The following is an 81,415-nucleotide window of genomic DNA, read 5'->3' on the forward strand; positions in this document are numbered from 1 at the left end:
GCCGTCTACCGGATGCTTCGCGGCACCCGGTGGCTCGCCCTGCTCTGCCTGGTCATGGCCGCCGTCACCGTCGACGTCTTCCCCACCGGGGGTGGGGCGAAGGAGCTGCCCGCCCATCTCGGCACCCGGCTGTGGGCGCTGACCCTGATGGCCGCGGTGTGGGGCTTCGGGGCCTGGCGCCGCTACCGGCGGCTGCGGACCGGGGCACAGCTCACCGTGTTCGCGCTCGTGCGCCGCTCGTTCTGGCCCAGGGTCGTGCTCGGTCAGGCCACCTGGGCCACCCTGTGCGCGCTTCTGCTCGTCGCTCTTCCGTGGAGCGAGCGCACCGTCCCGCAGGTCCTGTTCTGGCTGGCACTCGTACCGAACCTGCTCAGCATCACCCACGACCGGGACAAGGTCTGATGAGCCGGGTCCTGCAACGGGCCGACGCCCTCTTCGACCTGGGGCGCTACGAGCAGGCCGCCGCACTCGCCGCCCAGCACCTCGCCGGCGACCCCGACGACGCCAACGCACTCGTGCTGCTCGCCCGCTGCCGGCACGGCCTCGGCGACGAACAGCAGGCGCTCACCGCCGTCGAACACGCCCTGCGCGTCGCCCCCGAGTCGGTGAGCGCCTGGCTGATGCGCACCCACGTCCTGCTCGCCCTGAAGGAGTACGAGCAGGCCGAGAAATCCGCCCAGCGTGCCGTCGAACTCGCCCCGCAGTACTGGGCGAGCCACTACACCCTCGGCATCGTCCTCCACCGCGCCGTCCGCGGGAAGCGCAAGCGGGCCGCATACGAGTCGGCCCGCACGGCCGCCGCCCTCGCCCCTGAGGAGAGCGACGCGCACTTCCTCGTCGGCCTGACCGCCCACCACGCCGGCAACCACCGAGTCGCCCAGCAGGCCTACGAGACGGCGCTGCGCCTCGACCCGGACAGCAGCCAGGCCCACAACAACCTCTCGCTGCTCCATCTGCGCCGCCGCTGGCTCCGTCCCGGCTCGTGGACCCGGGCCGCTGAGGGCTTCGTCCAGTCTGCCGCCCTCGACCTGGACGACCGGCAGGCCCGCTACAACCTGGAGAACATGGCCTGGGGGACGGTCATGGGCTCCCGCTGGGTGGCCCTCGTCGGAACCGTCGCGGTGTCGTTGGGCTCTGCCCACCTGCGTGCGGGCGCCGCCGGCACTGACGCCCTCGTCACCTACCTGGTGTGCGCGGCCGTGCTGGTCGGCAGCTGGGGAGGCTGGCTGCTGTGGCAGACCCGGCGGGTTCCGCCCCACCTGCGCCGTCCCCTCCTGCTGGTGTCGCGCGGCTGCCGGCCGGTCCTCGGGATGACGTTCCCCATCGCGCTGCTCATCGTCCACTCGGCCTTGGCGCTGGTGCTGTGGCGCAGCGCCGTGTTCGCCGCGCTTGCGATTCCGCTGTTCTTCTTCGCGATCGTCACGTCCGTGGCCGGCCGTACCGCCCTCCAGCAACGCGCGCCGAAGCCGTAGGAGGCAGGGAAGCGGCGCAGGAATCATGAATGTGTTGGATTCTGGCCCCATCTCGTGAGCGGTGGGGCCGCGCTCGTTGTTGTGGTTCAAGGGGAGTGGGTCGGGGAGACGGTCGGGCCGGATATGTGGGGGACGTGCCGGGGGCATCGGCGGCTGTGGGGCTCTTCACCACCTGGCACGACCAGCGCCGACTGCACACCTTGGGCGACCGCGGCCCGCTCACCAGCAAGCGGATTCAGCAAGCTGGCACGTACTCAGGCTGGTGGTGATGCTCGAGTCGGACTACAGGATGTTCCATGGGAGCGTGATGTCGCGCTGGCGCAGGTCGTTCACTCGCTTCTTGATTTCGGAGAGGCTTCCTGGCGCGTGATGGACTTTGCGGGCGTTAGTAGTGATCATGCGTAGTTCGCGTATGTCTCGCAGGGTTTCGTATCCCGGCCATTCGGTGATGTGGGTGCCGTAGGTGTCGGCGAATGCCGGGTAGTCCTTGCCGTTTCGGAACCGCCGGCTGTGGACTTCGATCGTGATGAGGTCCCATTCCGGCTGTCCCAGCGCTGCGGTGTCCCAGTCGCAGAGAACCACGGAGTCGCGATCGAACAGAGCGTTGCGGTGTTGTGGGTCGCCTTGGACGAGGGCTGGGGGAAGGCCGAACTTCACCAGGCCGAGATCTGCTTCGAGGCGGTCGGCTTCTCCCCGGAGGAAGCGAAGGTCATCCGGTGACAGGACGGTGAGGGATCGGCGGATGGCCCGGAGGTTGTCGTGGGCTGGCAGCTCGAAGGGGGGCAGGCCGATGGGCGGAGCGGACGGTCAGGAAGGAGTCGCCGTTCCTCGGCGTTGGGGCGGACCGGGTGGTGTCACGCGGACACCGTCGGGCGACGGATTTGGGCCCGACGGTGTCCGCGTTGGGGGCTTCAGGATTCGGGGTTGGCCAGGCGGCTGAGCATGGTTACGGCGTCGTCGTGCGCCACCGGCTGGAAGAAACGTGCGTCGACGTTCTCGACGGCGGCGATCGCGCGCGGAGCCAGCTCGGCTCCGGCACTGGTGACACGCAGCCGTTTGGCGCGGGTGTCGGCGGGGTCGAGCTCGCGCTCGATCAAACCCTTGGCCTCCAAGGCGCGCAGGACCTGCGAGGTCATCTTGACGTCGGTGCCGGCCTGGCGGGCCAGGGCCTGCTGGTTGGGGTGTTCGCCGTGCGTGTTCAGCCACCAGGTGCAGGCAAGCAGAACGAACTGGACGTGGGTGAGGTCCATTGGGCCGAGGGCCGCGTTGATATCGCGCTGCCAGCGCAGCGTGGCGTGCCAGAGCAGGAATCCGGGGCTGTCGCCGGGGCTGAGGGCCATCAGTCCTGTGCCAGCTTGACCAGGGCGGCCATGGTCTCGGGCCAGTCCGCGGTGACGGCCGGACCGATCCGCGGGCCGAGCTGGTCGGCGCCGGTGCCGGTGATCTCCATCCGGTACGTCAGTCGAGTGCGGCCTCGCTCGCCCTGGTCGAGCCGGTGAATGGTGCGAAGGAGCAGCCCGTCGAACCGGGCCTCGTCCACAAACAGTTTGTTGACGGTCGCCTCGGCGACGAGGAGGTGCACCGGGTCCTGGCCGGCTGGCGTCATCACGATCTCAGCGCCCGCCGCGAACGGGCCGCTGATCTGGATGCTCGCGATGTCGGTGTTCCAGACTCCCCAATTCTCGACGTCAGCCCACAGACGCCAGATCGCCTCGGGTGCGGCGTCGGTCTCGGTGCTGTGCTCGTACGTCCACATCAGTGGCCTCCTGGTCAAGAAGATTCTCTTCGAGAAGACTATCTGTGCGGAGATTATCTGTCTACACGCCCCTCAGCGCCCCTCCTTCGCCCCAGGGGCAGCCCTCACGCAGCACTACTGCTACGTCAACCCCCGAAAGACTTCCGGAGCCGACCACTAAGCCGCTCACCGGCCGCTCTCCGACAGCGCCAGAGCCACGAACCAGCCTCTTTCGGCCGTCTGCTTGAGAGGCGATGACCGTGGAGCACAGCAAAGAGGCGGAGCCGGCCGGGCTGCCGGTTCGCGCGCCACAGGAGCAGTGGGTCCGCCGCCGGCCGGGCGGGTGGCAGCCCATGAAGACGGACCTGTTTGCCGGTGCGGCGGACGTGGAGACTTGCGCTTCGGGCCGGGTGAAACGCGGTTGGCCCGCGGGGAGGGTGTGGCGTGAGCAAGATGCGGAGCCTGACGAGCGAGCTGGGCCTTTCGCGGCGAGTGCCGGTCGATGCGGAGCAGGCGTTGCGTATGCGGGCGGACTGGGACCGCTTTCCTTGGTGCCCACCGCCCCTTCGACCTTCGCTTCGAGGTCTGCGGGCGGTTCCCCGACGTGCTCTTCCTGGTGCCGACACCGGAGGGTCCGATGCGGGCCCTTACTCAAGCCGTCTGCGAGCAATGGCCGGAGGTCCCGCCCTATGGGGGCCGGTTCGCCGAGATCATCCCGCACCTGACGGTGGCCCACGGTCAGGAGCCGAGCGTATTCGACGAGGCCGAGGCCGCCCTCACCGGCCGTTTTCCGGTCACCGCCCACGTTTCGGCGGTTCAGCTGTTGGTTTGCGACGGCGAGCCCTGGCATGAACAGGCGGCCTTTCCCCTGCGCGGCCGAGGAAGATCTTCTCGATGCGGTCGTCACGGCTGGCGAGGTCGCCGTACCGAACGTCGCAAACCGTCAGGATCCGTCCGGAGCTGCGAAGCGGAGATCACCGCGTGGGTCGAGGCCAAGTGCGCGGCGGTCGCCCGGCGGCTCCGCGGCGAGGGGCGGGCAGCTGGACTCGGAACGGCAACCGGGCCGAGAAGGGCGGGCGCCGGGGCCGGGTGACCTGACGCCCCTGACCGGCACAGCAGCCGCCCGACCTGCCCGCGCCTGGTGCACCCTGCCCCATGCCTGGTGCGTCCTGCGACTTCACACCCTGCGCCGAACCCCACGAGCCGAGCTGAGGGCCCCCAACCATTCGCCACTCAGCGAAGCTTTGCGGCACGCTGGAGGCATGAACGACATACGGGCCGCACGGCCGACCGCTGCCCACGCCGACACCGACACCGACGCACCCGACCCTGCGGCGCGCCTGGCCGCCCTCGCCGCGGCGCTGGCCGACGAGACCCGGGCCGCCATCTGCATGACTCTGCTCGAAGGGCGCGCCTGGACCGCGGGTGAGCTGGCGCGGATCACCTCGGTCGCGCCGTCCACCGTCAGCGGCCACCTGGCCCGGCTGCTCGACGCGGGCATCTGTGTGACCGAGCGGCAGGGCCGCCACAGCTACGTCCGGGTCGCCGACGCGGCGACGGCCCGCCTGGTGGACGAACTGGCATCGCACGCGATTCCGGGCCGGGACGCCGCGCACGCGGTGCCAGTGGTCTCCGCGCCCGACCCGCTGGCCCGCGCCCGCACCTGCTACGACCACTTCGCGGGGCGGTTCGGCATGGCGGTCACCGATGCAATGGAGCGGCGCGGCCTGCTGTGCACCGAGGGTGCCTTCCAGCTGACCGAGGCGGGGCGGGAGTGGTGCGGGCGGGTCGGCGTCGACCTCGCCCACCACGGGCGCAGGCCGCTGGCGAGCTCCTGCCTGGACTGGACGGAGCGCCGCCGCCACCTGGGCGGCCTGGCCGGGGCGCGCCTGTGCGCGCGGGCGCTGGGGGAGGGGTGGGTGGTACGGCCGGAGGGCGGTGGGCGCGGGCTAGAGGTGACCGAGACCGGGGAATCGGCCTTCGACGCCTTGCTCGGGATCGTTCCAGCTGCTTGGACCTGAGCTGAACATTTCGGTAGACGCCGAAATGTTTGCTCGGTAGGGTGCGGTGATGAAGTCCCCCCTGACTCTGCTTTCGCCCCCCGCCCTCACGGTCGCCGCCGTTTCCTTCACGGTGTTCGCCTGGGCCTCGGCCTTCGTCTCCATCCGCAGCGCCGGTGCTGCGTACTCGCCCGGGGCACTGGCGCTCGGCAGGCTGCTGACAGCCTCCCTGGTGCTCGGCGTCCTGCTCCTGATACGCCGGGAAGGTCTGCCACCGCGAGGAGCCCGGCGCGGCATCCTGGTCTCCGGACTGGTGTGGTTCTGCGGCTACACGGTCGCGCTGAACTGGGGTGAACGGCTGGTCGACGCGGGTACGGCGTCTCTGCTCGTGAACACCGGGCCCATACTGATGGCGTTGCTCGCGGCCCGTCTGCTCGGAGAGGCGCTGCCACCGCAGTTGCTGGCGGGCATGGGCGTGTCCTTCGTCGGCGCGGTGGTCGTCGGCCTGTCCATGTCCGGAGGCGGCTCCACATCGTTGCTCGGGGTCGTGCTGTGCCTGCTGGCCGCCGTGGCGTACGCGACCGGTGTCGTCGCGCAGAAGCCGGCGCTCTCCTTCGGAACGCCCCTGCAGATCACCGCGTACAGCTGCCTGACCGGCGTTGTGGCCTGCTTGCCCTTCGCCGGGCAGCTCGCGACGGAAGTCTCCGAGGCGCCCCTGTCCGCCACGCTGAACCTGGCCTACCTGGGCGTGGTGCCGACCGCCCTCGCCTTCATCACGTGGAGCTACGCCCTGGCCCGGATGCCGGCCGGGAAGCTGGGCTCGACCACGTACGCCGTACCGGCCGTCGTGGTGCTGCTGAGCTGGGCGTTCCTCGGCGAGGTACCCGCCTGGCTGACGCTGCTGGGTGGCGTGCTGTGCCTGGCCGGAGTAGCGGTGGCCCGGCGCCGGCCCCGCTCGGCGACCCGCGTCGCGGCGTAGGCCGCGAGCCACTACGGCCTCGGGGGCATCGGGTCCACCCCGACTGACCGCGGTGGCTCTCCGCAGGCCGCTGACCGCACCGGGCGGACAGGAGCGGACGGCTCCGGCCTGAGGAACCTGGAGTCTCTGCTCGGCCGCACGCGAGCTGCCGCCCTGCATGTGACCACAGAAGGCTGCACGACGAGCGAACCGGCCCGCCGCCTCAACGTCACGGCTGCAGATGTCAGTCAGCACGCGACAGTGCTGCGGAACACGGGCCTCATCACCACCAGCCGCCGGGGCGGGCCCGTGCTGCACCTCATCACCCTCCCTCGGGCTGGCCCTGCTGCAAACCGGTGCCCTGATGCAACCGTGAGGTCCGACGGGCCGCGGCGTCAGACCGGGGGGCGCAGCGTCGCCCTGCTCGGGCGCCGCCGGATACTCGTGCTGAGGTGCGCGAGGCGCCGCACCTGCCGTCCCGGCCCCCTTTAAGCCGTGACTTAAGGGGGTAGGCCGCGGGGGCCGACCCGGTCAGGATGTGAAGCCGCAACCAGCTCATCCCATCCTGGAGATCGCATGAAGACTCATCTCGCCGTCGCCCTCGGCTCCGTCGTGTTGACTGCGGGCACCTTAATGGGCGCTCCCGCCGCCGGCGCGCAGACCGCCACCTACCCGCCCACCGCTTTCGACGTCACGGTCGGGAACACGTGGACGAAGGGCACGATCACCTGGTACAACCGGTCGGTCGTGGTGACGGGGACCCACAAGTCGGTGAGCTCGGCCGGTCCGGCGTACTGCCGCCGCACCTGGGCGTACACCTACAACGCCGCTGACACCGTGAAGCTGGGCTCAGCCGGCTCGGACTTTTCCGACACGGCGTGCGGTACGTCCAAGAACTTCAGCTTCACCGTTCCGGCAGATGTCCCCGGCGGAGCCGGACTCGTGCGCGTGTGTCTCGACGACGGCAATCTCAAGGACCTCCTCTGCCACCCATACCGGCGGCCTGACCCATCCGACCGGTTCGACAAGTGACGTTCCCGCACCAGCTCCAGGGCGGAACAACACGCCCCACGCTCCGGAAGCATCTGCCGCCCCACGAGGCAGCGATTCCCCGGGTCCGCTACGAGTCCAAGGTGACCGCCGCCGACGGGCAGGCTGTTGACGCGGGCCCGAAGATCGCGCTGCAGCGCCTGCCGTAGGGCGGTTTCAAGGCCGGAGGGGACCGGCAGTCGTTCTCCCCGCCACGCAGTGTCATACAGCCCAGGGGCGGCGGTGGCGCAACACTCCTGCCGCGAAGGGTTCCCGCACCCCGCACCCGATGAAGATGGACGGACCGTTGCTCATCTCCATCCAGGTCGGGTCCTCGCCGGCGTCGAGCCTGTTCAGTGCATCCCCCGAGCTCTCCAACTATGGCAACAAAGTGCAGATCAATATGAGGGCCGAGGACGACTCCGTGCTCGGCCGGTTCTGGGCGGAGGCACTCGGTTGGGGTGTCGACAGCGAGGGACCCGGCGTGACCAACCTCGAACCCGTGGGCTTCGCCTACCCCGACCCCGTGGCCGTCTGCATCGACATCGTCACCCGCCCGGAACCCAAAACGGTCAAGAACCGCGGGCACCTTGACCTGGCCACCACCTCGACCTCTCATCAAGCGGAGTTGGTCGCGCGCCTGAGGGATCTCGGCGCGACGCTCGCCGAAGTCGGTCAGGGCGACGTCCCCTGGACGGTCATGGCCGACCCGGAAGGCAACGAGTTCTGCGTCGCCACCCCTCGCTGACCCTGAGCAACGGCTCCGGCCGGTTTCGCGTCAGCGGCGAAGACACCGCGTGGCGTCAGCGTATGCCGCCGGAGACGGGGATGGTGTCGTGGTGATCCAGCGCGCGCATCGTTGGACGTCAGGAAGGCCACAAGCGTGCCGTAGTCGTCGGCGGTGCCTGTACGGCTCCGGTGCCTACGGCGGTGCTACGCAGTGGCTTTCGGCCACCATGGAGGACTGCCCCGCCCCTGGAGCCGGCTGTCCATGGGGCGCCCCTGTGGCGCCCGGTCGCAGGTCGGGTGCCCATGGCATCGGCCCGTTGGTGGCCCCGGCCCGCGCGCGGAACCACGTACGAGCAGGACGACCGCCGACCCGGTCCGAAGACGGAGAAATCCGAGGGGAGCGACGAAGGACACTTGTCCACGGCCGGTACGCCGTGGGCGCGGCGGCCGTCCCAGCTGCGCCGTGCTGGTCCGCTGGTCGGCGGCCTCCGCCGGTCGGCGGTGGCGCGCTGTCGCGGCCCGCCTGCCCTTGCGCTGTGCAGCCTGTCCGCCCTCACCGCCCGGGCCGGGCGGGACGCCGCGCCGCACATCCTGCCGCTGGAGGGCAATCCGGACCTACGTGAGACCGACGCCCAGCTCCCTCAATACTGGAACCGGCATCGGCCCCGCCTGCTCTCCATCGCGGATCGTTTGCGGAGTTCACCCTCTCGTCGCGACCGGGACAATGACAGGGTGATCAGGTGTCATCCCGGCCAACTTGATCGGAACCGAACTCGGCGAGCAGCAGAGCGATATCGTCGGCTCGGTAAGAGGAGCCCCGGGCGTTATGCAGAAGGCGGTTCGCGAGTTCGTCCAGCGAGCCTCCAGGGGCGTGCGCGAGGGATGCTCGCAAGCCGTCGATCCCCACGCTGATGTCGGCGCCGCGTTCCTCGACCAGTCCGTCGGTGTAGAGGGCGAGGACGGACCCTGGCGCAAGGTCGATCCGGCTTGCCGGATAGGCACTTGTGTGATCCACACCGAGGAGTGGACCGGCGTCCAGCTCAAGGGCGGTGGTCGTAGCGTCGGGACGGCGGAGCAGGGGCGGGGGGTGGCCGGCGGTGACGGCGTAGGCGTGGTGGCCGTGTGGTTCGACGTGGATGTAGCAGCAGCTGGCCAGCAGCCCGGGGTCGAGGTCGACGAGGGTCCGGTTGGCGCCCGCCATCACACCGCCAGGCGTATGACCTACTGCGGCGAAGGCCCGTACGGCGCTGCGTAGTTGGGCCATGGTGGCCGCGGCGGCGATACTGTGCCCCTCAACGTCTCCGATGACAAGGGAGATCCCACTACCGGTGGGGATTACGTCGTACCAGTCGCCACCGATGTCCATTCCGCTGGTGCCGGGCAGATAGCGCGCGACAGTGCGAATACCCGGGACCACCGGCAACCGGTGCGGCAGGAGTGCCTGCTGCAGGCCGCGCGCGAGGGCGAATTCCGAGTCGTAGAGCCGCGCTCGTTCCAGGGCCTGGGCCATCAGCCCGGCGAGTGCGGTGAGCACGCCGCGATCCTTCTCGGTGAACCGGTGGATCTCGTCGAAGCCGAGGACGCAGGTGCCGACAGGGCGGTTGGAGGCGATCAGTGGCAGATACGCCCAAGAGCTCACTTGGCCCGTGGGGATGCCCGGATAGCCCTGGGCGAGGTCCTGTTGCGACTCGATGAAGAGCGGAGCGCCGGAGGTCAGGGTCTCTGTACCGGGCAGGCGAGCACGCAGCGATACGCCCTCCAGCCAGTCGAGGAAGTCTTCGTGGTGGCCGGTGTGGTGGAGCAGATGCATCGTTCCGTCGCGCACCACGTAGATCGCCAGCTGCTGGCCCCCGAAGGCTGGTAGGAGCTGCTCGGAGATGACTTCGCAGACTTCGCGTGCGGTGACCGCCTCAGTCAGCGCGCTGCCCAGCTGCAGGACGTGGTACATGACGCCCAGACGCGGCGGTGTGGCAGCGGTTGCGGTCCCGGCCGAGGAGGCGGATGACGTCGAGGCCGGAGGTGAATGGCCGGAGGGCACTACTCGGCCGGTTACGCCGTCCGCTTCCGGATGGAGGAAGAAGGTGAGCCACCGGTCGGGTGGTCGGCAGGCCTGGAAGGAGACAGGCGCCTGCGAGATCATCGCGGACCGGTGCCGGTGCTCGACGTCGGGATCAGACAGCCACGGCAGCAGGTCCGAGAGAAACTGCCCCAGCAACTCGTCGCCGCGCACGCCCAGCAGCTGGAGGGCGCTGTGGTTGGCGTAAGTGACCCGCCCGTCGGGCGCGAGGGAGAAAACCCCGTCCCGCAGTCGTTCGACCGCCGCGACGGCCGCGCTGCCGGCCGTAGCGTCGACCACCGTGCCGACCAGGTGGCTGCGTGCCCGAGTGTCGTCGGCTTCTCGGGCGCGGCCCCACAACTCGACCGTGCGGTAGCCCTTGCCGCCGTTCCCGCGATCACGTATGCGCAGGCGCACTTTGATCCGTCCCTCGGTAGCTGCCGCGCGGGCGGCCGCTCGAAGGGCGGCGCGGTCGCCGGGGTGCAAGCAGGAAGCCAGCGTTTCGGCTCGTCCGTCGAAAGCGCGGGGGTCGAGACCGAAGATCGCGCAGAGCTCGTCGTCCACAGCGAAGGTGCCGGTGACGAGGTCCCAGTCGAACAGGCCGGCCCTCACGGCCGGTGCCGAGGGAGCTGGGGTCTCGACGGGGATCGACTGCGGGTCGCACTCGACGGGGTCGCCGGTACGAGCGCGGAGGTCGGCAAGAGCGGCACCGAGCCGTCTGGCGGTGGTCCGCACGTGTCGGCGCTGGGCCTTGGACAGCCCTTCGCCGCCGGGTGACGCCGCCCAGACGATCGCCAGCGCCCCGAAGTTCTCCTTCCCTGCGCCCACCGGCACGGAGCAGGAGCCGAAGGCGTACGGCAGAGCTACGGCGAGCTGAGGAAACCGGCGCATCGTCTCGTCGGCGTCGGCCAGGTGGATGGTGCGCCCGGAGCTGTAGGCCGCGGCGACCGGGATGGGGCTGCTCACCGGAATGAGGTGCCAGCCACCGAGCAGAGAAGGTGGCACACCGCATGTCGCGGCGAGCACGATCGACCGACGGTCGCGGGAGCGGAGAAAGATACTGCCGGCGTACGCGCCGGTTCCTTCGACAGCCTCCACGACGGCTGCACCGAGCAGGTCCTCACACTGCGCTATCCCACCGACGATCATTTCGCCCATGGCTCCAGTGTGCGCAGATAAGCCCATCGGCCAAAGGCGGGAACTCGGCGAAACGCATCGATCACACTTCGTAAGGTCGGTGCGCCCCGGCCATGGCTCTGCCTGGCGTCCCCGGCCACCCCGGGGTGAGACTGCAACCGCGACGGTATCGAACACGTGCGGGGCCGGGACACAGGGCCGCAATGCCGAACTTGACAGCTACTGTCACCGTTACTCGGGATCACCCATGGAAGCGGGGATCCCAGGGATCCGAGTCGGGGGTCGTTGCTTCGGTTCGAGTCGTCCGGGTCCCAGATTCCGCTGTCGTCTGGTGGCCGACGATGCCGGCATGCTGCTCGACGAACGGCTCGGCACATTCACTTCCGGACCCTGTTCGTCGGCTTCCACCTCACCTTCCTCATCCAGCACTGGCTGGGCGCCGAGGGCATGCCGCGCCGCTACGCCGACTACCTCGCGCCGACGGCCTCACCGCCCTCAACACCCTCTCCTCCATCGGCGCCTTCCTCCTCGGCGCCTCCACCCTCGCCTTCATCTACAACGTGTGGAGACCGCCAAGGACGCTCAACCTCAAGCCCGAAGGAGTTCAAGGCGCCATCCTGGACGCCCTGACCAGCGGCCGCATACCTACTCGCGACACCGGCAGCACACAGGGGTCCTGGGACCACTACGCCACCGGTTGGGGCGTGGCCGACTGGTCCGTCGACACCCGGTGGCGCGGCTGGACCCAGTACGAGGGCCACGGACCCGGCCCGGAGCATCTCGGCACTCCCGGCGGCATCCTCGAACTCGGCTGCGGATCAGCGATCGAGCTGGCGCACTACGCCCGCCGCAGGATCCCTGTCACCGGCGTGGACCTCGCCCCGGCTCACATCGACGCCGCCCGAGCCTGCTGCACCGGTCTGCCCGCCGACTTCCACAACACCGACGTCACCACGTTCCTCACTGGCACCGAGCTCCTCTGGGACGTTGCCCTGTCGCGGTTCGGCGCCGTCTGGTTCAGTAACCCGCGCCTTCTCCTGCCGCTGATTGTTGCCCGTCTCAACCCTGGCGGGATGCCCGGGTTCAGCCACGCGCCCGCCGTGCCCGGCTGCTACGGCCCGCAGGGCATGTACCCGGGGGCGCTGCGCGGGAGGCCGATCCACGTCCGCCGCTGGTCCTACACCCCCGGAAGTGGACCAGCCTTCTCCTGGCGGCTGGGTTCGAGCGGGTAGCGGCGGCGGTACTTCCCGCGCCCAATCCAGCCGACCTCGGGACCCTCGTGGTCCGTGCGTGGGCCCCGCCCTGCATCCGCCGGGGATGACCCCACGCCCTCCGTGATCCCCGCAGACAACACCGTGGACGTGACCTGCCGGCTGCGGCCCGCCGCGCACACCTCACCGGAGCGGATCCTGGGCCACACCTACGGACGGGGCAAAAACCAGCACATCCCGGTCCCCGGCTGGCCATACTCGATCGTCTGTGCGCTTGAGCCCGGCCGCAGTTCGTGGACCGACCACTGGACGCGCTCCGCCTGACAACGGGGGACGACACCGTCTCCGCTCAGCAGATGCGTGAACTCATCGGGCGGCTCATCACGGGCGGCCAATGGCAGGCAGGCGACCCGCACGTCCCTGTTAGGGCACAACAATCATGCGAGCCGCGCGTGGCGTCGTGTTCCCTGACGCCACGCGGGTGAGCATGTATGGACCAGCCCTCTTCCTGCACCGAGGCGATGCGATGCCCGACCGCGCCGACCATGTCCACCCCGAGAGCGTCGCACCAAGGTGGATCTTGCGGCACCGGCCGCCGGAGCAGTCATTGTTCAGCGGCATCTACGGGCTGGTGCTGGCCAGCGCCCTGGTGGCCGCGCTGGACGCGACGGGCGAGAAGGCCGATCCCGGTTCGGACGCGCTGTGGGTCCTGCTCACCGCGCTGGCGTCGGGCGCCGCCCATGGGTACGCGCACGTCATCGCCCAGCGTGCGTCCGTCGACGGGGCAGCCACCCCGAGCAGACTGCGGTTGGTGCTCGCGGAGTGGCCATTGGTCGCCGCCGTGCTGCCCACGGTTGGGATACTGCTTGCCGCGGTAGCCGGGTGGTGGGCAGAAGCCACTGCTGTCGACGCGGCCCTGCTGTTCAACACCGTCGCCTTGTTCGGCTGGGGTACCGGGGCCGCCCGCACCGCCGGGCACGGATGGCCGTCCTCGTTCCGGGCAGGGGGCCTGGACATGCTGATCGGCCTGGTGATCATTATCGCGAATGCCCTGATCAAGTAGCCAGACCGTCAGGCGCCATGTCGGCGACACAGGCCGCGATTCATTGATCCGTGGGCACCCTTCCTGTCCGCCGCTGCCGGCGGCGACAACATGTGTCGCTTCGTCTCACCCGGACTGCAGATCGGTCGGACATAATGAGGACGCTGCAAAGATCCCGAAGCAACGTCACGGACGCACATAACACTCCCCGGGGGAGAAGCCCCCGGCCACGAAGCAATACCTCAGCGGGGCACTCACGGGAATCGCACACCCCCGACGCAAGACGCCACTCGGCCCCAGTCGTAGGCGTCGAGCGCGATCCTTTTGTGCCGGGCGAAGACGTCCTGTCGTATCCGCTCGTCGCGGCGGCTGCGGCGCGTGGTGGCCGAGCAGGTTGTGTCGGCGATCGCCTCGTAAAAACAGCCGAAGCGCAGCAGTTGCAGCATCGCCGATCCGGTGGCGGGGCCGGAAGTGACGCCCGCCGGGACGAGGATTGACCCGCCACCGCCGCCGCCGGGCCCGGCGGCGGCGGTGACCAGGAAGCAGCCTCCGCCGCCGCCGTGCCAGCCGCTGCCACCACCGCCCCCGCCGAATCCGCCACCGCCTGTGCCGCCGGTACCGGGCGTGCCGTCGGTGCCGGCCCTGAAGCCCTCGGGGCAGGCGGCTCCGCCCTTGCCGCCGAGGGTCTGGGTTCCGCCGCCACCCCCGCCGCCGCCGTCCGGTCGCTCGCCGCCGGTTTTCCCGGTGTCGCCCGCGTCACCGCCGGTGGCCTCGCGGACGGGACCGGTGAAGCTGGAGCCGCGTCCGCCGCCCCCGCCGCCGGCGGCGACGATGAGGCGGGGGTCGGTGCCGGGAACGCCGGTCAGGGCACAGCTCGCGCGCCGAGCTGCAGGTGCGGACGTCACTGGCACCGCCGCCGCTGCCGCCGGGGCGCTGGCCGGTGACGGCTCCGCCGCCCGTGTCGGTCCGCCCGCCTTCCCGGCGTCCCGGCCCGCCCCCGCGTCCCGGACCCCCCCCGCAAGGACGGGTCTGTCAATCGAACGGTGTATCGAGGTGCAACTTCCCAATCTCGAAGTCAAGCCGCTGTATCGACGTCGGGCCCGCTCAGAGCCTCCAACGCTAAATAGACGCTTCCGGCCCAAGCGGACCAGCGCTTGCCCTCTGATGTCGAGAAAATCGGGTGCGGGTCGCTGGGCCCAGACTGTTTCCTCACCTCATGCACACGACGAGACTGGTGCGTCTCCACCCTTGGGCGGACAACGACCTTTGGCTGCTCCGGCGACGCAATACCTTGGAGATGACGGCTTACCTCGGCGGCCCCGAATCTGATACTGCCCTCCTCGCCCGCCACCGTCGCTGGACCGCCATGAGCGCGAACGCTGCGCACGAGGGCCGGGTGTTCCGCGTGGAGTGCCCGACGGGAGACACCGTAGGGACGGTCTCCTTCGCGCCGAAGGAGTACGAGGGCGAGCCGATCTTTGAAGTGGGCTGGGGCGTCCTCCCCGAGTACCAGCGTCAAGGTTGGGCGACGACCTCCGTCCGAGCCCTCCTCGCACACCTGGCCGCCCTTCCTTCGGCGCACCGCCAGTCGGCGGTTCACGCCTTTCCCCGTGTGACAAACGCGGCCTCGAACGCGGTCTGCCGCGCGGTGGGCTTCACCCTCGTCGCTGAAACGGTGCACGAATATCCCCCGGGGCAGCACCACGCCAGCAACAACTGGCGCTTCACCCTCCCGTGAACCCGAAGCGACCTCAGTCTGCGGTCATGTTCGGAGCCAGATGGTGAGGGCTGCGCCGGCTGCGATGCCGGGGTAGACGTAGAGGTGCTTGTCGTAGCGGGGGGCGTAGCCATGCATACGGCCAGGTGAACTGGGATCCGCCCCAAGGTATAGCCGGTGTCTACTGTGATTTGCTGCTGGGTTTCTACGCCGACCGGGAGAGCGTTCCCGAGGACGCTTCGCTCGGTCCCCCGTAGGGAGTCTTGTCGCGGGATCATCGCCCAGAGCACGTTGGTGCGGCGGCGGGCGAGCGCGAGGACGGCTTGCTTGTGACCTTTGCCTTCCTTGCGCTTCCTGTCGTAGTACACCTTCGATGCCGGGCAAAACTGCACGCTGACCTGGGCTGATAGGTACATGGCCCGTTGGAGACCGCGGTGGTAGTTCCGGGGGCGACGGAGGTTGCCGCTGATCTTCCCGGAATCCCAGGGCACGGGGGCCAGGCCCGCGAAGCTGGCCAGGCGGTCTGAGCTGACGAAAGCGTTCAGGTCCCCGCCGGTCGCGGCGATGAACTCCGCGCCGAGGATGGGCCCCATGCCGGGCAAGCTGAGGATGACCTCCGCGTCCTGGTGCTGGCGGAACCGCGCTTCGATCCGTGCGTTGAGCTCGGCGACCTCGTCGTTGTGTGCCGCGACGACGTTCGCCAAGCGGGCGACCAGCTCGGCCGCCAAGGCCTCGCCCGGAAGCGAGGTCATCTGGGCCTGTGCGGCATCCACGGCCTTCTGCGCGAGTGCGGCGGCGCGGCTGACCCTTCGGCTCCTCAGCCAGGTCTCCAGCCGCTTGGCACCCATGCGACGGATTGCCTCCGGCGTCTGGTAGCCGGTCAGGAGCTGGATCGGGCCCTTCTTCGTCATGTCGAGGCACTCCTCCAGGGCGGGGAAGAACTGGTGGAGTTGAGCGCGGAGCCGGTTGATGTGCCGGGTACGGTCGAAGACGAGGTCCAAGCGCCGGCCTGTGAGAAGGCGCAGGTCGACGGCGATCTCGTCGTTTGGCCTGACCAGACTCACGTCGCGACGGATGCGGGCCTGGTCGGCGACGATGAAGGCGTCGCGGGCATCGGTCTTGCCTTCGCCGCGGTAGGTGGTGGACGCGTGGTGGATCGTGCGGCCGGTGAGGTAAGCGACCGGCTGCCCGTGGTTGACCAGGAGACCGATGGTGAGCGCGGCGATACCAGTGTTGATGTCGACCGCCCACCGACCGCCCACAGGACGTCCTCGGATATCGCCAGCACGTCGCCGACGAGCTGGAGCACCTCGGCCTCGTCGTTGCGCACCCGCCGGGACAGAAGCCGCTTGCCGTCTGCATCGATCACTACCGCATGGTGGTTCTTCTTGCCGATGTCCAGTCCGGCCCAGAGCTGGGGCACGGCCACCTCCGTCGCTTGTCGTCTCGTTCCGATCCCGCAGACGACCTCGCCGACGCTGTCTTACAAGAGCGATCGAGTCGCGATTCCCAATTGGTGGTCGAGTCGTCGCGGGGCTCCGGGCGGCCAAGTTGCCAGAGCCATATCGACTGCAACAGGCAACGAGCCATACCCAGAGCCCCTGGGCTCCGCCGATCCTACGAATGACCAGTTCGAACCCACGAAGAAGGTAAGACAGGGCAACCCCGGGCGCGGCGGCCGGCCGCACCGGCCGCTGCTGTCCTGCGGGACCTTCCGCAACAGCGGCAACAGCCGGGTGACGCTGTTGATCATCCGGCGCGGTCCACGGCCGCGACTGACACTCCTCCCAAGACAGCCGCTGGTGACCCAGGCGGACTGTGGCCGGATCGGATTGCCTGCGTCACAGGTCACAGCCCCGCGGGGCGCGTGACGCCATAGGCTCCTCTCGGCGATTTGTCCGTCTGACACAGATAGGGGCGCAGTACAGCATGCTGAGTGAGATGTCGTTCTGCAGTGAGGACGTTGCCCCGCCGGACCGTTTCGACTACTGGCGTGAGCACCTCTTGAAGGCGTATGCGCCCGCGCAGGTCCTGAGCCGTCATGCCGCCGATTTCGTCGCGACGCAGCGCATCGTGGAGCTGGGCCCGGTGCGCTTGTGGACGGTTGAGCACCCGTCGATGACTCTGCGACGGAGTTCGCGACTGATACGGCAGGCCGACCCCGAGATGTACCACCTCTCGATTCCCCTGCGGGGCGCGATGCATGTCGTCGGTTCCCGGGGTGCGGCGGAGTACGGCGCGCGTGACGCGGTCCTGCTGGACACCTCCCAACCCCACGTCATGGACGCTTCCGCGTCCGGGGGGCAGGGCCGGATAAAAGGAGTCGGGCTCTTCCTTCCGCGTGACGTACTGCCCCTGCGGGCGAACAGCGTCGGCGAACTGATCAACCGGCCGCTGCCGGGCCGGGACGGCCTGTGCACGCTCCTTGCCCAGTTCCTCGCCGGGGTACTGGCGGACACCTCCTGCTATCGGTTGACGGACGGCCCTCGGCTGGGGAAGGTGGTGATCGACCTGGTGTCCGCGCTGGTGGCCCACGCCCTGGGCGGCGACGACGCCCTCGTACCAGAGACGCGCCGGCACACTCTGCTGGTGCGTATCCGGCAGTACATCCAAGACCATCTGCACGAGCCTGAACTGACACCCCGCTCGGTTGCAGCCGCGCACCACATATCCGTCAGTTATCTGCACCGCATCTTCGATGGCGAGCAGACCAGCGTCGCTGCCTGGATTCGCCACCAGCGCCTGGAGAGCGCCCGGCGCCACCTTGCCGACCCCGCGCTGCGGAGCATGCCCGTCCACCTCATAGCCGCCCGCTGCGGATTCGCCCGCGCCGCCGACCTGACCCGCGCCTTCCGCGTGGCTTATGGCCTGCCTCCCACGGAATACCGGAATCAGGCGTGTGCCTCCTGAGTGGACGCATTGCTAACTGAGTGTGGATGCTCAGCCAACGACAACGTCGTCCGCTCACGCCTAGTTTGACCACTGTCAAGGTTCCGAGCGCCGACCGCACCAGCGGCCCGGCACACTCCGTGGAAGGACTGCAGGATGCCGTCGAAGAAAAGCCTGTTGAGGAAGTCACTGTCGTCCACCGGGATCGCCCTGGCCGCCCTGGCTCTTTCGGTCACGGTTCTGGGCGGTCAGGCTTCCGCCGATACCATCGAGGGGATCGAGGTCGACGACAGCGTGGTCAGTGAGCACGCCGAGGGCATCACGGCGGCCCTTCCGTGTATCACCAGCACCGGCGTCCTGACGTGCTTCGACAAGGCGGGCGACAAGGTCTACGTGAAGGACACGCTGGCCGATGGCAAGTCGGCGGTGGGGCTGTGGCAGACCAACTACGGGCGCACGGGCGGCTGCCGGAACAAGCTGACCGCCGGCAAGTGGGCCGAGTGCAACTACGACATGCGCGAGGAGGGGTACATCCAGCTGCAGAACACCCGGTACGACGCCGAGACCAACACGTTCACCTATCCCACCCCGCGCGTGTACTCCATCTGGCTCCCCATAGGCTGACCCCAACGGTTAACGAGGCTTTCGGGCTGCCGTCGGGCAGTGTCGGTTGCTGAGCCCTGCGGCGTGCCGGTGGATCCGGAGGGCGGGGGCCTGACCACTGGGCGCCGGGCGTTTCGTGAGCTCCGGCTGCAGGGCTCGGAGGCAGGATGGGCGACGGGGCCGGCTGCCGGAACGTGGCGCTGGGTGTCGGGGGCGCGGGGATCGGCGTTGCTTGCCGGAGACCACCTCACTATCGATGTCCAGCGGTACCCGAACCCAGACTTCCGCTCGGACGGTCCTGATGGCGCTCGGCTCCGCCGTTCCTCCCTCAGTGATCAACTACCTACCAACCGGGACTGCGCTTGTACTGCTGGTGGTGCGTACGGCTCATGGCCCAGCGGACCGGTCGGGCGCGTGGATCAGGGTCGGCAGATCGTGTAACAGCCTCTTCAGGGCCCTGGTGCCGTACGGCGTCAGGGCCCCCTCCACGCGCGTCCATGATGAGGCCGGCGAAGCCGGCTTCGCCGACGGTGACGTAGAGGTCGGCGCAGGTGGCGAGGAGCGAGACCAGGACCAAGGCGTCGGGGACGCGGCGCGCACCCTGGGCGCCTCAGGTCTCGTCGCTGCGATTGCCTGGCCCTTGGTGAGACCGACGAGCCTTACGCGTCCTGGCGGGCAGCGGCGCTGCTGGAACAATTCGCCCCTGGTCGGTCGTGGGACGAATCTCCATTGCTGCAGCCGCCTCCCCGGGATGCCGGCACCACGACTCATGGTGTCCTGCCACAGTGCAGCCTTCACTCCCGTCCAGGTCAAGCGGATTACGGCAGGGCCCGCGGCCGGTCACGGAACAGCCCGGTCCCGGACCGGCCACGGACGGTGAGTTGCTGTGACCGGGCTCGGCTGCGGTGATCCCAGCCGCGGCCTGCCCGCACGCCCCACTCAGGTGTTGTCCCACACCACGACGTCGAAGGTGCCCCGCACGTCGAAGGCCTGCCCGGCCAACTGCTTGACGGCCAGCCGGACCACTCTGCCCTGGCTCGTCCTGCCGCACACGACCATACCGGTCTTCATCTCGATGTCTTTGGCGGTGGCCTGCGTCTCCGTGGCACCCGCACAGTCTGCGTATGAGGGGACCGTGCCGGAGTTCTCCCACACGAGCGCCTTCGCGCCGTGCTCGGGACGCAGCATGCGGCCGTTGAGCTGGAAGACCGTGAAGTCGTTCTCCTGGTTGATCTCGGACCGCGAGGGCGGCGTGGAGTCGAGATCCTTGCCCTCGGCGTACGCAATCACCAGGGCGCCCTCCCACCGCACCGTGCCGGCGGCTTTCGGGGACGGCGTCTGAGACGGTGCGGCCGCCGAAGGGATGGCCTGGCCGCCCGAAGGGCTCGCACTGCCCGGGGTGGAGTCCAGGGTGGTGGGGGCAGACACCTGCGGCGGTGCGGAAGCCTGGCCTGCAGGTGGCGCCGGCGCGCCCTTCGCGCCGCCGTGGCCGGGGGCCAGCAGGTAGGCGCCGAGTACCGAGATCACCGCCGCCGCCAGGGTCGCTCCGGCACCGATCCACGCACCGCGGTGCGACGAGCCACGGATCGGCGCCCCGGGCGGCCCCCCGGAACCGGGTGCCCCGCCGACGCCGGCCGTCTGGTCGGCCGGACGGGGCCGGGGCGACGGATATCCGGACGACGGTTCGGTCCGCGTCGAGTAGGCCGCTGTCGTGTCCGTGGCTGTCGGTGAGCCACACATGCCTGGGCTGCCCGTGCAGGTGGCGTGCCGCCTGGGACGTGGTGTCGATGTAACCGGACGTGCGGATCTCCTCCCATGACTCGGTGCTGGTGTAGTGGAAGAGGGTGCTCAGCATGGTCACGACCCCAGTGTGAACCGCTGCTGCAGGCGCCGACGCGGCGATGCCCGCCGGGCGTACGGCAGGCCCACAGGCGAAGCTGGAGCAGCGGATGGGCGTTCCTGTGTCTTCACGTCCGCGGGGGAGAGCTGATCAGGCCTGCGGCAGTTTCTTGGCCTTGTCGCTGATGTGTTGTACCTGTTCTGCGGTTACCTGACGGCTCAGCTCGCCACGGCAGCGTTCACTGCGGCCTCCACCACCCAGCTCGCCACCGCACACGTCCGGGACCTGGCGCCGGACGGCACGAGGATCACGCTGCACGACCAAGGGCTGCGCCGGGGCTGCATGCCCCACCCCGTTCCCGACTGAGCCCGCCCGCTGCTGGGGGCGGCCGCTCTCCTTTGGCGGATCGGGTCCTCACCAGCGGCCCACTCTTCAGTGACCTGCTGGGAGTCGAGGGGATGCCGTCCTCGACGGGCTTCGCCCAGGACTGCAGGCTGCGCCCGCCCCAGCCGCCGCGCTCCAGGCTGCGCCGGAGTCGGCGAGGGACGGTGCCGAGTTTGAAGGAGCCGGTGAAGACCATCTGGCCTGTGTGTACTGCCCATTACGGGCTCGCGTGGGTCAGGTGCGATCTCTCGGTTTGGTGACAGCGGTGTGAGAGACGGGCTGCTCCTACACGGGGACGTAAAGCCCGGCAACCTTCGGGCTGGCGAAGCCGTCGTTGGCCGCCTCCTCCTTCACCTCGGCGGGTGAAATCCTGGGCACCCTGGATTACCTGGCCCCGGAGCAGATCGCCGGCCGCCCAGTAGACCATCGGCACGATCTGTACAGCCTCGCCTGCGTCGTCTACGAGGCCCTTGCGGGTGAGCCCGTATTCCAGAGGGACGATGTCATGGCCCTGCTGTGGGCGCACCAATACGACCCGCCGCCGGCTCTCTCCGGGAAATGTCCGGGGATCGCGGCAGCCGTTGACAGCGTGCTGGCGAAGGCGAAGGCCAAGGCCCCGGAGGATCGTTACGGATCACGCCGGGAGTTCGTCGCGGAGTTGATTTCCGCCGCGGGCGGTCAGGCGAGCTGAAACGATGCCCCAGAGACGCTGGTGGCCGCACCGATGGCGGCATACGAGCGGTCGGTACGCGCCGGACCTCTGGCCTGTATGGATCGTGGCCGATCTGGCTGTGGTCGTGGTCTGCGTCGTCGGTGTCGTGGCGTACTGGCTCGTCCGCCGGCTGACGGAACCCACGGAGACCCTGGGCGCTCCGGACGGCATCAGGCTCAGCATCGCCGTCGGACGCACAGTTCAGCGGAGCCAACGTCCGATGGGGCCGCCTTCGGCCGCCTGCGGGCGGGGCGGGCTGAACTCCGGCCCTACTCAGAGGAGCGAGTGCTGTCGGAACCGGCCCACCCGAGCTGTTGAGCCCGCGTGTGGGGGGCGACGTCGCCCGTGTTGGGTCGCCCAGGGCGTGGGTGGCGCCGAGCTCGACGAGCGCGCGCAGCTCGGCGATCCGGCCCGCCAACCGGTTCCCTGACTTGGTTGGGGCCGCCGCAGAACAGCTGCCGCACGGCCTGGTCCTCGACGGCGAGCTCGTCGTCTGGGACGCCGAGGCCGGCCACCTGTCCTTTGAAGCGCTGCAGCGCCGGGCCGCCACCCGCGCCCGCGGCGCGCGGCCTGGCCGCGACGCTGCCTGCGTTTTACATCGCGTTCGACGTGCTGCAGCAGGACCTGCACCTGCCCTACCGAGAACGCCGCGCCCGACTGGAGGCACTGTTCACCGACCACGCCCTGACGGCCCCGTGGACCCTCGTCCTGATGACGACCGACCCGGGCCAAGGCACGCGAATGGCTGGAGGACTGGACCGACGTATCCGGGGTGGAGGGCATCGTGGAGGAGCTGGGGGCGGGTCAGGGTCTGGACACGGCGGTGGAGGACGATCCCCGCTTCGGTGCGGGCCCGGCCGCGGCCGTCGGCTGAGTGCGGGTGGGGGCCAGCCGCCGGGCGGGCGGCCCACTTCCAGGACGTCGTGCCATGGGGCGGGCGTGTAGGTGACATCGGTGGTTGCGCACTTGTCGGCGATGGCGTGGAGCGCGTCGTTCTCGGCTTCGTCGATGGTGAGGTTCCGGCGGAGTTTGGTGGCGGTCCATTCGGCGGTGTAGCGGCACAGTGCGTCGGGGGACGGCGGGAGCCACCGCCAGGTGGTCGGTGGATTCACCGGAGAACAACGGTGACGCCGCGGCTCTCGAGGATTTTCACGGCTTCCTCGAAGTAGGTGAACTGTCCGCCGTGGTGGAGGGTGAAGTTCAACGCATGGCGAGCGATGTCGGCGTCGTGCCAGATCAAGGTGAAGGGCCCGATGACGCCGCGTTGGCCGCCTAGGCAGTCATTGAGATCGTCGAGCCCTCGGCCGAACCAGCGGCCGGGACCGATGAGTGCTTCGCCCAGCGCGCAATAGAAGCCGGGCTTGTCGGTGATGAATCGTCCCTCAAGGTGATGGGTTCCCCCAGTCCGATCCGGCTCGCCGCCTGGATGAGGGCGTATCAGGTCGAGCCACTCAGCTCGGCCCCGCGTGTCAAGTGAGGCCCACTGGTTGGGCGTCGTTGGGAAGCCCTGGTACCAGGATTCCCAGATGCGTCGGGCACCCAGCGAGGGTCGATCGTCGTCCCCGCCGTCTGCGAGCGTGATGTCGACCAGGGACCCGCCCAGCACGGACGGACCGACATTGGCGATCTCCAGACGGACCCAGTGGGACCCCATCTCCTGTCCGAACCGGTCCAGTGCCACCAGTACTCCCCACTCCTGGGTCCAGGCTTGCGGGTTGCGCAGGGCAGCGAGCAGTCGCTCGCCGGGCTCGCACCCAATGAGCTGCAAGGGGATGTCTGGGCGGACCTTGCGCGGGGCGACGAGACCGTCGATGCCGAGGCATTCGCCGACAGGCCCGCCCTTGTAGTCCTCTTCTGTAAGTGCGAAGCGCGGGGCGGCGGGCATGGTGCCGGGGCCGGCGCCGGGCCAGACCTCGCTGTGTTCGATCACGCCAGTGCCGACGACGACGTCGACGAGGTCCGGATCGGTCGCGTTGGGGGAGTGTGAGATGACGACCGTGTCCACCAGGGTCCACGCGAACTGGGGGCCCTTCTCATCTGAGATGTCAACGTCCAGATTGCCCAAAGACCGCGTGGCCTCGTCGGGAAAGGCGAGCACATCGTGCCATGGCCCTGCGGGCGTGCATCCGCGCAGAGTCAGGAGTTCACGTGGTGGCGGCACCGGGTCGGCGAACAGTCCCTCGACATCGGCGCACCGCCCCCAGAAGTCACTCTCAAGGTCGGCATCCTGGCGGGTCAGAAGATATCTGACCGGAAAGATGTGATCCCACGTGGCATGGTCCTCGACCCGCACGAAGCCTCCGAACAGTTGAACCGACTTGGCGGGTCAACGATACGGAGCAACGTTCCCCAGCCCGACGGAAGGGGCAGTCAGCTCTTGTTTTGCCGAGGTCTGCCGATCGCCTGTTGGCGTGCCTGGAGATAGGCGGCGTTCCTACCCGGACTACCCGCCCCGGAGGCGGCCCGCCTCGTCGCGAGCCTGACCCCGTCCGCCCGTGGCCGGACCCGCGCCCACCTTGCTCAGCGCCCAAGGGCGCTGGTCAGCGGTGTGTCCGACGCACCCCGCTCAGTACAGGCTCTGATCACTCAGCTCGGCGCCCTGGGTATCGCTGGGGTACGGGCGCCGGCCTGCCTGCGCTGCGGACGGGCACGCCTGCTGCGGCGGGCGGTGCCCGGCGGCAGGGTCTGCCTCGGCTGCGAGGGCATCCTCACCGCCCACGGCAACGTCGGACCCTGTACCGAATGCGGCGAGACAAGGCCCCGCCCCTCCCGCCAGACCTGTGCACGCTGCCTACGCGCCCAAACCGCGGCCTTCCGGTCGTGCTCCCCTTGCGGCAGGTCCAGCCACCTCGACCCGCGCTCCTCCTGCCGGCCCAGGCCGAAAGTGCCTTGCGCGCTGCGCGATGAGAAGGCCCCCGTCTGCGCCCGCTGGCCACTGGGGCCGGTACGCAAGTCCTGCTACCGGACAGCCCGCTCCTACCCGGGACAATGCCAAGCCTGCGACCAGCAGCGCGTCCTCATCGGACGCGAAGACGACCACCGCATCTGCGGACCCTCCTCGACGGGGGTCAACATTCATCCGTCGCCAACGGTCCACTTTTCACCCGTCACCGACAGCCCGGGACACTACGGCGACCACAGCCTGAACGGCACCCTGATGCTGGCGTGCTGCCCGGCAACCCGGAAGATTCCGGCTGAGAGGGACCTATTGCACGGCGCTGGAGTCCAACAGCGGAGGAGGTGAAGATGGCGCTGAACAAGAAGGGTTCCCGGCGCATGACCGTTGACGGGATTGAGTACCGCTGGCGGATCCGCAGGAAGCCCTCCTACATGCAGGGACTCTGCTGGACACCGATGACCTATGCGGTCGAAGCGGCCAGCGGCAGCCAGTCGGGCACGACCTTGATCGTCACCAGCGGCCAGGCCCATCCCAGCAACTGGGCGGGCGTCGAGACGGAGCCGATTCGTCCAGCTCACGTTGCTGCCAGCATTCGAGAGGCACGGGATCAAGGCTGGGATCCAACCCGGGTCGGTTCTCCTTTCCAGCTCGACCGATCCGCAGGATTTATCGCCCAGTCATGAGATCAAGCGGAGTAGGGCGGCGCATCTGGCCCGGCATCATGTCCTGGTGACCGCATGGATGCGCTGCTACTGGGACGAGGAAGACGTCTGGTTCTACTTCGAAGTCGACGCGGATGGCTGGGTAACCAGGCAAGTCGAACTCCAAGGGCCTGCGCTGACACCGATCGCAGCCGCCTCCCTCGCCGAATGGCAGCAGGCCCATGAAGCGGGCCGCCTCGATGAGTACGACAGCAGGTTCGGGATCACGGCTGAGCTGCCCGTCTCGGAATGGGAAGGCCACGACCCCGAACAACCCACCTCCGAGGAGTTCGAGAACACTGACACGACCGTCGCAGCCACGATGGGCGCGGTCACGGCCAGCTATGCGCCTGGGCGGTTGTCGGCCGCCGCGCATCTCGGCATGTCCCCGACCCTTCTCCGCACTGTCCGAGCCGTTGACACCGCTCAGCTCCTAGACCTGGCTCAAGAGGCCGCCATGCACAGCTTCAGCCAGCGGCTCCCGGTCGACTGGCTCCGAGAGCACCTCGCCGCGGAGGCGACGCACTACCTGTTCCCGACGCTTGTACAGCGGCTCACACACCGTCCCGAGATGCCGCTGCAGTGGAGGTGCCAGCAACTGCTGCCCGTCAGCACCGGCGAACAGATCTGGGGTCTGCTCGACGTTCTTCCCTACACCTTCGACAAGATCCCGGAGACCCTGGACACGGCCTCCAAGAAGGACATCGTCAGCCGCATCGAGCGAGCAGTGAAGGTGCGTGAGTGGATGGAACGAATGGGTGTCGAAGCAGGTTCTTGACGTCCCTGGGCAGTGGTGCAGCCTGCTGGACAGTCTGAGGAAATGGCGGCGCGCTTCTCTCCCCAGCCGGTCCCCCCACAGAGGTCGGCGGGCCGGTGGTGGGGCGGAACTGGGGCGTGGTCAACGCAGATACGACGAGTTCGGCGGGCTTGCCGGATTCGGCCGCCAGGGGCGGGGCGGTCTTCACGGTGGCGCCGTGGCTGATGGTGGTCCAGGTCTGGCCCTGGGGGGCGTAGACCTGGGCGCGGTAGTCGGTCGTGGGGGCGTCGTGGCCCAGCGGGCGGCGGTCCGCGTCGGGTATGCGGGCCACGAGCCGCTCCTGCTTGACGCGGCTGCTGTGTTCTTCGCCGGACTCGGCGCTCACCTCGAAGATGCGGAAGAACTTCGGCGAAGCCTCCTCGATCTTGGTGATCTGATGCACGCCGCCGTGGTTGTACATGAGCTGGTCGCCGACCTTCAGTTCCTGTGCGGCGACGGCGGGTACGCGCCCGATGCCCTGAAGGTGGATCGTTGCGGCGGCTACGTCGATGCTCTTGGGCATAGCGACGTTCTCCTCAGGGTGATGTGAGCGTGGAAGAAGGAGCCGGGGCGCGGCCAGCGGGGGGCCGGTGCCGTACGTTTCGGCGGTTGTGTGGATGGTGTTGGGGCCAGTGATCCGAACCATGGAGCGGCAGTCGACAAGACCCGCAACCGGAGCCGCGGGCAGAGGTCGGGCCCGGGGCGCAGCCGCTATCCGGTGCCCCGGACCGTCCGGTAGCGGTCCGGGGGCACCAAGAATGAGGGGTGGACGGGCTGCTGCCGGATCACGGCCTACCCGGGAGCGGTAGTTCAGCGGGCCGCCGGTGAGGCGCGGGGGATGTAGGTGCGGCCGCGGTTGTAGTGCGGGACCGGGTCGGTGGCGGGGAGCAGGACGCGTTCGTGGTGGTCGAGTGCGCGGCCGTCCGCGTCGTAGTAGGTCGGCTGAGGTTTCTCGTGTTCCACCTGCCACTGGGCGAGGTCGGAGGGGCTCAGTCCCTCGGGGACGGGTTCGTCGTAGAGGCTTTCGGTGATGTCGGCCTGCTTGAGCTGGTGGTCGGTCAGTTCGCCGACCATGTGCTCGGTGTCGGCTCGCACGTCGAAGACCTCGGGCTGTTCGATGTGCGCGAACGCGTCGGTCAGTTCGTGGAGGCAGGTGGTCATGCGCTGCTGCCAGTCGATGGGCATGGACTGCATCAGGGTGCGGTGGATGACGAGGTGGTTGCAGTAGCTCAGGCCGAAGTGGTCGTGGACGGGCCCGTCGGTCGGGTGTGTGGTCATCTGGTGCTCCGGGTGGGTGGGTGGGTGGGTGCGAGCGGGCTGCTCGCGGGGTGGATGTGGTGTGTGGTCCGTACGCGCCCGGCTAAGTCCGGTGGCAGCGGCCGGCCGCGAGGCTGGGCGTTGGGCCGGGGTGCCGGGCCGCCCTCGGGGTAGGGGCGGCCCGGCGGCCGGGGGCTCGACCGCACTCGGGGCGGGGGTGTTGGAGCGTTCTTCCGGCATCACCGAGATTGCCCCGGGGCGGGCCAAGCTCCGCACGTCCTGTCGTGTCGGCACCGCGGCGTCGGGCCTGGCAGTCGGACGGCTACCGCTTCGTACGCTGCGACCAGACGATCTACGCGGTCGCCGTCGACGGCGGACCGGTCGCACGCCCCATCCGCTCCAAGGGCGGGGGGAGTGGGCACCGGCTCCCTGCGGCAGTGCCTCATCCGCGAGTTCGTGCTCTCGACCGGCCGCACCCCCAGCCAGGCGGCTCTCGCCGACGCACTCGCCTCCGCGGAGGCCCTGGCGATGGACACCGCCTCCCAGGAAGTCGAACCCGTCCGCCTTCTGCTCGTACAGCACCGGCCTCGCCCCGGGCGGCGGCAGGGCCGTCACGGAGCGGGCCAGCATCGGCTCGACGGGCGGTGAGAGGTGCACTCTCCACTCCTACGCCCTTCGTGCCCCGCTCGCCGCACGCGGCGCTGGGCTCCCGGGGCGACGCGGCACGGGGGGCCGTGGTCATGTCGCCGGCTTGTCAGAGTCCGCGCCTAGGCCTGTCACAGCGATTCGATCAAGGAGTTGGGCAGTGCGAATAGAGCGTCACCAGGTGGGCGGGGCGGCCCTGTCGGCAGCGCGCGAGGACTTCACGAACCGCATCGGGCGTCAGGTGCACTCCATGTCCAAGGCCGGCCGGATGGCCACCTACGAATGGCAGTCGATCGCGGACGAGTTCCTCGACTACCTCGGCGCCCTCTCCGTCGAGACACCCGACCTCGACACCCCGGAGGCGAAGGCCGCCCTCAAGGACGCCTCCGAAGCCGCGGCTGGCGCCGTCGCCTACGCCGCGTACCACCCGCACTGCACCTTCAACGTCTTCCTGGAGTACGTGAACTTCGGCATGAGCTACGACCCCGGTGACGACGCCCCCGAGGAGAGCGTCACACCGGGGGAGTGGATCGACGCGCTGTGCCTGTCGGTGCTCCGGGACAAGGCGAAGTGGCACGGGGAGGAATTCACCTTCGCCCGCCGGAAGTTCGCCGAGCAGGCGAAGGGAACGCCCGTCGCCGAGCTCGCCACGGGGCTGACGGCCGTGGTCCTGGACGATGCCGGTGACGGAGAGTACCCGCCGAGCGCCCAGGCCAAGCTGGCTGCCGTCGACGCTGCGCTGGAGCGGATCCGGACCCGTGCCGGAGAGACCGGCGAGCCTCTCCTGGACCGGCCGGACAGCGCGGCGCTGCAGGCCCTGCGCACGCTGGCCGCCGAGGACCGGGAGGCCTTCGATGCGGCACTGGCCGGCCTCCTGACCAGGCACGCCGCCCTGCACGGCTCGACGACCTCCCCGAGCAGCCTGCTCCCGCTCGTGCCCCTCGCCCTGGCCGCGATCGCGTACCGCACGCTGGGCTGGGCGCCGGCCGTCAGCAGCGACTACCTCCCGCACGCGCTGGTCACCGGCTTCGAGACGCAGGGACCTCGAGTCGCGGGGTTCGGCCGGAACCGACGGCCGGACGCTGTCGCCGCGCTCGCCGCAGGCCCGCTGGTCGTGGAACGGCCGGCCTGCGAGCGGGATGGGATCCAGCGGATCGAGGCCACGTACGAGGAATACCTCCACGAAGCGTTCACTCCCGTCGACGGCACGCCCCTTGCTGTCTGGCATCTGGCCAGCGTGCTGGAGGACCAGAAGCGCCTGTTCCAGTGGCGGACAGGGAACCCCGGCAACCTCGCGGACGCCCAGCTCACCACTCTCCGGCTGGCCTCTCAGATGGGGGCGGCCCTGTTCCGCATCGCGCTGGCGGAGCCGGACACCGAGGTCGAGGTGTCCATCAGCGGACGTTCCCTGCGCTACTCCGCCAAACGGGGCAGGGAAGCCGGTGCCGGGTACTGGCAGATGGCCGTCGCCTTCGCCCTGATCACCGGCGTGCGCGAGGACCTCGCCCCCTTGGTCCTCACCGGCCCCACCTTCGCCGGCCCGGACGGCTCCGCATTTACCGCGTACCGCGAAGCCCTCCACGCCTACCTGAGGGGCGCCGAGCCCGAAGCGGCCGCGCAGCGGGCGCTGCAACAGGCCGAGAAGGCCAAGGACTGGGGCTTCGCAATGCCGCCGGCCGTACTGCTGTCGCAGCTCGTGGAGGGCGACGAGGAGAGCTTCAACCTCGCCCTGGCCGACGCGCTCGAAGCCCACCGCGCCTACTACCAGGTCGCCGACCGCGCCGACGGCCCCGAAGTCTCGGTCAACCTCGACGTCCTCGCCTTGGCCTGTCACGCGCGCCGCCGGGGCTGGGCCATCCGCGTGGCGTCCCCCTACCTGCCGCAGTACCTCCTGCGGGCCGCCGAACCTTTCTAGGAGCTCCACGAACGCTCCTTCGGCCCGGTACTTCGAAGCCGCCGGAACGTCCGTACCCGTGCTGATCGCGACTGTGTCGTGGAAGGCCGAGGCGCAACCTTCCGCGTGGACCCCTGAGTCAGGGGATGCGCCTCGGGACGGCCTCGCGGCCCGAGGCGAAGCACTTTCACCTACACGGCGTTCGGCCGCTGTGGCTCTTCGGCCCTCCCTGGAGCCGGATTCTCCCGCGTGCGCGGGTACGAACCACGCCCCGTACCGCCGCGAAGGGAACCACCACCATGGCCGACGTTCAGCACCGCGCCCACCTGACCTGGGTCGAAGGCCCGCAGATGCATCTCACCATCCAGGCCGACGAACGCGTCGGCGAGGACGACCCGGCTCCGACCTCCGAGGGGTACTGGGAAGTCGACGTCGCCGCGGACCTCGAGCTGGAGGAAACCCTCGACGTCCCGTCGGGAGGCGACCGCGACGAGGCGAAGGCCGCAGCCACCGCAGCACCTCGCCGGCGGCTGGTACCCGCACGGCGACTGGGTCGATGAGCGGTACGAGACGACGGCCATCGTCAAGCAGACCCCGGCCGACTACGACACCGAGGACCCGATGGCCAGCGTCCCCCACCCGCAGGCCGAACTCGAGGCGAAGCTCGCCGAGGTGTCCCCCAGCCCGAGGGTGCCGGCCCTCTGCCGTCACGGAGGGAACGGCCGTACACGAGCCCGATGCGGACCGGCGAAGAGCGCGCCAGACTCCTTGGCCCCTACGGCGAAGTAGAGCGCTCAGCGGGTGGGCGGGACCGAGGAGCTTGGCCTTCGGGAGTCAGTTGCCGCCCAGGCCCCATGCATCGAGTCCGCCGTAGATATGGGCCCTTAGGCAGCGGGGGGCGTCAAAGCCGGAGGCTTCGCCGCGGTAGACGGCAACGAGCGAGTCCTTGCCTCGCCACCAGGTGTCAGCGAGTCCCTGGACTTCAGGTACCGGCTCGAATCCGTCGAGGTCCAGCTCTTCGACGGCGCCGCCCTTGATCTTCGTGATGCTCTTGGCCCAGTAGCCCGCGTGGTCGGCCAGCGCCAGGGCTTCCACCCATCCCTCTGTGCTGGCGTGCAGCGGTGTCCAGCGGTCAGCGTCGATCCCGAACTCGCCTCCTGGCCCGATCATGAAGCCGTGGGCCATGGAGACGCGACCGCTGCCGGCCGGGAACCGCCATCCGTCCGCAGCCGAGCCTTCAGGCACATCGGCTTCCAGAATGCGCGGGCCGCCCTCGTATGCGGGGGCTGGGGGCAGAGCGAAGCCGCCCCACCGCTCCTGAAAGGCCACGGCGCGGTCGATCTCCGGAGCGGGTATCCCGTGTTCAAGCCATACCTCCCGACAGAGCATGAGGTCGCGGCGGGGAACACGCAGCCCGTGCCCGTCAACGAAGTACCGAGCTCGTCGGCTCAAGCCTTCAGGCGCCTGAGGGGTCAGCGGCACTCGGGGGTCCGCCGTCACAGCTTCTTCCTCTCGCGGGAGGAGACCGGCAGCGCGGCGGCGATCTCCCCTCCAGGGCTATGCGCACCAACGCAGGAGCAGGTGAATCCGAATGCACTGGCCATGACGCGGAGCCTAGTGATCGCCTTAGCCACCCACGTTCGGGGCCCCTCTTGCAGCGCCGACGGCCCAGTACCTCTACGGCCTCAGGCAGGACAACTGGAACGCTCAGGGTCCAAGTACCGCGCTCAGTCACACGTTGTGACTGAGCACCGTAGTTGGCCCGGATGGACAACTTCGATGCACAGGTTGAGGCAGTGGCTTCAAGGGCGGTCGCAGGCCGTCACCGGTTGCCAGGACGGACGTGCGTGAAGGCCACTGCCCTGGTAGCGGGGTGGCGATCCGACACCGTGCCGCGCACCCGGTCCCCGACCGCCCGGGACGAGGGCCCGCTGTCCGATGGGCGGGGACGCGCGCCGTGGTGACCACCGCCATGGGTTGATCGTTAGGCAGCCCATGAGGAATCCGAAGCGTGTACTCGTCGTCCTTGCCCTTGCCGGGGCTGGATTTGCCGTGTCCCCAGCCGCTCACGCGGACGGCCTTCTGGGCGGCCTCCAAGGCACGCCGGGCCGCAGCACTCTGGGCTCCACCGTGGACGACCTGCTCGGCACAAACAACGTGCCCGGAACGGCCGCGCCTGGGTCCCTTGGAAGCGATGTGGACTGCCTCCTCGGGAACTGCAACACAGGCAGGGGTCGAAACAACGGCGGCCTTCTAGGAGGGCTGCTCGGCGGCGGCAACGGTGGAGGACTGCCCGGGGGCCTGCTCTAGCCAATGCAGTTGCCTTAACCACTGAGCCGCTGAGCCGCAGGAACTACGCCGTCTTGTCCTGGGCTGACTCTCGGTGCCAGTGGAGTTCCGTCACCGCCTCCGAGGCCTCCCGGCGGACCTCGGAGTAGGGGTGGTGGAGGAACCGCTCGACGATCGGCAGCGCTACCTGGTCGTGAGTGCAGCCGAGGACGGCCAGGACGTAGGCGAGGAGCAAGGGTTCGAAGCCGTCTGCCCCGGCTGCGAGCGGCTCCACCACTCGGTAGGGAAGTTCGTAGTGCGTGGAGGGGCGTTCCTGTACTGGCTGGCGCGGCCGGGCCGGCACCCCGAGGAGTGGACCGTGCTCTACAACGAAGGGCGCGGCCCACTGTGGGAGCACCACGACATGGGGTGCTCGGCCTTCCTGCAGGCGGTGCTCACGGGAACGGCGGACACGGAGTACTTCGGCTACCTCCACGAAGGGCTGAAGCCGACAGAGCACCGCTTCGAGACGGCCGACCAAACCCTCGGAACGTCCCGGCGCTGACGCCGCTCTCGACGACCTGGATCGTCACCGCCGCACCCACTGAGCGCCGTACCTGGCCAGACGGTCCAAGTGGCGCACCGGGGCGCGTATCGAGTCGTGATCATCGGGTGATCCTGAGGAGGTCTTTGATCCAGATCATCGAGGCGTGCAGGTGGAGACTGGCGAGGTAACTGTCGGGAGTCTTGTCGTATCGGGTGTCTCACCGTCCCAGTTCCGGCCTCCTGGTACGTCACGCTCCGGGGCGGGTGAGGCACGTGGAGCCGACGTGAGCCGACCGGTGCACTGATGTCCGGGCGGGGACTCATGGGACATGGCCCGGCACCCGGCTCAGGTTCCGGGGAGGATGCGGCGCGTTTCGTAGGCCCACATCGCGATCTCGACCCGGTTGCGGGCGCCGAGTTTGGCCATCAGGCTGGCCAGATGCGTCTTCACCGTGCTGAGGCTGATGTGTAGTGCATCGGCGATCTCGGTGTTGGTCAGCCCGCGAGCGACGGCGAGGAGCACCTGCTCCTCGCGGGCGGTGACGGGGGAGACCGGCTGGGCCAGGGGCCGACCGGCGGGCAGGTCCGCGAATGCCTGGAGCAGACGGACGGTGACGCTGGGCGCGATGAGCGCCTCACCGTCGGACGCCGACCGTACGGCCTGCGCCAGAAGGTCCGGTCCCGTGTCCTTGAGGAGGAATCCGCGGGCGCCGGCACGCAGTGAGCCGTAGACGTACTCGTCGAGGTCGAACGTGGTGATGACGACCACGGCCAGCGGGTCGGCGACGCCCGGGCCGGCGATCAGCCGGGTGGCCTCAAGCCCGTCGAGTACGGGCATGCGGATGTCGAACAGGCAGACGTCGGGGCGTAGTTCGCGGGCCAGACGTACCGCTTCCCGTCCGTCGGCGGCCTCGCCGACCACCTCGATGCCGGGCTGGGCGTTCAGCATGATCCGCAACCCGGTGCGGATGATCGTCTGGTCGTCAGCGACGAGGACGCGAATGGACACCGCTCTCGCTCCTCGCTCTCGGCAGTTCGGCCTCGACATGCCAGCCTCGGTCGGTACCCGGGCCGGCTCGTAGTGTGCCGCCGAGCAGGGTCGCGCGCTCGCGCAGTCCGGTAAGTCCGTATCCGTCGCGACCCCGGCCGGTGCGTCGGCCGTTGTCGCGCACGCTCACCCGTACCGTGTGCCGTTCCGCGGCGACCCGAACGACGAGCTCGGTCGCGTCGACCGCATGGCGCAGCGCGTTGGTCACCGACTCCTGCACGATCCGGTAGACGGCCGCGTCCACGGCCGGGGGCAGCGCGTCCAGTTCGCCGTCGAGCCCCAGGTCGACCCTGAGGCGACCACCCGGGGTGCGCACCAGGCGCTCCAGATCCGCGACTCCGGCAGGGGGCGCCAGCTCGGCGCCGACCCCGCGGTCGCGCAGCGCGGCGACCATGGCGCGCATTTCCTCCAGCGTGCGCGCCCCTTCCTCCTCGACCCCCTCCAGCGCCTCGACGGCGGCGGACGGGTCGGTGCCCGCGAGCACCCGGCCCGCCTGGGCGATGATCACCATGGCCGACACGTGGTGGGCCACCGTGTCGTGCAGCTCCCGGGCGAGCTGCTCGCGCTCGCGGGAGCGCACCTGCTCCAACTGCCGCTCGCGAGCGGTCACCCGGAACCGCACGGCAGCCCCGACCACGCCGGGCAGCAGCAGGAAGACGAAGCCCACGACATTTTCGACGACCGGGGTCTCGTCCGTGACGGAACACAGCGCGCCGGCCGCGAGGATCACCGCGCCGCCCAGTACGATCTCGCGTCCCGATCCCCACCGGGGCAGCGCGTACACCAGCACGAGCACGACCGCGCCGGTGTACAGGCCGACGGGCTCGCGCGGTGCGGCGACGAGCGAGGCCACCTGAAGCAGGATCACCGAGCCGAACGCCAGCGTCACCATCGCCAGCGGGCGGGTCCGGCGCCACAGGGGCAGCAGGCACAGCCATACGGCGAACACCGCCGCCACCGGCCGCCACACGACGTTCTCGCGCAGGGTGGCCTCCAGCGCCACACCGGCAAGGCCCGCGGCGAGCAGCCCCCAGTCCCGCCGCACCCGGGCGGGCGCGTCGGGCGGCCGGGGTTCGGTCCACAGGGTTCGCAGGTCGTCTCGTAGCACGGTTCTCAGCCTAGGGACCGCGGCGTGCCGCGCATCGGCCGAAAGGACGGGTCGTCACTCCGCCCCGGGACCGACGGATCCGCGGCCCGCGGGCCGATGCCGCGGAGCGCCGTGGCGACGAGCCTCGGCATCGGCGGCCGTACAAGGACGGCCGACGAGGTGGTTGGAGGACCCGATGCTCTCGAAAGCCCTGTTGCGCCTGGGCGCAAGCGCCGCCCGCCATCCCTGGCGGGTGATCGCGGCATGGCTGGTCGCCGCCACGCTCGCCGTCCTCGCCGCCGTCGCCTTCGGCGGGCGGAACGCGGATTCGATGACCGCTCCGGGACTGGACTCCCAGCGGGCCGCGGAACTGATCGAGCGGGCCGGCACCGGTCAGGAGGGGATGACCGCCCAAGTGGTCGTCACCCCCCTCGACGGCGCTACGACGTTCTTCGACCACGACAGCGCGCGCACCGCTCTCACGCGGCTGCAGACCGAGGTGAAGCGGCTGCCGCACGTGCTCGGCACGAGCGACCCGGCGGGGGCACTCGACGCAGGCGGGGACACCGCCGTGCGCGGCGGCCTCGTCTCGGCCGACGGGCGGATCGCGGTTGTCCGGGTGCAGTACCCCGACCAGAGCCGACTGTCGGCCGAAGACCTCGACGCCCTCGTCGATCTCGGCGACCGGCTGCGCGCCGAACTGCCCCTGCGCGTCGAGATGGGCGGGAACCTCTTCTACGCCTTCTCCGACCCCGACGGCGGAGCGAGCGAGCTGATCGGCCTCCTCGCCGCGGCCGCGATCCTGTTCCTGGCGTTCGGTTCGCTCGTCGCCGCCGCGCTGCCGATCGGCATGGCGGTCTTCGGACTGACCATCGGAGTCGCCACGATGACGGTACTGGCGGGGGTGACAGAGGTCCCCACCTTCGCACCGGTCCTGGGCAGCATGGTCGGGCTCGGAGTGGGCATCGACTACGCGCTGTTCGTACTCGCCAGGCACCGGGAGTACCTCGCGCGCGGGCTCGATCCGCACGAGGCGGCCGGACGAGCGGTGGCAACGGCGGGGCGGCCGGTGGTCTTCGCCGGCGGCACCGTCGTCGTGTCGATCCTCGGCCTGGCGGTCGCGAACGTGCCGTTCATGACGGTGGGCGGGCTTGCCGTCTCGATCGTCGTCCTGACGATGGTGCTCGCGTCGGTGACGCTGCTGCCGGCCTTCCTCGGCACGGCGGGCCAGCGCCTGGCCCGGGCCGGCCGGATCGGCCGGGCTCTGCAGACCAGGAAGCTGGGCCGACTCGTACGGCGGCGGGACCCGGCGGCAGGCGCCGCCCACGCCGCCGGGTGGCGTCGCTGGATCGGGCACGTCAGCCAGCACCCGGTGCCGTACGCGGTCGGCGCGGCGGGGCTGCTGCTGACCGCGACGCTGCCCGTGCTCGGCCTGCGCGTCGGCCTGCCCGACGACGGCTCACTGCCCCACAGCCGTACCGAGCGCCGGGCCTACGACCTCGTCGCCGAGGGGTTCGGCCCGGGCACCAACGGTCCCCTCGTCATCGCCGCGGACACCACCGGCGATCCGGGAGTGCTGGACCGACTCGTCGCAACGATCGCGGCGGATCCGGGCATCGCATCCGTCGCCCCGACGCACATCGATCGGGCCACCGGCATCGCGACCCTCGTGGTGTTCCCGACCACCAGCCCTCAGGACAAGGCCACGGCCGACACCATCGCCCGGCTGCGCACCGACGTGCTGCCCACGGCGATCGGGCACGGCCCGGCCAGGGCCCACGTCGGCGGCGCCGCCGCGAGCCTGTCCGATGTGGGCCAACGCACCAGCCAACGCCTGCCGGTGTTCGTCGCCGCCGTGCTGGCGATGTCGTTCCTGCTGCTGATGCTGGTCTTTCGCTCGATACTCGTACCGCTCAAGGCGGTACTGCTGAATCTGCTGAGCATCGGCGCGGCCTACGGCATCATGGTCGCGGTCTTCCAGTGGGGCTGGGGAGGCGCACTCATCGGGCTGGAAGCGACGGTTCCGATCGTGTCGTTCATCCCGACGTTCCTCTTCGCCATCCTGTTCGGCCTGTCGATGGACTACGAGGTGTTCCTCCTCTCCCGCGTACGCGAGGAGTACCTGCGCACCGGCGACAACGGCACGGCGATCGTTGAGGGCGTCTCGCGCACCGCCCGGATCATCACCTCGGCCGCCCTCATCATGGTGGCGGTCTTCCTGTCCTTCGCCGTCGCCGAGGACCCCTCCACCAAAATGTTCGGGCTCGGCCTGGCCACCGCGATCTTCATCGACGCCACGGTCGTACGCATGGTGCTGGTACCGGCGACCATGACACTCCTCGGCCGGACCAACTGGTGGCTGCCGAAGTGGCTGGACTGGATGCTCCCCCGCGGCCCGGTCGGCACCGACGACACCGACGCGGAATCCGCGGGTGAGGCCGCGCGTCCACGGCTGGTTGACCGTTGACTCAACTCCTGCCCGCCCTTGGCGTCCGGCACCTCAGCACGTCACCTAAAGGGTGTTGCAGAAGGTCTGTCTCGGCCTGGCCAAAGTGGCGTCTGACCTGCTGATTCACCCCGCGAGGGCGAGATTGTGCATGGTGGCGACGGCCTGGACGGCGTGATGGAGGCCGTCGCCCTTCTGTCGGCAGTCGCGGAGGATCTTCCAGTTCTTCATGCGGGCGAAGGTGTGCTCGACGCCGGCACGGACCCGTCGGTGTTCGGCGTTGTCCTCCTGCCCACCCAGGAGGAACGGCCGGCCCTTTTGCGGTGCGGGACGATCAGCCCGGTGCCCAAGTAGGCGCCGCCGCCCACACGCTCAAACTGCTGGCCCGGCGGATCCAGCACCTCACCGAGGAGATCGAAGATCTCACCACGCGGATCAGAGACGTCATCACGCAGCACAATCCGCATCTCCTGGCCTGCTACGGCGTCGGCCCTGACACCGCCGCGACCCTTCTGATCGCGGCGGGCGACAACCCCGAACGCCTCCGCAGCGAGGCCTCGTTCGCAGCCCTCTGCGGCGTCAGCCCAGTCGAAGTCTCCTCCGGGAAAAGCCTCCTCCGGGAAAACCCAGCGACGGCGCCTCAACCGGGGCGGAAACCGGCAGGCCAACTCCGCCCTCTACACCATCGTGCTGGCCCGTCTCCGCTGGGACACCCGCACCCGCGGCTACATCGACAGGCGCGTCTCCGAGGGCAAGACCCGCCGCGAAGCACTCCGCTGCCTCAAACGCTACGTCGCACGCGAGATCCACCGGCTCATCACCCGCACCACCACCCACGTCCTGGCGGCTTGACATCCATAGGGGCATCAAGCTGGCGGCTCGCCACGAGGCGACCGTCCTCGTCGCTGCCGTCAACGAATGGCTCGGAACAGCACGTTCGCAATGGACCCTAGTGCTGTGGCCGGGAAGATTTGCCGGGTCGCGTTGTCCGGTGCGGTGCATCGCAAGGCGGAGGCCCGCGGCTCGTACTGGACGTACTTGCGCGGTCCGACAACGCAGCGAGGTGCCGTGCCGGGCGGCGCGACCCGGTGGACCTTTCCGGTCACAGCACTAGCAATGAGAGGTGAGGATGGCTGAGCGGCAACAACCTCGCCCTACTGCCGGAAACCAAACACCGTGCACGACATTACTCACCGACCTCAGTGTGTGCCGGTCCTGAGTCGTAACGGTCGAGAAACTCGTTCGCCGGGAGGTCGAGCGCATGCAGTTTGGAGAACACCTCCGTACCCGCGCCCACCTCCTCGTCGCCGTCGGAGATCCTGTACGCCTGCACCATGTGTAGGACTTCGAGGTCGCTCTCCCTTGCGTACTCGGCCGACTCCCGCTCAGCCACTTCGATGGCTTCGTCGAGGGACCGTGCTCGGAACAGCACGACGCGCTCCTCATAGGGGCGGTTCTCCCAGGTCAGCCATCGATAGAAGGTTCTGGCGCTGTACCACGCCTTCGGCTCTTGCTTCATCGCCGGTCTGCCATATCCCCTCGCGCCACATACATGATCACCGTAAGGAAAGATCCACTTTCCCAACAGACCCTAGTTGGCCAGACTGGCCAACCAGAGCGCTCAGGCACAGCTGGGGAGAGACCGAAGGCGAGGCGTGAGGTCCTCTCCCTTTACGGCCGCCACAGACGCGGCGGGGTCGGGTCAGGAGGCCGACTACGATCAGGCGCCACCGGAATCACACTTCGAGCTGGCGACGGATGTCGAGCAGGTGGTGGCGCAGCTCGTGCAGAGTGTGCACGGCGAGCCAGCGCAGGCTGCGCTCCTTCCGCTCGGGATAGGGGTAAATCAGTGCGCGCTCCCAATCGGCGGACGACAGCCGGTCGAGAACGTTGGCGAACAGCAGTGCCGCGTCCTGGAGTTGGCGGCCGACATCGGCAGGCTGTTGATGGGCGTATCCGTCGTACTCGACCCGCTCGTCGCGTCCCATAGACCCGGCCACAGGCGTATTGCAACGTCGGGCAGCCAGTACTCGTTCCCGCTGCACGAGCAGCACGTCGCGCATGTGGCAGGCGTACTCAAGAGGTGCCCACACGTCCGAGGCCGAGCGCCGCCGCAGCACCCGCGGTTCAGCTCGCAACAGTTCCACGTACGCATCCGCGGTGGTCCTGACGAGCGTCGCTACCGAAGGAACCAGGGCGAGGTCGTATTCGAAATTGCATTCCCTGCAAACCGTCACGCACCCACATTACAAGCGCGCGCTCCTGCTGGCACGGTTCAATCCCCACCCGCGTGGGATGGGCGTCGGGTGTTGAGGGCTTCGAGCAGCTGGGCACACCGAGCATGGCCGTCAGCTGGCGGGTGGGTAGGCGGGCAGGTTGAGGCGGGGGCCGACGGTGCCGGATCCGAACTTGCGGTTCAGCCCATCGACGGCCTTCTCCGCGCGCAGTCGGCGTTCGCATCCGGGGCCGAGGCTGAGTCGTTCGGCCACGGTGGAGGCGTCGATCAGTTGCTCGCAGCGCAGGCGACGCCGCGAAGCCGGGCTCGTTGCAGACCCAGCGTCCGAAACAGCTCATAGGCCGGGTGCCCGGAGAGGGCGATCAGCCGGCGCCGCAGCGCGGTCGTGCCGGTCGGGGTCGGGTTCTGGGTACGTGACCGACCCGGCCGCCGCCCGCGACGGCCTCGACCTCGTCGCCTGTAGGACCGGGCTGAGCAGGTAGCTCAGTCACCCGTTGTCCCGTCGGTCCGCTCCCGCAGGAAGTCGGCGTGGCCGTTGTGGCGGGCGTACTCCTGGATCATCAACATGTAGACCCAGCGCAGACTGAGGGGAACCCCGCGAGAGGTCATGAAGGTTTCGTCGAGGTCGTGCCCGGCTACCGCCGCGTCGCAAGCTTCGACCTCGGTCTGGAACACCCCGAAATCTTTCTCCGCATCGGCTACGTGAACGCCGTCGAGTCCCTCATTGCCGTCCGAGGGGCTCGTGAAGACATCGCCGACAGCCTCACCTGCGAAGCTTCGCCTGAACCACCATCGCTCCACCTCCGCCATGTGCCGGACCAAGCCAAGGAGGGTGAGGTTCGACGGTTCTACAGTCGCCCGTGCCAATTCGGCCGGCTCAAGCCCGGCGCACTTGGACAGCAACGTTTCCCGATGCCAGTTCAGCCAACCTTCCAACATTTGACGCTCAGTTACGGTACCCAGGACACTTAGCTGCTTAGTGCGCTCGACCGGTGGTGCTGTCCATGCCATGGATCCCACCCTGCACCGTCATCTGGGAGCGTTCAAGCAGGCGAGTGGCGGCGCGCCTGGCCTTCCTTTGTTCCATCGCCGCCGTCACCGCGGCCGTCGCCAAGGCATCTGCTCCCGCTCCCGCCCGGCTGCGCCTGCCGCTCCGGCGTCCGCTCCTGCCGCGGGGCCGGTCGACACCCGAGCACCAGCTCCCGCTCCGGGTGCCGCTCCCGCCACCGCCCCGCGGCTGCGCCTGCCGCACCGCTGGTGCGGGAAGCAGCCACCCGTGGGCGCCCCAATCGTCCAGTCATCAGATAGCGGTGCGAGCATTGAGCGGACCCGGACAGTGAGATTCTCGCTTCCCCTGCCGCGTCCTCATCACCTGGTTCTGATCAAGCGCAGGCGGCGCATGACCGCACTGAAGGCTGTCGAGGTCCGGGTCGTCCTGCGATGACGAGAGCGGGACCTCCCTTCCGAGGCGTTCCTCTCTGGCACGTCTTCTACGTCAGTTCCTTAGTTCCTTGCGCAGCCTGGCCGGGTCCGCCGTCATTGCCGTCATAGGTGTGCGGGCTGATCAGCCGTGGAGTGGAAGGCTGACCTTCGAGCACGGTGACACCCATGACCTGAAGCCGCCGACGTGCGATACGTGGAGTACAAGGGCGCTGGCCACCATCTGTCCCAGCGGAACGGCCCGAAGAGCTCACCCGCGAACTGATGCAGTTCTTCGGCTGATACGTACCGGGCCCCCAGCCGTCGATCGGCGCCCATGCCTGCGGGTGCCGGCGCTCGGAGTCGGTCACCGCCCTGGGGGCGCCGGCTCACGCGGCAAGAACCGGACGTGCCGGGCCACCGAGTGGGCGGCCCCCGGCAGCTGGTCATCCGCTGACGTGCGCGGTCGGCCGGTGGGCTTGCGGCGTGGCCGGTCCCGATCGATGGCCCTGGGCCTGTTCGTTAGGCGCAAGCAGTGCGCCGATACCGGACCGTGCTGCCGCCGCCGTCCCCTGTCGTGAGAGAGAGCCCGGTCATGTCCTTGCCCAAGCCCGCCGCGCACCTTTTGCGTCGTACGATGCGCGGTCGCGATCCGGGGGAGGAGCACCGCACTGCGACCACGCCGGAGCTGTTCTTCGACCTGTGCTTCGTCGCGGCGGTCTCCCAGGCTTCGACCCAGTTCGCCGAGCAGGTCCTGGTGGGCCGCGCGGCCCACGGGCCGGCCTACGACACGGCGGTGTTCTTCGCGATCTGGTGGGCGTAAATGGGTTTCAGCTGGTTCGCCTCCGCCTACGACACCGACGACGTCCCCAACCGCCTGGCGGTCTTCGTGCAGGTGGCCGGCGCCCTGGTCCTGGCCGCGGGCGTACCCGAGGCGTTCGACAACCACTTCACGACACCACCATCGGCTACGCGATCATGCGGATCGGCTCCGTCGACCCGGCGCGCGCCCGCGTCGCACGCTGCTACGCGATCGGGATCAGGCCGGGCGGCGGACACCTCCTGCAGCTGTCCCTACTCGTCACCGGCGGCCTGCTGACCGTCTTCAGCATGTGGTGGAGGTACTTCACCCGCCCCACCGATGCGGGCCTGGTCATTGACAACCGGCAGGCGTTCCGCTGGGACTACGGCCACTACCTCGTCCTCGGCTCGGCCGCTGCTGTCGGCACCCGCCTGGAGATCGGCGCAGCCTTCCTGGGCGGGCATGGTGAGATCTCCGCCTTCACCGGCGCCTGCATTTTCTCCACCGCGGTGGCTGTCTTCATCACGGTGACCTGGCTGCTGCACGTACGCCCCCACGGCTCGAAGGCCGCCCGGTCCCTCCTGCACCCGGCCGTCGCCCTCCTGGTCATGCTCACCCCGCTCAGCCCGGAGCCGTACCTGGCCACCGGCCTGCTCATGACCGTCCTGTTGGCCTCTCCGACCTGCTCGCCGACGGGAATCCACCAGCCATACGCCCTGACACCCGCGAGGGGGACAGCCGGCTGGACTGCCAACAGACAGGACGAAGACCCCGAAGAGTGTCGGGGCCTTCGCGTATTCCGCTGCCCTATGCCTCAGCCGGCCCGGTTCAGTCACCGGTCAGGCCCAGGCCTGGACGTGAACCCCCTCGTCCGCCCGCACTGGTGGCGGAGATCAGCGCCGGCATGCCCCATCGACCGCGGCGTCGTCCAACACCGCTGCGCTTCAAGCGGCTGCGCTTGCATGCCTCGGTCGGTGACGTGCCGGGGTTCGGGGCGGGTCCGGCCGCTGCTGGCTGGCTGAGTAATACCGGCCGGGGCCGTCATTCGGCTGCCCGCAGTCCTCGCAGCCCTTGCAGGGAGAGCGGCTGTACGTCGGAGCTGCTGCCGGCCCCGGAAGTGGGAGTGGCGGTCAACGCACAGCAGTTCAGGGCGGCGCCATCGCCTGCTTTTCCCATCGCAGGGTGAAATTTACTGGCTCTGCGGGGCGACGGGCTCTGGTGGTGTCGCCACTGACACAGTAAAGTGCAGCTTCATTATGAAGCACGTACATAATTCTGGTCTGGCTCGTGACACCGACGGCCTGCTCTACGACCCTGGTGTCCGCGATTCCATGCAGGCGTTCGCAGGAGGCGAGGACACCCTCGCGCTGGAGACGGCCGCTGCCGTCCGGTCGGCTTCCCAAGCGGTCGATCGGCTGCGTGCGCAAGGTGCGGGTGGACGTGGGCTCAGCGCGGGGGCACTCGATGTCCTCGCTCGACTGAGTACGGCCGCGGACGAGGGGCTGAGCATCGGCGAACTGGCCCGCGCGGCGGGGGTGAGTTCCCGCAACGTCACCGGCCTGGTCGACACCCTTGAGCGCGACGGGCTGACGCAGCGGGTTCAGGACCAGCGCGACCGCCGGTCGGTACGCGCCAGGATCACACCAGCCGGCCTCGACTGGCTGGACGCCTTCCGGCAGCCCACACAGCGCGCCATGTCCGCCGTCTTCCAAGGCTTCACCGAAGACGAACTCGCCCGGTTCCGCGACCTGTGCCTGCGCATGGTGGAGAACCAGCAACGCATCGAGCAGTACCTGAACGCGGCCCGGCACGACCAGCCGCCGGCTTCCTGAACGGATATCGATGGAGCACCGCATGACCACCGACTCAGCGAGCACAGCCGTCCGACGTACCGTCAGGACCTATCACGAGGCCCGGTTCCGGGGAGACGTCTCCACGGCCGCAGCGCAGATCGGCGAAGGCTTCAGGTTCCGCAGCCCGTTCATCACCTCCGACAGCCCGACCGGCCACCTCGACGGACTGGACGGGCTCCTGGGCATCGTCACCGGCGTGGAGCTGATCAGCGAGCTCTACGGGGAGACCGAGGCCACCCTGGTCTACGACGTCCACACCGCCCCGGCCGTCGGCATCACCCAGCACACTGCCGAGCACTTCCGCTTGGACGAGGGCCGAATCACCTCGATCACCCTCATCTTCGACTCCGCCCCCTGGCAGGCCATCATGTCCGCGGCCGGCCCGACCCACGACGAGGCCCTCCCCACGGCGTGATCAGCCGTGTGCCGTCACGACGGAATGCATCAACTCCTCCGTCGAAGCTCGCAGCAGCGCAGACTCAGCACCTTGGCGACCGTCACGACCCGCTTCGCCGATCCCCAGCGGGCACTGCTCGTCGCACGCGCCTGCACGGGGGACGCCGACTCCCTGCAGTCAGGTTGTAAATCGAGGTGCCGCTCGGAACAGCGTTCAGATCACGCCGGAGGAGTGAAGGAGACGCTTGGCCGACCTGACTGCGTTCCCCGGCACGGCCCGGCAGATTCCGTACGGTTATCCGAGCGGGTCGCCCATCAGGAGCCGGGCCCTGCTCCGAGACGACGCCGAGCCGAAGGTGCGTTCTCCGCTCGTGGAGCGTGCTGCCGGGGAACATCGGCAGCACGCTCGGCAGCGGTACCACCATGGGCGGTCCGCACCGCCTGGTCTTCGTCGAGGGGGGTCGGTCCGTGCCCGAGAGGGCGGCGCATGGGGCTCACCACCGAAGTCTCGCAGCCATCGGCTACGGGCTGGGAACGACGGAGTCCTGGCCGGGGCCTCTTGGCATTCTTCGGGTACGGCGTCACGGACGTGCGCGGACCTCGTTGGGCACCGGTGGAAACCCCTGGTGGGTGTTGGGCCTTAGGAAGCGTTGGAGGATCAGGCGCAGGGTGGGGAGCTGATCGGCCGGGGTGAAGGACGGGTCGGTGGCGGCGCTGGTGTAGAGAGCGGCGATGAGAGCCATGATCCAGGCTGCGGTGTCGTCCGGGTCCAGGGCCGGGTCGATCTGTCCTGCTGCGGTCGCCTTCCGCAACAGGGTGGTGACGGTGGACCGTTCCTCGTCATTGTCACGGCTCAGCAGCGTTTCGAGATCCGGGTCGCGGTAGGCCTGGATCATCGCCTCCATCACGAGGGCGGGAACCAGTGGTTCCGTAGCAGGGGCGGCGAGAAGGTCGACGGTGGCGAGGAGGGCGGTCCACGGGTCGTCGGCGGCGCGGGCGGCGGCGAGACGCTGGGCCTTGGTGGCGCCGTCGTGCTCCTCGTCCTCGAAGACGGCGTGGAAGATCGCGCGCTTGTTGGGGAAGTAGTGGAACAGGTTGCCCGCGCTCATGCCGGCGGCCTTGCAGATCTCTGCCGTGGTGGTGCGCTCGAAACCTTTGGCGGCGAAGAGCTCGGCCGCGGCGTTGACGATGTGCCGACGGCGTGCCCGGTGCCTGGCCGGATCGACTGTCCTCATCGTGGTCCTCTTCTGGTCGGTTCCGGGCTCTTCCGGCCCTTCGGTTAATAATAGACCGAGCACTCGGTCTATTATTACGGACGAGGGGGAACATGAGCATGCGCAAGAAAGTTGAACGAAACCCGCGAGGTGACCGGCTCACCGTGCTCGGTCAGTCGGCGTGGAGCACCGTGTGCGTCTACTTCGTCTTCGTGCTGGCGGGGGCGGGCGTCGGCTGGCTGGTCGCCCTCCTGGCCGACTGGTTTGTGACGCTTCCCTGGGCACCCCTGCAGGGACCGGCCGAGCTCGTTGCGTCAATACCCGCTCCGTGGCTGCCCGCCGCAGGTTCGGTGACCGGGATGGCGCTCGGACTGGTTGCTCAGCACGAGCAGTTGGTGATTCGTCTGTCGGATGAGCGCGTTGTGCTCACACGCAAGGGGCATGCGCAGGAGTTCTCGCGCGACGCCATCGCCGCAGTGTTCCGGGACGGCAAGCAACTCGTCCTGCTCGGCCACGACGGTGGCGAGCTCACTCGGCAAGAGGGGGACCTGGACGTCAGCCACGCTGCTGACGCCTTTACCGCGCACGGTTACGTATGGGCGGATGCCGATCCACACAAGGACGAGTTCCGCCGCTGGGTCCCTGACACTCCCGGCCTCCCGGAGGGGGCGAACGCCATCCTCAAGGCCCGCCAGGAGTCGTTGGAAAAGAAGAGTTCCTCTGACGATGATGTTCAAGAGCTCCGTGAGGAACTGGCGCGTCTCGGCGTCGTCGTGAGGGACGAGAATCGGCGCCAGTACTGGAGGACGTTCCGGAAGGCAGGTCCCGCCGTGCAATGAATGACGGTGAGACACCAGCTGGATTGTGTCGCTCGGTAAGCCGAACCCGGTGTCATCGTCTGTGGGCGCCTGGGGCGTAGCGGCTCCAGGTTCCTCCGGCCTAGGCGACCAGCCGGGTGACTGTCTTGTCGAGGTAGCCCCAGTCGTCGACCCGGACGACGAGGCTCCAACCCGGGGCCGACAGCTGCACGTCGACCAGTGCGTGCTACCTGCGCGTGCAGACCATTGCCGCCGCGTTCAGAGTTTCCGGCTTTACTCCAGCCAGGTCGTGTCGGTAATGAGGGTCTGTAGCTCGTTGACCAGGCGTGTCGAATGGAAGCCGTCTGCGGCGGCGTGATGCACCTGTACAGCGACGGGAAGCAGGACTCGGCCGTCTCGCTCGGTGTACCGGCCGAGCGTGAAGATCGGCGCGAGGTGGTTCCAGCCGTTGCCGATGTTGAGGTTGAACCCGGTGAAGGATGCCCATGGCAGACTCGACACGTCGAACGTGTTGGCCGGCAGTTCCCCCTGCGGGAAGAACTCGGTGGCGCGGCTGTGTTCCGCGAGCAGGGCGGCGGCGACGTCGTGGAATGCGCCGAAGTCGGGGTCATGGGGGGCCCATACGCATGCGAACGTTTCGCGTTCCGGGTTGAAGACCGTGAAAGCCGGGTGCACGACAGGCCAGACAGCCGGTTCGTCCGACGCGGTGAGGCACATCCTGAACTCATCGTGCCGGTTGACGACCGTGGAGAGTGCCCAGACCTGCGCGATGTAGGTCTTGCGCCGCGATTGCCGCAGCGCGGTGGTGAACGCGGTGACGTCGAGCTCCACCGTCATCGAGTACGTGCACGGAACGAGCCGGCGGTAGTGCTCGAAGTGTTGTCGGCGCGGCCACGTGGCCAGGTCAATCGGGGTAGGAGCATCCATCCGATCATCATGCCAGCCGTCGAGGATCGGCAGCGAAGCTGAAAGCCCGCCCCTATTGAGTGAGATCTAGCGGTGGTGGGACAGGGGAAGCGAAAGCTTGGCGATCCCGGGTCCTCTTGGTCCGCGTCGCTGGGCGTCCGAATCACCGATGCCCTCAGGTCAGCGCCCGCTGGGGAGCAAGGCGGGCAGGTCTGCGGAACGATGTGAGCGGTGGTGGCGACCCAAGGAGCGTCATCAGCAAGGCCACGAGCCGAACATGGCCCCCGGCATCCATCGGGACCAGGCGTCGGCTTGTCTACCCAGTGCAGCGGGAGGCAGAAAAGGTTCTCTCTCCGCGGCCTGAAGGACCGCAGGCCACTTGCGACGATGTCACTCTCGAAAAATGAGTTGTCCGAGCAGCCCCGACGCCCCCAAGATCTGCCCATGACCATCCCCCTTCTGCCGCTGCCCTCCACCGTCCGACCGGTGCGAGTCCAGCAGCAGCCCGGCCGACTGCGAAGGCCGACGCTCGCGCACGCGTGATCGCCGCCCTGGTCGCGGGCCTCCTCGCCGGCTACGGCATCGCCGTGCCCGTGGGAGCGGTGGCGACATATCTGGTGGCTCTGACAGCCCGGACATCTCTCAAGATCGGCGCCTGTGCCGCCCTGGGTGTCGCAACCGCCGACGGCCTCTATGCGCTGATCGCCGCGCTTGGAGGTTCCGCGCTCGTCCCCGCGATCGAACCGGTCATGGTTCCCCTCCGATGGGTCTCGGGCTTGGTGCTCATCGCACTGGCGGCTCGCAGCGGCATCACGGCGATCAGCCAGTACCGCACTCGACAGGCGACAGCCCGCACCGACGAGGTTCTCCTCAGTCCCGCACGGGCCTATATGGGGATGCTGGGGATCACCATGATGAACCCCATGACCGTGATCTACTTCGCGGCGCTCGTGCTCGGCAGCCACAGCACAGCGGCTCCAGACCGCCTGGAACAGACCGTGTTCGTCCTCGCGGCCTTCGCAGCATCCGCCAGCTGGCAGCTGCTACTCGCCGGTGGCGGAGCACTGCTCGGCCGGACTCTGACCAGCAGTCGAGGTCGGCTCGTCACGGCCATGGCTTCCAGCGCCCTGATCGCCGCACTCGCCGTTCACCTGCTCACCTCAGCGCCATGACCAGGTCCCGGTGTCCTGGTGCGCCGAGCACGGCAACGCGGCTGGCCCGGCGGGGGCGATATGCCATTCCTTCGGGGCGCCCACGACCTCGGGTTATGCGTCGAGGTTGCAGGTGGCGATCATGGTGAGGAACAGTCAGCAGGTGCCGTGCGGCCGCCGGAAGCGGCGGTGGGGGGCGTACGGGCTCCCTGGTGCCGTCGACGGCCTCGGCACATCCGACACCCCGCCACATGAGGAGAAGAGGGACCATGCAGCAGCGCACCATCGCAGCCATGACCGTGAGCGCCGTCGGCCTGGGTGCCATGCCGCTGTCCATCGAGCACCGTCCGGACGAAGAGCAGGCCATCGCCACCATCCACGCCGCCCTGGACGCCGGGGTCACACTCATCGACACCGCCGACAGCTACCACTGGCACGCCGGCGAGGTCGGCCACAACGAGCTGCTCATCGCCCGCGCCTTGGCCCGCTACGGCGGTGACACCTCCCACATCCTCGTCGCCACCAAGGGCGGCCGTGGACGCCCCGGTGACGGTAGTTGGACCGTCACCGCCACGCCGGCCCACCTCAAGCGCGCCGCCGAGGCCTCCGCCAAGCGCCTGGGCGTCGATGCGATCGGCCTGTACCAGCTGCACAAGCCGGATCCGGCCGTGCCCTGGGCGGAGTCGGTGGGCGCCCTGCGTGAGCTGCTCGACGCCGGCACGATCCGTACCGCCGGGATCTCCAACGTCACCACCGGCCAGATACGCGAGGCGCACGCGATCCTCGGCGAGGGCCTCGTCTCGGTGCAGAACCAATACTCGCCCGCCGTGCGCGACAGCGAACCCCAGCTGCGGCTGAGCACGCAGCTGGGGCTGGCCTTCCTGCCCTGGAGTCCGCTGGGCGGTATCTCCCGCAGTTCACTCGACGGACCGTCCGGGCCGGCTTCTGCGAGCACCGCCTTCCACCGCATCGCGGCGCAGCGCGGCGTCAGCCCGCAGCAGATCGCCCTGGCCTGGTTGCTGACCCGCTCCCCGAACGTGATCCCGGTGCCGGGAGCCAGCCGCCCGGCATCGATCCAGAACTCTGCCGAGGCGGCTGAAATCGAGCTGAGCGAGGCGGAGCAGGCGCAGTTGGAAGTCCCACTGCCCCACTGAGCCGGCGCCGCCCGACGGCCGACGCGACGGCCGTCGGGCGGCGTTCGATGTGCTCAAGGACCCCGTGAGGTCCGTCCGTACACAACCGGAGAGCAGAGGCTCGCGCCGTCAGCACTCTGCAACACGCGGGGGAGGTGGTCCCGCGTGTGCTCCATCAAAGCGTCACGGTAATGATTACAGTCCGATCTCATGACGACGGTTACCACGCGCACGGTCGAATACCCCGCTGACGGCCTCACGATGACCGGATATCTTGCGCTCCCGGCCGGTGTCGATCGCCGGCCCGCGGTGCTGCTGGGACCGGAGGGCCCGGGGCTCAGCGACGTCGAGCGTCGCCGGGCCGATGCCCTCGCCCAACTGGGATACGTGGCCCTGGCCTTCGACCTCCACGGCGGGCGCTATCTGAGCGACCCCGAGGAGATGCTGGCCCGCTGTATGCCGCTGCTCGCCGACCCCGACCGAATGCGGGGCATCGGCCACGCGGCGCTGGAGGTGTTGCGCGCCGAACCGCGGACCGACCCCGACCGGATTGCCGCCGTCGGCTACGGCACGGGAGGCGCCATCGGGCTGGAACTCGGGCGCGACGGCGTCAACCTGCGAGCGATCGGGACAATCAACGCACTGACGACGGGCCGGCCGGGCGAGGCGCGGCGCATCCGCTGTCCGGTGTGGGCCGGGGTCGGGTCCGAAGATCCCATCATGCCGCCGGCGCAACGGGACGCGTTCACCGCCGAGATGCAAGCCGCGGGCGTCGACTGGCGCCTCGTAACCTACGGAGGCGCCTTGCACGCCTTCCATCATCCACCGGTCGATCAGCCCGTGCGCCCCGGCGTCGGCTACCACCCCCGGCACGCGAAGCGAGCCTGGCGCGACATCTGCGACCTGCTCGCCGAGTGCCTGCCCGTGACCGGGTGAGGGCCGATTCCGGCTGATGCAGAGGGCGGAACCTGCTGCGTGGTCCGCTGAGTCTCCCACCACCACAATCCCTCCCTCCTCGCCGTGACCTCGCAGTATCCGTCCGGACCTGACGAGTCTGCACGGAGCGCTCGACCGGCGTGTTTCGAACCACCGAGCGAGGGTGCGCCGCCCCGCTCCAGCATCGACCTGACCCGCGGCACCGCGTTCATCGTGCTGCCGCAGCTACCGCAGGGCCCGTGCGCAGACGGGCGCGAGAGCTGCGCGGCGGGCCGACGGTGAGCCACGAACGCAAGGGAGCGCGCAGTTCCCGACGGCTTGCTGTGGGGGCGTATGGCGTGCCTGTGGGCGCTGGCGTTCGCCGGGTTGCACTTCTATTGGGCCGTCGGCGGCGATGTGGGGCTGAACGTTTCCGCCGGTCCGCTGGCCACCGAGCGTCCGCTGTGGTTCGTCGTGGCCGGTTTGTGGGGCGTGGGTGCGTTGTGTCTCCTCGGCGCCTTGCTGGGATGGATGCTCGCCGGCCTACCGGTTCTCTGGCCGGTGAGGTGGCTGGGGTGGGGTGTCAGTGCCCTGCTCCTGGCCCGTGGCATCGGTGTCGAGGTGCTGCTGCTGACCGACACCCTGCGGCTGGACACCGCGGTGAGCCCGCAGCAACGGGCCTGGACACTGGCTCTTTGGAATCCCTGGTTCATCGCCGAAGGTCTCGTCTTCGGTCTTGCCGCCCTGTGCGCCGGCAGGCCTGCCGGCGCACAACCGCCGCCGGAGCTCAGGCAGCGCCCCGGCCCGTCGCCACGGTGACCACGGCGCCCACGGCGCCGTGCGCGGAGGGAGAGGCAGGCGCCCCGGGAACCGGGCAGGCGGGGCGGCGGCGGGGGAGGGGAGGGGGCAGGATGCCGTAAGGGAAGCCGGGTCGGCAGACTGCCCGATTTTCATGGGTTGACCTTGCCCTAAGGTCAAGGCTCACCTGGACCCATGACGAACGCGAACGCGAACTCAATCCCGACCTGACGTCCAACTCGCCTCCGTCTCGGCATGAGCCGGCATGGTGCCGGTGGAGGACACGGCCCTGGCCGTCACCGACACGGGTGGCCGCGGCCGGCCGCTGGTCCACCTCAACGGCTCCTACGCCACGCAGAAGAACTGGCGGCCCGTCATAGCCGAACTCGGCAGCCGCTGGCGGCACATCACCTACGACGAGCGGGCCCGCGGCCGTTCGGAGAAGTCGTCCGACTAGTCCTTCGAGGCCTGCCTGCGCGACGTCGACGCGGTCCTGAAGGCGACCGCGGCGCAGCGGCCGGTGCTGGTGGGCTGGTCCTACGGGGCGGCGCTCGCGCTGCACTGGGCCGCGCAAAACCCGGAGCGGGTCGAGGGTGTGGTCGTGGTCGACGGCGGTTACCCGTGGGACTACCTCGCCACCGTCGCCGGTGGCCGGGAGGCCGGCAAGGAGGAGATCCGGCGGCTGTTCAGGAAGTTCGCCTGGACGATGCCGCTGACCGGCAGGCTGGGGCTGGCTGCGCGGATGAGCGCCGACCAGCATGCCGACATCAACATCGAGCTGACGGCCATGGGGGTGAGGGTTGCGGGTTCTTCACCCGTCCCGCGCCGGGTGTCGGTGGCGCCGACGTTGAGGGGGCAGGGCGGGCCACCGCCCTCTCGTACTTCCGGTCGTGGCCGATGCGCCACAGCAGGCTTCGCATCGCTTCGAGCCGGGCACGGCGCTCGTCGTTGCTCTTTACCACCGTCCAGGGTGGCTGGTGGCGGTCGCCCGGAACGTCCTTCGATGCGACCCGATTGGGCAGGTGGTCTCTGCCGGATGGCGGAGTGTGCCGTTCAGGAGGAGGCTGCGGTGGGTGCGTCTGCCGCTCGCGTCCGCCGCTGCCGCCGCACACCATGCCCGGGTGGCGCTGGCCCTCGCCCCACGCGGCAGTGGCCGAGTGATGCCGGACTAGCGCCAGGATCCGCGGGCGGTCATGCCATCTCCGACAGCCCTTTGATCAGCACGGAGAAGCCACCGGCCAGGGCCAAGGTGAAGATGAGCCGACGCACCCCCCGCTCCTGGACTCTCGGGGCCAGTGCCCTGCCGATGAGGGAGCCGGCCACCATGGCGGCCACGGTCACCGCCCAGGCCGACCCGCTCAGCCGTGGTGCACCGTTGACGGCCACGGAGAAGACGTTCACCGCGATGCCGTAAAACTGTGCATTCGGCACGAATTCGCGTATCGACCACCCCGCGTTCACGGCGTACAGCGAGTACGGTGGCCCGCCCACACCGGCGGCGGAGTTCATGAATCCACCCACGGCTCCCGCGGTGACGGCGCCCCTCGTTCCGCTCAGAGCCGGTATGCGCGCGCCTCCCATGACGAGAGCCACGGCAAGCGTCACGAGAGTGCCGATGCCGGCGAGCAGTACCGGTTCGGAAAGGCGGGCGGCCGCCCATGAGCCTGCAGGAACGGTGCACGCGGCAGCGATGACCAAGGGCACCATGGCGCGGATCCGTACCCGTCGCCAACCCGTGGCGAGTCCGACGAGGCTGATGACTCCGGCTGCGCAATTTGCCAGCACCACCCCCTGAGCCGGCCCGAGCGTCAGGACGAGCACGGGGACCGCGATGAGCGCGAAGCCCATGCCTGTGAGCCACTGCACCGAAGCAGCCAGAACGACAGTGCCGCCCAGCAGTAGCTCGGCCGCTCCTGCGCCAGCCACAGCACACTCCCACCTTCACCGGATGATCGGGGTCATACTCGACAGAGGATGCCCCCGAACGCAATGGTCTGGCAGGAACGTCCCCTCGGTCCGGAACCCATCCCACGGCCGAACTGCCAGGCCAGGGGCTCTCATCTCCGGGGGGTGGGTGGGTGGGGTGAGCCCTGTGTGCTGTGCATGGCCGGTTGTCAGGGCAGCGGTGGCGTGCGTTGCTCGTCGGCCGCCTGGGAAGGGGCGTGGCACGGGCGGGCGGCGGCAGTGCCCTGGTCGACCAGGTCCTCGTAGACCGCTACCTTGTGCCCGATCAGGTCCAGGGACTGGTGGAGCCGGCCGATTTCGGCAGCGACGCGCGAGTGGTGCTCACGCATGAGCGCGAGCCGTTGCTCCTCGTTGCCGGCGCCTTCTCTGACGAGGTCGGCGTACCGGCGCAGGGCGGGCAGCGGCATGCCCGAGGCCCGCAGGATGATGCAGACGGTCAGCCAGTCCACGTCGTCCTCGCTGTAGACACGGCGTCCGCCGGGTCCGCGTCGTACGGCGTTGAGGAAGAGGCCCTCGCGCTCGTAGAAGCGCAGCGCGTGCACGCTCAGACCGGTGCGCTCGGCGACCTGTCCGATGCTCAGAATCGTCGTGATCTCGGCCATGCAGCCCAGGGTAACGGGGTTGATCTAGAGCCGAGTCCAGTTCCTAGGGTGCCTCGTGCGGTCGGCGCCCGTGCCGCTCCGCGTGGCCGGTCGAACCCAGCAGGAAGAGCATCACCATGCGCTATCGCACCCTTGGCAAAACCGGTATCGAGGTCAGTGTCCACTGCCTCGGGACCATGATGTTCCAGGACGGCTGCAACTCCGACCCCGACGACTGCGTCCGCATCATCCACGCCGCCCTCGACCAGGGCATCAACTTCGTCGACACTGCCGACATGTACGGACAGGGCGAGTCCGAGGAGATCGTGGGAAGGGCGCTGCGGGGGCGCCGTGACGACGTGGTGCTCGCGACCAAGGTCCACTTCCAGATGGGTGAGGGCCGCAACCGCAGGGGCAACTCGCGGCGCTGGATCCTCAAGGCGGTCGAGGACAGCCTCCGGCGTCTGGACACGGACTGGATCGACCTGTACCAGGTGCACTTCCCCGATCCCGCCACGGACATCGAGGAGACGCTTTCCGTGCTCGGCGACCTGGTACGCCAGGGGAAGATCCGCACCTTCGGCTGCTCGAACTTCCCGGCCGAGGACATCGTCGAGGCACACCACGTCTCCGAGCGCCGCGGTCTCGGACGCTTGCGCACCGCCCAGCCGCCGTATTCGATCCTGGCCCGCGGGATCGAGGCCTCGCTCCTGCCCGTCTGCGAGCGGTACGGAATGGGGGTGCTGGTGTGGAGTCCCCTCGCCTTCGGCTTCCTCACCGGCAAGCACCGCAAAGACCGGCCCGTCGACCTGGCGACCGGACGGGCCGCGCTCCGCCCGGCGTTCTTCGACCCCGCGCTCGCCGAGAACGCGGCCAAGCTCGACGCCGTCGAACAGCTCGTCGACCTCGCGGAAGGCATCGGCTGCACCCTCCCGCAACTCGCCGTGGCCTTCACCGTGGCCCATCCCGCCGTCACCTCGGCGATCATCGGACCGCGGACCATGGGGCAACTGGAGGATCTACTCAAGGGCGCCGCGCTCACCCTGGACGACACGACCCTCGACCGCATCGACGCGATCGTGCCGCCCGGGGTGAACCGGTACAACCCCAGCGCCTCGTTTCCTCCGCGCTCCCTGACCGAGATCGCCTTGCGGCGCCGGCCCCTCGCCGAACGCGCCGCGGCCTGAGGAGTCGACCCTAGTGCTGTGACCGGAAAGGTCCACCGGGTCGCGCCGCCCGGCACGGCACCTCGCTGCGTTGTCGGACCGGGCAAGTACGTCCAGTACGAGCCGCGGGCCTCCGCCTTGCGATGCACCGCACCGGACAACGCGACCCGGCAAACCTTCCCGGTCACAGCACTAGGCAGCCGGCCGGGGGCGGTGGTGGGCCAGCGCAGCGCGCATGAGGCGGCGGGCGCGCTGCGCTGCGCCCTCGTCGCCGAGGAGCTGGATCTCCTGATTCGCGGCCATGGCGAGGCCCGTCAGAGTGGACACGAGTTCCTCGGGGTCGAGATCCGGGGGGAGGTCGCCGACGGCGCGCGCGGTGGCGATCTGTTCGGCCAGAAAGCGTCGCCAGCGGGTCACCGAGTCGTGCAGCCGGGCGCGCAGCTCGCCCGGCCGGCCGTCGAGTTCGCACGAGGCTGCCGTGACGAAGCAGCCGTTGGGGAACGGGCTGTCGGCCAGGTAGGCGCACCAGGCGTCGATGACGGCGTACAGGCATGGCAGGCCCGGCGCTGCGTCGCGACCGGGTGCCACCACCGCCTCCGTGAACAGCTCCACTGCCCGGTCGAGCGCGGCGAGTTGGAGCTCGGCCCGGGAGCCGAAGGGGCCGACGACGCCGGCCTTGCTCATGTCGAGTGCCTCCGCCAGGGAGCCGATGGTCAGCCCGGACAGTCCCGCGCTGGAGGCCTGGGTCACCGCGACGCTGACGATGCGGTCGCGAGTGCGGCGGGCCTCCTCGGCCGATTTCCTCATGCCGCCCATCTTACCGATCGACCGTCTGCTAAGTTAGCGAACGATCGTACGGTTAATGACCGAGGGAAAGGATGTTCACATGCGTATCCGCTGGCTGGGCTGGGCCGGGGTGGAACTCGAAGCGCAGGGCGAGAGCCTGGTCATCGACCTGCTCGGACGACCCGAGGGCGTCCTGGAGGGAACGTCGCTCTCGGGAGTGCCGCTGCCGAGGGTCGTGGCACCGCGCGCGGAAGGCCATGTGCTCGCCGGTCTGTGCACCCACCTCCACCGCGACCACACCGACGCCGGCGCCTTGGCCAGCGCCCTGCGCCCCGGTGGAACGGTCCTGCACCCCGAGTCCTTCGGCGGCGACGACCACGAGAACCTCTGGACGCTCAAGGCCGAGGCCGAACTCGCCGCCCACGACCTGCCCCGGCGACCCATGGGCCTGTGGGAGACCACGACGATCGGGCCGTTCACCATCGCGGCCGTCCCCGCCGTGGACACCCTCGGCGACCCCCAGGTCTCCTGGGCCGTAGAAGCCGACGGCAAGCGGGTGATCCACCTGGGCGACACCATGTTCCACGGCTACTGGTGGCGCGCCGCCCACCGCTACGGCCCCTTCGACGCCGTCCTCACCCCCATCAACGGACCCACCGTCTGCTTCCCGCACTGTCAGCCGCCGAGCCCGTATCCGGCTGCGCTCGACGCCCGGCACGCCGCGGTCGCCGCCCGCCTCCTACAGGCGAGGACCGCGATACCGATGCACTACGACGGCTTCCACACCGACGGCTTCTACACCACCCAGCCGGAGGAGCTCGCGCGCTTCCTCGAAGCGGCCGACGGCGAGCCCTACGAGGTGCTCACCCCGGGGCTGGGCGAAGAGCTGTCCCTCTGAACCGCCGCCCTTGGCAGTCTGCCGGACCGTCCTGCTGCACCGACCGGTCTCCACGAGACCTCGGCCTGGCTCCGTGAGCGCCTCGCCGAGGTCCTGGCAGAGGGGCGCGGTACCACGCCGGACTCGGAGACGGTTGCCGCGACCGTCATCGCGGTGGCCCCAACGGCGTCGCCGTGTTCCCCCTGCCGGATGGCGACGTCGCCGTCGTCGTCCGCGGGGTCGTGGGGTGGCGACCGAGCCGTGGTCCGTGCCGCTCCCGGCGCACACCGAACCGGCCGCCCTCACCCTCGCCCGGGCGGACGGCGGACGGGCCGCCCTGGCCTGCGGCGGGCCGCCGGACGGGACGTTCCGCGCCGTCGTCGCACCGTGCGGCCCTTGTAGTAGCTTGCCTGCCATGGAACAGCGGGTCAGCCTGATCACCTTGGGTGTCGCGGACGTGACGCGTGCGCGCACTTTCTACGAAAGCCTGGGCTGGCGAGGCCAAGAGGTCGAGGAAACGGTGTTCTTTCAGGCGGGCGGCCTCGCGCTGGTCCTGTGGAGCCGCGAGAAGCTCGCGCGCGACTGCGGCATCGACGACGAGCCGGGGCCGGCGGCCGGCTTCGGCGGGATCGCCCTGGCGCACAACATGCGGTCCGAGGCGGAGGTCGACGGGCTCATCGAGGCAGCGCGGCGTGCTGGAGCCACGGTCACCCGGCCCGCCGCGCCGACGTCCTACGGCGGTTACGCGGGCTGCTTCGCCGACCCTGACGGGCATGTGTGGGAGATCGCGCACAACCCGGGCTTCACACTCGCCGAGGACGGCTCGCTGATCCTCCCGGACTTCGGAGCCCCTTAGCGGCGGAGCGGTGTACGGCCGTCCTCCCGTTCCAGCGTCGCGAAGGCGAGGAGGAACAACAGTCCTTCCTGCGGCAGCAGGTGGGGCTGCGCCCCAGGGCCGCCACGACCGGTACGGTCACGACCGGCCGCGAAGGCCAGATGCGCCGCCGGCTGCGCGGTGACCGCCACGGTACCGATCAGAGCCGAATACGGCGTGTGGAGGCACGGCAACCTCCTCACCAACACCGTCGGCGTGGTCCACGGCACTCTGCCGGCCGCCGATCCCCACCTGAGCCACGACTGAACCGCCCGCGTAAGCTCACCTGTGGCTCACGGCACGCGGCCGGTGACCGGCCGCGGCGCAAGTGTCAGCGGCGCAGGGCCGTACGGAGGGTGAGTCCGTGGTTGCGCCGCAGCCGGTGGAGCTCCCAGCAGGACAGGGCCGTCACCGCGACGGGGGCGCCGAGGATGAAGACCACCCGGGCACCCGTCGGGACCTGGGTGTAGGCCCCGGTGATCGCTCGCAGACCTACGCGCCGTGGTACCTGCCCTCCTTCGCGCAGGCTCGCGACGGCGTTGTAGGTGACCGTCAGGCCCACCCGGGCGGCGAGTCCCGGCGGCGGGTTCGCGGCACCCCCGCCCCCGCCCGCCGATCCACATCCACCACCACCAGCCGCTCATGCCACATGCCCCCGGCATCCCAGGTCCTGCCCACCGCGGGGCAGGTCCGACCCCGTGCGGCGGGTCTGACGCAGGGGACGAGCTAGGCACGAACGAGCGGCCCGGCCGGCCTGGCAGCCGCGGGCGCCCGATCGCGACCTGCCCCCCGAACGCTCGTGCGGACCCCGGGTTGAGACCGGTGGTGTCCGGCTGCTGCTTGCCTCAAGTGCCGTCCTCGCCGGAACGCACGGCTTGGACGAGGGTGGCGAGCATGTCGACAGCGCTGCCGTCGTGGTCGCTGCCGGCGGTACCGCTGCGCTCTGGATGTCGGCCGCTCGATCGACCTCCACTAGGGAGTCGGAGTGGGAGTTGTCGATGACCGTGATCAGGCTTCCACTGGCCGCGGCGGGTGCGGCGCCGCCACCGATCAAGGTCGCGCGAGGTAAGCGGTGGCCCGCACGCGCGAGATGGTCACACGTCGGCACTTTCGCGAGCGGCGGGCACGGGGTGGTGCCGCGCGAGATTCTTGGCCAGGAGCCTGGTGGACTCGCTCACGCCGATCTCGCCGGCTTCCCCCACGGCGGGCAGACGCCCGTCGGCGAGGCGGAGTTCAGCTAGGGCGGTGTCCATGGCCCGGTGCGCAGCGAACAGGCACGGCGTGCTGTAGATGACTGCATCGACGCCGAGGTCGCTCAGCTCGCTGAGCGAGAGACGGGGGGACTTGCCGCCGGCGATCTGGTTGAACAACAGCGGCTTGCCGCCGACCACTCCACGGATCCGCTCGATCCATTCCACGCTGCGGACCCCGTCGACCAGCACCACGTCGGCGTCAGTGGCGGCCAAGGCTTCCGCGCGCTGGACGATGTCGGTCTCCTCGGTGGCGTCGGTGCGGGCGACGACGACCAGGTCCTTGCGCGTGGCGAGCACCATGTCGAGCTTCTCCAGATACTCCTCCAGCGGCAGGACTTGCTTGCCGTCCGCGTGCCCGCACCGGCGGGGACGCTTCTGGTCCTCCAGGATGACGCCGGAAGCCCCGATCCGTTCGAGGCCCTCCACGACATGGCATGCGACTTCGGGGTCTACGTACCCGTCATCGATGTCGACCAGAAGGTGGTGGCGGGGAAAGGCGCCGCGCAGCCGCTGCACGAAGGCCATCATGTCGGGCCAGGCGATGAAACCGATGTCGGGCAGGCCGTAGTAGGAGGCGGCGAAGCCGAACCCGGACAAGAACATCCCGTCGTAGTACCCCGCCGTCACGGAGGCCGAGTACATGTCGTACACGCCGATCAGCGGTGTGGTGCCCGGCTTGGCGATGTGTTCCCGCAGCTTGTTCCCGTAACTCATGGTCAGCTCCTTGCAGTGGCCTGCGTATCGAGGATCGGAAAACCGCCCGACACAGCGGCGCTTTACCCACACCAAATCTTTTCCTGACCATTCCCTGGGGAATGGTCACTGCGCTGGGTCGTTCACGCCAATGGCGTAGTCCGTTCACTACACAAGCGTCACGGGATACGGGGCCTGGCATGACCGTGCGAACGCCGAACCGGTTGTCGCCGGGGAAGGCGGCGGCCCGCCGTGTTCCATCGGCTGACGCCCGCCGCGTACGCACAACCGCACTGGCGCAGCACAGTCGTTGGTCGGTCAGCTTCCCAGGGGGCGAGCCGTTGGCGGATCGTCCGCAGGCTCCAGGGCCGGCCCTTGCGCACCGGGTCCGCACCCTCACGCCGCAACGCGGTGATCAGCTTCCGGAACTGGCGCAAGCTCAGCCCGTAGCAGCTCGACGGGGGTGGGTCCCGGGGGCAGTTGGTCGTTGACGCGGCGGAGTGAGCCGGCGGGCGCCCCCCCGTAGGTCCGCTGCCGAACACCTACATGGTTCCACAAGGGTGCAACGAGGTTGTCCTGCTTACGACTTGCTGAGCTTGCCGATCCGCGCCGGTGACACTGATCGGCCACCGCGCGGGGTCCGGATCCGGTAGAACGCGCTGCCGCAGCGAGTTCCCCGACTGGAGAGGACCCCCATGCACGTGAGTCGTAGACACCACCGGCGCCCCGGCCGTACCGCGGTGCGGGCCGCCGTGTGCGGGCTGCTGCTGGCGCTCGCCGGCGTACCCGGCGGGAGCCCGGCCGCTGCCGCGCCCGCCGGCGCCGCCGGATGCCGGCTTCCCGCCCGGACGTACGCGGACCGCACCGACGAGCGTGGCCACTGCCTGGCCATCGCGCTGCATCTGTCCGAGGCGCCCGTCCTCGGCGGCACGGCGCGGCTCGACATCGAAGTGGGCACCGTCGGAGGCCCCACGGACGTACGCCTCGACGTCCAGCTCCCCGCCGGCCTGGAATGGGTGACCGCACCAGCGGGGCTCAGCACCTCCACGGCCGCCTCGCTCGTCCCCGTGCAGGGCGGCCGCGTGCACAGGGCCGAGGGCACCGGCCGGCTCGGACAGCAGCGCCCGTGGCGGCTCAGCGGCACCGTACGCGCGGTCGCGGAGGGCCCGGCCGGCATCCGCGCCACCGCCACCTCGGCCTCCGACCCGGACGACACCGGCGCGGGCAGCGTCTTCCTCACGGTCGGGGCACGGCAGTCTGCCTTCGGTATCCCGGTCGGCAGTGTAAGCGCCGCCGCCCCGGCGGCATCCGGTGCGAGCCGCGCCCGCCAAGGCCTCGACCACCGCCCCGCCGAGCCGGCCCCCGGCCCAGAGGTGCCGCAGGCCGCGGCGGGTACCGCCTGCGCTACCGGCTCGTGGAACTATGTCGACCACACCGGCGTCACCCGGGTCGCCGCCAACGCCCGTGTGGCCGTCTATGACGACGACGCGCGCGGCGCGGACGACCTCCTCGCCACCGGTGTCACGGGCGCCGACGGCGGCTTCACGCTCTGCTTCGACAACACCGACGAGGAGGGCGGCGGCCAGGACGTCTACGTCCAGTTCGCCACCGAGAACCAGCACTGGGTGATACGCAACGGCAAGTCCCGCCAGCCGTATCGTTTCGCCTCCCCGGTGCGCGCCAACGTACCCACCGGTTCCACCACCGGCATCGGCGCCTTCCAGCCGGCCGACCCCGCTCTCATGCGCGGGGTCGAGGCCTTCGACACCGTCAACACCGGCTGGAACTGGAAGCCCGGCAGCTGCTGGGACGCCCGGGATACCACCTGCCGCCGCGGCCTGGTCAACTGGGCACCGGACTCCACCGACGGCACGTACTACTCCCTCCAGGACAATTCCGTGCACCTCGCAGCCGAGGACCCCGACGCCCCGGTGCTCGTGCTGCACGAGTTCGGCCACGCGGTGATGGACGACGCCTATGAGGACGCCTTCCCCGCCTCGCCCAACTGCAGCCCGCACTACATCACCAAGACCAGCTCGGCGGGCTGTGCCTGGACCGAGGGCTTCGCCACCTGGTTCGGTGTCGTGGCGCTCGGCGATCCCACTTTCCGCTGGCCCGGCGGCCGTACCCAGGACCTGGAGGGGCCGACCTGGGGCACCTCCGGCTGGGACAACGGCGATACGGTCGAGGGCCGGGTCCTCGGCGCGATGATCGACCTGTCCGACACCGCGAACGAGCCCGGTGACACCTGCGCGGAGAACCCGGCGGGTCCCCTGTGGACCACCTTCCTCGGCCATGTCTCCGCCAGCTTCAGCCAGTTCTGGAGCCACCGCGCCGCGGACGGCCACGACGTGGGCGCTGGCCCCTTGTCCTGCCTCTACCACAACACGATCGACTACTGACCCGGACCGGACCGCACCCGCGCCGGAAGCAGTCCCGTGCGGCCGCACTACCAGGCCTTCTCGGCCGTGGTGGTGCGGCCCGCCACACCGCATTGGTACCTTGCCGTCCATGGTGACGGGGGAAGTCGGCGAGGCCTTGCGAAGACTGGGCATCGGCGCCGGGGCGGTCCGGCTCTATCTGGCCCTGCTGGAGCTGGCGCCCGTACGACTGCCCGAGCTCGGCGCCGCCACCGGCCTGGCTCAGGCGGAACTGGCCGACGCCTACGCCGAGTTGGTCGAAGCCGGGCTGGGCAGCGCCGCGGCCGGCGACAGCGACGCGGTTGCCCCCCTGCCGCCCACCGCCGGCCTGCAACTCCTCGGCCGCCTGCGGGCCGCCGAGCTCGATGCCTCGTGCATCACCGTCGCCGGTGCCTTCGAAACCTTCCGCCGCCGCCGGCCGGCCGCGTTCAAGAACGACCTGGTCGAGGTCGTCACCGGGGAGGACATCGGCCCCCGGCTGCGCCAGGCCTGGGCGGGCGCCTGCGGCCAGATCCGCCAATTCGACTCCCCGCCGTACTTCCCGATCCCCACCGCCACCGACGAGGCGCTCGCCACACTGGCCCGGGGCGTGACGCAGCGGGTGGTGTACTCCCGGGAGTCACTGGAGTACCCCGGCAAGTTCAGCCGCAGCATCGAGCCGTGCATCGCCGCCGGTGAGCAGGCCAGGGTCGTGCACTCGGTCCCGGTGAAGCTGATCATCATCGACGACGCGTGCGCGCTGGTCTCCCTGTCGATCCACGAGGTCGACGTGCACCACACCCTGCTCATCGTCCGGCCGTGCGGGCTGTTCTCGGCGCTGGTGGCGCTGTTCGAGCAGACCTGGCAGAGCGCGCTGCCGCTGTATGCCTCCCGCACACCACCCGCGCGGGGCACCGCCGCCCCACCGCAGCGCCCGCTGCCCGCCGACCGCCGCATGCTCACCCTTCTCGCAGGCGGGGTGGCGGACGAGGACGTCGCACGGGAGCTCGGCATCAGCCGCCGCACCCTGTTCCGCCGTGTGGAGGTCCTGATGGCCCGCTCGGGCGCCACGACCCGGTTCCAGCTCGCCCTCCAGGCGCAGCGCCGCGGTTGGCTGTGAGTCCTCGGATCACCGGCGGGCACGGCTTGCAAGCGCCGATGCTGCCGACGCGGTGCCGCATGTCGGCCGTGACGGGGCGGCCGGTGGCGACATCGGCGATCCCGGCGGCGCCGCGCCAGATCTGGTCGCCGTCCCGCACTTCGGCGAACAGGCCCGGCATCCCTGCCAGGCGGACGTTTTCAACGGCGGCGTTCAGCTGCGCGGGATCCAGTGGGTTCTTCACGTCATGCGTCCTTTCGCGATCCCCGGAGTGGGCTCGGTCGCCCGACGCGGTTGACAGGGCACGAGTGGCACGCAGGCCGCGCATCACCGCCCTGGCCCCGCGCGTGAGAGAGGCCTTCGGCCAGCAGCCCCAGCTCGCCGCGATCTGGGGCGCTACGCGTCAGGCGGCACCGGTGCGCGGTCGGCCCCCTCGTCCCCCGAGGAGTACGAACAGGGCATGGAGCTGTTCCGCGTCGCGGTACTCGGCGCCGACCCCGAACGTATCCCGCCCTATCCCACTTCGCCCGAGACGTCCGCCGCTCAGGGCAGACCGCCGCGCCGCATTCGAAGAGATCCTCGCCGCCCACCTCGCCCACATCGAGGCCGCAATCTGCCGGACCTAGCTGTACTGGCGCGCCCGCCGAACGGGAGCCAAACTCGACCGCGGTCAGCAGGTGGCCGCCTGGGCCTGCGCGGCGAGCATGCCTTCGAGCGCCAGAAGTGCCTGCGGGGCGTGCCGGGTGTCGAGACGGACCGTGTAGATGAAGCGGGTCAGCTCGGGGTTTGCCAGGGGCCGGGTCACGACATCGGCAGCCCCGCGGGGCAGGGCCAGGCGTGGCAGCACCGCGACGCACAGGCCCGCCGCCACGAACCCGAGCACCGTGTTGAAGTCGTCGCCCCCGTACTCCAGTCGGGCCGCGAAGCCCGACGTCTTGGCCATCTGGGCCAGCAGTTCCAGGCGCAGCGCCGCCTCGGGCGCGGCGATCCACGTCTCCCCGGCCAGGCTGCCGAGGTCGATGACGTCACGGTCGGCCAGCTCGTGGCCCACGGGAAGCACCGCCACCACGGGGTCCCTCGCGACCAGCGTCCGGCGCAGCGTCCGCGGTGGTGAGAGCGGGATGAAGTCGTAGTCATAGGTCAGGGCAAGATCGGCGTCTCCTCGTTTGACACGGGTGTAGCCGGGCTCCGGCTCCAGCTGCGAGAGGCTGACTTGAACATCGGGATACGCCGTTTGCAACTGCGCCAGGGCCTTGGGGACGATGCTCGTGGCGGCGGAGGCGAAGGCGCCGAGCCGGATCCGACCGACCGTGCCGGCCCGCATGGCATCGAGCTCCAGGGATGCCGCCGCCAGGGCGCCTCGTACGCCCTGTTCTGCGTCGAGCAGGACCTGGCCGGCCGGTGTGGGACGGACGGGGCGGCGCTCGAGGAGCCGCAAGCCGGCACGGCGTTCCAGCTCGGCGATCTGCTGTGAGACCGCAGGTGCGCTGTAGCCCAGCTCGCGCGCGGCGGCGTTGAAGGACCCGTGGCGCACCACGGCTTCCAGGGTGGCGAGCAAGCGGGGGTCCAGCGTCTGCATGAGTTAAGCCTCGCTTATCCAACGCGAAGAAGTCATTTCTTGTTACTTGAAGATGGAGGGCAGCAGGATTCTCGCTGACGGCCGGGAGTGAGGAGCCGCCTCCTCGCCCCCTGCTGCAGCCGCCCCTGTCCTCCACGCCGACGTCCGATCACTTCGTCATCGCCTACCCGCCCGGCATCCGCATCGCGGTACCGGGTGAGCGCTGAACGCCCGGCGCCGGCACGAGATCGCCTCCTTGCGGGCCAAAGCAGCGAGGTCTGCACCGCCAAGCCGCCGCCTCCCGGCGGGAACGAGCCACACTCCTGCGACCAGCGGGCGTGAAAGGACCGGTAGCCGCACCGGCAGCCGGCCCGAGGGTGCCCCGGGGCCCAGGCCGACCACGGCCGGGTCCCGGTGGCTGCACGCCGGTGGCGTCCCCCTACCTCAGGGGCGTCACCGGCTTACCAGCCCCCGGGCGGTCGTGGGAGGCATTCGCGAGAGACGGACGGCACGCGGGTCGCCGAACAGGCGCGGCGTCACTCGATCACATGTCGGGGGACGCAGTCCGGCGCTTCTCGAAACCCTGGTTTTGTCGATGATTTCCGAAGCTGCTTCGGTGACGTGTGGGCATTGCCCACAGACGGCTCGCAGGATTACCTCACGGGGGCGCCCACTCACGTCAGCGGGGATCGGGGGTCACAAGAGTCAATTCAGCGGTGGGTGCACTCCTTGTCCCCTCTCGGCACATGGCGGGACGCGTCAGGACTCGGAAACGGATTGCGTACACCCATATCAAAGGTGCTGACTCGACGGTCATATCAGGGCAGGGACGCGCCCGGTTCACGCTCCTGCCCGCGGCAGAATCTTGCAGTCACACTGAGGTAAGTGCAAGTAAAGACACCTTTGTACGGGATAAGCGGCGCTTACCACGTGACTCAGGCCCGTCCCACTTCAGGGAAGCTACGGGGTGACCGGCCCAGCTGGGGATCCGGCAGCTGGGCGGCCTCTCACGGCGCTGGTCGAAGCATGCGGCTAGATCAGGCCTCTGAGCACAGCCTCTACGGCATCGATGAGGGGGACGCCCTCGGTTCCGGGCCGGCGCACCAAACCCAATTCCACATCCGGGAGCTCGGGAAGGCCGGTCGCGGCGGTGCCCGGTTCGACGGTGGCCGGGAGGAGAACGGCGGCGCCGAGGCCCGCGCGGACGGCTGCCCGAACGCCGGACACGCTGGTGCTCTCGAAAGCGGTGCGCCAAGTGCGTCCGGCGGCTTCGACCGCGTCGAGCAGGGGCTGGCGCCACCGGCACGGTTGGGAGAAGAGGACCAGTGGCAGCGGATCGAGTGTGGTGTCCAAGCCGGGGGCGGCCGCCCACGTGAGGGGGAGGCGTACGGTCCAGCGTGGGGGTTCGGGCAGATGGGACGTGTCACACAGAGCCAGGTGGATGCGTCCTTGCTGGTATGCCTCGCCCAGCATCTGGCCGGGGCCGCTGATGAGCTCCAGGGTCGCTTCCGGGTTCATGCGGGAGAAGTCGGCCAGGGCCTGGGCGAGTGGCGCAGCGGTGAGGTCCTCCAGCAGGCCCACGCCGCAGTGCCCCTGGACGCCGGGTGCGGCAACAGTGAGCGCCTGGGCGGACAGGGCCAAGATGCGTTCGGCGTACGGCAGCAGTGCCTCGCCGTGCTTGGTGAGGGTGACGCCCGTGGCGGCGCGGTGGAGCAGCGTCTGCCCGACGGCGCGCTCCAGCCTGCGCAGCTGCTGACTCAGCGCGGGCTGACTGTGCCCCAACGCGGCGGCAGCGCGGCTGATGCTCCCTGAGCGGGCACAGGTGACGAAGACCCGCAGCTGTGCCATGTCGAGATCCGAAGCCATAACCAAAGATTATGTGGGGCCATCGCGATTGGCCAGTTCCTTAGGGCCTGGCCGGCACGTAGCGTCGGCGAAGTGAACTACCTCCACGTCGATGTCTTCACCGGACTGCCGTACAGCGGCAACAGCCTCGCCGTGTTTCCCGACTCCGCCGGGCTCAGCGCCGCACAGATGCAGACGATCACCCAGGAACTGCGTCACTTCGAGTCGATCTTCCTCGCCCCGGCCGGGACGCCGGGCGGCCACGTCTGGCAGGCGCGGGTTTTCGACCTCATCGAAGAACTGGACTTCGCCGGACATCCGGTCATCGGGGCGGCCTGCGTGCTACATGCTCTGTACGGCTCCGGCGAGCGGGAGGCGTGGACGCTGCGGCTGAAGGCCCGAGCGGTGGAAGTGACCACACAGCGGCGCGGATCCGGACGATACGCGAGCGTGCTGGACCAGGGCCGGGCGTCGTTCCTCGGCCGCCCGGATCACGCGCACGTGAAGAACCTGGCCGCATGGTTCGGCCTGGACCCGGACGATCTGGACCCTGATCTGCCCCCCGAGGTCGTCTCGACCGGGCTGCGCTATCTCGTGCTCCCGGTCCGCCACGGCGGCGCCCTGGCCCGCGCCCGCATCAGCTCGGACATCACCGACAAGCTCGCCGGCCTCGGGGCCCAGTTCGCGTACCTGCTCGACGCCGCGGGCCTGGAAGCGCGGCACTGGAACAACGACGGGCTGACCGAGGACGTTGCCACCGGCAGCGGAGCCGGTTGCGCAGCTGCCTACCTGCGCCGCCACGGCCGTAGCGGCGACGGCGAAGCCGTGACGTTGCGGCAGGGCCGGTTCACCGGACGCCCCAGCGAGATGACGGTCAGCGCCCACGGTGACGGGGAGGTCATCCACTCCGTGCGGGTCGGTGGCGACGTCGCCTTCGTAGCCAGGGGGCGGCTGGAGGCGCTGCCTCAGTGACCGCAACGACCAAGACCACCCAACCGGAACACGTGGGGATGACGTACTTCGGGCCGGACACCATCCGCGCGACCGTCGGATACGAGGACGTCATTGAACCCGTCAGGGCGGCGTTCGCAGACTTCAGCCGCGGCCTGGGTGAATCCCCGGTCGCCGTGTTCGCGCCGGCGGGCCGGGACGGCGACGTGCACGTGAAGTCGGCCTGGTTGCCGGGTCGTCCGGTCTTCACGGTGAAGGTGGCCACCTGGTTCCTGGAACGCACCCGACAGGGCGGCACGCCCGGAGCCGGCGTCGTCGCCGTGTTCGACGCCCGGACCGGGGACCTGCGGGCCTTGCTGGAAGACGAGCATCACCTGTCGGACATCCGCACCGCGGCCGCCGGCGCACTTGCCGCCCGTACTCTGGCCCGGCACGACTCCGGCGTACTCGGCGTCCTCGGTACGGGAGTACAGGCGTATTTGCAGGTCCTGGCCGCGGCCGACGAACTGCCCATCCGGGAGGTACGGATCTGGGGGCGCCGCGAGAGCAGAGTGCAACGCCTGGCCGAAGCTCTGGGCGCCCGCCGTCCCGACCTGCTCCTCACCCCGGTCGGCAGCGCCCGACAGACATGCGAAGGCGCCGACGTCCTGGTGACGGCCACCGCCAGCACCGAACCGCTCGTCGACGCAGACTGGCTACTTCCCGGCCTGCACATCACCGCCGTAGGCGCCGACGACCCGACCAAGGCCGAACTGGCCTCAGCCTGTTTCCAGCGCGCGGACCGGATCGTTGTCGACAGCCGCACGCTGACCACCATCCACGGAGACCTGGCCCGGACCGGAACGGCATGGCAACACCTCACCGAACTCGGAGAGGTCCTCGCCGGATCGGCACCGGGCCGTGAGCGGGGCAACGAGATCACCATTTGCAAGCTCATCGGCCTGGGCGTGCAGGATCTCGCCGCGGCTCAAGTGGCGCTCGACCGCCTCCAGAGCGGGGGGCTCCGCCCGCAACGGCGACCGGCCTGCGCTACGGACCTGCGTGAAGTCACCGCCCAGACCACCCGACAGCGGTGAGTTGACAGCACCCTGAGGTGCATTTTCCGGCGACCCCCGCAGCCCGCACTTACTGGCATGGTCCTTCGCATCCTCGTCACTCTTCGTCAGGGCTTTTCAGCGGTCGGATACCTCAGCCTGCCGCCAAGCCGCGGACACCAATCCACGGATCACCATCGAAGCTTCTGGCCGCACAATCGCCGGTAGTTCGGACAAGGCGGCATGGGCCAGGCCGCGGCCTTATGGATGCCGAAATATTTGATTGCCCGCCGACTGCGCGAACTGGTTTAATTCGACCATGAACTTCGAACTTCCTTCTGGATATGAAATATCCACCGACTCTGCACGCCTCGACACTGCGCTGATTCACCAGTGGCTGTCGCAGGATGCTTACTGGGCCGTCGGTCGTTCCAGGGAGAAGCAGGACCTGGCCATCGCCTCTTCTCTCAACTTCGGTGTCTACGAGAGCGCCTCCGGCGCCCAGGTCGGCTATGCCCGTGTTGTCACTGACGTGGCCACCTTCGCCTGGTTGTGCGACGTCTACATCGCCCGCGACGCCCGGGGTCGAGGCCTGGGTACCGCTCTGGCTGCCGGGGTCCGCGACTACCTCTCGCCATACGGCCTCCGTCGTATCCTGCTGGCCACAGCGGACGCGCACGCCGTCTACGCCCAGGTGGGCTTCGCATCGCTGGAGAAGCCGGAGAAGTGGATGACGCTCGGCGAGCAGTGAGCGGCGGGCACGGCTCTGAGCAGGCCCGGACCCGGGTTCACGGGGGCGGCCGGATGGGGACGCCACGCCCGGGGGTCACCCGGATGGACCAGTCCGGGGCCGGGTGGCCCTCGGGCAGCGGCCAGCGTCGCCCTGTAGGCGTCCGCCGTATGGCCGAGAGGAGGACCGATGACTGGCACCCTCCGGCGTCCCGCGGCTCGCGTGGCCGCCGCCTTCGGGATTCTCGCCGCGCACTTCCTGGCTATGGGTGCCCTGGGTGCGGGCCCGGCCCACGCTGCCGTGCAGTACTACGGGATCCGCAGCCCCGACGGCAAGTGCCTGAGCGTCGCGGGAATGGACTGGGGGATGACCGGCCACGGGGACCGCTTTGAGATCGGCGACCAGCACTGTGTCGGTGTGGCGGGCGGGAGCCACCGCAACGGCACCCCCGTCGTTAACCAAGCTTGCACCGAGAACTCCCCGAAGTGGCTGTTCAAACCAGGGCAGTGAGCCGGAGGTCCGTAGCCGGTCCTGAGTGGCGTTACGCGGGCCGCGAGTGCGAGAAAGCTGCCGCGGGGTCAGACGGTGCGACGCGGCCCGCACCGGTGCGGGCGGGGCCGCGGTGGCAGGCGATGCCCGTCCAGTGGAGGGCGGCGGGGGGCCGAAGTCGCGGATGAGGTTCGGGAACCCGCCTGCGCCCACCCCTGCCGTCTTCGGTGACTTCCTGGATGGCCAGATGGGTCATGAAGGTGGTGGGAGAGGCTCCGTGCCAGCGCCACTCGCCCGGCGAGATGCTCACGCCGTCGCCGGCGCGGACGGTGTGCACCTCTGCGCCGCGGGACTGCACGAGCCCGGTCCCCGCGGTGACGTGAAGGACCTGGCCGAGGGGGTGTCGATGCCACGCGGTGCGGGCGCCGGGCTCGAAGTGAACGCTGTCGACGCGGAAGCGCGACGGTCCCTCGGAGGGCGGTGATCTCTTCGACCCATGCCGCGTCGTTGACCCACTCGGGTGGCGCGGCAGTGCGGGACTGCGGTCGGTGCACGGGAAACACGCATGGGGGCAGGTCCTCTCGCCGACGGCGGCCGCGGCGGCCGCCCGCACGTCCAGCGAGCCCGTCGCAGTTCGCGCTGGCCTCCTCTGCCGTACTTCGGCCAGGAGCTCACGGAGCCAGGCCGAGTTCGTGGATCCGATCGGTGCGGCGCGACGGTCCGGCGCCGCGCCGCGGGGAAAGGCTGTTTCGCCGCGGCGTGCGTCGGGGATCCACTGCCGAGAGGGAAACCGGTGAATGGGTTAAGCCCTGCTTACCCAACGCGAAGATGTCATTTCTTGTACTTAAGGGCGTCCGCCAGGAGGATTCTGCCACCGGACAGGATGCGTGAGCAGTCTCGCTCCCTGCCGTGACCGTCCCCTTTCCACGCAGCGAGGTGCGCCCGTGCACCCGCCGTGCCGTGCAACGGAGCCTTGCTGCCCGCCGGTACGGCGCTACCCGCAGCCATCTCCGGCCCGTGGGTCCAGGAGGCGGTCAGCGATCCGACTGCCTGCACGTGAAAGGGGCGCTGCGTGCGCAAGCCACTTATCGGACTCACCACCTACCTCACCGAAGCCAGGTGGGGGGAGTGGGAGCTGCCCGCCGCGCTGCTGCCTGCGGCGTACGCCACATGCGTCCAGGCCGCGGGAGGCAGGGCCGTCTTGCTGCCGCCCGATGCGCCGGGCGCGGCGGCCGATGTCGTCGCTCGTCTGGACGGTGTCATCCTCGCCGGCGGAGAGGACCTGGATCCCGCCCTGTACGGGGCGGAGCCCCACCCCTGCGCGGGCACCCCCGTTCCCAGCCGCGACCGGTGGGAGCGCGCTGTCCTCAAGAGCAGTCTGGACCGCGACATCCCAGTCCTCGGAATCTGCCGCGGCATGCAGCTGATGAACGTTCATGCGGGCGGCACGTTGATTCAGCACCTGCCCGAAAAGGTCGGGCATGACGCCCACAATGCTCATCTGGGGTTCTTCGCGCCCCATGCCGTCACGACCGTGCCGGGCACCCGGATGGCCGCGCTCCTGCCCGGGACCCGGCAGGTGGCCTCCCATCACCACCAGGCAGTCGACCTTCTCGGCGCGGGCCTGGCGGTTACGGCCTACGCCGAGGACGGCACGGTCGAGGCCGTCGAAAGCACCCGGCACCACTTCGCCCTCGGCGTGCAGTGGCACCCCGAGATGAGTGCCGACCAAGCAGTCATACAAGCCCTGGTGACGGCAGCCCGGCACCGTACAACGGCAGCGTCGAACGAGCCGGCTGAGCGGCAATCACCGGTCGGCGGCGCTCCTTCCGAAGGCCCTTCAACCCCCTGCGCCAACCCTCGCTCCGCCGCCCAAGCCGACCGCCGAGCGGCGGCGGCCGACGCACCGGCGGCGTCGCTTCCTGCTCTTCACTAGGCGTCAGGCAGAACAGGCGGCCACCGTCTCCGCACCGTGCAGCGACACCGGGCAGCACCACCCCGCGTCCACACCACACCCCACGCCCCTCGACCGGGCGTGCCCCTTGCATGGAGTAACCGTGTCACCGATCGCCGACCATCCGCCCTTGACCTCCCCCGTCCCCGGCCCCGTCCCGTACGGCACCATGCGGCCTCATCGTCCAGAGGCGCTCTGGCAGGAAGCACCTCTTGCCGAGGCCCTGCTCGCGCTCGCCCGCCGGGATGTGACCTCATTCCACGCCCTGCCCCTCTCCCACGGCGACTCCCTGGGCAACTCGCCCATGCGTGACCGCTACACGGCCTTGTTCGGATCCGCGCACCTGGCCGCCGATGTCTCCTACAGCGGCGCCATGCTGGACTCCTACTTCCGGCCCCAGGGCCCCCTCCGGCAAGCCCAGCGGCTCGCAGCCCAGGCATTCGGAGCTGATCACACCTTCCTGCTCTCCGGCGGCACCAGTACGGCCAACCGCGTCGCCCTCGGCGCCATGACCCGCCCGGGCGAACGGGTCCTCGCCGACCGCAGCTGTCACCAATCGGTCCACTTCACCCTGCCGACCCTCGGCGTAGACGTCGACTACGCCCCGCTCCGCGGCTGCTGCGACCGCTGCCCCCGCGAGTTCGCCGACCTCCCCCGCCTGCTGCAGATGTACGCCCAAGCCCACGCAGCGGGCCGCCCCTACAGCACGGTGGTGCTCTCCGCCGTCTCCTACGACGGAATCCGCTACCGCCTTCCCGCCGTATTCGCCGCGATAGCCGAAATCAACTCCCACGTCCGTGTGGTCATCGACGAAGCCTGGGGCGCCGCCCACAACTTCCACCCACAGCTGCGCCCCCTGACCGCTCTGCAGGCATACCGCGCGCTGCGCCATTCCGCAGCAGCCGGTCGCATGGAGGTCGCCGTCACCCATTCCGCGCACAAGTCGCTCTCAGCGCTGCGCCAAGGCTCCTACCTCCACCTCATCGGCCCCGCGGACCTGGAAGAACGCGCGGCCCAGGAGCTGTTCCAGCAGCACACGACCTCTCCGAGCTGGCCGGTTCTGGCCAGTCTCGACCTGGCAAGAGCCCAGGCGAGCTCTGAAGGCGCGCAACTCCTCCAGCGCTCCATCGGCCTTGCCGACGCCATCCGGGCGCAGATCGGCACGGACCCGCAGTTGTCCTCCTACGAGGTACTCGGCCCGGACCGTCGGATGATGGAGGGCCTGCTTGTGGACGACGACCCGGTCCGCGTCATGGTCGGCGTGAAGGACCTCGGGATCTCGGCCTCGGACCTCCGTAGGAGGCTCTTCGATGAATACGGGCTGTACATCGCCCGTGAATGTGGGGAGGCGGTCCTGCTGCACGTCCACATCGGAGTGGACGAAGCAGCCGTACAGCGACTGCTGGAGGCAATGCGTGCCATCCAGCGCGGCCGTCAGGCAGCCTCCGGCATTCCGGAGGGAGGATCATCCGGCCACTTCATCATTGCCTACCCGCCGGGCATTCCCATCGCACTGCCGAGTGAGCCCCTCGACGAAGAACGCCGACGCGAAATCGCCGCCCTCCGCGCAAAGGGCAGTGAGATCTACGCCTTCCAGGGCCGAGAGCCGCACCGCCGCAACCCCCCTGTGCCCTCCAGCACGGACTGAGGAACCGGCGAGTGGCTGGGCATTCCCCCGCAGGAAGCCGGCCTTGCCCGGGCAGCCGGCACGGTGCGCGGGGGCCGGGACCGGTTTTCCCGACCTGGAGAAGAAGGAGGCACGGCATGACCTCAGCAGCAATGCCGCCCGCCGTCGTGGGCGTGATCGGGGGCGGCCGGATGGGGGCCGGCATCGCCCAGTCCTTCGCGGCCGCCGGGTCGTTGGTGGTCGTCGTGGAGGCGGACGCCGCGGCCGCGGCGTCCGCCCTGGACCGGATAGCCGCCGGCCAGCGGCGGGCCGCCCAGCGTGCGGGGCTCGGCCCACTCGCGTCCCGCGAGGTGCAGAACCGGGTCACCGCCGTGTCCTCGGTAGCCGATCTGCCCCACGACGCCGACCTGGTCGTGGAGGCGGTGCCGGAGGACTCCGCGCTCAAGGCCCGGGTGCTCGCCGCCGCCGAACAGGCCGTGGGGGAGCGGTGCCTGCTCGCCACCAACACCAGCTCCCTGTCGGTCACCCGCATCGCGTCGGCCCTGAAGCAGCCGGGACGGTTCCTCGGCATGCACTTCTTCAACCCGGTGCCCGTCTCTGCCCTGGTCGAACTGGTCCTCGCTCCCGAAACCACCGAGGAGACCCTGGAGGCGGCGGTCGGCTGGACGCACACCCTTGGAAAACAAGAGGTCGTCGTCCAGGACTCGCCGGGGTTCGCCAGCAGCCGCCTCGGCGTCCTCCTCGGCCTGGAAGCGATCCGGATGGTCGAGGAAGGAGTCGCCGACCCGGAGGCCATCGATACGTCCATGCGCCTGGGCTATGGGCACCCGATGGGCCCGCTGCACCTGACCGACCTGGTAGGGCTCGACGTACGGCTGGCCATCGCGGAATACCTGCACGCCACGCTCGGGGAGCGGTTCGCGCCGCCCCGACTGCTGCAGGAGAAGGTCGCCCGTGGCGAGCTGGGCCGCAAGACAGGTCAGGGATTCTACCGATGGCAGTGAACGACAACTGCTGCGGGTGTACCCGACCTGACCGGGCACAGGATGTCGGGGCCGGCAGGCTGCCTGCCGCCTGGCGCGTGATCACGAAAGAGGCAGGAGATCGGGAGCGCTGGAGCGTCTCAAGCAGGCCCTGGACTACATCGAGCGCCGCCTTGACCAGCAAGTCGACGTGGCCGGGGTGGCACGCATCGCGGTCACCTCGGAGCACCCTGCGCCGGATGTTCTCCGCGCTGGCGGCCATGCCGCTGTCGGCGTACGTACGGCGTCGTCGGCTCACTGTCGCGGGTGCCGAGGGGCCTCGGGAGACTCTACGGATGCTCACTGACAGTCAGCAGCGGCGAACTGAGGCGCCGAGTCCGAGGGCTCCCGTTCCGCACTGGTCACCGCGGATACGGCCCGATTGAGTTTCTCATCGCACCCACCGAAAAGAGCAGGTGAACACCTTGGAGAAGAAGACGCCGCCGTATTACTCCATGGACGAACTCATCGGCATGATGGATGAGCCCAATCGTTCCAGTTGCCGGCGCATCGTTGACGAGTACCGTGAGCTCCTGCAGCAAGCGCCCGGTTCATCCCATAATCACCATGCCTGGCAGGGCGGGTACTGGGACCACGTCGTCGAAGTGATGAACCTGTGGGTACTCCTGTACCGCACCTTTGAAGCCACCGGCCGCCTGGCCGTGTTGGCACCCGAGGAACAGTTCACCCTGGCCGATGGCTTGCCCGTGCTGTTCTTGCACGACATCGAGAAGCCCTGGCGTTGCCTGCTGGTGGACGGCAAGCCGGTCCGCAACGCGGACGGCAGTCTGGCAGTTCATCCCGAACTTGCCGACAAGCCCGCCCGCAAGGCATTCGCAGAGCGCAATCTGACCGAATACGGCATCGAGTTTTCGCCTCGACAGCAGAACGCCTGGCAGTTCGTTGAAGGCATGCGCGACAGCGACTACTCGCCCAAGGCCCGCGTCATGCAGCCGCTGGCAGCTCTATGTCACACCTGCGACCTGCTGAGCGCCCGCGCGTTCTACGATTTTCCCCGCCCCGAAGGCAGCGCTTGGGGTATGAGCCGAGTCGCAGCCGATGGATAGAGGGACCCTTCATGCGGACGGGGAAGTCTCGCGGGCCGAAAGAGCCGGCGGCGACGGAGCCGACGAGAGCCGGGACGCGCGCGGCCGACCGGGCTGGGCCCGCTTGTGGATCCCGTCGAGCGACCCGGACATGACTGGCGCCGATCACCGCCCCCTCGACGGCGCCAACAGGTCGTGCCCGAACCGAAGCCCTGTTGCCGGGGCAGGTACTCCCACTGGATACCGGTATGCAGCACGAACGTGATGTCGCACGAAGCCTGGCGGTCCGATACCCGAGGTCTGCCAGGCTTCGGCTACGGCCCAGGTTTGGGCAGCAACGGCTCGACCACTGGCCACAGTTCATTCGAGAGGATCCACGGAGGGGGGTCCCTGGCGTCGTGCGTAAGGCCATGAAGCACGTGGCCGGAGTGGCGTGCCGTGCGCATGACCTGGCGATCACGCCGGTGGGCGGTCGGGCTGGGCTGGTCGGTGTGACCGATCAGGACTGGCCATGGGCATGAAGACGCGATCTCCGCCGGCCACGACGGAGTCGAGCCATGTGCCCGCCAAGACGAGTACTCCCGCCGTGCCCGGCCGTCCCTGCCGCCTGGCAACCTGAGGCCCCAGCATGCGCAGGAAACGGGTGGCGGCTGTGAGCGGGCGCATCATGAGGGTGATACGTCGGATGCGGCCCTCATCGTCGAGATCGAGATACTGGGTCTCCTCCAACCGCAGGCGACCGACATTTCCTGCGGCGCGCAGGACCGCGTGCTGTCCTTCCTGGAACTGTGCCTCGTAGTGGATGCCGGTGAACACTTCGAATACGTCCGTCAGGAGTTCCTCGAGTTCACGGTGTCCCCTAAACGTGAACCGGTCGGTCAGTGGCGAAACGAGCTCGACGTCCTCGGACATAGCGGCCACTGCCGAGCTCGCATCACCCGCCTCGCCGGCCAGCCGCCACGCTGCGACGTAATCAGTCATGCCGTCCCCGCAAGGCGCTCGGCAAGGACGAGAGTGCCGGACGCTGGGCGTCCGCCTGGGCCCGGTGGACAGGGCCCCGCTCCGGACGAACCGCTCGACTGCAGGTACGACACGTGACAGACACCTCCATGGCCTCTGGCCTCTCCGCAACGGAGCTGAAACACGATCGGCGGCCCATCCGCCACGCGCCAGCGGTCGCCCCACTGGTTCGTGCCAAAAGCCCCGTTACGAGCACCCGTTCTGATGTGGCGAGCACGTGACGGAACCGCTGGGGACGCGCGGGTCACCGCCCGCGCCATACCGGCTCCAGCACGGCGTGGAGTGCTGGTACCAAATACATGTTTCATCCTGTCTTCAATGCCCCACCGCTACGGTTTCCGCCAGTCCTCTCGGCGACGACGGTACGGAACTTCCTTGCCGGGGATTTCCATCACGCCAGCACCCGACCGACCGGTCCGCGACTTACTGTGCCGCTGACTCGTGGGGTGATCCAGTGGGAGTTTTCGAGTAATAGTGATGGAAAAATATGACTGTTTATGCCGTGTTATGTTTGCCGGGCTCTGGCGGCCGTGGGCTCTCAGGTCCGTCATCGGGGCGAGTCCTCAAGGGAGCTGCAGCGGGTGGGCAGGGACTGGGTGCGTCCCTCTGCACCGCACTGCTTCGAACTGAACCGAAGCAGGCTTTGCGGGGCTCTGTCCGTCACTTGCGTCAGCAAGCGGGCTCGAACGACATCCCTGATGCTCCAGCTGGGGGTCGCGGCCTAGCCGTCTCAATCCGACTCCGCCCGGCTCGCTGGCCGTGCCGGGGATGAGTGAGTGACGACCTCCGATGAGGCAAGCGGTCTGATCTGCCTTAATCGCAAAAGGAAGAAACAAGTGAAGAATCGATTTGTCCCCTTCTGTGTGGTGTGTCTGCTGAGTTTGAGTGCGTGTTCCGCAAATGGTCAGGAAACCCGACCTCCCGAGACGCCGTCGAGCACAGTGCAGGCGGCCAGATACCCGAACACGGATGCAGGTTTCCGGAAGTTGATCACAGCGGCCCGTACTGACCCGGATGTAGTGGCTTCGCTCAAGCCGAGCGCCACTGATTACGCAGTGCTCTTCGAGCCGGATTTCGCGGCCAAAGCCGAGAAGATGTACGAAGAGTGGCTCTGGTCCAAGGCCCCCGCCACGCTCGGCCCCGATCCTAAAAAGACGGAAATCACCGTCGCGAAGGCAACCACTGACGACATCAGGGAATGGCCGGAGCGAGTCAGTGAAAATTTCCCCGGTGGGTATGAGAGGGTGGGGCCTTACCTCAAATCGGGAACGACAATCTACCGGTGGAAGTATGTAGAGCCAGGCGAAGTTATCGGCACGGCGTACGACGGAATGGCCTACATCAACGGGCGCTGGGTGTGGTTCCCGAAGCCGTGGCGCGTCCTCGAACAGTCCTGATCTAAGAGGCCGTTCCATCCCCGTGTTTATCCCGGAAGGGACAACGAGTGCACCCACCACCACGGTCGGCTGTTCCCCGCACTGCCGGCCGTCAGTGGCAGGGGAGCGGCCGCCGGTGACAGCAACTACCGGCAGGAGTCGCCGACTTGGACTCGGTCTCCTCATCAGAGCGGGGCGGGGTGCGGGCGCCTCGTGAGTGTGTGGCGGCTCACTGAACTGAGCCTCCGCCAACTTGAAGTCGCAGGTCAAAGGGCTGGTGTGAACGGTCCTCGGGGTACTCGTGCTGGCCGTAGGCGGGAGTCCGTGGAGAAGATCGTCTGTCAGTCGGGCGGCTTGTTTGGCCACGTGGCCGCGCCATGGAGAGTGATCCAGTAGGCCCGGACCGGACAGCACGGGGTGACGCTCGCCGACTCGAGCCGATAGGTCCCGCATACACGCTGCCGATTCTCCATCCCGTCAAGTAGTTGCTAATGTGGAAAGTAGATGCCGGGGTGTAAACAGGGGCCCCTCGGCGGCAACGGGAGGGGTGTGCCATGGGTGAACAGGCTGCTGCAGCCGCAGCATTGAAGGGGACTGCGCGGATCGAGACGACCGCGCGGGTGCGAAGCCGCTGGTACGTGGGCTACCTGTGGCTGTTCGCTGTCTGGCAGCTGGTCCTGGTTCCTGCCGTGCTGCTGTGGCACGGGGCGACGGGGGCACTGGTCAGCGCACTTGCAAATGCCCTCGTGGTCATGGGGTTGTCTTTGTTCGCCGTACGACAGCCTGTGATTCCGCGCGGCTACGGCGGCCTGCACCTCAAAGTGGTGGGTGCCTGGGCGGCTGCCTACGTCTTGGCCCTCGTGCTCGGCTTCACGTTCTTCGTGAGCAGCGTCGCCTTCGCCGCCGTGGCTGCTCTCGTATGCGCGCTGCCGGCTTCCGCGGCGGCCTGGCGGGAAGCGCGCGCCGCATGATGCCGGAAGCCTCGGTCGGTGCAGGGCAGGCCCCTCACCCGCGACACGACCTCGCTCCTCTTCTGGCCTCGGCTGTGCGTCTGTCGATCGTCGCAGCTCTCGCTGCTGTGGAGAAGGCCGAGTTCGCCTACGTGCGGGATCTCGTGGAGATCACCGACTCCGCCTTGTCGAAACAGGTCTCGCGCCTGGAACAAGCGGACTGGGTGACAGTCGAGAAAGGGCAGGTCGGACGTCGGCCGCGGACCTGGCTGCGTCTGACCGAGGACGGAGCAGATGCTTACCGGCGCCACCTTGCCGCGCTGACGGCGATCGCGGGCCCACTGCAATAGAGCGGCATGGACAGGCGAGAACGGCTGGCCACGGTGTGAGCAGGCGTTCTCAGCCAGCTGGTCGGTTTCTCCTCGGTGTCGCCCGGATGCCTTCTACGATCCGACGCATGCTGGATCCCGAACTGGTGGAACGGATCACTGCACGGCGTGCGGAACTGGACGAACTCGAAGAACGGCTGGCCAAGCAGCTGGCGGAAGTACGAGCGTGACGAACTCGCTGTCGCCGAACGTGTCCTTGAGCGGGTGAGTGAGCAGCTCGCCGACGAACGCGCCCAGGCTGTGCCGATACATGGCCAGGTGGGCGGCCGGGCGGTGATGCTGATCCCACACCACAAGCCGGGCGCGGACGAAAGCATGCTCCCGCCGGACTACCAGCGCATCCTCGCCGCCGTGCGGCAGGCCGCCGGACCAGTCATGGCCCGCGAGGTCGGCGAAGCGGTGGGGGTGGACGTCAGCGTGGCGGGCCAAGCTGGAACCACTACGCAGCAAGCTGGTCAGACTCGTCGATCGCGGCTGGCTCCGGAAACTGCCCGACGGTCGGTTCACCACCCGCCTGTGACCAGGAACGCCGCTACTCGGAACGGCTCGGCACAGGCGTAACCGGGGTGCTCCCGGCGGCCGTTGGAATTGTGTGAAGAATGCCAAAAAGCGCGCCGAGAACACCTGCTCGTTTGTCTACCAGTGTCGCCTGCCGCTGTCCACGCGCACCGTCAACCACCTCGCCGATCTACTGCGGCGCCATCTGAAGGCGATTCGGTCCCGGTGGCGGATCCTGCCACCGGAGAAGATCGCGGTGATCGTCCTGGCCGTACTGCGCCACGATCAGCGCCTGGCCGACATGGCCGGCGGCAACAACGTGTCCGAGTCCACCGTCCGCCGCTGGCGCGACGAGCTGATAGGACTGCTCGCCGCCCAGGCGCCGCGCCTGGACCGCGCCTTGAAGACGGTCGCCCGGCAGGGCGGGGAGGTGGTCCTGATCGACGGCACCCTCATCCGCACCCAACGTCGCACCGGGAAGGCCGATCGGCGGAACTATTCCGGCAAGCACCACAGCCATGGCCTGCACTTCCTCGCCCTGACCGACGAGAGAGGCCGTCTGATCTGGATATCCGCCGCCCGGCTCGGCCGCACCCACGACAACACCGCCGCCCGCCACGACCACATCCTGGCCCACCTGCGCGCGGCCGGCCTCGGAGCGTTGGCCGACCTCGGCTTCCGCGGCCTGGACAACGACATCCGCGACCCCGTGATCGTCACCGGCTAGGCCGCCAGCCGCACCCACAAGCTCACCCCGGGTCAGAAGGACGCCAACCGCGTCCTCGCCGTCGGACGTGCACCGGTCGAGCACGGCTTCGCCCACCTCAAGAACTGGCGGATCCTCGCCAAGCTCCGTTCCGATCCCGCCCGCGCCACCCAGCTTCTGCGCGCTCTGCTCGTCCTGACGAACCTCGAAGTCGACCGCTGACGGATGATCTTCTCCGCGGACTCCCGTCCACGACCAGCATGAGCACCCCGAGGACCGTTCACACTAGCCCTTTGACCTGCGACTTCAAGTTGGCGGAGGCTCAACTCCAGCGCATCGCCCACGCACACCAGGGCGCACCATGGTGACGCTCGTGCGGAGGCCGACGAGCACTGTCGAAAGGCGACCCACCGCGCCTGGCGAAGTCACCGTCGTCCTGGATGCAGGGCCACCACGTTCCCGGCTCCCCGGACCTGACCGTCCTCGATGCCTGCCCAACAGCTCTGCCCCGGCCTGCCGTTCGCCTGAAGAGGCGGCCTCTGCGGAACATTTCGCGCCCGGGGGGCCCATCTGTGCCGCAACACGCCCTGGAGCCGGCAGAGGCGGCCGCGGGCTACGTCTTGACCTGCCGGCCGTCCCGCATCGGACACACCCGCCTGACCCCCGGCACCTGGGCACGAACGTGCTGACATCGTTCGGTTTTCTCGACGATGAACGATCGGAAACTTGCGCTGGAAAAGGTGCATGCCGTTCGGCACAGTAACCCCGGGTCAATCAATCGCTCTTTCTAGACGAACGTTCAGTAGGGCGGGGTGAAAGCCGGATGGCCGCCTTTGCCACCTCGTTCTGCAACGCGGGCGACCGCGCGAACCCCCGGCCGCGTACCACGGTCTTTGACCGACGGCGCGAGCCTATCGACATCTTGAGCGGACCGGCAGTATCGGACCGCACGGAATCATTTTATGGAAAGTGAGAGCCAGGCGTGAGTGAGCAGCCTCTCGTGACGCCCGCAGCGCCATCCAGACCGGCCCGGCCCGATGTCGACGCTGGAGACGCCGGTTACAGCAAGTCGTTGAAGTCCCGGCACGTCAGCATGATCGCCATCGGCGGTGCCATCGGCACCGGCCTCTTCCTCGGTGCCGGCGGCCGCCTCGCCGAGGCCGGCCCGTCGTTGTTCGTCGCGTACGCGGTCTGCGGTGTCTTCGCCTTCCTCGTCGTCCGTGCGCTCGGCGAACTCGTCCTGTACCGCCCCTCGTCCGGCGCCTTCGTGTCGTACGCCCGTGAGTTCCTCGGTGAGAAGGGCGCCTACACCGCGGGCTGGATGTACTTCCTGAACTGGGCCACGACGGGTATCGCCGACATCACCGCGGTGGCCACCTACACCCACTACTGGGGCATGTTCTCCGACATACCCCAATGGGTGATCGCGCTGATCGCCCTGACGGTCGTCCTCGCGGTCAACCTGATCTCGGTGCGGATCTTCGGCGAACTGGAGTTCTGGTTCGCAATCATCAAGGTCGGTGCCCTCGTCGTCTTCATGTGTATCGGCATCTTCCTGCTGGCGACCCAACACCCCGTCGACGGTCACAACCCCGGTCTGTCCGTGATCAGCGACAACGGGGGTGTCTTCCCCAACGGGCTGCTGCCCATGCTCCTGATCACCCAGGGCGTCATCTTCGCCTACGCCGCAGTCGAGCTGGTCGGCGTTACCGCGGGCGAGACCGAGAACCCCGAGAAAGTCATGCCCAAGGCGATCAACTCGATCATGTGGCGCGTGGGGCTGTT

The 81,415-nt window shown here is 69.2% G+C and carries 76 protein-coding genes and 14 pseudogenes (1 of these 90 cut by a window edge); 56 read left to right on the forward strand and 34 right to left on the reverse strand.

Annotated features, from left to right (window positions below; translation table 11 throughout):
• Window positions 1-402: the end of a tetratricopeptide repeat protein gene (locus AC0666_RS26960; RefSeq protein WP_478708443.1), read on the forward strand. It extends 660 nt beyond the left edge of the window; 402 of the gene's 1,062 nt are visible here — the last part of the coding sequence; its start codon lies off the left edge, out of view; its stop codon occupies window positions 400-402.
• A complete protein-coding gene (locus AC0666_RS26965) occupies window positions 402-1,472 on the forward strand; it encodes a tetratricopeptide repeat protein (protein WP_478708444.1) in 1,071 nt (356 codons plus the stop codon). The genes AC0666_RS26960 and AC0666_RS26965 overlap by 1 nt, the downstream gene beginning before the upstream one ends.
• Window positions 1,473-1,754: 282 nt before the next feature.
• Here the strand turns inward: AC0666_RS26965 and AC0666_RS26970 are convergent, their stop codons facing one another.
• From AC0666_RS26970 to AC0666_RS26980, 3 genes are all read right to left on the reverse strand, one after another.
• Window positions 1,755-2,264 (reverse strand): phosphotransferase family protein, encoded by a 510-nt coding sequence (locus AC0666_RS26970; protein WP_478708473.1) that lies wholly within the window; start codon window positions 2,262-2,264, stop codon window positions 1,755-1,757.
• A gap of 119 nt (window positions 2,265-2,383) precedes the next feature.
• Window positions 2,384-2,812, reverse strand: a complete 429-nt coding sequence (locus AC0666_RS26975) for a MarR family winged helix-turn-helix transcriptional regulator (protein ID WP_468964236.1) — start codon at window positions 2,810-2,812, stop codon at window positions 2,384-2,386.
• Window positions 2,812-3,246, reverse strand: a complete 435-nt coding sequence (locus tag AC0666_RS26980) for an SRPBCC family protein (protein WP_478708445.1) — start codon at window positions 3,244-3,246, stop codon at window positions 2,812-2,814. The genes AC0666_RS26975 and AC0666_RS26980 overlap by 1 nt, the downstream gene beginning before the upstream one ends.
• A 463-nt stretch (window positions 3,247-3,709) precedes the next feature.
• Between AC0666_RS26980 and AC0666_RS26985 the strand changes: the two genes are divergently transcribed.
• The 5 genes and pseudogenes from AC0666_RS26985 to AC0666_RS27005 all read left to right on the forward strand — a co-directional run.
• The gene (locus AC0666_RS26985; protein ID WP_468964238.1) at window positions 3,710-4,300 is read left to right on the forward strand and encodes a 2'-5' RNA ligase family protein; all 591 of its coding nucleotides are present in this window, start codon (window positions 3,710-3,712) and stop codon (window positions 4,298-4,300) included.
• Between the two features lie 169 nt (window positions 4,301-4,469).
• Window positions 4,470-5,228, forward strand: a complete 759-nt coding sequence (locus tag AC0666_RS26990; RefSeq protein ID WP_468964240.1) for an ArsR/SmtB family transcription factor — start codon at window positions 4,470-4,472, stop codon at window positions 5,226-5,228.
• A 49-nt stretch (window positions 5,229-5,277) separates the two neighbouring features.
• A complete protein-coding gene (locus AC0666_RS26995) occupies window positions 5,278-6,186 on the forward strand; it encodes a DMT family transporter (protein WP_478708446.1) in 909 nt (302 codons plus the stop codon).
• 555 nt (window positions 6,187-6,741) lie between these two features.
• Window positions 6,742-7,197: a hypothetical protein gene (locus AC0666_RS27000; protein WP_478708447.1), complete on the forward strand. Its 456-nt coding sequence runs from the start codon at window positions 6,742-6,744 to the stop codon at window positions 7,195-7,197.
• A 400-nt stretch (window positions 7,198-7,597) separates the two neighbouring features.
• A pseudogene (locus AC0666_RS27005) lies at window positions 7,598-7,939 on the forward strand (VOC family protein); the annotation flags it as partial.
• 720 nt (window positions 7,940-8,659) lie between these two features.
• On the opposite strand, the gene AC0666_RS27010 reads toward AC0666_RS27005, so the two are convergent.
• Window positions 8,660-11,137, reverse strand: coding sequence for a SpoIIE family protein phosphatase (locus tag AC0666_RS27010; RefSeq protein ID WP_478708448.1), 2,478 nt, complete (start codon window positions 11,135-11,137; stop codon window positions 8,660-8,662).
• 308 nt (window positions 11,138-11,445) lie between these two features.
• Here AC0666_RS27010 and AC0666_RS27015 point away from each other — a divergent pair.
• The 4 genes and pseudogenes from AC0666_RS27015 to AC0666_RS27030 all read left to right on the forward strand — a co-directional run.
• Window positions 11,446-11,685: pseudogene (locus AC0666_RS27015) on the forward strand (cbb3-type cytochrome c oxidase subunit I); the annotation flags it as partial.
• Between the two features lie 135 nt (window positions 11,686-11,820).
• Window positions 11,821-12,348 carry a class I SAM-dependent methyltransferase gene (locus AC0666_RS27020; RefSeq protein WP_478708474.1) on the forward strand — a complete coding sequence of 176 codons (528 nt, stop codon included), beginning with the start codon at window positions 11,821-11,823 and terminating at the stop codon, window positions 12,346-12,348.
• 123 nt (window positions 12,349-12,471) lie between these two features.
• Window positions 12,472-12,785, forward strand: a pseudogene (locus tag AC0666_RS27025) (transposase); the annotation flags it as partial.
• 68 nt (window positions 12,786-12,853) lie between these two features.
• Window positions 12,854-13,390, forward strand: coding sequence for a hypothetical protein (locus tag AC0666_RS27030; RefSeq protein ID WP_468964249.1), 537 nt, complete (start codon window positions 12,854-12,856; stop codon window positions 13,388-13,390).
• A 233-nt stretch (window positions 13,391-13,623) separates the two neighbouring features.
• Here AC0666_RS27030 and AC0666_RS27035 read toward each other — a convergent pair whose 3' ends face one another.
• Entirely contained in the window at window positions 13,624-14,274 is a 651-nt protein-coding gene (locus AC0666_RS27035; protein ID WP_478708449.1) for a hypothetical protein, read from the reverse strand.
• A gap of 392 nt (window positions 14,275-14,666) precedes the next feature.
• On the opposite strand from AC0666_RS27035, the gene AC0666_RS27040 reads away from it, so the two are divergent.
• Complete coding sequence (locus tag AC0666_RS27040; RefSeq protein WP_478708475.1) at window positions 14,667-15,107, forward strand: GNAT family N-acetyltransferase; 441 nt, start codon at window positions 14,667-14,669, stop codon at window positions 15,105-15,107.
• A 251-nt stretch (window positions 15,108-15,358) separates the two neighbouring features.
• Here AC0666_RS27040 and AC0666_RS27045 read toward each other — a convergent pair.
• A pseudogene (locus AC0666_RS27045) lies at window positions 15,359-16,515 on the reverse strand (IS110 family RNA-guided transposase); the annotation flags it as partial.
• 500 nt (window positions 16,516-17,015) lie between these two features.
• On the opposite strand from AC0666_RS27045, the gene AC0666_RS27050 reads away from it, so the two are divergent.
• Both AC0666_RS27050 and AC0666_RS27055 read left to right on the forward strand, forming a co-directional pair.
• Window positions 17,016-17,996: an AraC-like ligand-binding domain-containing protein gene (locus AC0666_RS27050; protein ID WP_468964253.1), complete on the forward strand. Its 981-nt coding sequence runs from the start codon at window positions 17,016-17,018 to the stop codon at window positions 17,994-17,996.
• Window positions 17,997-18,131: 135 nt separating this feature from the next.
• Window positions 18,132-18,599, forward strand: a complete 468-nt coding sequence (locus tag AC0666_RS27055) for a hypothetical protein (RefSeq protein ID WP_468964254.1) — start codon at window positions 18,132-18,134, stop codon at window positions 18,597-18,599.
• A 918-nt stretch (window positions 18,600-19,517) separates the two neighbouring features.
• Here AC0666_RS27055 and AC0666_RS27060 read toward each other — a convergent pair.
• Window positions 19,518-20,105, reverse strand: a complete 588-nt coding sequence (locus tag AC0666_RS27060; protein ID WP_478708450.1) for a hypothetical protein — start codon at window positions 20,103-20,105, stop codon at window positions 19,518-19,520.
• A 499-nt stretch (window positions 20,106-20,604) separates the two neighbouring features.
• Here AC0666_RS27060 and AC0666_RS27065 point away from each other — a divergent pair, with 499 nt between their 5' ends.
• Both AC0666_RS27065 and AC0666_RS27070 read left to right on the forward strand, forming a co-directional pair.
• Entirely contained in the window at window positions 20,605-20,784 is a 180-nt protein-coding gene (locus tag AC0666_RS27065; RefSeq protein ID WP_478708451.1) for a hypothetical protein, read from the forward strand.
• Window positions 20,785-21,121: 337 nt separating this feature from the next.
• Complete coding sequence (locus tag AC0666_RS27070; RefSeq protein WP_468964339.1) at window positions 21,122-21,493, forward strand: protein kinase domain-containing protein; 372 nt, start codon at window positions 21,122-21,124, stop codon at window positions 21,491-21,493.
• A 1,129-nt stretch (window positions 21,494-22,622) separates the two neighbouring features.
• Here the strand turns inward: AC0666_RS27070 and AC0666_RS27075 are convergent.
• Entirely contained in the window at window positions 22,623-23,807 is a 1,185-nt protein-coding gene (locus AC0666_RS27075; RefSeq protein ID WP_468964262.1) for a barstar family protein, read from the reverse strand.
• Window positions 23,808-24,760: 953 nt separating this feature from the next.
• Here AC0666_RS27075 and AC0666_RS27080 point away from each other — a divergent pair.
• The 3 genes and pseudogenes from AC0666_RS27080 (at window position 24,761) to AC0666_RS27090 (ending at window position 25,892) form a co-directional block, all read left to right on the forward strand.
• A complete protein-coding gene (locus AC0666_RS27080; protein ID WP_468964264.1) occupies window positions 24,761-25,096 on the forward strand; it encodes a hypothetical protein in 336 nt (111 codons plus the stop codon).
• A 58-nt stretch (window positions 25,097-25,154) separates the two neighbouring features.
• Window positions 25,155-25,409, forward strand: a pseudogene (locus tag AC0666_RS27085) (hypothetical protein); the annotation flags it as partial.
• Window positions 25,410-25,496: 87 nt separating this feature from the next.
• The gene (locus tag AC0666_RS27090) at window positions 25,497-25,892 is read left to right on the forward strand and encodes a hypothetical protein (protein WP_468964341.1); all 396 of its coding nucleotides are present in this window, start codon (window positions 25,497-25,499) and stop codon (window positions 25,890-25,892) included.
• Here the strand turns inward: AC0666_RS27090 and AC0666_RS27095 are convergent.
• Window positions 25,822-26,433 (reverse strand): hypothetical protein, encoded by a 612-nt coding sequence (locus AC0666_RS27095; protein ID WP_468964266.1) that lies wholly within the window; start codon window positions 26,431-26,433, stop codon window positions 25,822-25,824. The two genes, AC0666_RS27090 and AC0666_RS27095, sit on opposite strands and share 71 nt — an antisense overlap.
• Window positions 26,434-26,720: 287 nt before the next feature.
• Window positions 26,721-27,188, reverse strand: a complete 468-nt coding sequence (locus AC0666_RS27100; RefSeq protein ID WP_468964267.1) for a hypothetical protein — start codon at window positions 27,186-27,188, stop codon at window positions 26,721-26,723.
• Window positions 27,189-27,581: 393 nt separating this feature from the next.
• Between AC0666_RS27100 and AC0666_RS27105 the strand changes: the two genes are divergently transcribed.
• The 3 genes from AC0666_RS27105 to AC0666_RS27115 all read left to right on the forward strand — a co-directional run bounded on the left by AC0666_RS27105 (window position 27,582) and on the right by AC0666_RS27115 (window position 30,266).
• Window positions 27,582-27,815 (forward strand): hypothetical protein, encoded by a 234-nt coding sequence (locus AC0666_RS27105; RefSeq protein ID WP_478708452.1) that lies wholly within the window; start codon window positions 27,582-27,584, stop codon window positions 27,813-27,815.
• 157 nt (window positions 27,816-27,972) lie between these two features.
• Complete coding sequence (locus tag AC0666_RS27110) at window positions 27,973-29,727, forward strand: immunity 49 family protein (RefSeq protein WP_478708453.1); 1,755 nt, start codon at window positions 27,973-27,975, stop codon at window positions 29,725-29,727.
• Window positions 29,728-30,005: 278 nt separating this feature from the next.
• Entirely contained in the window at window positions 30,006-30,266 is a 261-nt protein-coding gene (locus AC0666_RS27115) for a hypothetical protein (protein ID WP_468964273.1), read from the forward strand.
• 274 nt (window positions 30,267-30,540) lie between these two features.
• Here the strand turns inward: AC0666_RS27115 and AC0666_RS27120 are convergent, their stop codons facing one another.
• Complete coding sequence (locus tag AC0666_RS27120; RefSeq protein ID WP_468964343.1) at window positions 30,541-31,188, reverse strand: hypothetical protein; 648 nt, start codon at window positions 31,186-31,188, stop codon at window positions 30,541-30,543.
• 871 nt (window positions 31,189-32,059) lie between these two features.
• The gene (locus AC0666_RS27125) at window positions 32,060-32,269 is read right to left on the reverse strand and encodes a hypothetical protein (protein ID WP_478708454.1); all 210 of its coding nucleotides are present in this window, start codon (window positions 32,267-32,269) and stop codon (window positions 32,060-32,062) included.
• A gap of 21 nt (window positions 32,270-32,290) precedes the next feature.
• Here AC0666_RS27125 and AC0666_RS27130 point away from each other — a divergent pair, with 21 nt between their 5' ends.
• Window positions 32,291-32,539 (forward strand): hypothetical protein, encoded by a 249-nt coding sequence (locus AC0666_RS27130; protein ID WP_478708455.1) that lies wholly within the window; start codon window positions 32,291-32,293, stop codon window positions 32,537-32,539.
• A gap of 327 nt (window positions 32,540-32,866) precedes the next feature.
• On the opposite strand, the gene AC0666_RS27135 is transcribed toward AC0666_RS27130, so the two are convergent.
• Complete coding sequence (locus AC0666_RS27135) at window positions 32,867-33,529, reverse strand: response regulator (protein ID WP_478708456.1); 663 nt, start codon at window positions 33,527-33,529, stop codon at window positions 32,867-32,869.
• Entirely contained in the window at window positions 33,504-34,676 is a 1,173-nt protein-coding gene (locus AC0666_RS27140) for a sensor histidine kinase (protein ID WP_478708457.1), read from the reverse strand. Before AC0666_RS27140 ends, AC0666_RS27135 begins: the two co-directional genes overlap by 26 nt.
• A gap of 175 nt (window positions 34,677-34,851) precedes the next feature.
• Between AC0666_RS27140 and AC0666_RS27145 the strand changes: the two genes are divergently transcribed.
• The gene (locus tag AC0666_RS27145) at window positions 34,852-37,122 is read left to right on the forward strand and encodes an MMPL family transporter (protein ID WP_478708458.1); all 2,271 of its coding nucleotides are present in this window, start codon (window positions 34,852-34,854) and stop codon (window positions 37,120-37,122) included.
• Between the two features lie 105 nt (window positions 37,123-37,227).
• Here AC0666_RS27145 and AC0666_RS27150 read toward each other — a convergent pair.
• A pseudogene (locus tag AC0666_RS27150) lies at window positions 37,228-37,469 on the reverse strand (transposase); the annotation flags it as partial.
• Here AC0666_RS27150 and AC0666_RS27155 point away from each other — a divergent pair.
• A pseudogene (locus tag AC0666_RS27155) lies at window positions 37,443-37,953 on the forward strand (transposase); the annotation flags it as partial. The pseudogenes AC0666_RS27150 and AC0666_RS27155 sit on opposite strands and share 27 nt — an antisense overlap.
• A 334-nt stretch (window positions 37,954-38,287) precedes the next feature.
• Here AC0666_RS27155 and AC0666_RS27160 read toward each other — a convergent pair.
• The 4 genes from AC0666_RS27160 to AC0666_RS27175 all read right to left on the reverse strand — a co-directional run bounded on the left by AC0666_RS27160 (window position 38,288) and on the right by AC0666_RS27175 (window position 40,348).
• Window positions 38,288-38,620, reverse strand: coding sequence for a hypothetical protein (locus tag AC0666_RS27160; RefSeq protein WP_468974125.1), 333 nt, complete (start codon window positions 38,618-38,620; stop codon window positions 38,288-38,290).
• A 217-nt stretch (window positions 38,621-38,837) separates the two neighbouring features.
• Complete coding sequence (locus AC0666_RS27165) at window positions 38,838-39,338, reverse strand: DinB family protein (protein ID WP_468974123.1); 501 nt, start codon at window positions 39,336-39,338, stop codon at window positions 38,838-38,840.
• A 111-nt stretch (window positions 39,339-39,449) separates the two neighbouring features.
• Window positions 39,450-39,590, reverse strand: coding sequence for a hypothetical protein (locus tag AC0666_RS27170; protein ID WP_468974121.1), 141 nt, complete (start codon window positions 39,588-39,590; stop codon window positions 39,450-39,452).
• Between the two features lie 230 nt (window positions 39,591-39,820).
• On the reverse strand, window positions 39,821-40,348 hold the full coding sequence (locus AC0666_RS27175) for a DinB family protein (RefSeq protein ID WP_468974119.1): 528 nt from the start codon (window positions 40,346-40,348) through the stop codon (window positions 39,821-39,823).
• Window positions 40,349-41,393: 1,045 nt separating this feature from the next.
• On the opposite strand from AC0666_RS27175, the pseudogene AC0666_RS27180 reads away from it, so the two are divergent.
• From AC0666_RS27180 to AC0666_RS27195, 4 genes and pseudogenes are all read left to right on the forward strand, one after another.
• A pseudogene (locus AC0666_RS27180) lies at window positions 41,394-41,855 on the forward strand (low temperature requirement protein A).
• Window positions 41,741-42,580, forward strand: a complete 840-nt coding sequence (locus AC0666_RS27185; RefSeq protein ID WP_468974127.1) for a low temperature requirement protein A — start codon at window positions 41,741-41,743, stop codon at window positions 42,578-42,580. The pseudogene AC0666_RS27180 and the gene AC0666_RS27185 overlap by 115 nt, the downstream one beginning before the upstream one ends.
• A 234-nt stretch (window positions 42,581-42,814) precedes the next feature.
• The gene (locus AC0666_RS27190; RefSeq protein WP_468974117.1) at window positions 42,815-43,390 is read left to right on the forward strand and encodes a MarR family winged helix-turn-helix transcriptional regulator; all 576 of its coding nucleotides are present in this window, start codon (window positions 42,815-42,817) and stop codon (window positions 43,388-43,390) included.
• 22 nt (window positions 43,391-43,412) lie between these two features.
• Window positions 43,413-43,826: a nuclear transport factor 2-like protein gene (locus AC0666_RS27195; RefSeq protein ID WP_468974115.1), complete on the forward strand. Its 414-nt coding sequence runs from the start codon at window positions 43,413-43,415 to the stop codon at window positions 43,824-43,826.
• Between the two features lie 562 nt (window positions 43,827-44,388).
• Here the strand turns inward: AC0666_RS27195 and AC0666_RS27200 are convergent.
• The gene (locus tag AC0666_RS27200) at window positions 44,389-45,042 is read right to left on the reverse strand and encodes a TetR/AcrR family transcriptional regulator (protein ID WP_468974113.1); all 654 of its coding nucleotides are present in this window, start codon (window positions 45,040-45,042) and stop codon (window positions 44,389-44,391) included.
• A gap of 92 nt (window positions 45,043-45,134) precedes the next feature.
• Between AC0666_RS27200 and AC0666_RS27205 the strand changes: the two genes are divergently transcribed.
• Window positions 45,135-45,860 carry a YqeB family protein gene (locus AC0666_RS27205; protein ID WP_478708459.1) on the forward strand — a complete coding sequence of 242 codons (726 nt, stop codon included), beginning with the start codon at window positions 45,135-45,137 and terminating at the stop codon, window positions 45,858-45,860.
• A gap of 252 nt (window positions 45,861-46,112) precedes the next feature.
• Here AC0666_RS27205 and catA read toward each other — a convergent pair whose 3' ends face one another.
• Window positions 46,113-46,766: a type A chloramphenicol O-acetyltransferase gene (catA, locus tag AC0666_RS27210; protein WP_468974109.1), complete on the reverse strand. Its 654-nt coding sequence runs from the start codon at window positions 46,764-46,766 to the stop codon at window positions 46,113-46,115.
• 518 nt (window positions 46,767-47,284) lie between these two features.
• On the opposite strand from catA, the gene AC0666_RS27215 reads away from it, so the two are divergent.
• The 6 genes and pseudogenes from AC0666_RS27215 to AC0666_RS27240 all read left to right on the forward strand — a co-directional run.
• Window positions 47,285-47,917: a LysE family transporter gene (locus tag AC0666_RS27215; protein ID WP_468974107.1), complete on the forward strand. Its 633-nt coding sequence runs from the start codon at window positions 47,285-47,287 to the stop codon at window positions 47,915-47,917.
• 248 nt (window positions 47,918-48,165) lie between these two features.
• Window positions 48,166-49,050, forward strand: coding sequence for an aldo/keto reductase (locus AC0666_RS27220; protein WP_468974105.1), 885 nt, complete (start codon window positions 48,166-48,168; stop codon window positions 49,048-49,050).
• Window positions 49,051-49,239: 189 nt separating this feature from the next.
• Window positions 49,240-49,965 (forward strand): dienelactone hydrolase family protein, encoded by a 726-nt coding sequence (locus tag AC0666_RS27225; protein ID WP_468974103.1) that lies wholly within the window; start codon window positions 49,240-49,242, stop codon window positions 49,963-49,965.
• A gap of 333 nt (window positions 49,966-50,298) precedes the next feature.
• The gene (locus AC0666_RS27230; RefSeq protein ID WP_468974101.1) at window positions 50,299-50,763 is read left to right on the forward strand and encodes a DUF3995 domain-containing protein; all 465 of its coding nucleotides are present in this window, start codon (window positions 50,299-50,301) and stop codon (window positions 50,761-50,763) included.
• Between the two features lie 244 nt (window positions 50,764-51,007).
• On the forward strand, window positions 51,008-51,199 hold the full coding sequence (locus AC0666_RS27235; protein WP_468974099.1) for an alpha/beta fold hydrolase: 192 nt from the start codon (window positions 51,008-51,010) through the stop codon (window positions 51,197-51,199).
• Between the two features lie 15 nt (window positions 51,200-51,214).
• Window positions 51,215-51,442: pseudogene (locus AC0666_RS27240) on the forward strand (alpha/beta fold hydrolase); the annotation flags it as partial.
• Between the two features lie 491 nt (window positions 51,443-51,933).
• On the opposite strand, the gene AC0666_RS27245 reads toward AC0666_RS27240, so the two are convergent.
• Both AC0666_RS27245 and AC0666_RS27250 read right to left on the reverse strand, forming a co-directional pair.
• Window positions 51,934-52,668 carry a sulfite exporter TauE/SafE family protein gene (locus tag AC0666_RS27245; RefSeq protein WP_468974097.1) on the reverse strand — a complete coding sequence of 245 codons (735 nt, stop codon included), beginning with the start codon at window positions 52,666-52,668 and terminating at the stop codon, window positions 51,934-51,936.
• 188 nt (window positions 52,669-52,856) lie between these two features.
• Window positions 52,857-53,309 (reverse strand): MerR family transcriptional regulator, encoded by a 453-nt coding sequence (locus tag AC0666_RS27250; protein WP_468974095.1) that lies wholly within the window; start codon window positions 53,307-53,309, stop codon window positions 52,857-52,859.
• A gap of 116 nt (window positions 53,310-53,425) precedes the next feature.
• On the opposite strand from AC0666_RS27250, the gene AC0666_RS27255 reads away from it, so the two are divergent.
• Window positions 53,426-54,475 carry an aldo/keto reductase gene (locus tag AC0666_RS27255; protein WP_468974093.1) on the forward strand — a complete coding sequence of 350 codons (1,050 nt, stop codon included), beginning with the start codon at window positions 53,426-53,428 and terminating at the stop codon, window positions 54,473-54,475.
• A 171-nt stretch (window positions 54,476-54,646) separates the two neighbouring features.
• Here the strand turns inward: AC0666_RS27255 and AC0666_RS27260 are convergent, their stop codons facing one another.
• Window positions 54,647-55,261 (reverse strand): TetR/AcrR family transcriptional regulator, encoded by a 615-nt coding sequence (locus AC0666_RS27260; protein WP_468974091.1) that lies wholly within the window; start codon window positions 55,259-55,261, stop codon window positions 54,647-54,649.
• A gap of 79 nt (window positions 55,262-55,340) precedes the next feature.
• Here AC0666_RS27260 and AC0666_RS27265 point away from each other — a divergent pair, with 79 nt between their 5' ends.
• Complete coding sequence (locus AC0666_RS27265; protein WP_478708460.1) at window positions 55,341-56,138, forward strand: MBL fold metallo-hydrolase; 798 nt, start codon at window positions 55,341-55,343, stop codon at window positions 56,136-56,138.
• Window positions 56,139-56,532: 394 nt separating this feature from the next.
• Window positions 56,533-56,973, forward strand: a complete 441-nt coding sequence (locus AC0666_RS27270) for a VOC family protein (RefSeq protein WP_468974087.1) — start codon at window positions 56,533-56,535, stop codon at window positions 56,971-56,973.
• On the opposite strand, the gene AC0666_RS27275 is transcribed toward AC0666_RS27270, so the two are convergent.
• From AC0666_RS27275 to AC0666_RS27290, 4 genes and pseudogenes are all read right to left on the reverse strand, one after another.
• Window positions 56,970-57,143 carry a hypothetical protein gene (locus AC0666_RS27275; protein ID WP_478708461.1) on the reverse strand — a complete coding sequence of 58 codons (174 nt, stop codon included), beginning with the start codon at window positions 57,141-57,143 and terminating at the stop codon, window positions 56,970-56,972. The genes AC0666_RS27270 and AC0666_RS27275 overlap by 4 nt on opposite strands.
• Before the next feature lie 179 nt (window positions 57,144-57,322).
• Window positions 57,323-57,553, reverse strand: a complete 231-nt coding sequence (locus tag AC0666_RS27280; RefSeq protein ID WP_478708462.1) for a hypothetical protein — start codon at window positions 57,551-57,553, stop codon at window positions 57,323-57,325.
• A 532-nt stretch (window positions 57,554-58,085) separates the two neighbouring features.
• Complete coding sequence (locus tag AC0666_RS27285; protein WP_478708463.1) at window positions 58,086-58,958, reverse strand: isocitrate lyase/PEP mutase family protein; 873 nt, start codon at window positions 58,956-58,958, stop codon at window positions 58,086-58,088.
• Window positions 58,959-59,293: 335 nt separating this feature from the next.
• Window positions 59,294-59,380 (reverse strand): annotated as a pseudogene (locus tag AC0666_RS27290) (IS5/IS1182 family transposase); the annotation flags it as partial.
• Window positions 59,381-59,638: 258 nt separating this feature from the next.
• Here AC0666_RS27290 and AC0666_RS27295 point away from each other — a divergent pair.
• Together AC0666_RS27295 and AC0666_RS27300 are read left to right on the forward strand one after the other, a co-directional pair.
• Window positions 59,639-61,339, forward strand: coding sequence for a hypothetical protein (locus tag AC0666_RS27295; protein ID WP_478708464.1), 1,701 nt, complete (start codon window positions 59,639-59,641; stop codon window positions 61,337-61,339).
• Window positions 61,340-61,448: 109 nt separating this feature from the next.
• Entirely contained in the window at window positions 61,449-62,456 is a 1,008-nt protein-coding gene (locus AC0666_RS27300; protein WP_478708465.1) for a LuxR family transcriptional regulator, read from the forward strand.
• 4 nt (window positions 62,457-62,460) lie between these two features.
• On the opposite strand, the pseudogene AC0666_RS27305 reads toward AC0666_RS27300, so the two are convergent.
• Window positions 62,461-62,679, reverse strand: a pseudogene (locus AC0666_RS27305) (serine hydrolase); the annotation flags it as partial.
• 73 nt (window positions 62,680-62,752) lie between these two features.
• On the opposite strand from AC0666_RS27305, the pseudogene AC0666_RS27310 reads away from it, so the two are divergent.
• Window positions 62,753-63,061, forward strand: a pseudogene (locus tag AC0666_RS27310) (TetR/AcrR family transcriptional regulator); the annotation flags it as partial.
• 44 nt (window positions 63,062-63,105) lie between these two features.
• Here AC0666_RS27310 and AC0666_RS27315 read toward each other — a convergent pair.
• Window positions 63,106-64,014, reverse strand: a complete 909-nt coding sequence (locus AC0666_RS27315; protein ID WP_468974077.1) for a LysR family transcriptional regulator — start codon at window positions 64,012-64,014, stop codon at window positions 63,106-63,108.
• A 1,011-nt stretch (window positions 64,015-65,025) separates the two neighbouring features.
• Window positions 65,026-65,859, reverse strand: a complete 834-nt coding sequence (locus AC0666_RS27320) for a LysR substrate-binding domain-containing protein (protein WP_478708466.1) — start codon at window positions 65,857-65,859, stop codon at window positions 65,026-65,028.
• 72 nt (window positions 65,860-65,931) lie between these two features.
• Between AC0666_RS27320 and AC0666_RS27325 the strand changes: the two genes are divergently transcribed.
• The 4 genes from AC0666_RS27325 to AC0666_RS27340 all read left to right on the forward strand — a co-directional run bounded on the left by AC0666_RS27325 (window position 65,932) and on the right by AC0666_RS27340 (window position 69,063).
• Window positions 65,932-66,810 (forward strand): PhzF family phenazine biosynthesis protein, encoded by an 879-nt coding sequence (locus AC0666_RS27325; protein ID WP_468974074.1) that lies wholly within the window; start codon window positions 65,932-65,934, stop codon window positions 66,808-66,810.
• Window positions 66,807-67,865 (forward strand): ornithine cyclodeaminase family protein, encoded by a 1,059-nt coding sequence (locus AC0666_RS27330; RefSeq protein ID WP_468974072.1) that lies wholly within the window; start codon window positions 66,807-66,809, stop codon window positions 67,863-67,865. The genes AC0666_RS27325 and AC0666_RS27330 overlap by 4 nt, the downstream gene beginning before the upstream one ends.
• Window positions 67,866-68,142: 277 nt before the next feature.
• Window positions 68,143-68,574, forward strand: a complete 432-nt coding sequence (locus AC0666_RS27335; RefSeq protein WP_468974070.1) for a GNAT family N-acetyltransferase — start codon at window positions 68,143-68,145, stop codon at window positions 68,572-68,574.
• A 168-nt stretch (window positions 68,575-68,742) separates the two neighbouring features.
• The gene (locus AC0666_RS27340) at window positions 68,743-69,063 is read left to right on the forward strand and encodes a hypothetical protein (protein ID WP_478708467.1); all 321 of its coding nucleotides are present in this window, start codon (window positions 68,743-68,745) and stop codon (window positions 69,061-69,063) included.
• 31 nt (window positions 69,064-69,094) lie between these two features.
• On the opposite strand, the gene AC0666_RS27345 is transcribed toward AC0666_RS27340, so the two are convergent.
• Window positions 69,095-69,655, reverse strand: a complete 561-nt coding sequence (locus tag AC0666_RS27345; protein WP_478708468.1) for a cupin domain-containing protein — start codon at window positions 69,653-69,655, stop codon at window positions 69,095-69,097.
• Window positions 69,656-70,114: 459 nt separating this feature from the next.
• Here AC0666_RS27345 and AC0666_RS27350 point away from each other — a divergent pair, with 459 nt between their 5' ends.
• From AC0666_RS27350 to AC0666_RS27370, 5 genes and pseudogenes are all read left to right on the forward strand, one after another.
• Window positions 70,115-70,978 carry a gamma-glutamyl-gamma-aminobutyrate hydrolase family protein gene (locus tag AC0666_RS27350; RefSeq protein WP_468974064.1) on the forward strand — a complete coding sequence of 288 codons (864 nt, stop codon included), beginning with the start codon at window positions 70,115-70,117 and terminating at the stop codon, window positions 70,976-70,978.
• Between the two features lie 148 nt (window positions 70,979-71,126).
• On the forward strand, window positions 71,127-72,644 hold the full coding sequence (locus AC0666_RS27355; RefSeq protein ID WP_478708469.1) for an aminotransferase class I/II-fold pyridoxal phosphate-dependent enzyme: 1,518 nt from the start codon (window positions 71,127-71,129) through the stop codon (window positions 72,642-72,644).
• A gap of 116 nt (window positions 72,645-72,760) precedes the next feature.
• Window positions 72,761-73,627 (forward strand): 3-hydroxyacyl-CoA dehydrogenase family protein, encoded by an 867-nt coding sequence (locus AC0666_RS27360; protein WP_468974060.1) that lies wholly within the window; start codon window positions 72,761-72,763, stop codon window positions 73,625-73,627.
• Window positions 73,628-73,736: 109 nt separating this feature from the next.
• Window positions 73,737-73,920 (forward strand): annotated as a pseudogene (locus AC0666_RS27365) (AraC family transcriptional regulator); the annotation flags it as partial.
• Window positions 73,921-74,070: 150 nt separating this feature from the next.
• The gene (locus AC0666_RS27370; protein ID WP_468974058.1) at window positions 74,071-74,712 is read left to right on the forward strand and encodes a hypothetical protein; all 642 of its coding nucleotides are present in this window, start codon (window positions 74,071-74,073) and stop codon (window positions 74,710-74,712) included.
• Here AC0666_RS27370 and AC0666_RS27375 read toward each other — a convergent pair.
• Window positions 74,649-74,948, reverse strand: a complete 300-nt coding sequence (locus tag AC0666_RS27375; RefSeq protein ID WP_468974056.1) for a hypothetical protein — start codon at window positions 74,946-74,948, stop codon at window positions 74,649-74,651. The genes AC0666_RS27370 and AC0666_RS27375 overlap by 64 nt on opposite strands.
• A gap of 199 nt (window positions 74,949-75,147) precedes the next feature.
• The gene (locus AC0666_RS27380; protein ID WP_468974054.1) at window positions 75,148-75,672 is read right to left on the reverse strand and encodes a nuclear transport factor 2-like protein; all 525 of its coding nucleotides are present in this window, start codon (window positions 75,670-75,672) and stop codon (window positions 75,148-75,150) included.
• Window positions 75,673-76,487: 815 nt separating this feature from the next.
• On the opposite strand from AC0666_RS27380, the gene AC0666_RS27385 reads away from it, so the two are divergent.
• The 5 genes and pseudogenes from AC0666_RS27385 to AC0666_RS27405 form a co-directional block, all read left to right on the forward strand.
• Window positions 76,488-77,108 (forward strand): hypothetical protein, encoded by a 621-nt coding sequence (locus AC0666_RS27385; protein WP_468974052.1) that lies wholly within the window; start codon window positions 76,488-76,490, stop codon window positions 77,106-77,108.
• A 533-nt stretch (window positions 77,109-77,641) separates the two neighbouring features.
• Window positions 77,642-78,058, forward strand: a complete 417-nt coding sequence (locus AC0666_RS27390) for a hypothetical protein (RefSeq protein WP_478708470.1) — start codon at window positions 77,642-77,644, stop codon at window positions 78,056-78,058.
• Window positions 78,055-78,387: a winged helix-turn-helix domain-containing protein gene (locus AC0666_RS27395; protein ID WP_405676340.1), complete on the forward strand. Its 333-nt coding sequence runs from the start codon at window positions 78,055-78,057 to the stop codon at window positions 78,385-78,387. Before AC0666_RS27390 ends, AC0666_RS27395 begins: the two co-directional genes overlap by 4 nt.
• A gap of 838 nt (window positions 78,388-79,225) precedes the next feature.
• Window positions 79,226-79,852 (forward strand): annotated as a pseudogene (locus AC0666_RS27400) (transposase family protein).
• 760 nt (window positions 79,853-80,612) lie between these two features.
• Window positions 80,613-81,415 (forward strand): amino acid permease (locus tag AC0666_RS27405; RefSeq protein ID WP_478708471.1); only part of this gene is annotated, 803 nt, incomplete at its 3' end.

The organism is Streptomyces sp. NPDC043680, from assembly GCF_056436685.1.

What these genes read in the sequence shown, in the direction of transcription:
- AC0666_RS27220 (WP_468974105.1), top strand. Translation starts at nt 48,166, where the DNA reads ATGCAGCAGCGCACCATCGCAGCCATGACCGTGAGCGCCGTCGGCCTG.
- catA (WP_468974109.1), bottom strand. Translation starts at nt 46,766, where the DNA reads ATGGATGCTCCTACCCCGATTGACCTGGCCACGTGGCCGCGCCGACAA.
- AC0666_RS27340 (WP_478708467.1), top strand. Translation starts at nt 68,743, where the DNA reads ATGACTGGCACCCTCCGGCGTCCCGCGGCTCGCGTGGCCGCCGCCTTC.
- AC0666_RS27270 (WP_468974087.1), top strand. Translation starts at nt 56,533, where the DNA reads ATGGAACAGCGGGTCAGCCTGATCACCTTGGGTGTCGCGGACGTGACG.
- AC0666_RS27390 (WP_478708470.1), top strand. Translation starts at nt 77,642, where the DNA reads ATGGGTGAACAGGCTGCTGCAGCCGCAGCATTGAAGGGGACTGCGCGG.
- AC0666_RS27285 (WP_478708463.1), bottom strand. Translation starts at nt 58,958, where the DNA reads ATGAGTTACGGGAACAAGCTGCGGGAACACATCGCCAAGCCGGGCACC.
- AC0666_RS27050 (WP_468964253.1), top strand. Translation starts at nt 17,016, where the DNA reads ATGCTGAGTGAGATGTCGTTCTGCAGTGAGGACGTTGCCCCGCCGGAC.
- AC0666_RS27335 (WP_468974070.1), top strand. Translation starts at nt 68,143, where the DNA reads ATGAACTTCGAACTTCCTTCTGGATATGAAATATCCACCGACTCTGCA.
- AC0666_RS27055 (WP_468964254.1), top strand. Translation starts at nt 18,132, where the DNA reads ATGCCGTCGAAGAAAAGCCTGTTGAGGAAGTCACTGTCGTCCACCGGG.
- AC0666_RS26975 (WP_468964236.1), bottom strand. Translation starts at nt 2,812, where the DNA reads ATGGCCCTCAGCCCCGGCGACAGCCCCGGATTCCTGCTCTGGCACGCC.
- AC0666_RS27250 (WP_468974095.1), bottom strand. Translation starts at nt 53,309, where the DNA reads ATGGCCGAGATCACGACGATTCTGAGCATCGGACAGGTCGCCGAGCGC.
- AC0666_RS27030 (WP_468964249.1), top strand. Translation starts at nt 12,854, where the DNA reads ATGCCCGACCGCGCCGACCATGTCCACCCCGAGAGCGTCGCACCAAGG.
- AC0666_RS27080 (WP_468964264.1), top strand. Translation starts at nt 24,761, where the DNA reads ATGGCGCTGAACAAGAAGGGTTCCCGGCGCATGACCGTTGACGGGATT.
- AC0666_RS27195 (WP_468974115.1), top strand. Translation starts at nt 43,413, where the DNA reads ATGACCACCGACTCAGCGAGCACAGCCGTCCGACGTACCGTCAGGACC.
- AC0666_RS27200 (WP_468974113.1), bottom strand. Translation starts at nt 45,042, where the DNA reads ATGAGGACAGTCGATCCGGCCAGGCACCGGGCACGCCGTCGGCACATC.
- AC0666_RS26990 (WP_468964240.1), top strand. Translation starts at nt 4,470, where the DNA reads ATGAACGACATACGGGCCGCACGGCCGACCGCTGCCCACGCCGACACC.
- AC0666_RS27315 (WP_468974077.1), bottom strand. Translation starts at nt 64,014, where the DNA reads ATGCAGACGCTGGACCCCCGCTTGCTCGCCACCCTGGAAGCCGTGGTG.
- AC0666_RS27115 (WP_468964273.1), top strand. Translation starts at nt 30,006, where the DNA reads ATGGCCGACGTTCAGCACCGCGCCCACCTGACCTGGGTCGAAGGCCCG.
- AC0666_RS27320 (WP_478708466.1), bottom strand. Translation starts at nt 65,859, where the DNA reads ATGGCTTCGGATCTCGACATGGCACAGCTGCGGGTCTTCGTCACCTGT.
- AC0666_RS27260 (WP_468974091.1), bottom strand. Translation starts at nt 55,261, where the DNA reads ATGAGGAAATCGGCCGAGGAGGCCCGCCGCACTCGCGACCGCATCGTC.
- AC0666_RS27095 (WP_468964266.1), bottom strand. Translation starts at nt 26,433, where the DNA reads ATGCCCAAGAGCATCGACGTAGCCGCCGCAACGATCCACCTTCAGGGC.
- AC0666_RS27360 (WP_468974060.1), top strand. Translation starts at nt 72,761, where the DNA reads ATGACCTCAGCAGCAATGCCGCCCGCCGTCGTGGGCGTGATCGGGGGC.
- AC0666_RS27205 (WP_478708459.1), top strand. Translation starts at nt 45,135, where the DNA reads ATGAGCATGCGCAAGAAAGTTGAACGAAACCCGCGAGGTGACCGGCTC.
- AC0666_RS26995 (WP_478708446.1), top strand. Translation starts at nt 5,278, where the DNA reads ATGAAGTCCCCCCTGACTCTGCTTTCGCCCCCCGCCCTCACGGTCGCC.
- AC0666_RS27100 (WP_468964267.1), bottom strand. Translation starts at nt 27,188, where the DNA reads ATGACCACACACCCGACCGACGGGCCCGTCCACGACCACTTCGGCCTG.
- AC0666_RS27255 (WP_468974093.1), top strand. Translation starts at nt 53,426, where the DNA reads ATGCGCTATCGCACCCTTGGCAAAACCGGTATCGAGGTCAGTGTCCAC.
- AC0666_RS27145 (WP_478708458.1), top strand. Translation starts at nt 34,852, where the DNA reads ATGCTCTCGAAAGCCCTGTTGCGCCTGGGCGCAAGCGCCGCCCGCCAT.
- AC0666_RS27235 (WP_468974099.1), top strand. Translation starts at nt 51,008, where the DNA reads ATGGTGCCGGTGGAGGACACGGCCCTGGCCGTCACCGACACGGGTGGC.
- AC0666_RS27395 (WP_405676340.1), top strand. Translation starts at nt 78,055, where the DNA reads ATGATGCCGGAAGCCTCGGTCGGTGCAGGGCAGGCCCCTCACCCGCGA.
- AC0666_RS27040 (WP_478708475.1), top strand. Translation starts at nt 14,667, where the DNA reads ATGACGGCTTACCTCGGCGGCCCCGAATCTGATACTGCCCTCCTCGCC.
- AC0666_RS27000 (WP_478708447.1), top strand. Translation starts at nt 6,742, where the DNA reads ATGAAGACTCATCTCGCCGTCGCCCTCGGCTCCGTCGTGTTGACTGCG.
- AC0666_RS27300 (WP_478708465.1), top strand. Translation starts at nt 61,449, where the DNA reads ATGGTGACGGGGGAAGTCGGCGAGGCCTTGCGAAGACTGGGCATCGGC.
- AC0666_RS27190 (WP_468974117.1), top strand. Translation starts at nt 42,815, where the DNA reads ATGAAGCACGTACATAATTCTGGTCTGGCTCGTGACACCGACGGCCTG.
- AC0666_RS27380 (WP_468974054.1), bottom strand. Translation starts at nt 75,672, where the DNA reads ATGACTGATTACGTCGCAGCGTGGCGGCTGGCCGGCGAGGCGGGTGAT.
- AC0666_RS26965 (WP_478708444.1), top strand. Translation starts at nt 402, where the DNA reads ATGAGCCGGGTCCTGCAACGGGCCGACGCCCTCTTCGACCTGGGGCGC.
- AC0666_RS27230 (WP_468974101.1), top strand. Translation starts at nt 50,299, where the DNA reads ATGGCGTGCCTGTGGGCGCTGGCGTTCGCCGGGTTGCACTTCTATTGG.
- AC0666_RS27160 (WP_468974125.1), bottom strand. Translation starts at nt 38,620, where the DNA reads ATGAAGCAAGAGCCGAAGGCGTGGTACAGCGCCAGAACCTTCTATCGA.
- AC0666_RS27090 (WP_468964341.1), top strand. Translation starts at nt 25,497, where the DNA reads ATGTCCCCGACCCTTCTCCGCACTGTCCGAGCCGTTGACACCGCTCAG.
- AC0666_RS27265 (WP_478708460.1), top strand. Translation starts at nt 55,341, where the DNA reads ATGCGTATCCGCTGGCTGGGCTGGGCCGGGGTGGAACTCGAAGCGCAG.
- AC0666_RS26985 (WP_468964238.1), top strand. Translation starts at nt 3,710, where the DNA reads ATGCGGAGCAGGCGTTGCGTATGCGGGCGGACTGGGACCGCTTTCCTT.
- AC0666_RS27175 (WP_468974119.1), bottom strand. Translation starts at nt 40,348, where the DNA reads ATGGCATGGACAGCACCACCGGTCGAGCGCACTAAGCAGCTAAGTGTC.
- AC0666_RS27010 (WP_478708448.1), bottom strand. Translation starts at nt 11,137, where the DNA reads ATGGGCGAAATGATCGTCGGTGGGATAGCGCAGTGTGAGGACCTGCTC.
- AC0666_RS27225 (WP_468974103.1), top strand. Translation starts at nt 49,240, where the DNA reads ATGACGACGGTTACCACGCGCACGGTCGAATACCCCGCTGACGGCCTC.